Source organism: Microbacterium allomyrinae (assembly GCF_020682705.1).
In the GTDB taxonomy this organism is placed as follows: Bacteria; Actinomycetota; Actinomycetes; order Actinomycetales; family Microbacteriaceae; genus Microbacterium; species Microbacterium allomyrinae.
The window spans coordinates 112,934-228,276 of record NZ_JAGTTN010000003.1 but is presented as its reverse complement, the minus strand read 5'-3'; the positions used below and the strand labels follow the sequence as shown (position 1 = coordinate 228,276).

Annotated in this window: 98 protein-coding genes and 1 tRNA gene (1 of these 99 cut by a window edge); 43 read left to right on the top strand and 56 right to left on the bottom strand. The window is 69.5% G+C overall.

What is annotated here, in order from left to right:
- Positions 1-820 carry the 3' portion of a carbohydrate kinase family protein gene (locus KEC57_RS10785; protein WP_372457023.1) on the top strand. 62 nt of this gene lie to the left of the window's left edge, so 820 of the gene's 882 nt are visible here — the last part of the coding sequence; the start codon falls outside the window, past its left edge; the stop codon is at positions 818-820.
- Between the two features lie 342 nt (positions 821-1,162).
- Here the strand turns inward: KEC57_RS10785 and KEC57_RS10780 are convergent, their stop codons facing one another.
- Positions 1,163-1,918 (bottom strand): dienelactone hydrolase family protein, encoded by a 756-nt coding sequence (locus tag KEC57_RS10780; protein WP_229384627.1) that lies wholly within the window; start codon positions 1,916-1,918, stop codon positions 1,163-1,165.
- A gap of 522 nt (positions 1,919-2,440) precedes the next feature.
- Positions 2,441-3,937 carry an HNH endonuclease signature motif containing protein gene (locus KEC57_RS10775; RefSeq protein WP_229384626.1) on the bottom strand — a complete coding sequence of 499 codons (1,497 nt, stop codon included), beginning with the start codon at positions 3,935-3,937 and terminating at the stop codon, positions 2,441-2,443.
- A gap of 242 nt (positions 3,938-4,179) precedes the next feature.
- Here KEC57_RS10775 and KEC57_RS10770 point away from each other — a divergent pair, with 242 nt between their 5' ends.
- Positions 4,180-4,422 carry a PLDc N-terminal domain-containing protein gene (locus KEC57_RS10770; protein WP_229384625.1) on the top strand — a complete coding sequence of 81 codons (243 nt, stop codon included), beginning with the start codon at positions 4,180-4,182 and terminating at the stop codon, positions 4,420-4,422.
- A gap of 105 nt (positions 4,423-4,527) precedes the next feature.
- Here KEC57_RS10770 and KEC57_RS10765 read toward each other — a convergent pair whose 3' ends face one another.
- Positions 4,528-4,848, bottom strand: coding sequence for a nucleoside triphosphate pyrophosphohydrolase family protein (locus KEC57_RS10765; RefSeq protein ID WP_229384624.1), 321 nt, complete (start codon positions 4,846-4,848; stop codon positions 4,528-4,530).
- Between the two features lie 131 nt (positions 4,849-4,979).
- On the opposite strand from KEC57_RS10765, the gene KEC57_RS10760 reads away from it, so the two are divergent.
- The gene (locus KEC57_RS10760; RefSeq protein WP_229384623.1) at positions 4,980-5,447 is read left to right on the top strand and encodes a hypothetical protein; all 468 of its coding nucleotides are present in this window, start codon (positions 4,980-4,982) and stop codon (positions 5,445-5,447) included.
- Positions 5,448-5,493: 46 nt separating this feature from the next.
- Here KEC57_RS10760 and KEC57_RS10755 read toward each other — a convergent pair whose 3' ends face one another.
- The 6 genes from KEC57_RS10755 to dgoD form a co-directional block, all read right to left on the bottom strand.
- On the bottom strand, positions 5,494-5,844 hold the full coding sequence (locus KEC57_RS10755) for a hypothetical protein (protein WP_229384622.1): 351 nt from the start codon (positions 5,842-5,844) through the stop codon (positions 5,494-5,496).
- A gap of 88 nt (positions 5,845-5,932) precedes the next feature.
- The gene (locus KEC57_RS10750) at positions 5,933-7,612 is read right to left on the bottom strand and encodes an acyltransferase (protein ID WP_229384621.1); all 1,680 of its coding nucleotides are present in this window, start codon (positions 7,610-7,612) and stop codon (positions 5,933-5,935) included.
- A gap of 164 nt (positions 7,613-7,776) precedes the next feature.
- Positions 7,777-10,392, bottom strand: coding sequence for a penicillin-binding protein (locus tag KEC57_RS10745; protein WP_229384620.1), 2,616 nt, complete (start codon positions 10,390-10,392; stop codon positions 7,777-7,779).
- A gap of 87 nt (positions 10,393-10,479) precedes the next feature.
- A complete protein-coding gene (locus KEC57_RS10740) occupies positions 10,480-11,418 on the bottom strand; it encodes a sugar kinase (RefSeq protein ID WP_229384619.1) in 939 nt (312 codons plus the stop codon).
- Positions 11,419-11,421: 3 nt separating this feature from the next.
- Positions 11,422-12,051 carry a bifunctional 4-hydroxy-2-oxoglutarate aldolase/2-dehydro-3-deoxy-phosphogluconate aldolase gene (locus KEC57_RS10735; RefSeq protein WP_229384618.1) on the bottom strand — a complete coding sequence of 210 codons (630 nt, stop codon included), beginning with the start codon at positions 12,049-12,051 and terminating at the stop codon, positions 11,422-11,424.
- Positions 12,045-13,190, bottom strand: coding sequence for a galactonate dehydratase (gene dgoD / locus KEC57_RS10730; protein ID WP_229384617.1), 1,146 nt, complete (start codon positions 13,188-13,190; stop codon positions 12,045-12,047). The genes KEC57_RS10735 and dgoD overlap by 7 nt, the downstream gene beginning before the upstream one ends.
- Before the next feature lie 120 nt (positions 13,191-13,310).
- On the opposite strand from dgoD, the gene KEC57_RS10725 reads away from it, so the two are divergent.
- From KEC57_RS10725 to KEC57_RS10705, 5 genes are all read left to right on the top strand, one after another.
- On the top strand, positions 13,311-14,072 hold the full coding sequence (locus KEC57_RS10725) for a FadR/GntR family transcriptional regulator (protein ID WP_229384616.1): 762 nt from the start codon (positions 13,311-13,313) through the stop codon (positions 14,070-14,072).
- Positions 14,073-14,265: 193 nt separating this feature from the next.
- Positions 14,266-15,624, top strand: coding sequence for an ABC transporter substrate-binding protein (locus KEC57_RS10720; protein WP_229384615.1), 1,359 nt, complete (start codon positions 14,266-14,268; stop codon positions 15,622-15,624).
- Positions 15,625-15,690: 66 nt separating this feature from the next.
- Positions 15,691-16,608, top strand: a complete 918-nt coding sequence (locus tag KEC57_RS10715; RefSeq protein ID WP_229384614.1) for a carbohydrate ABC transporter permease — start codon at positions 15,691-15,693, stop codon at positions 16,606-16,608.
- Entirely contained in the window at positions 16,605-17,555 is a 951-nt protein-coding gene (locus tag KEC57_RS10710; protein WP_229384613.1) for a carbohydrate ABC transporter permease, read from the top strand. Before KEC57_RS10715 ends, KEC57_RS10710 begins: the two co-directional genes overlap by 4 nt.
- Positions 17,552-20,539, top strand: coding sequence for a glycoside hydrolase family 2 TIM barrel-domain containing protein (locus KEC57_RS10705; protein ID WP_229384612.1), 2,988 nt, complete (start codon positions 17,552-17,554; stop codon positions 20,537-20,539). Before KEC57_RS10710 ends, KEC57_RS10705 begins: the two co-directional genes overlap by 4 nt.
- 18 nt (positions 20,540-20,557) lie before the next feature.
- Here KEC57_RS10705 and KEC57_RS10700 read toward each other — a convergent pair whose 3' ends face one another.
- The 8 genes from KEC57_RS10700 to KEC57_RS10665 form a co-directional block, all read right to left on the bottom strand.
- Positions 20,558-21,238: an SDR family NAD(P)-dependent oxidoreductase gene (locus KEC57_RS10700; RefSeq protein ID WP_229384611.1), complete on the bottom strand. Its 681-nt coding sequence runs from the start codon at positions 21,236-21,238 to the stop codon at positions 20,558-20,560.
- 77 nt (positions 21,239-21,315) lie between these two features.
- The gene (locus KEC57_RS10695) at positions 21,316-22,152 is read right to left on the bottom strand and encodes a substrate-binding periplasmic protein (protein WP_229384610.1); all 837 of its coding nucleotides are present in this window, start codon (positions 22,150-22,152) and stop codon (positions 21,316-21,318) included.
- An 86-nt stretch (positions 22,153-22,238) separates the two neighbouring features.
- Positions 22,239-22,889 carry an amino acid ABC transporter permease gene (locus KEC57_RS10690; RefSeq protein ID WP_229384609.1) on the bottom strand — a complete coding sequence of 217 codons (651 nt, stop codon included), beginning with the start codon at positions 22,887-22,889 and terminating at the stop codon, positions 22,239-22,241.
- A complete protein-coding gene (locus KEC57_RS10685; RefSeq protein ID WP_229384608.1) occupies positions 22,886-23,524 on the bottom strand; it encodes an amino acid ABC transporter permease in 639 nt (212 codons plus the stop codon). The genes KEC57_RS10690 and KEC57_RS10685 overlap by 4 nt, the downstream gene beginning before the upstream one ends.
- A gap of 1 nt (position 23,525) precedes the next feature.
- The gene (locus tag KEC57_RS10680) at positions 23,526-24,287 is read right to left on the bottom strand and encodes an amino acid ABC transporter ATP-binding protein (RefSeq protein ID WP_276573322.1); all 762 of its coding nucleotides are present in this window, start codon (positions 24,285-24,287) and stop codon (positions 23,526-23,528) included.
- A 65-nt stretch (positions 24,288-24,352) separates the two neighbouring features.
- The gene (locus KEC57_RS10675) at positions 24,353-25,600 is read right to left on the bottom strand and encodes a pyridoxal phosphate-dependent aminotransferase (protein ID WP_229384607.1); all 1,248 of its coding nucleotides are present in this window, start codon (positions 25,598-25,600) and stop codon (positions 24,353-24,355) included.
- Positions 25,597-26,883, bottom strand: coding sequence for a flavin-containing monooxygenase (locus tag KEC57_RS10670; protein WP_229384606.1), 1,287 nt, complete (start codon positions 26,881-26,883; stop codon positions 25,597-25,599). The genes KEC57_RS10675 and KEC57_RS10670 overlap by 4 nt, the downstream gene beginning before the upstream one ends.
- A complete protein-coding gene (locus KEC57_RS10665) occupies positions 26,883-27,590 on the bottom strand; it encodes an SDR family NAD(P)-dependent oxidoreductase (RefSeq protein ID WP_229384605.1) in 708 nt (235 codons plus the stop codon). The genes KEC57_RS10670 and KEC57_RS10665 overlap by 1 nt, the downstream gene beginning before the upstream one ends.
- Positions 27,591-27,777: 187 nt before the next feature.
- Here KEC57_RS10665 and KEC57_RS10660 point away from each other — a divergent pair, with 187 nt between their 5' ends.
- Positions 27,778-28,683: a MurR/RpiR family transcriptional regulator gene (locus KEC57_RS10660; protein WP_229384604.1), complete on the top strand. Its 906-nt coding sequence runs from the start codon at positions 27,778-27,780 to the stop codon at positions 28,681-28,683.
- Positions 28,684-28,730: 47 nt separating this feature from the next.
- Here KEC57_RS10660 and KEC57_RS10655 read toward each other — a convergent pair whose 3' ends face one another.
- Positions 28,731-29,390, bottom strand: a complete 660-nt coding sequence (locus KEC57_RS10655) for a type 1 periplasmic-binding domain-containing protein (protein WP_229384603.1) — start codon at positions 29,388-29,390, stop codon at positions 28,731-28,733.
- Positions 29,391-29,691: 301 nt separating this feature from the next.
- Between KEC57_RS10655 and KEC57_RS10650 the strand changes: the two genes are divergently transcribed.
- A complete protein-coding gene (locus tag KEC57_RS10650; RefSeq protein WP_229384602.1) occupies positions 29,692-31,662 on the top strand; it encodes a purple acid phosphatase family protein in 1,971 nt (656 codons plus the stop codon).
- Positions 31,663-31,754: 92 nt separating this feature from the next.
- On the top strand, positions 31,755-32,843 hold the full coding sequence (locus tag KEC57_RS10645) for a COG1470 family protein (protein ID WP_229384601.1): 1,089 nt from the start codon (positions 31,755-31,757) through the stop codon (positions 32,841-32,843).
- Between the two features lie 80 nt (positions 32,844-32,923).
- Here KEC57_RS10645 and KEC57_RS10640 read toward each other — a convergent pair whose 3' ends face one another.
- The 7 genes from KEC57_RS10640 to KEC57_RS10610 all read right to left on the bottom strand — a co-directional run bounded on the left by KEC57_RS10640 (position 32,924) and on the right by KEC57_RS10610 (position 44,129).
- Positions 32,924-33,241 carry an LPXTG cell wall anchor domain-containing protein gene (locus KEC57_RS10640; RefSeq protein ID WP_229384600.1) on the bottom strand — a complete coding sequence of 106 codons (318 nt, stop codon included), beginning with the start codon at positions 33,239-33,241 and terminating at the stop codon, positions 32,924-32,926.
- A gap of 56 nt (positions 33,242-33,297) precedes the next feature.
- Complete coding sequence (locus tag KEC57_RS19105) at positions 33,298-34,611, bottom strand: HupE/UreJ family protein (RefSeq protein WP_229384599.1); 1,314 nt, start codon at positions 34,609-34,611, stop codon at positions 33,298-33,300.
- A gap of 105 nt (positions 34,612-34,716) precedes the next feature.
- A complete protein-coding gene (locus KEC57_RS10630; protein ID WP_229384598.1) occupies positions 34,717-35,808 on the bottom strand; it encodes an FHA domain-containing protein in 1,092 nt (363 codons plus the stop codon).
- An 84-nt stretch (positions 35,809-35,892) separates the two neighbouring features.
- Positions 35,893-39,903, bottom strand: a complete 4,011-nt coding sequence (locus KEC57_RS10625) for a serine/threonine-protein kinase (RefSeq protein ID WP_229384597.1) — start codon at positions 39,901-39,903, stop codon at positions 35,893-35,895.
- The gene (locus KEC57_RS10620) at positions 39,900-40,664 is read right to left on the bottom strand and encodes a PP2C family protein-serine/threonine phosphatase (RefSeq protein WP_229384596.1); all 765 of its coding nucleotides are present in this window, start codon (positions 40,662-40,664) and stop codon (positions 39,900-39,902) included. The genes KEC57_RS10625 and KEC57_RS10620 overlap by 4 nt, the downstream gene beginning before the upstream one ends.
- Entirely contained in the window at positions 40,661-41,617 is a 957-nt protein-coding gene (locus KEC57_RS10615) for a hypothetical protein (protein WP_229384595.1), read from the bottom strand. Before KEC57_RS10615 ends, KEC57_RS10620 begins: the two co-directional genes overlap by 4 nt.
- Position 41,618: 1 nt before the next feature.
- On the bottom strand, positions 41,619-44,129 hold the full coding sequence (locus KEC57_RS10610; RefSeq protein ID WP_229384594.1) for an FtsW/RodA/SpoVE family cell cycle protein: 2,511 nt from the start codon (positions 44,127-44,129) through the stop codon (positions 41,619-41,621).
- 192 nt (positions 44,130-44,321) lie between these two features.
- Between KEC57_RS10610 and KEC57_RS10605 the strand changes: the two genes are divergently transcribed.
- From KEC57_RS10605 to KEC57_RS10580, 6 genes are all read left to right on the top strand, one after another.
- Positions 44,322-44,933: a hypothetical protein gene (locus KEC57_RS10605; RefSeq protein WP_229384593.1), complete on the top strand. Its 612-nt coding sequence runs from the start codon at positions 44,322-44,324 to the stop codon at positions 44,931-44,933.
- 130 nt (positions 44,934-45,063) lie between these two features.
- On the top strand, positions 45,064-46,221 hold the full coding sequence (locus tag KEC57_RS10600) for an ABC transporter substrate-binding protein (RefSeq protein WP_229384592.1): 1,158 nt from the start codon (positions 45,064-45,066) through the stop codon (positions 46,219-46,221).
- A gap of 40 nt (positions 46,222-46,261) precedes the next feature.
- Entirely contained in the window at positions 46,262-47,974 is a 1,713-nt protein-coding gene (locus KEC57_RS10595; RefSeq protein WP_229384591.1) for an ABC transporter permease, read from the top strand.
- A complete protein-coding gene (locus tag KEC57_RS10590) occupies positions 47,971-49,107 on the top strand; it encodes an ABC transporter ATP-binding protein (RefSeq protein WP_229384590.1) in 1,137 nt (378 codons plus the stop codon). Before KEC57_RS10595 ends, KEC57_RS10590 begins: the two co-directional genes overlap by 4 nt.
- A 31-nt stretch (positions 49,108-49,138) precedes the next feature.
- Entirely contained in the window at positions 49,139-50,188 is a 1,050-nt protein-coding gene (locus tag KEC57_RS10585) for an LLM class flavin-dependent oxidoreductase (RefSeq protein WP_229384589.1), read from the top strand.
- 56 nt (positions 50,189-50,244) lie between these two features.
- Positions 50,245-50,826, top strand: coding sequence for a TetR family transcriptional regulator (locus KEC57_RS10580; RefSeq protein WP_229384588.1), 582 nt, complete (start codon positions 50,245-50,247; stop codon positions 50,824-50,826).
- A gap of 28 nt (positions 50,827-50,854) precedes the next feature.
- Here the strand turns inward: KEC57_RS10580 and KEC57_RS10575 are convergent, their stop codons facing one another.
- Positions 50,855-51,223 (bottom strand): winged helix-turn-helix transcriptional regulator, encoded by a 369-nt coding sequence (locus KEC57_RS10575; protein ID WP_229384587.1) that lies wholly within the window; start codon positions 51,221-51,223, stop codon positions 50,855-50,857.
- A 48-nt stretch (positions 51,224-51,271) separates the two neighbouring features.
- Between KEC57_RS10575 and KEC57_RS10570 the strand changes: the two genes are divergently transcribed.
- Together KEC57_RS10570 and KEC57_RS10565 are read left to right on the top strand one after the other, a co-directional pair.
- Positions 51,272-52,282, top strand: a complete 1,011-nt coding sequence (locus KEC57_RS10570) for an LLM class flavin-dependent oxidoreductase (protein ID WP_229384586.1) — start codon at positions 51,272-51,274, stop codon at positions 52,280-52,282.
- A 31-nt stretch (positions 52,283-52,313) separates the two neighbouring features.
- Entirely contained in the window at positions 52,314-52,664 is a 351-nt protein-coding gene (locus KEC57_RS10565) for a DoxX family protein (protein WP_229384585.1), read from the top strand.
- Between the two features lie 63 nt (positions 52,665-52,727).
- On the opposite strand, the gene KEC57_RS10560 is transcribed toward KEC57_RS10565, so the two are convergent.
- Positions 52,728-53,687 carry a zinc-binding dehydrogenase gene (locus KEC57_RS10560; RefSeq protein ID WP_229384584.1) on the bottom strand — a complete coding sequence of 320 codons (960 nt, stop codon included), beginning with the start codon at positions 53,685-53,687 and terminating at the stop codon, positions 52,728-52,730.
- Positions 53,688-53,779: 92 nt separating this feature from the next.
- On the opposite strand from KEC57_RS10560, the gene KEC57_RS10555 reads away from it, so the two are divergent.
- Positions 53,780-54,262 carry a MarR family winged helix-turn-helix transcriptional regulator gene (locus tag KEC57_RS10555; protein WP_229384583.1) on the top strand — a complete coding sequence of 161 codons (483 nt, stop codon included), beginning with the start codon at positions 53,780-53,782 and terminating at the stop codon, positions 54,260-54,262.
- A gap of 30 nt (positions 54,263-54,292) precedes the next feature.
- Here the strand turns inward: KEC57_RS10555 and KEC57_RS10550 are convergent, their stop codons facing one another.
- Positions 54,293-56,086, bottom strand: coding sequence for a 2-isopropylmalate synthase (locus KEC57_RS10550; protein ID WP_229384582.1), 1,794 nt, complete (start codon positions 56,084-56,086; stop codon positions 54,293-54,295).
- A gap of 188 nt (positions 56,087-56,274) precedes the next feature.
- Here KEC57_RS10550 and KEC57_RS10545 point away from each other — a divergent pair, with 188 nt between their 5' ends.
- Positions 56,275-56,943 (top strand): FadR/GntR family transcriptional regulator, encoded by a 669-nt coding sequence (locus KEC57_RS10545; RefSeq protein ID WP_229384581.1) that lies wholly within the window; start codon positions 56,275-56,277, stop codon positions 56,941-56,943.
- 293 nt (positions 56,944-57,236) lie between these two features.
- On the opposite strand, the gene KEC57_RS10540 is transcribed toward KEC57_RS10545, so the two are convergent.
- On the bottom strand, positions 57,237-57,899 hold the full coding sequence (locus tag KEC57_RS10540) for an SDR family NAD(P)-dependent oxidoreductase (protein WP_229384580.1): 663 nt from the start codon (positions 57,897-57,899) through the stop codon (positions 57,237-57,239).
- 33 nt (positions 57,900-57,932) lie between these two features.
- Between KEC57_RS10540 and KEC57_RS10535 the strand changes: the two genes are divergently transcribed.
- Positions 57,933-58,238, top strand: a complete 306-nt coding sequence (locus KEC57_RS10535; protein ID WP_229384579.1) for a hypothetical protein — start codon at positions 57,933-57,935, stop codon at positions 58,236-58,238.
- A gap of 197 nt (positions 58,239-58,435) precedes the next feature.
- Here the strand turns inward: KEC57_RS10535 and KEC57_RS10530 are convergent, their stop codons facing one another.
- The 6 genes from KEC57_RS10530 to KEC57_RS10505 all read right to left on the bottom strand — a co-directional run bounded on the left by KEC57_RS10530 (position 58,436) and on the right by KEC57_RS10505 (position 66,225).
- Positions 58,436-59,233 (bottom strand): DeoR/GlpR family DNA-binding transcription regulator, encoded by a 798-nt coding sequence (locus KEC57_RS10530; protein WP_229384578.1) that lies wholly within the window; start codon positions 59,231-59,233, stop codon positions 58,436-58,438.
- A 109-nt stretch (positions 59,234-59,342) separates the two neighbouring features.
- A complete protein-coding gene (locus KEC57_RS10525) occupies positions 59,343-60,374 on the bottom strand; it encodes a substrate-binding domain-containing protein (RefSeq protein ID WP_229384577.1) in 1,032 nt (343 codons plus the stop codon).
- A gap of 42 nt (positions 60,375-60,416) precedes the next feature.
- Complete coding sequence (locus tag KEC57_RS10520) at positions 60,417-61,421, bottom strand: ABC transporter permease (protein WP_229384576.1); 1,005 nt, start codon at positions 61,419-61,421, stop codon at positions 60,417-60,419.
- Positions 61,418-62,968, bottom strand: coding sequence for a sugar ABC transporter ATP-binding protein (locus tag KEC57_RS10515; RefSeq protein ID WP_229384575.1), 1,551 nt, complete (start codon positions 62,966-62,968; stop codon positions 61,418-61,420). Before KEC57_RS10515 ends, KEC57_RS10520 begins: the two co-directional genes overlap by 4 nt.
- Before the next feature lie 121 nt (positions 62,969-63,089).
- Positions 63,090-64,583 carry an FGGY-family carbohydrate kinase gene (locus tag KEC57_RS10510; protein WP_229384574.1) on the bottom strand — a complete coding sequence of 498 codons (1,494 nt, stop codon included), beginning with the start codon at positions 64,581-64,583 and terminating at the stop codon, positions 63,090-63,092.
- Complete coding sequence (locus KEC57_RS10505; RefSeq protein ID WP_229384573.1) at positions 64,558-66,225, bottom strand: glycerol-3-phosphate dehydrogenase/oxidase; 1,668 nt, start codon at positions 66,223-66,225, stop codon at positions 64,558-64,560. Before KEC57_RS10505 ends, KEC57_RS10510 begins: the two co-directional genes overlap by 26 nt.
- Before the next feature lie 78 nt (positions 66,226-66,303).
- On the opposite strand from KEC57_RS10505, the gene KEC57_RS10500 reads away from it, so the two are divergent.
- Positions 66,304-67,281 (top strand): hypothetical protein, encoded by a 978-nt coding sequence (locus tag KEC57_RS10500; protein ID WP_229384572.1) that lies wholly within the window; start codon positions 66,304-66,306, stop codon positions 67,279-67,281.
- Between the two features lie 473 nt (positions 67,282-67,754).
- Here KEC57_RS10500 and KEC57_RS10495 read toward each other — a convergent pair whose 3' ends face one another.
- From KEC57_RS10495 to KEC57_RS10485, 3 genes are all read right to left on the bottom strand, one after another.
- Positions 67,755-67,940: a hypothetical protein gene (locus KEC57_RS10495; protein ID WP_229384571.1), complete on the bottom strand. Its 186-nt coding sequence runs from the start codon at positions 67,938-67,940 to the stop codon at positions 67,755-67,757.
- A 249-nt stretch (positions 67,941-68,189) separates the two neighbouring features.
- Positions 68,190-69,425 (bottom strand): tyrosine-type recombinase/integrase, encoded by a 1,236-nt coding sequence (locus KEC57_RS10490; RefSeq protein ID WP_229384570.1) that lies wholly within the window; start codon positions 69,423-69,425, stop codon positions 68,190-68,192.
- 111 nt (positions 69,426-69,536) lie between these two features.
- Positions 69,537-69,610, bottom strand: a tRNA-Gly gene (locus KEC57_RS10485).
- A gap of 56 nt (positions 69,611-69,666) precedes the next feature.
- On the opposite strand from KEC57_RS10485, the gene dcd reads away from it, so the two are divergent.
- Positions 69,667-70,272 carry a dCTP deaminase gene (gene dcd / locus KEC57_RS10480; RefSeq protein ID WP_229384569.1) on the top strand — a complete coding sequence of 202 codons (606 nt, stop codon included), beginning with the start codon at positions 69,667-69,669 and terminating at the stop codon, positions 70,270-70,272.
- 5 nt (positions 70,273-70,277) lie between these two features.
- Here the strand turns inward: dcd and KEC57_RS10475 are convergent, their stop codons facing one another.
- The 3 genes from KEC57_RS10475 to KEC57_RS10465 all read right to left on the bottom strand — a co-directional run bounded on the left by KEC57_RS10475 (position 70,278) and on the right by KEC57_RS10465 (position 73,870).
- A complete protein-coding gene (locus KEC57_RS10475) occupies positions 70,278-71,105 on the bottom strand; it encodes a hypothetical protein (RefSeq protein ID WP_229384568.1) in 828 nt (275 codons plus the stop codon).
- A gap of 31 nt (positions 71,106-71,136) precedes the next feature.
- Positions 71,137-72,066 carry an FKBP-type peptidyl-prolyl cis-trans isomerase gene (locus KEC57_RS10470; RefSeq protein WP_229384567.1) on the bottom strand — a complete coding sequence of 310 codons (930 nt, stop codon included), beginning with the start codon at positions 72,064-72,066 and terminating at the stop codon, positions 71,137-71,139.
- A 130-nt stretch (positions 72,067-72,196) separates the two neighbouring features.
- On the bottom strand, positions 72,197-73,870 hold the full coding sequence (locus KEC57_RS10465; protein WP_229384566.1) for a M23 family metallopeptidase: 1,674 nt from the start codon (positions 73,868-73,870) through the stop codon (positions 72,197-72,199).
- Between the two features lie 253 nt (positions 73,871-74,123).
- On the opposite strand from KEC57_RS10465, the gene KEC57_RS10460 reads away from it, so the two are divergent.
- From KEC57_RS10460 to KEC57_RS10400, 13 genes are all read left to right on the top strand, one after another.
- The gene (locus KEC57_RS10460; RefSeq protein WP_229384565.1) at positions 74,124-74,666 is read left to right on the top strand and encodes a hypothetical protein; all 543 of its coding nucleotides are present in this window, start codon (positions 74,124-74,126) and stop codon (positions 74,664-74,666) included.
- A 78-nt stretch (positions 74,667-74,744) separates the two neighbouring features.
- On the top strand, positions 74,745-76,580 hold the full coding sequence (locus KEC57_RS10455) for a protein kinase domain-containing protein (RefSeq protein ID WP_229384564.1): 1,836 nt from the start codon (positions 74,745-74,747) through the stop codon (positions 76,578-76,580).
- Between the two features lie 180 nt (positions 76,581-76,760).
- Positions 76,761-77,909, top strand: a complete 1,149-nt coding sequence (gene pstC / locus KEC57_RS10450) for a phosphate ABC transporter permease subunit PstC (RefSeq protein WP_229384563.1) — start codon at positions 76,761-76,763, stop codon at positions 77,907-77,909.
- Positions 77,909-79,252: a phosphate ABC transporter permease PstA gene (gene pstA / locus KEC57_RS10445; protein ID WP_229384562.1), complete on the top strand. Its 1,344-nt coding sequence runs from the start codon at positions 77,909-77,911 to the stop codon at positions 79,250-79,252. Before pstC ends, pstA begins: the two co-directional genes overlap by 1 nt.
- A complete protein-coding gene (gene pstS, locus KEC57_RS10440) occupies positions 79,249-80,829 on the top strand; it encodes a phosphate ABC transporter substrate-binding protein PstS (protein WP_229384561.1) in 1,581 nt (526 codons plus the stop codon). Before pstA ends, pstS begins: the two co-directional genes overlap by 4 nt.
- A gap of 59 nt (positions 80,830-80,888) precedes the next feature.
- The gene (locus tag KEC57_RS10435; protein ID WP_229384560.1) at positions 80,889-83,519 is read left to right on the top strand and encodes a hypothetical protein; all 2,631 of its coding nucleotides are present in this window, start codon (positions 80,889-80,891) and stop codon (positions 83,517-83,519) included.
- 199 nt (positions 83,520-83,718) lie between these two features.
- The gene (locus tag KEC57_RS10430; RefSeq protein WP_229384559.1) at positions 83,719-84,843 is read left to right on the top strand and encodes a hypothetical protein; all 1,125 of its coding nucleotides are present in this window, start codon (positions 83,719-83,721) and stop codon (positions 84,841-84,843) included.
- A gap of 172 nt (positions 84,844-85,015) precedes the next feature.
- Complete coding sequence (locus tag KEC57_RS10425; RefSeq protein ID WP_229384558.1) at positions 85,016-86,371, top strand: hypothetical protein; 1,356 nt, start codon at positions 85,016-85,018, stop codon at positions 86,369-86,371.
- A 144-nt stretch (positions 86,372-86,515) separates the two neighbouring features.
- Positions 86,516-87,628 (top strand): DUF916 domain-containing protein, encoded by a 1,113-nt coding sequence (locus tag KEC57_RS10420; protein WP_229384557.1) that lies wholly within the window; start codon positions 86,516-86,518, stop codon positions 87,626-87,628.
- Positions 87,625-88,410, top strand: coding sequence for a hypothetical protein (locus KEC57_RS10415; RefSeq protein ID WP_229384556.1), 786 nt, complete (start codon positions 87,625-87,627; stop codon positions 88,408-88,410). The genes KEC57_RS10420 and KEC57_RS10415 overlap by 4 nt, the downstream gene beginning before the upstream one ends.
- A 194-nt stretch (positions 88,411-88,604) precedes the next feature.
- Entirely contained in the window at positions 88,605-89,636 is a 1,032-nt protein-coding gene (locus KEC57_RS10410) for a sortase (protein ID WP_229384555.1), read from the top strand.
- Positions 89,637-90,037: 401 nt separating this feature from the next.
- Complete coding sequence (locus tag KEC57_RS10405) at positions 90,038-90,811, top strand: phosphate ABC transporter ATP-binding protein (RefSeq protein WP_229384925.1); 774 nt, start codon at positions 90,038-90,040, stop codon at positions 90,809-90,811.
- A gap of 14 nt (positions 90,812-90,825) precedes the next feature.
- Positions 90,826-92,793 carry a phosphate ABC transporter substrate-binding protein PstS gene (locus KEC57_RS10400; protein WP_229384554.1) on the top strand — a complete coding sequence of 656 codons (1,968 nt, stop codon included), beginning with the start codon at positions 90,826-90,828 and terminating at the stop codon, positions 92,791-92,793.
- Between the two features lie 137 nt (positions 92,794-92,930).
- Here KEC57_RS10400 and KEC57_RS10395 read toward each other — a convergent pair whose 3' ends face one another.
- Positions 92,931-93,371 carry an ester cyclase gene (locus KEC57_RS10395; protein ID WP_229384553.1) on the bottom strand — a complete coding sequence of 147 codons (441 nt, stop codon included), beginning with the start codon at positions 93,369-93,371 and terminating at the stop codon, positions 92,931-92,933.
- 48 nt (positions 93,372-93,419) lie between these two features.
- Between KEC57_RS10395 and KEC57_RS10390 the strand changes: the two genes are divergently transcribed.
- Positions 93,420-94,085, top strand: a complete 666-nt coding sequence (locus KEC57_RS10390) for a TetR/AcrR family transcriptional regulator (RefSeq protein WP_229384552.1) — start codon at positions 93,420-93,422, stop codon at positions 94,083-94,085.
- Between the two features lie 174 nt (positions 94,086-94,259).
- On the opposite strand, the gene KEC57_RS10385 is transcribed toward KEC57_RS10390, so the two are convergent.
- From KEC57_RS10385 to KEC57_RS10325, 13 genes are all read right to left on the bottom strand, one after another.
- Entirely contained in the window at positions 94,260-95,240 is a 981-nt protein-coding gene (locus tag KEC57_RS10385; protein ID WP_229384551.1) for an NAD(P)/FAD-dependent oxidoreductase, read from the bottom strand.
- Positions 95,233-95,562, bottom strand: coding sequence for a ferredoxin (gene fdxA / locus KEC57_RS10380; RefSeq protein WP_229384550.1), 330 nt, complete (start codon positions 95,560-95,562; stop codon positions 95,233-95,235). The genes KEC57_RS10385 and fdxA overlap by 8 nt, the downstream gene beginning before the upstream one ends.
- Positions 95,559-96,953, bottom strand: a complete 1,395-nt coding sequence (locus KEC57_RS10375) for an FAD-dependent oxidoreductase (protein ID WP_229384549.1) — start codon at positions 96,951-96,953, stop codon at positions 95,559-95,561. The genes fdxA and KEC57_RS10375 overlap by 4 nt, the downstream gene beginning before the upstream one ends.
- Positions 96,954-97,002: 49 nt before the next feature.
- Positions 97,003-97,809 carry a uroporphyrinogen-III C-methyltransferase gene (gene cobA / locus KEC57_RS10370; RefSeq protein WP_229384548.1) on the bottom strand — a complete coding sequence of 269 codons (807 nt, stop codon included), beginning with the start codon at positions 97,807-97,809 and terminating at the stop codon, positions 97,003-97,005.
- Positions 97,806-98,741 carry an ABC transporter permease gene (locus KEC57_RS10365; RefSeq protein WP_229384547.1) on the bottom strand — a complete coding sequence of 312 codons (936 nt, stop codon included), beginning with the start codon at positions 98,739-98,741 and terminating at the stop codon, positions 97,806-97,808. Before KEC57_RS10365 ends, cobA begins: the two co-directional genes overlap by 4 nt.
- Positions 98,731-99,588, bottom strand: coding sequence for an ABC transporter ATP-binding protein (locus tag KEC57_RS10360; RefSeq protein ID WP_229384546.1), 858 nt, complete (start codon positions 99,586-99,588; stop codon positions 98,731-98,733). Before KEC57_RS10360 ends, KEC57_RS10365 begins: the two co-directional genes overlap by 11 nt.
- A 3-nt stretch (positions 99,589-99,591) precedes the next feature.
- Positions 99,592-100,671, bottom strand: a complete 1,080-nt coding sequence (locus KEC57_RS10355) for an ABC transporter substrate-binding protein (RefSeq protein ID WP_229384545.1) — start codon at positions 100,669-100,671, stop codon at positions 99,592-99,594.
- A 59-nt stretch (positions 100,672-100,730) separates the two neighbouring features.
- Positions 100,731-102,098, bottom strand: a complete 1,368-nt coding sequence (locus KEC57_RS10350; RefSeq protein WP_229384544.1) for a sulfate adenylyltransferase subunit 1 — start codon at positions 102,096-102,098, stop codon at positions 100,731-100,733.
- A complete protein-coding gene (gene cysD, locus KEC57_RS10345; RefSeq protein ID WP_229384543.1) occupies positions 102,098-103,066 on the bottom strand; it encodes a sulfate adenylyltransferase subunit CysD in 969 nt (322 codons plus the stop codon). The genes KEC57_RS10350 and cysD overlap by 1 nt, the downstream gene beginning before the upstream one ends.
- Positions 103,063-103,806: a phosphoadenylyl-sulfate reductase gene (locus tag KEC57_RS10340; RefSeq protein WP_229384542.1), complete on the bottom strand. Its 744-nt coding sequence runs from the start codon at positions 103,804-103,806 to the stop codon at positions 103,063-103,065. The genes cysD and KEC57_RS10340 overlap by 4 nt, the downstream gene beginning before the upstream one ends.
- Entirely contained in the window at positions 103,803-105,557 is a 1,755-nt protein-coding gene (locus KEC57_RS10335) for a nitrite/sulfite reductase (protein WP_308187592.1), read from the bottom strand. Before KEC57_RS10335 ends, KEC57_RS10340 begins: the two co-directional genes overlap by 4 nt.
- A gap of 167 nt (positions 105,558-105,724) precedes the next feature.
- A complete protein-coding gene (locus KEC57_RS10330) occupies positions 105,725-106,426 on the bottom strand; it encodes a sirohydrochlorin chelatase (RefSeq protein WP_372457021.1) in 702 nt (233 codons plus the stop codon).
- Between the two features lie 411 nt (positions 106,427-106,837).
- Positions 106,838-107,680, bottom strand: a complete 843-nt coding sequence (locus KEC57_RS10325; RefSeq protein WP_229384540.1) for a MarR family winged helix-turn-helix transcriptional regulator — start codon at positions 107,678-107,680, stop codon at positions 106,838-106,840.
- 120 nt (positions 107,681-107,800) lie between these two features.
- Between KEC57_RS10325 and KEC57_RS10320 the strand changes: the two genes are divergently transcribed.
- Positions 107,801-108,382, top strand: coding sequence for a MarR family winged helix-turn-helix transcriptional regulator (locus KEC57_RS10320; RefSeq protein ID WP_229384539.1), 582 nt, complete (start codon positions 107,801-107,803; stop codon positions 108,380-108,382).
- A gap of 303 nt (positions 108,383-108,685) precedes the next feature.
- Here the strand turns inward: KEC57_RS10320 and KEC57_RS10315 are convergent, their stop codons facing one another.
- Entirely contained in the window at positions 108,686-110,056 is a 1,371-nt protein-coding gene (locus KEC57_RS10315; RefSeq protein WP_372457019.1) for an MFS transporter, read from the bottom strand.
- A gap of 180 nt (positions 110,057-110,236) precedes the next feature.
- Here KEC57_RS10315 and KEC57_RS10310 point away from each other — a divergent pair, with 180 nt between their 5' ends.
- From KEC57_RS10310 to KEC57_RS10295, 4 genes are all read left to right on the top strand, one after another.
- Positions 110,237-111,817 (top strand): MFS transporter, encoded by a 1,581-nt coding sequence (locus tag KEC57_RS10310; protein WP_229384537.1) that lies wholly within the window; start codon positions 110,237-110,239, stop codon positions 111,815-111,817.
- Between the two features lie 138 nt (positions 111,818-111,955).
- Entirely contained in the window at positions 111,956-113,710 is a 1,755-nt protein-coding gene (locus KEC57_RS10305) for a sensor histidine kinase (RefSeq protein WP_229384536.1), read from the top strand.
- Complete coding sequence (locus KEC57_RS10300) at positions 113,695-114,345, top strand: response regulator transcription factor (RefSeq protein ID WP_229384535.1); 651 nt, start codon at positions 113,695-113,697, stop codon at positions 114,343-114,345. The genes KEC57_RS10305 and KEC57_RS10300 overlap by 16 nt, the downstream gene beginning before the upstream one ends.
- Before the next feature lie 243 nt (positions 114,346-114,588).
- The gene (locus KEC57_RS10295) at positions 114,589-115,200 is read left to right on the top strand and encodes a hypothetical protein (RefSeq protein ID WP_229384534.1); all 612 of its coding nucleotides are present in this window, start codon (positions 114,589-114,591) and stop codon (positions 115,198-115,200) included.
- Positions 115,201-115,343: the final 143 nt, after the last annotated feature.

Genomic DNA, 115,343 nt, shown 5'->3' with positions numbered 1-115,343 from the left:
CCTGATCTTTCTCGATCGCCTTCCCGAGCCGGTGCCGCATATGCAGTTCGCGCTCGGCGACCTGGCGACGCTGGGAGGCACGTCGGCGGGCAAGATCCTTCACCTGACCGATCTCGGCGTGGACGCCGCCCTGCACGCGCTCATCGGAGGCGATGACGAGGGCCGCCTGGTCACTTCGGCCCTCGCGGCCGCCGGCGCGCCGGTCCGGCCGCACGCTTCGGAGCGCACCGAGCGCCATGTGAACCTGATGACCGCTGCCGGTGAGCGGGTCAGTCTGTATCTCGCGACGCCGTCGACGGCATCCGTCGGTTCGGTCGACAGCATCGAGCAGGCGATCCACGGCGCGCATGTCGCGATCGTCGATCTGTGCGAGATGGGCCTGACTCTCGTCGAACGACGCCTGGCGGGGAATGCTGGCGCGCCGATCTGGACCGACCTGCACGACTATGACGGCAAGTCGGCGTTCCACGAGCCGTTCCTGCGTGCGGCAGACGTCGTGTTCATGAACGATGACGGGACGGATGACCCGTGGGCGCTGATGCAGTCCTGCCTCGATCGAGGACCCCGGCTTGCCGTGTGCACGCTGGGTGAGCGCGGGGCGATCGCTCTCGATGCGACTGGCGCCCGGGCATCCGTTCCCGCACAGCCGGTGTCGGTGGTCGACACGAACGGCGCGGGCGACGCGTTCTTCTCGGGATTCCTCGCGGCATCACTCGGAGACGAGGCGCTCGGGCACTGTCTCGAAGCCGGTGCTCGACAGGCGACGGTCGCCCTGTCGTCGATGCACCTGCACCCCGCGGTCGTGGGGCCGACAGGCTGATCTGCGGCGGACGCGCTCGCCGTCAGAGGTCGGTGAAGTCGTTCGCGGGGTCTGGATCCGCTCGACGGTGTCGTCCGACAGCGAAATCCCCAGGAACTCCCGGCCGGTCTCGCCAGGGTTGCTGAGCGATTGCGTCCCGTCGACTTCGCGGGCGCCCAACCCGAGGTATTCGGCGATGCCGTCGCCATCGATATCTCCCGCGTCCCAGGCGCCCGCCGCGAGCGCCTCGTCGCGGGATGAACCGACGTCGACGCCCTCCGGAGTGCTGATCGCGACCGCACCGATGGTGGGCGCGGAGCGTTCGCGTGCATGCTCGACATACGGCCCTGTAGAGCTGGCCTCTCAGCCAAGAGCACCCCCGAGATGGCGGGCGAAGAAGCGGGCGGCATCGTCACCCGCAAACGGCGGAACGCCGGTGTGGCCCCCCATGTTGGCGTAAAGGGTCTTCTCCGCCGATCCGAAGGCATCGAAGAGATCGAGGGCCATCTGTCGATCGTTGCCCGCATCATCCCACTGCAGCAGAACGTGCAGCGGAATCGTGACCTGACGAGCTTCCTCCATTGTTGTGCGCGGCACGTAGCTGCCAGCAAAGAGGCCCGCCGCTGCGATACGTGAGTCCATGGCGGCGAGACGTGTGCCGATCGCGATCACCCCGCCAGAGAACCCGACCCTCTCCGCGATCTCGGGAAGGCCGAGGACCTCGTCGAGAGTGATCTGCCACTCCGGCACAGCCTTGTCGACGAGCGGGAGTATCAGCCGGTCGATGACATCGTCGGTAGGCCGTTCACCAGCGGAGATCGCACGCGTGAGGTCCGAATGCGCCTGCTCTGCGCCCGGTAGCGGGGACCTGTCGCCCGCCCCAGGCAACTCGACGGCGACCGCCGCGAAACCTAGCGCGGCGACGCTGCGCGCGCGTGCTGCCAGACGGTGATACATCCGTCGCATCCCGAACCCGCCAGGTTGGCCCATCAGGATGAGGGGAACTGGTGCAGACGAGGAAGCAGCCGGTGGCGTCCATAGGATGCCGGGAATGTCGCCGAGGGTGAACTCACGTTCGGCGATGCCTTCGTCGAGAGTCTGTTCAGAAGTGAAGCGCATGGTCGTGCCTTTCGGGAGTGCTGCAAACAAGCGGCGCTCCCGGACGACCTATCGTCCGACCGTGACTCCCCAGAGGAGCACCATCGTCAATTCGTTCACGGGTGCCACCTCCTCAGTTCCTCGCACGGATCCGAAAGCATATCAGCGCCGGTCGAGGCTGCGGCGTGTTCGTGTGCCGCCCGCCCGCCCGCCCGCTTGCTCGCTTGCTCGCTTGCTCGCTCGCCCGCTCGCCCGCTCGCCCGCTCGCTCGCCCGCCCGCCCGCCCGCCCGCCCGCCCGCTCGCTCGCCCGCTCGTTCGTTCGCTCGCCCGCTCGCCCGTTCGCCCGTTCGCTCGTTCGCTTGCTCGCCCGCCCGCCCGCCCGCCCGCTGGTTCGTTCGCTTGCTCGCCCGCCCGCCCGCCCGCCCGCTGGTTCGTTCGCTCGCTTGCTCGCCCGCCCGCCCGCCCGCTGGTTCGTTCGCTCGCTTGCTCGCCCGCCCGCCCGCCCGCCCGCTCGGCGTCGCGAAACCCGGCCTCGCGGGTTCTCAGGCCGCGGTGAAGCGCAGCGGGGATTTCGACGGCAGCTCTGTCGGTTCGGCGAGTTCTCCGGTGGCGGGGTCGGGTGGGGGATGCAGCCAATAGCTGTCATCGCCCGAGGCAGGGTGGCGTCGGCGTGTGATGCGCCAGCCTTGGTTGTGCAGGCGCATGTGGCAGTTGCGGCAGAGGGGCACTCCGTCGGCGACGTCGGTTCGGCCGTGATCCTCCCACCAGTGGTCGATGTGGTGGTACTCGCATTCGGAGGGTGGACGGTCGCAGCCGGTCCAGACGCATCCGCCGTCGCGTGCGGCGATCGCGATGCGCTGTTTTCGCGTGAACAAGCGTGCTTCGCGGCCGAGATCCAACGGGCGGCCGTGCTCGTCTCGGATGGCCGGGACGGCCCCCGCATCACAGAGGTACTTCTCGATGATTCCGGGCGGCACGGCTTGTCCGCCGTCTTCCAGGTGCCCCGCAGCGGTCGCCCGTGTCTCGCCGAGGTCGCCGGCGCGCACGAGAGCGTCGGCCGTGACGATGATTCGCACGCCAGGCTGCCGATCGCCGAATGCCTGGGTGGGATCCGCGTTCGCCCCGGTGCGGAGAATGGCGACGATGGTGTCGTACTGCAGCTGTTCGTTGGTGCGCTCGTCGTCGACTGCCGCCCGCGTTTTGTCTGCAGCCTCGGCTCCGACGAATCGAGGCCCGCGGCGAGGCCTGAGCGCCGCTCGCAACACGGCGTCCACCCAGGCCGAAGCGTCGTCATCGAAGGCGATGTGCGCGTGGTGCTGCCCTGTTTCGGGGTCGGTCCACTTTCTGAACGACCGAGCCGCGAAGCGCTCCTCGAAGCGGAGCGTCACCCCGATGGGGTCCAGTCGATCGCGCGCGATCCGTGACTGGTCGCGGAGGTCCTCCACCGTCCGGGTGGACGCCTCGTCGAGCAGGATCACCACCGCGCGGTTCCATGCCGCGGGCAGGAAGTGGTCGTCGAGGTCGGGGTAGCGCTCGACCGGCGGTTCGCCGAGCCCAGTGCGAATGGCGTGGAACTGCGCCTGCGACACGCGGCCCGACACCAGGGCGTCGCGCAGCCGGCCCAGCCAGTCCGGTACGACGGGGACGAGTGGAGTGACGGCATCCGTCGTCGACTCTCGCCCGTCGCACACCGGCGGCATCGGCGCGAGTTCTTCACCGGCCCGGACGGCGCGAGTCACGTCGGCGCGGCCGAGCCCGGTGACCTGCTGGACGAGGGCGTTGCCGGTGCGGAGCCCTTTGCGCTGCGCCAGCCCGCTGTACCCGAGCTCTCTGCTCGAGCGGCGCGAGACCTCCGCCGACGCCGCGGCGACCATGAGTTCCAACGCCTTTCGCGCCTCGGTCGCATCGGAGAGGAACGCGAGCAGATCGTCATCGCCCAGCCGGGACACGGCGAGTTCGTCGGAGCTGAGTCGCTCGGCGACGCGGGCGACGGCATCCGTCAATCGCGCCACCGGCGAATTCGCACTCGAGGAGCTCATAGAACAAATATACGAATGTCCTCCGACATTCCACCCGGCGAACGCGACGCTTCGAGGCGAGGTGAAGTCACGAAGGCGTAACGGTTGCGCAGGCCGTTTCGCTGCGCGGTGAGCACACCCTGCCTTGCCCACTCCGCCTTGCCCACTCCGCCTCGCTCACCCGCCCCTTGCGCCTCCGCTACTTCTTCGTTGCCCAGAAGGACGTAGGGCAACGCTGAACGCGGCGTCGGTAGGCTTGAGGTATGGACGAGCAGAACCCTTTGATTCCCGCGGGGTTTGACATCGCGTGGTCAGTAGTCGCTGTTGCCGTCATTGCGCTCACCATCGTCGCTTTGATCTCGCTCGCCCGTTCCGCTCAGAGGCTCACGTCACTGCAGGCGTTGATTTGGGTTCTCGTCGTGCTGTTCGTGCCGGTGCTTGGTTCGATTTCTTGGATGGCAGTAGGACGTAGGACCGCTTCACTGGTGATCAGCGACCAGTCTTAGCCTCTCTGCGTTTCCGCCCCAGCGGCTTCGCTCTTCAGGCCGCTTCGAAGACGGCTGACAGGTCATCGGTATCCTCTACCAGCCGCCAGTCCGACTGATTGTGGCCTAGGAGCCAGCTTGCTCCGGCTTCCAGACGAGCCACTTGCGAGCGACTTCCGACTCCAGGTCGATGCTGAAGCGATGCGCGACCAACAACACCTGCGCCAGAACGTCTGACAACTCCGCGCGGAAGTCCTCCTCCAGCTGCGGCTCGCTACGGCCCTTGTCTCGAGCTTGCCCCGACCTCGCGAGATACGCCTGCGTCAGCTCACCGACCTCCTCACCGAGCTTGAGAATGAACCAGTCGTCGCTGCGAGTGATGTCGTGCCGCTCGGCATAGACCGTCGACACCGACTCAACCTCGGCCTGCAGCTCAGCGATATCCATGCGTCAGATCCTGCCAGCCACCTCAGACTCGGGCGCCTGGAGACGTGACGAAAGACATAGGGCCCCCACGCGCCGCGCGCGCGGTCTCCCATTACGGGGGGGGGGGGTAACGAGCGGTCCATACTCGTCACATGCGCGCACCCCGACGGATCACTGCGGTGGTCATGGCCGCGCTCGTCCTCTCGACGGTCTCGCTAACCGGATGCGTCCAGGGCGTCGCCTGTCCGAGTTGGGCAGGCTACGACACGCCTGAGGATGCCGCGGATGCTGCGACTGCCGTGATTTCGGGTCGTGTCGTCGAACGCGCACGCACGGTGCCGATGTTCGGGACCGACGCGAACGTGTGGGTGGTCGAGGTCGACGAGTGGATCAAGGGTGACGGACCTGGTCGGATCGACGTCACCTCGATTCCGAGTGGGTGTGGTGCGGGGCCTGCGTACTTCGGACGGGACCCGTTCGACGAGGCGACCGAGTTCGACGTCGCGATCGTGTTCCTCTCGGGCGATGCCGACGAGTGGCAGGGCCTCAGCCCCGTACAGGGCATAGCGCCGGCGGCTCCCGGTGGCGGTGTTCCGAGCGCGTGGCCCGACGCCCCGTGAATTCACGCCGACCGCGCGGATGCCGCGCCGCGCCGACCCCGTCCCGTCAGGGCAATGAGAACCCGGCGCTGAAGAGCACGACGATCACGAACACGATCCCGACGACGGCGATCAACATCGTGCCGCCGGCGACGATGCCCTCCGCGCGGCTGACGCCCTCTCGGCGGCCACGGCTTCGCAGGGCGAGGAGCACGGTCGCCGCCGCGAGTACGAGGACGACCAGCGCGCCGATCGTCGCCGGCAGGATCCGTGATTGCTGACTGCACGATCCCATCGGCGGGTCGACCGCCGCGCAGATCGCGGGCTTGCTCACTGCCCACAGCATCAGGAGCAGCGCCAGCGCGGTCACCGCGCCCAGCACCGCCCATCCCTGCGGTCGGACGGCGGCGCTGCTCACGCTCGGAGCCTAGCGACGGCGCCGCGGCCGCCGCGAGTTCAGTTCGACGCGAGCTCGCCACCGCGAGCCCCCCGACGGGCCAGCCGCCCTACCCGAGCGAGGCCGCCGGCTCGGGCCGGTGAACCCCTCGGGGCCGGTATCCGAGCGCGCTCGAGACTCCCGCGAGGTCGGTGAGGTACCAGAGGATCGCCAGCCACATCTCGGTGCCCTGCAGCCCGGGCTCGGTCTCGGCCAGTCCGTGCGTGGCGGGGCCCGGCTCGCGGAATGCGAACCCCGCGCCCGGCACCCAGGTGGTGAGGGCATCCGAGAGAAGCTGCGACGCCAGCGATCGCACCTCTTCGGTGCGATACCCCGACCCGCGCGTCAGCCACAGCGGATGCGCGACGTCGAGAACGTTGCAGGCGTTGCGCGCGCCCGGCGCGAACCACCGCGGGTCGCGGGCGTGGCGCAGCACCGTGTCGACGATCCGCTCGGGGTAGGCAAGTGGCATCCCGAACTGTGCGAAGGTGCCCCGCGAGGCACGGTAGAAGCCGTTGACGACGGGAAGCAGGCCGTCCTCGGCGGTGGCCGAGCCCCACATGCCGGTCTGCGGGTCGGCGTGCGTGAGCAGCCACCCGAACAGCGCCTCGGCGACACCCGCCGGCACCGGGATGCCCGCGCGCCGCGTCCAGAGCAGTGCCGTGCCGAAACCGTCGACGTGATGCCCGGCGCCCCACGCATCCGTCTGCCACGGCAGGCTCTCACAGAACGCGACGACGCTCTCGGCGCTCGCCTCGGTCACCCACGTGAGTGGTGCCGGAAAGGCGGAACCGAGCAGGTCGAGCGCGTAGCCGGTGCTCAGCACGTGGTACGCGACGTCGTCGTTCGAGAACCCCAGCCCGCTCAGCTGGCGCCCGTCGGGCCCGAGCGGTGCGACGGCGCCGGTCGCGGCATCCTGCCAGTTCTGCAGTCGTGCGATCTGAGTGGACACCGGCGCCTGCGCGGGCGGCGCCCCTCGCAGCAGGTCGGAGATCTCGACCGCGTCGGCCTGCGCGCGCACCGTCGGCACGGTGCCGGGGCGGTCGGCGAACAGCTGCAGATCGTCTCGCCACGAGCGGTCCAGAACAGCGGATGCCTCGGCTCGCGCCCGTTCGGCGAGTTCCGTCACGCGCGCGGCGAGCCCGGCGGCAGCGCCTGTCGCCGCCACGCCGGCGGCGCCCTCGGGCTCCACGCGCCAGCGGATGAACTTCGCAGGGTTTCCGCCGACGATCGCGCCGGCCGGAACATCCTTCGTCACCACGGCGCCGGCGGCGAGCACCGAGTGATCGCCGATGCGGATGCCGTCGAGGATCACCACGTGCGAGCCGATCCAGACATCGTCGCCGATGACGATCCCCTTCGACGTCAGCGGCTGGCGGAACACCGGCGTGCCGGGCTCCAAGGAGTGGTTGAAGCCGAGGATCGACGTGTGGGCGCCGATGCGCACCGCATCGCCCATCGTGACGCGTCCGCGGATCACCGTGTAGGGATTGATGCTGCAGTCGGCGCCGGTGGTCAGATCGCCGGTGAGATAGGCGCCGGCGGCGACGTAGGTGCGGTCGCCGAGGCGCAGCGCGTCGTTGTCGATCGAGGCGAGCTCGGAGACGAAGCAGCGCTCGCCGATCACATGGTCTGGCCGGCCTTCGGCCAGAGCGCGCTGCACGGCGATCTGCGTGTCGCGGGCGTCCGCCGAAGCATCCTGCCAGAAGTCCCAGGGTGAGAATTCGTGCGCGTCGATCGTGGGGGTCACGGCGTCAGCGCCGATGCTCTGCGATTCGAGAAGCCCATGAAGAGATCCTCTCAGGCGGAGCGGTGAACGAGCCCATCACGGGGGCCGCCGCCGACTCGCCGCTGGCTCGAAGAACGCGACTGAACGGATGCCGCGGGTCGCGGCATCCGCTCGTCCATGCGGTGTCAGCCGCCGCCGCTGCCCTCGCCGCCGGTGCCGCCCGGGGTACCTGTGTCGGTCTCGCCGCCGCTGCCATCGTCGCCGTCGTCGTCGTCGTCGCCGTCGCCGTCCTCGGGCGCGGTCGTGCGAGTCCCGGTGCTCGCCCGGATGGTGACCGTGGCCCCGGCGGACACGCGGCCCGCTCCGGGGTCCTGTGCGGCGACGAGTCCCGCTGCGACGTCGGAGTCGACCGGATCGCCCACTCGCACGGTGAAGCCCGCGACTTCGAGACGGTTCTGCGCATCCGCCACGCTCAGCCCGGTGACATCGGGGAGCGTCGCCTGCGACGTCCTGGTCAGGGTCGCGTCGGGGCTGGGGAACGCATCGCCGCCGTACGCGTCGTTCGCGGCGGTCTGCACCGCCCTGCCGATGCGATAGCGGATGTCGGACAGCCGCGTCGCGCCCTGCCAGGTGTTGAAGACGTCTCCGCCGCCTTGCACGTTGCCCGCCCACGTCGCGGTGGTCACCTTGGTGCTCGACTCGATGAGCCAGGTCTGCCAGGCCTCGTGGGTGCCTGTCTTGCCGAGCACGGCGGTGCCGTCGCTCGGGTTGCCGGCCGCCCCGCTGCCGCCCGCGGCCATCACGGACTGGAGGGCGTACGCCGCGGTCGACGCGATCTCGGGCGTCAGGGCCTGCGTGCAGGAGCGTTCGGGCGTCGCGATCTCGTTGCCCTCGGCATCCGTCACCCGATCGATCGCCTGCGGTTCGCAGTACGTGCCCCCGTTCGCGACGGTGGCATAGGCGGCGGCCATCGCGATCGGCGAGACGGCGGCGGTGCCGATGATCGAGTTGAGGTTGTCCATCGTGACGGGCTCGCCGTCGGCCTGCGTGACGCCGAGGCGTGCGGCGACGTTCTGGATGTCGCACAGGTCGAGCTTCTCGGCCATTGCGAAGTAGCCCGTGTTCAGCGACGATGCCGTGAACTGGAGCGGGGTGCCGACACGGCCGGCGGCCTTGCCGAAGTTGTTCACGAGCGTGTTGGACGTATTCTCCCAGTCGCCCTCGCACGAGTTCGTGAGCTGGTCGAACACTCGCAGCCGCCCGTCGAGGGACTCGTTCAGCGAATGGCCCTGCTCCAGCCAGTCGAGCAGGGTGAACAGCTTGAACGTCGAGCCCGCGTTGAAACCGCTCGATCCGCCGACGTCGAGGTCGCCGGCGAAGACGAGCGACGAGTAGTTCGCATCGTCGGAGTCGGCGGCGTCCTCGCTGAAGGTCGTGTTCTGCGCGATCGAGAGGATGCGGCCGGTCGACGCCTCGATGCTCACCGTGGTGGACCCGAACCGGCCGGTGGCGGCGCCGCTGGTGGTCGGCATCGTCGCGGAGGTCGGCGCGTACGTCGTCATCGCGGTCTCGGCGGCAGTCTGCAGACGCGCGTCGAGGGTGGTGTAGACGTTGAGGCCGCCGCGCTGCAGGGTGAGGAGTCGATCGGCGGCGGTCTCGCCGAACGCCGGGTCGTTCAGGATGGTGTCCTTGACGTACTGACAGAAGTACGCGGCACCGCCGGCGGCAGCGCAGCCGGTGACCGTGGGCGTGATGACCGGGGTGATCGGCTCGACCGCGGCCGCGACGTACTGGTCGTTCGTGATCGTGCCGTCGCTGAGCATGCGGCTGAGCACATACAGCTGACGCCCCTTGGTCGACGTGTATCCGTCCGCGGCGGCGAGGTACTGCTCCTGCGTGATCGTTGCGTCGGCCAGCAGCGAGTCGAGGGCCGCGAGCTGGCCGTCCACGGCATCGTCCACCGAGCCGTCGGGCGCCTTGTTCACCGCGCTGCCGTCCGCGTTCACGATCGAACCGCCGGTGCGATCGACCCGGTAGGTGTTGGGGTTCTGCACCATGCCGGCGAGCGTTGCGGATTGCCCCAGCGTCAGCTGTGCGGCCGTCGTGCCGAAGTAGTAGCGTGCGGCGGCCTCGATCCCGTACGTGGTGCCGCCGAAGTTGGCGATGTTGAGGTAGCCGATGAGGATCTCATCCTTCGAGTACGTCTGCTCCAGGGCGATCGCGTACCGCATCTCCTGCAGCTTGCGCTCGACGCCTTCGGTGCCGTCGGCCGTCGTGGCCTGCGACCAGCAGTCGTACTCCTCCTCCTGCGTCGGCGCGGTCGCCTCGCACTGCTGCACCAGCACGTTCTTGACGTACTGCTGGCTGATCGTCGACCCGCCCTGCGTCGCCCCTCCGCCGCTGAGGTTGGACAGCATGGCGCGGGTGGTGCCGATGATGTCCACTCCGCCGTGGTCGTAGTAGCGCGGGTCCTCGCTCGACAGGATCGCGTCGTACATCACCGAGGCGACCTGGTCGTACGCGACCGGGGTGCGATCCTGCTCGAGGAACTTCGCGAGCAGCACCTGCTCGCCGGTGTCGGGATCGGTGGCGTAGAAGTTGCTCGGCACCATCAGCGCGTCGATCTCGAGCGTGCTGGGGAGATTGTCGAACAGGGTGATCGCCTGCGAGGCCGCGGTGCTCGCCAGGGCGACTGCGGGCGTGACGGTCACGGCGACGAGAACGCCCGTGAGAGCGCTGAGGCCGACCAGGCCGGCGAGGCCACCGAGGATTCCCTTCGTCCGGCGTGAGGAATCGGGCATGGCCTCGAGCGTAGGAACCGAGTCTGGACGGTCCCGGTGCCTCGTCTATGCGTGAGGTGGACGCGTGCTCCGTCGGAGCCGTCCCGGTCAGCGGACGGCGTCACCCGAGGCCGCTTCGAGCAGCGCGAGATCGGCGCGCGTGGGCGCCTGCTCCCAGTCGCCCGCACCGCTGACGGCCAGGGCTCCGCAGAGTGCTCCGCGGTGCAGTCGCTGCGCGACCGGCAGGTCGTCGAGTACACCCGACAGGTAGCCGGCGGTGAAGGCGTCGCCGGCGCCGATGCTGTTCACCTGCGTGATCGCGTGCGCGGGGCACGAGACGGCGCCGCCGACGTCGAAGAGCGTCGCGCCGTGGATGCCGCGCTTGACGACGACCTCGCGCACTCCGGCATCCAGCAGCCGCGCGACCCGCTCCGCCTCGTTCACCCCGTCGGCGACGAGATCGAGCTCGTCCTCCGAGGCCACGACGATGTCGGCGCGGCGGGCGAGCGGGGCGAGAGCCGCCGCTGCTGCGGCGCGGTCCCACAGCTTCCCCCGGTAGTTGACGTCGAACGACACGAGCGCGGAGGTCTCACGGGCGACCTCGAACGCCGCCGCCGTCGCCGCGTGCGCGGACTCGGACAGCGCCGGGGTGATGCCGCTGAGATGCCAGATGCGCGCCGCGGTCGCGGCGAGCGGCACCACGTCGGCGGGGCTCAGCCGCGAGCCCGCGGAAGCGCGACGGTGATACGTCACGGTCGGCGCGAGCGCCGCGGGCATGTCGACGAGCATGAGGCCCGTGGGTGCGGACTCATCACGCCTCACCCCTCCGATGTCGACGCTCTCGGCGCGCAGCGTGCGCGCGACGAGGTCGCCGGCCGGGTCGGCGCCGAGCACGCCGACCCACGCGGCCCGGTGACCGAGGCGCGAGAGACCGATCGCCACGTTCATCTCGGCGCCGGCGGGCGATGCGTGGAGCGGGTCGGCGAGGGCGAGGCGGCCGTGGGCGCGGATGGCGACGAGCGCCTCGCCGAGGGTGACGACATCCATCGACTACTCCTGCGCCGACAGCGTGCGGAAGGCCGCGGCGCGCAGCGCGAGCGAAATGAGGTCGACGGGATCGGTGGCCTTGCCGGTGAGTGGCGACCCCACACCCAGAGCGAGGGCGCCTCGCTGCAGGTAGTCGCGCCCGGTGGTGAGATCGACGCCGCCCACCGGGATGAGCGGCACGTCGGGGAAGGGCGCCCGCAGTGCGGACAGGTAGGCCGGTCCGCCGAACTCGGCGGGAAAGAGCTTGACGGCCGTCGCGCCGCGCTCGAGAGCGGCCAGGATCTCGGTGGGGGTCAGGGCGCCGGCGAGTACGGGCACACCCGCGTCGGCGGATGCCTCGATCGAGGCCGTCACGGCCGGAGTCACCATGAACGTGGCCCCCGCGGCGAGGGCCGCGGCGACGTCCTTCGCGGTCAGCACCGTGCCCGCCCCGATCTCGGCGCGTGCGTCGGCGGCGAGTTCGCCGATCGCGTCGAGCGCGCCCGGAGTGGTCAGCGACACCTCGAGTGCTCGAAAGCCCGCGTCGATGAGAGTGCGCCCGATCGCGACGGCGTTCTCCCGCGACGTGCTGCGGATGATCGGCATGACCCGCTCGGTGACCAGCAGGTCGCGCAACTCGGTCGTGGTCACCATTCTGCGAAGCTCCCGTCGGTGTGACGCCAGATCGGGCCTCGCCAGGCATGGCCGCGCGCGTCGGCATCGCGCACGGCTGTTTCATCGACCTCGATGCCGAGCCCCGGTTTGGTGAGTCGCTCGATGTAGCCGCTCGAGAAGTCGAAGTCCGACCGGTCGACGACGTAATCGAGCACCTCGCCGTCCCCGTTGTAGTGGATGCCGATGCTGTGCTCCTGGATGAAGAAGTTCGGCACCGCGAATCCGATCTGCAGACACGACGCGAGCGCGATCGGCCCGAGCGGGCAATGCGGGGCGAGCTGCACGTCGTAGATCTCGGCCAGGCTCGCGATGCGGTGCACCTCGGAGATGCCGCCGGCATGCGACAGGTCGGGCTGGGCGATCGCGATGCCGGACTGGAACACCGGCAGGAACTCCTGCCGGCTGAACAGCCGCTCGCCCGTGGCGATCGGAATCGAGGTCATATCCGCGATCCGCCCGATCAGGTGGCTGTTCTCGGGGACCACGGGCTCTTCCACGAACATCGGGCGCAGCGGCTCGAGCGCGGGCATGAGCCGCCGCGCGTCGGCGAGGCCGATGCGACCGTGGAAGTCGACGCCGACGTCGCCGGTGTCGCCGAGCACCTCGCGCGCCGCGGCGACGCGGGACACGACGCCGTCGAGCTCGCGCAGGTTCGAGATCCGCTCCATCCGGCCGGAGGCGTTCATCTTGACGGCGGTGAGGCCCTGCTCCAGCCGCTCCGAGATCGCGTCCGCGACCTCGTTCGGCTCGTCGCCGCCGACCCACCCGTACACGCGGATGCGGTCGCGGACCGGTCCGCCGAGCAGCTGGTGCACGGGGAGCCCCGCGACCTTGCCGGCGATGTCCCACAGCGCCTGGTCGAGGCCGGATACGGCCGAGGAGAGGATCGGGCCGCCACGGTAGAACGAGCCCTTCGTCATGACCTGCCAGTGATCCTGGATGCGCAGCGGGTCCTGGCCGATGAGCAGCTCGGACAGCTGCTCGACGGCGGTGCGGACGGTCTCGGTGCGACCCTCGACGACCGGTTCGCCCCAGCCGACGACACCCGTGTCGGTCTCGACGCGGACGAACAGCCATCTCGGCGGGATGAGGAAAGTCTCGATGCGCGCAATCTGCACGGGTGACCCAATCGACGTGTGAGGAGGCGATCGGCAGCGCACCGATCGGCAAGTACTTCTTCGTTCAAACGAACTATAACGTATGACGTTTGGCGCGGTGAGGGCTGGTAAAGTGCCAACATGACGCTGAAGCACGGAGACGCGCCGTTCGTCTCGCTGGCAGGCCTGCACTCCCGTGCTCTCGATCAGCTGGGTCTCGCGATCTGCGAGGGGCAGCTGGCTCCGGGATCGAGCCTCACGCTCGAGGAGATCGAGGAGCGCTGCGGGATCTCGCGATCCGTGGCGCGGGAGACCGTCCGCGTGCTGGAGGCGATGCGCCTGGTCGTGTCCCGCCGGCGGATCGGCGTGGTCGTCCTGCCCGAGTCGGAGTGGAATCTCTACGATCCGCAGGTCATACGCTGGCGCCTGGACTCACCGGACCGCGCCGAGCAGCTCTCGTCGATGGTCGAGCTGCGCGCCGCGATCGAGCCTGAAGCCGCTCGTCTGGCGGCCATGCGGGCCACAGCAGACGAGGTGAGCGAGCTCATCGCGCTGTCCGGCCAGCTCTGGGCCGCGGGTGAGCAGGGCGACGACGAGCGGTTCCTCGAGCTCGACGTGCAGTTCCACGCCCGCATCCTCCGTCTCTCGGGCAACGCGATGTTCTCGCGGCTGGACGGACTCATCGGTCAGATGCTCGTGAGTCGCACCGAGCACGGCCTCGTTCCCGATCGCCCCGCGAGCGTGGCGCTGCAGCTGCACGTCGATGTCGCCGGAGCGATCCAGCGACGTGACCCGGAGGGTGCCTACGCGATCATGCGGTCGATCCTCGTCGCGGCGCTGGACGAGATCGACATCATCTCGGTCGCGGCCGAGCGCGTCGCCAGTCCCGAAGCTGCTCGGTAGGAAAAAGCATACGTTCTAGCTATTTGGTGTGATAACGTAACTCTCACGCCGCCGCCGTCGTGAGTGTCGACATCGACTGAGTCGTCTGTTCTGGACCGGAGCCTCAAGGCTGACGGACGCGGTTCACCCCAACGCCGGGGTCCATGACCGCCTTTGGCGTGCGTGGATGCCGGATCCCTAGAGGAGGACAGAAATGACCGCAGTGCAACGTCGCCGCAGGGTCGTCGCCGGCACCGCAATCGTGGCGGCCGCCGTCATGCTCAGCGCGTGCTCGACGCCGTCGGCGTCCGACAGCGCCGGATCGTCCGACACGATCTCCCAGGAGGAGATCGACAAGGCGATGAGTACGCCCACGACGATCGACTTCTGGTCGTGGGTGCCCGACATCCAGAACCAGATCGACCTGTTCGAGGCGAAGTACCCCGAGATCACGGTGAAGCTCTCCAACCAGGGCGGCGCCACCGCGCAGTACCAGAAGCTGCGCGCCGCGGTGAAGTCCGGTGACGTGCCCGATGCCGTGCAGATCGAGTACTCGTTCCTGCCGTCCTTCACGATCACCAACAGCCTCGAGGATCTGGCGCCGTACGGCGCCGACGACCTCTCGGACCAGTTCGTGGACAGCGCATGGGGCATGGTCGCCACCGACGATTCGGTCTGGGGCCTTCCGCAGGACCTGGGCCCGACCGGCCAGCTGTACCGCACCGACATCTTCGAAGCCGCCGGCGTCGAGGTCCCCACCACGTGGGACGAATACGCAGAGGCCGCGGCGGCCATCAAGGAGAAGACCGGGTCGTACATCTCGGATCTTCCGGGCAACAGCTTCTCGCCGATCCTCGCCCTGCTGTGGCAGGCCGGCGCGCGCCCGTTCGGCTACGACGGCGACAAGACGGTCACCATCGACCTCGACTCCGAAGAGGTCACCGAGGTGATCGGCTACTGGAACGATCTGATCCAGGCCGACCTCGTCGACACCGCGCCGCAGCTCGACGACAACTGGTACCAGAGCATCGCGAGCGGCAAGTACGCCAGCTGGCTCGCCGCTGCGTGGGGCCCCGTCTTCCTGCAGGGCACCGCCGCCGACACCAGCGGCCTGTGGCAGGCCACCGAGATGCCCCAGTGGGACGCATCCGAGCCGGCCTCGGGCAACCAGGGCGGATCGGCCGTGACGGTGACGGCCGACTCCGACGCGAAGATCGTCGCCGCCGAGTTCGTCAAGTTCCTCACGACCGACACCGAGGCCACCGAGACGCTCGCCACCGAGCAGTTCATCTTCCCGTCGCGGATCGAGACGCTGGAATCGCCCGCGGTGCGCGACCAGGAGATGGAGTTCTACGCCGGCCAGAAGGTCAACGCGGTGTTCGCCGACATCGCCCAGACCGTCGCCAGCGACTGGCAGTGGCTGCCGTACAACGACTACGCCAGCAGCAGCTTCAAGGAGACGCTCGGCGCCGCCATCACCGAGAAGACCGACCTGTTCGACGCTCTGCAGGAGTGGAAGGACGAGCTCGTCAGCTACGGCGAGTCCCAGGGATTCACGGTCGTCACGAAGTAAGCCCGTGTGGGGCGGGCCCGAACCCGCCCCACTCGGTCCTCGCCCCGAACCAGAAAGGCCCCGCCGATGAGCACCACGGCTCTCGGACGCAAGCGCTGGAGTGACCGGTACCGCAAGAACACTGCGGCGTACCTCTTCATCGCCCCGTTCATGATCCTCTTCGTGACGATGCTGCTGATGCCCCTGCTGTACGCGGGCTATCTGAGCCTCTTCAAGGCGCAGCTCGTCGGCGGCGACTCGTTCGTCTGGTTCGACAACTACGTGCGCGCACTCGGCGACGAGCGATTCCTCGTCAGCGTCGCGCGCATGTGCCTGTTCCTGGTCATCCAGGTGCCGATCATGCTCGGACTCGCACTGTTCTTCGCGCTCGCGCTGGACAGCATGCGAGTGGGCGGCGGCAAGTTCGCCCGGCTCGCCATCTTCGTGCCGTACGCCGTTCCCGGCGTCGTGGCCACCCTGATGTGGGGCTACTTGTACGGCGACAACTTCGGCCCGATCGCCCAGTTCATGCGCGCCATCGGGCTGGGCTCGCCCGAGCTGCTGTCGTCCGACAACATCCTCGGATCGATCATCAACATCGTCACGTGGCAGTTCGTCGGCTACAACATGGTGATCATGTACGCGGCGATGCGCGCCATCCCGACAGAGCAGTACGAGGCCGCCCGCATCGACGGCGCCGGTCAGTTCCGCATCGCCTGGAGCATCAAGATCCCCGCGATCCGCAACTCGATCGTGCTGTGCACGATCTTCTCCGTCATCGGGGCGTTCCAGCTGTTCAGCGAACCGAAGCTGCTGTATGAAATCGCGCCGAACGCGATCGGATCGTCGTTCTCGCCGAACCTCTACGCCTACAACCTCGCCTTCACGAACCAGGACATGAACTACGCCGCGGCGATCGCGTTCCTGCTCGGGTTCATCATCATGATCGTCTCGTACGTGTTCCAGCTCTCGGCTGCGCGTCGGGAGAAGGGAGCGCGCTCGTGACCGCCACCACCGAGGTCCGACCCGCCGAGACGCGTGCCACCCGCGCGATCGTCACGCGCAGCACGCCGCGCCGCCGCCGGAAGGACACCTCCTTCGTTCCCGGCGAGAAGCGCAGCAGCATCCTCACCGTCGTCCTCTGGCTCGCCGCCGGATACTTCCTGCTGCCGCTGTTCTGGCTGGTCGTCGCATCGACGAAGGACAACTCGGCGCTGTTCTCCAGCTTCGGCCTGTGGTTCGCCGATGAGAACCACTTCATCGACAACCTCGTCACCCTGTTCACGACCCGCGACGGCGTCTTCGTCCAGTGGATCGGCAACACGGTGCTGTACGCGCTCGTGGCGGGTCTCGGATCGGCACTGCTGTCGGCCGCGGCCGGATACGCGTTCGCGAAGTACGACTTCCCCGCCAAGAAGTTCCTGTTCGCCGTGGTGCTCGGCGCGATCATGATCCCCACGACCGCGCTCGCCATCCCCACGTACCTGCTGTTCGCGGGCGCTGGGCTGACGAACACGGTGTGGGCCATCATCCTGCCCTCGCTGGTGAGCCCGTTCGGCGTCTATCTGATGCGCGTCTACGCCGAGGAGTCGATCCCGGACACGCTTCTCGAAGCGGCGCGGCTGGACGGGGCGGGTGAGTTCCGCATCTTCTGGCAGATCGCGCTGCGGATCATGACGCCGGGCATCGTGACCGTGCTGCTCTTCGCGATCGTGCACACCTGGAACAACTACTTCCTCCCGCTGATCATGCTCACCGACCCCGACCTGTTCCCGCTGACGCTGGGATTGGCGCAGTTGCAGGCGGCCAGCGAAGCCGGCGGCGGGGCATCCGCGCAGTTCTCGACCGTGATCACCGGATCGCTCGTCTCGATCGTGCCGCTCGTGGTCGTGTTCCTCTATCTGCAGAAGTACTGGACGTCGGGACTCACCACCGGAGGGGTCAAGGAGTGAACAACCTCAGTGCCATGAACGACCGGGTCGCGTGCGACCTGGCCGCCGGCGACCGGGAGCGGGGGATCACCCACGCGCTCGTGCCGATGGACCGGCCGTTCGCGTACTGGGAGGAGCTCTTCCCGTCGCGGAACGTGCTGCCGCCGCGGGCGCAGTCGACGACGGATGCCCCGCACCTGAGCCTCGACGGCGAGTGGGCGTTCCGGTACTCGCCGGACGGCGATGCCCCGGTCGACTTCCTCGGCGACGCCCTCGACGGACACTCCGGCGTGGCGGATTGGACGACCCTCGCGGTGCCGGCGCACTGGCAGCTGAACGGGTTCGGGGCGCCGATCTACACGAACCGCGTGTACCCGTTCCCGGTCGACCCGCCGTACGTGCCGCAGGAGAACCCGACCGGCGACTACCGCCGGACGTTCACGGTGCCGACGGACTGGGATGTCGAGCGCGTGCTGCTGCGCTTCGACGGCATCGACTCGCTCGGCACCATCTGGCTCAACGGCACCGAGGTCGGCGTCGTCGCCGGCAGCCGCCTGCGCAGCGAGTTCGACGTCACGGCGCTCCTTCGCCGCGATCAGGAGAACGTGCTCGCCGTCCGCGTGCACCAGTGGTCGAGCGGCAGCTACCTCGAGGACCAGGACATGTGGTGGCTGTCGGGGATCTTCCGCAGCGTCACGTTGCTCGGTCGCCCGGTCGGGGCGATCGAGGACCACTTCGTCCACGCCGACTACGACGCGGCGATGGGGGAGGGCACGCTCTCGGTGGATGCCGTCGTCGCCGGCGGCGCATCGGCGCGCGTGCGGGTGCCGGAACTCGGCATCGACGTCGCGGCGGGCGAGGTCGCTCGCGTCGCGGTCGAGCCCTGGTCGGCGGAGCGGCCCCGGCTGTACTCCGGCGAGCTCGTCTCGTCCGGCGAGACGATCGCGCTGCGCATCGGGTTCCGTCGGGTGGAGGTCGTCGACAGCGAGCTGCGCGTCAACGGCGCGCCGATCCTCCTGCGAGGCACCAACCGGCACGACTTCGACCCCGACACCGGCCGTGTCATCTCCGAGGCGCGCATGCGCGCCGACATCGTGATGATGAAGCAGTTCAATCTGAACGCCGTCCGCACCAGCCACTACCCGCCGTCGGCGCGCTTCCTCGAGCTGTGCGACGAGCTGGGTCTGTGGGTCATGGACGAGTGCGACCTCGAGACGCACGGCTTCTTCCCCGTCGACTGGTTCCACAAGCTTCCGGGCAACCCCGCCGAAGACCCCCGCTGGGAGGGCGCGCTGGTGGATCGGATGCAGCGGCTCGTCGAGCGCGACAAGAACAGCCCCAGCGTCATCATGTGGTCGCTCGGCAACGAGTGCGGCACCGGCCAGAACCTCGGCGCGATGGCCCGATGGGCCAAGCTCCGCGACCCTTCACGGCTCCTGCACTACGAACGCGACTGGTCCTGTCAGTACGTCGACGTGTACAGCCGCATGTATTCGACCCACCGCGAGCTCGACCTGATCGGGCAGCGCCAGGAGGCGCCGTTCCCCGACGCCGACCTCGACGCGAAGCGCCGGAACATGCCGTTCCTGCTGTGCGAATACGTGCACTCGATGGGCAATGGCCCGGGCGGCCTCGCCGAGTACCAGGAGCTCTTCGAGCGATACCCGCGGCTGGCCGGCGGCTTCACCTGGGAGTGGTTCGACCACGGTCTTCGCTCCCACACGGCGGACGGCGAGGAGTACTTCGCCTACGGCGGCGACTTCGGCGAGGAGCGCCACGACGGCAATTTCATCGCCGACGGCATCGTGTTCCCCGATGGGACGCCCAGCCCCGCGCTGCACGAGCTGAAGAAGGTGCTCCAGCCGGTCTCCTTCTCGTTCGCCGGCGGACGGGTGAGCGTGCGGAACGGGTACGACCACCGTGACCTCTCGCACCTCCGGTTCACGTGGGAGCTTCATGCCGACGGCGACCACGTCGACGGCGGCGACCTCGCCGTCGACGATCTGGCCGCCGGTGCGACCGTCGTGCTCGACGTGCCCGCGCCTGCGCGCGGAGCCGGCGAGCAGGTGCTCACCGTGCGTGCCGTGCTGGCAGCGGACACGGACTGGGCGCCGGCGGGTCACGAGGTGGCCTGGGGGCAGTCCGTGACGATCCCCGCGGCATCCGCGCCCGTCGCCGCAGGCACGGCCCCGCACACCGAGGACGACCAGATCGTGCTCGGCGCCGCGCGGTTCGACCGGCGCACCGGCGGGCTGCGCTCGCTGGCGGGCATCGACGTCGACGCGCCCATGTTCGACACGTGGCGCGCCGTCATCGACAACGACCGGGACTTCTCGTGGGAGCCGCGCGAGGCGCGCTGGCGTCAGATCGGACTCGACCACCCGCGCCACACCGTGCGCGCGGTCGAGTCCGCGGACGACGCCCTCACGGTGCGCGGACGCCTCGGCTTCGTCGGCAGCGATCTCGGCTACGCCACGACGCTCCGCTGGACGGCGTCGGAAGATGCCGTCTCGCTCGCGATCGAGGCCGAACCGCTGGGCGACTGGGACGTCCCGCTGCCGAGGTTCGGCATCCGCATGGCTCTTCCCGAGCGCTTCGCCGATGTGCAGTGGTACGGCCCCGGTCCGGGCGAGGCGTACTCGGACAGCCGGCAGGCGGCACGTCTGGGGCGCTGGCAGCGCACGGTCGACGAACTGCAGACGCCCTATCTGATGCCGCAGGAGAACGGCAACCGCATCGACGCGCGCTGGCTGTCGCTCAGCGACGGCGAGCGCACCCTCCGCATCGATGCGCACCCGCACGTGGACTTCACGGTGAGGCGGTGGCGGTCCGAGGACCTGGATGCCGCGCAGCATCCGTTCGATCTTCGCCCCACCGACCGGGTGTGGCTGAACCTCGACGCGGGACAGAGCGGCCTGGGCTCGGGGTCGTGCGGTCCCGGCGTGCTGCCCGCCCAGCGACTGCTGCCGGCGACGTTCCGCTACGCGGTGACGTTCCGCTTCTGACGCACGCTCGCCTCGGGGTCAGAGGTGCGTGACTCCGAGCACGCGATGTCCGACGGCGATCGACTCGCCGGAGATGGCGCCCCCGATCGGCGACACGAGCAGTGCGATGAGGGCGGCGATGTCTTCCGGGCGAGACTGCCCGCTCTTGCCGACGGCGACGTCGCGGGAGGGGGCATCCGAGACGATGCTCGGGCTGACGGCATTGACCGTCACGCCCGAGCCTGCGAGCGAGTCTGCGAGATTCTTGGCGGCGATGATGAGGGCCGCATTGCGCACAGATCCGGTGATGTTGCCGGTGAGGAACGCGTTCTGGCCGCTGACGCCCACGATGCGGCCGTAGCCGGCCTCGCGCATGCCGGGAATCACGGCATTGGCCACGCGCAGGAACGTGAGCACCTTCCCATCGAACGCTGACAGGACCTGTGCGGGGTCCGAGTTCCGTGCGGGGTCGAGAGTGCGGGCGCTGGGGGCGGCAGCGACCACGAGGCCGTCCACGCGACCGTATTCGTCGAGCACCTGGCTCAGTCCGTCGGCGACCGAGGCGTCGTCCGCGGCATCCATGACCACCCCGCCGAGGTCTCGCCGCGAGGCGGGAACCGCCGTGGCACCCTCCAGCCGAAGCCGCTCCACGACGGCGCTTCCGATGAGGCCGTGCCCGCCGACGACGAGAATCACTCTGTCCTGAAGTTGCAGATCCACGCGCTCACGGTATCGGTTCGGGGTTGCACCCGAAGTGCAGCGGGTGAGGGCGATCGCGCCCCCACCCGCTCGGTCTCTCACAGCAGGCGCGGGTCGCCCGTCTCGGCGGCCGTCGGGTCGATGCCGTTCGCCTCGAGCATCTCGGCGAGAGTGCCGTCTTCGCGCAGCGCCGCCACGTCGGCGTTCACGGCCGCGAGCAGGTCGGTCGCGTCCTGAGCGATCGGGAAGCCGGCCTGGGCGGGCGACGTGGTGGACCCGACGCGATCGTCGGCGCCGAGCACCTCGACGTCGAAGTCGCTGCCGCCCATGAGCAGCGAGCTCACGGCGAAGCCTTCGACACCGGCCTGGATGCGGCCGGCTTCGAGGTCCGCCTTCATCTCGGTGATGCTCGGGTAGAGGGTGAGGTCGGAGCCGTAGATCGTCTGGAAGTCCGACACCCAGATGTATCCGTCGACCGTGCCGACCTTCTGACCCTCGAGGTCGCTGATCGTTGCCGATCCGTCCTCTGAGATGACCGCCATCTGGTCGAGGTAGAGCGGATCGGACAATGCCACGATCTCGGCGCGGGACTGCGACCGGTAGAAGCCGCCGATGGCGAGGTCGGCGCGGCCGTTCTGGACCGCCGGAACGGCGGAGGCATACGACATCGGCGTGTAGGCCACGTCGAGGCACTCGGCCTCGGCGATCGCCTCGATGATGTCGGCGTCGATTCCGGATGCCTTCTGGTTGGCGTACGACGAGAACGGTGCGGCCTCGGTGATCGCGACGGTGAGCTTGCCCTCCTCGACGGTGGTGAACTCGTGCGCGGGTTCGCAGTCGGCCGCGACCGACGAGGTCGTGCTGCCGGCGCATCCGGACAGGACCACGGTCGCGACGGCCAGTGCGGCCGCGGCGGTGAGAATACGGTGCTGCATTGTTCTCCTTCGGTGTGTGCGGGGTGGTGCAGGGGGTCGGGTGGGCGCGGTCGAGCGCTGCGCCCGTGGGGGGATGGTGCGGGGGATCAGCCGCGCGCGATGCGCTTCTCCAGGCCGACGGTGATCCAGGTGGCCGGCACCGAGACCGCGGCGTACATGACGCCGGCGAGCGCCAGAACCGTGAGGTAGTCGAAGTTCGATGACCCGATCGAGTAGGCCTGGCTGAGCAGCTCGCGCACTCCGATCGAGTAGGCCAGCGCCGTCGACTGGAACATCAGGATCGCGATGCCGATCAGCGCGGGCACGGCGATCCGCAGGCCCTGCGGCAGGATGATGAACCGCATCCGGTCGCGCCGGCTCATACCGAGGGCGTCGGATGCTTCGAGCTCACCGCCCGGCACGGCGTTGAGGCCCGAACGCATCACTTCGCTGCTGTACGCGCCGGTGCTCCACACGAGTGCGAGGCTCGCGGCGAGGAACGCCGGCAGGACGATCCCCGCCGAGGGGAGTCCGAAGTACGCGAACTGCAGGATGACCAGGGCAGGGGCCCCCCGGCCGACCTCGACGATCACCAGGGCGATGGCGCGCACCACGCGGCGAGGCGACTGGACGCTGATCGCCAGCAGCAGCCCGAGCGGCAGACCGAACAGCAGCGCGACCGCGGTGAGGAGCAGGCTGACCTGCAGCCCGTCGAACAGCTGAGGGAAGTACTGGACCCAGGAGTCGAACCAGCTCATCGCGCGACCACCGCCCGCATGCGAGCGTCGACGCGTCTGGCGAGGTACGCCAGCGGAAGGCTGAGCACGATGTAGATCGCAGCGGCCGCGCCGAGCACGACCAGGCCGTTGGCTCCACCGCGCGTGAGCGAGGTGGCGGTGAACATGACCTCGGTCACACCGATCACCGAGGCGATCGAGGAGTCCTTGAACAGACTGATCGCGTAGGTCGCGACCGACGGGAGGGCGACCCGCAGCGCCTGCGGACCGATGATCGAGGCATACATGGTCGAGCCGTTCAGCCCGAGCGCGTGCCCCGCCTCCCACTGGCCGTCGCCCACTCCTTTGAGCGCGCCGCGATAGATCTCGGCCAGGTAGGCCGACGAGATCACACCCAGGCCGATCACCGCGGCCTGGAACGAGGAGAACTGCCAGCTGCCGATCGATACGCCGAAATAGAGGATGAACAGCCACACGATCGGCGGAATGCCGCGGATGATGTCGACCACGAACCGCGTGGCCAGTCGCACCGGCAGCAGATGAGAGCGCAGCAGGATCATGATCGGGATCGCCAGCACCGCTCCGATCGCGAACGCGCAGACGGTCACCGCGATCGTGAGCGGCAGACCGAGCAGGAGGGCTCCGAGGACGTCCATCTCAGCGCTCCAGCACCGCCCGCAGAAACCTGCGGGTGCGCGGGTGCGACGGGTCGCGCATGATCTGCACGGGGTCGCCCTGCTCGACGATGCCGCCGTCGGCCATCACGACCAGATGGTCCGACACGTCACGGGCGAACTGCATCTCGTGGGTGACGACGATCATCGTCATCCCGTCCTGCGCCAGCTCGCGCATGACCGCGAGCACCTCGAGGCCCAGCTCGGGATCGAGTGCGGAGGTGGGCTCGTCGAAGAGCATCACGCGCGGGTCGAGTGCCAGCGCCCGGGCGATCGCGATGCGCTGCTGCTGACCACCCGAGCAGCGACCGGGGTACTGGGCAGCCTTGTCGGCGAGACCGACGCGGGTCAGCAGCTCCATCGAGCGGGCGTCGGCCTCCTGTCGCGAGCGGCCGAGCACCCGCTGCTGCGGAAGGCTGATGTTTCGCAGCACCGTGAGATGCGGGAACAGATTGAACGACTGGAACACCATGCCCACCTGCCGGCGCAGCGCCGCGAGGTCTTTCGCCGGCACCCGATCGCCCAGGTCGAGCGTCCTGCCATCGACGGCGATCGTGCCGCGGTCGGGCCGTTCGAGCAGGTTGATGCAGCGCAGCAGCGTACTCTTCCCGGCGCCGCTCGGCCCGATCAGCGCGGTGACGCTGCCGCGAGAGACCGTCAATGAGACGTCGGTGAGCACGTCATGGGCGCCGTAGGACTTGTGGATGCCGTCCAGGCGCACCATGTCGGTGTCGGTGGCGTTCATGATCGGGCTCCTTTCGGTGGGGCGGGGAGCGGCGTCTCGTCGGGTGGCGGGGGCCACGGGATCGATCACGTCGTCACCTCTTCGAGCGCGGCCGACACCTGTTCGAGCGCCGCGGCGATCCACGGCAGCGAGGTCGGGTCATCCGAGGCGAGGGCGGCCAGCCGCTGCCGCTCATCCGCGCCGTGCAGAAGGCTCACCGCCACCCGCACGCGCAGTGCGTCGGGTTCGTCCCCGAAGGCGACGCCCGCCAGTACCGCGACCCCGCGATCGAGCAGCTGTGTGGCGAGGTCGAGTCCGGATCGGATGCCGTGGGCCTCGAGACGTGCCCGCACCGGCTCGAAATCGGGGTAGAGGTAGAACGCCGCGGTGGGCTCGCGCACCTCGGCGCCTGCGGCGCGGAACCGCTCGGCGACGGCGAGGGCGACGGCGCGGTGCAGCGCGCGGGAATCCGCGATGCGCTCGACCACCTCGGTCGGCTCGCTCATGGCATGCTCGACGACGGCCTGCATGGGCGCCGCCAGACTCGACCAGATCTCGCTCGCGACCCCGATGAGGTCATCGCGCAGGTGCGGGTGCACCGCCTCTTCGGGCAGGCGTGCGAAGCCGATCCGCCATCCGCCCAGAGCGAGCGATTTGCTCAAGCCACCGGTCACGATCGTGTCGGCGTGCAGGGCCGCCGGGCTGGTGAAGGTGCGGTCGTCGTAGGCGAGGTCGCGGTAGATCTCGTCCGAGAGGACGGTGACTCCGAACTCGGTGGCGATCTCGCACACCTCGCGTATGCGATCGGGTCCGGCGAGGGTGCCGGTGGGGTTGTCGGGAAGGGTGAGCACGAGCACGCCGACGCGAGTGCCCTCGGCGCGCGCGCGCTCGAGCGCCACGCGCAGCTGCGCCGGGTCGGGAACGCCCCCGGCTTCGGCCGGGATCGGCACGTGGATGACCTCGCGCCCGAGCAGCGCAGCCTGCGCGGCGTAGCTCACCCACGAGGGCTGGGGCAGGACGACGGCCCCGTCGACGATGCTGAGCACCGCGTAGAGGAGCGCTTTGCTGCCGGGTGCGAGCACCACCTGATCGGGGTGCGTCGGCAGCCCTCGGCGGGCGTACCAGCCGGCGACGGCCGCGCGGGCGGCGGCGGAGCCGACGACCTTGCCATAGGTGGTGTCGCGCGAGGCCCGTCCGAGCGTCTCGCGCAGATCGTCGAGCGGCGGGAGCCCGGCCTCGCCGAAGCCGAGGTGCACGACGGACTCGCCGGCGGCGAGCTTGTCCTGGACGAGCTCGTTGATCATGAGGGTGGCGGAGTGCGCGGGGGTGCTCACGAGAGTTCCTTTGTCAGTGCGGGGGAGGAGGTCTGGGCGAGGAAGCGACGCAGGTGCTTGCGGGTGCGCGTGAGCCTGCGGTTCCACTGGTAGCGCGGCATGTCGAGCTCGGTCATCGGCTCCTCGACGGCCGCGAAGCGGTGGACGATCGGTTCGCCGCTCATGCGCTGGAGTCGCGAGAGCGCATCGATCAGCTGCATCTGCACTTCGTAGACGGGCCACTGGGCGCCGGCCGGGGCGACGAGTCCGAGGAAGTACAGGTTGGCCAGACCCGACGAGAGCGTCCCGTTGGCGTAGCGCAGCGGCATGTTGCCCTGCCATTGGAGTGTCGCGTCGAGGAACGGGAACGACGTGATGAACCCCGTCGCCAGCAGCAGGGTGTCGAACTCGCGCACGCTGCCGTCGGTGAACGTCACCTCTTTGCCCTGGATGCCGACGATGCCCGGAGCGACATCGACGCGACCGTGGTGCATCCAGTGCAGGAGCTGCGAGTTGATGATCGGCCGGATCTTGTAGAGGTTGGTCGTCTCGGGCTTGGGGAGTCCGGGATAGTTCGCCGAGTTGCCGACCGAGATCTCGACGAGCGCGCGGTACGCCCGCTCCTGCAGCACGGCGGGCCACTTCGCGAAGGGGAGGTCGGTGCGCGCCCTGCCGAAGTAGGTCTTGGGCTGGAACACGGTGCCGCTGCGGATCGAGATCGTCGTCTCGAAACGTGAGGCGGCGGCATCCACCGCCAGGTCGCATCCCGAGTTCCCGGAACCGACCACCAGCACACGATCGCCGTCGATGTCTGCGACGGTGCGGTAGTCGTGCGAGTGCACGACCTTGCCCGCGAACGGCTTCGCCCATGCCGGAGTGAACGGGTTCCAGAGGTGACCGTTCGCGATGATCACGGAGTCGAACCGGTTGGTCTCGCCGTCGCTCGTGGTGACGTCCCAGCCGTCGATGCCGTTCTCGCCGCGAGGGCGCACCGCGTCGACGGACGTGTTCATGCGGATGTGCTCGTGCAGGTCGAACGCGTCGGCGAAGGCGACCATGTAGCGGGCGACCTGCTCGCGGCTCGGGAAGAGCGGGTAGTCGGCCGGCATCGGGAAGTCGCGGAAGCCGCTCACGTCGCGCGCGGTGATGAGGTGCAGCGCCTCGTAGTCGTGGTGCCAGTGGCCGCCCACTTTGTCGGACTTCTCGTACACGACGAAGTCGGCGCCGCGCTCGGCCAGGTCGCGTGCGGCGGCGAGGCCGGCGGCGCCCGCCCCGATGACGCAGATGCGGGGGGTGGCGGGCATCAGCACGCCACCTCGCCGAGCGCGGGGATGCGCACGATCTGGCCGTTGAGGCCCGCCATCTCACCGCGGACGGCGAGTGCGTGCACGGCCGAGGTGATGACCGAGAGGGGCACGGCATCCGCGGGCATCTCGCCGTAGATCGCGCGCAGCGCCTCGGTGGCCACACGCGGCGGCGAGACCGAGTTGACCCGGATGCCGCGGGGCAGCAGGCTCGTTGCCATCGCGGCGGTGAGATGGGCCACGGCAGCTTTCGAGGCGCCGTAGAGGAATTGGTTCTCCTGCGGGATGTAGGCGTCGCGAGACGAGATCGTGACGATGCTGGCGCCGGGCGCGCAGATGCGGGCGAAGTGCTGACACGCGGTGACCGTGCCCCAGACGTTGAGGTCGAACAGTCGCCGGAACGCGGCGAGGTCGGACGAGCCGAAGAACGTCGTCGGGTACATCCCTGCCGCGGTGACGAGGGCATCGGGTGCGGCGCCGTCGGCCGAGATCCGGTCGAATACCTCACCGACGGCGGCATCGTCGGTCACGTCGACCTCGAAGCCCTGGAACGCCGGCGATGAGGCGGTCGACTCGGGGGACGCGTTCAGGTCGAGACCGAAGACCGTCCATCCGTGTCCGAGGAACATCTCGGCCAGCGCGAGACCGATGCCGCTCGATGATCCGGTCAGGATCACGCGACCGGGGGCGGAAGGAACAATGGTCATGGGGTGGTGCCCTTCATGGTGTGGATCGAAAGCTAACAATCGAGTTGCGCTACGACTGCTGTCTGCAAATTAGATTGCATTAGTCTCATGTTGGGCAGTTCACGACGACGTAAACATCATGTTTCGAGGGGACCTGCCCGGCGTCGGAGGTCGATCGGGCCGCCGAAGATGCTGACAGGATGCGCACATGACAACCCGCAGACAGGCCGCCGATCAGCTCGTGGACGGCCCGCAGACCTTCGCGGATCTGGTGGAGCTGATGCGGCACCGCCGGCTCACTCCCTCGCAGCAGCGGATCGCCGCGTACGTGCTCGCCGACCCCGAGGGCGTCGCATTCATGACCATCTCGGAACTGGCCTCGGTGACGAACGTCAACGAGGCCACCGTCGTGCGCTTCGCCACGGCGATGGGGGTATCGGGGTATCCGGGGCTCGTGCGACTGTGCCGGCAGCAGCTGCGAGACGAGGCCCAGCTGCTCCGCCGATTCGACAGCGGAGCGGCCCTGCGCCAGCCGAAGGACGCCAACCTCCCCGCGGTGCTGCAACTCGAGCAGGCGAACCTCGCGCGCACGTTTGCCCGCATCGACGGCGACACCTTCGAAGGTGCACGGGATGCGCTGGCGACCGCGCCGCGCGTTCATGTCCTGGGACTGCGCAAGTGCCACTCGGTGGCCTATCTCGCCGCCTATCTGCTCGGTCTCGTGCGCGCCGACGTGATGCTCATCAGCCCCGGAACGGGCATGCTCGTCGAACAGCTCGGGCGCATCAGGCCCGGCGACGCGATGCTGGCCGTCTCGGTGCACCGCTACTCCCGCGACACCGTGCTGGGCGTGCGGCACGCGCGCGAGGTGGGAGCCACGTGCATCTCGCTCACCGACAATGCGTCGTCGCCCCTGGCGCTATCGAGCGAGCACACGTTCCTCGTCGACGGCTCCAGCCAGTCGATGCTGCGATCGATGACGGCCTTCACGGCTCTGGTGCAGGCGCTCGCCCTCGAGGTGGGTCGTTCGCTGGGGACGGAGGCCCGCCAGCACCTCGAGCAGGAGGAGCAGCTCCTCCAGCAGCTCGGCGTCTACTACCAGGACCGCGAATAGCCCGACCGGGCGCGCACGTGGTTTCGTGCGCGCCCGGTCGGGACGCGTCAGTCGATCCAGAGCACGACGCCGGTCATTCCGGTCAGCACCGCGGTGGTTCCGGCACGGATCGCGTCGGCGCAGCGCTCGGGTGTGAACGACGTCTCATCGAAGTGCGTGGCCGTGCCGAGGCCTTCGCCACGGAACCCGGCGCCCGTCCAGTCGACCGAGGTGACGTTGTAGGTGGGCTCGGCCAGCTCCGCTCCCAGGATGAGGAACGGGATGTCGAGATGGTTCGGCGTCACCATGGCGAGGGCATCGATCAGCCCCTCTCCGACGCTGACGATCAGCTCGGGCTTCATGTCCATCGCGTGCACGATCCCGGTGATCGCGTCGTCGTCGGCCGACACCGTGCGCAGATCGACATCCGTCTCGGACGCCCATTGCTCGACCGCGGTCGTCAGCGCCGTCGTCGCGTCATCGTCGCCGCTCGTCAGCAGCACCACCCGGTAGCCGGGCGATGGGCGCACATCGTCCCAGGACCCGCTCGCGGGCATCACCGTCGCCTCGGGCGAGGGCGCTGTCGCCGGGACGAATCCCGGTGCGGGTGTTCCGACCGCGGTGGGCGCGGCGCGCGGCGCGCTCCAATCGGCGCTCGCGCATCCGGAGAGAGCCAGCAGGAGCACGGCAGCGAGAGAGGTCATCGCGTACGCGGCGCGGTGGGGCACGGGAGTCCTTGCGGGGGAGGGATCAGGAACCTCCATGATGCAGGGTCGCGCCGCCGCCACCGGTCGCCCGGCCTGCCTGTTCCCTCGTCGTTCCCCGGATCTCCGCCGAACGTTCATCGCGCGCGCGGAGGCCGTTCCCGCATAGGCGGCCGTATGCATTTGTTCGCCTCTGCGACGGGTCAGATGCCATCCATCGTTCACTCGCGGGAAACGTTCAGCCCCGATGGTCGGATGTCGGGCCCACGAATCCGTGGGCTCAGGCAATGGACATCCATCCACTTCCATATAGAACGGAAGATTCATGCTTCTGGTAGCACCCCCACGGCCCGCCGGCCGCGCGGCCCTGTGGCTGTCGGCCGCTGCGGTCAGCGCGGCCCTGGTGTTCGGCGGCGCGCTCGTCGCGCCGAACACGGCAACCGCCGCCGACCCCGCCTCCTACACCGGCATCGTCCTCGGCGTCGGCACGGACGAGACACAGCGCGCAGTCAGCTGGTACTCCACCGCCGACAGCGCACAGGTCGTTCAGCTCGCCCCCACCTCATCGCTGGTCAACGGTGAGTTCGTCGCCTCGGTGACGACCTTCTCCGCCTCCGGTGCCGCGAACACGACCACGACCGGCTTCAACCGCCACGCGATCCTGTCGGGGCTTCAGGAAGACACGCAGTACTCCTACCGCGTGGGCTCCGAGGGCAACTGGTCGGCGACCTCGTCGTTCAAGACGCAGTCCTTCGAGGGCGACTTCGACTTCCTGTTCTTCGGCGACCCGCAGATCGGTGCGTCGGGCAACGTCCCCAAGGACGGTGCCGGCTGGGCCGAGACGATGAACGTCGCGCTGACCGCGAACCCGAACGCCGAGATCCTCGTCTCCGGCGGCGACCAGGTCGAGACCGCGAACACCGAGTCGCAGTGGGATGCCTTCCTCGCGCCCGACCAGCTGCGCCAGTACCCGTGGGCCGCGACCATCGGAAACCACGACGTGGGCGGCAAGGCCTACCAGCAGCACTTCTACACTCCCAACACCGACTACTCGGCGGCGTACTACCGCAACGGCAACACGGCCACCGAGTCCGGCGGCGACTACTGGTACATGTACAAGGACGTGCTGTTCATCGACCTGAACAGCAACAGCTACAACTCGACCACCGGTGGCGGAGACGCGGCGCACGTGCAGTACGTGACCGATGTCGTAGGCGCCCACGGTGGCGACGCGAAGTACACGGTCCTCGTGTACCACCACTCGATCTACTCGGCCGCGGACCACGCGAAGGACTCCGACAACAAGGTGCGCCGCGTCGACTTCCCGACGACGTTCTCGGACCTGGGCGTCGACCTCGTCCTGCAGGGGCACGACCACGTCTACACCCGCAGCTACGAGATCACCGACGGCGAGAAGGCCAACCCCGACGAGCAGCCGGGCGCGAACGACGTCTTCGTCGGTGAGGGCGGGGTCATCTACATGACCGCGAACTCGGCCTCGGGCTCGAAGTACTACGACATCACGCAGCCCGACAACAGCGGCACCAGTGGTGCCGGCAACGGTGCGGACCCCCTGAACCCGAGCAGCTACTGGTACAACTCGGTGCAGAACCAGGAGCACGTGCGCAGTTACGTGAAGGTTCAGGTCAAGGCCGACGCGCTGGTCGTCGAGGGCATCCGCTCGGGCACGTGCGACGCGCCCAACGCGGCCGTCGAGCTCGGCAAGGTCGGCTGGTGCGGCACCTCCGGCAGCAGCACCGCCGTGGACGGCGTCGGCTCGGTCATCGACTCCGTCACGATCCACTCGTACCACGGCGAGGGCGAGGACATCCAGGTCGACGTCCCCACCGCGGCCCCGGGTGAGTTCGGCTGGACGATCGACGGCCGCAACGGCCTGGTCGACCTCGGCACCGCCGAGGAGAAGGACGGCTACTTCGAGGCCGCCGGCGAGATCAACCCGATCAACGTCTCCGACACCCGCTCGTCGCTGGCTCCGTGGGCGCTGACCTCGCAGCTGGGTGACTTCACCGACGGCGACAAGACGTTCTCCGGCAGCTACCTCGGCTGGAGCCCGAAGGTCGTCACCCCGGGTGCCGGGGCGGTCGCGGGTGGTTCGATCGCGTCGGGCTTCGACGGCGGGACCGGCCTCTCGGTCAGCCGCGTGCTCGGCTCGGCCGCACAGGGCCACGACAAGGGTGCGGCGCTCCTCGGCGCCGACCTCGACCTGAAGCTGCCGACCGAGACCGCCAAGGGCAGCTACCGCGCCACCCTGACGGTCACCGCGCTGGCCGGCTGACGCTCGATCGCGACACCACGTCCGTGGGTGAGGGGGAGCATCCCCCTCACCCACGGACCGTCCCGTTTCTCCCTCTCTTCGAAAGCCCCATCGTGAACGCACTCCCCGCCTCCCCCCGACCGCACCACCGCCTCCGCGCGCTGTGTGCGGCGTTGATCGCGGTCCTCGTCGTCCTGGTCCCAGCTCTGCCGGCGACGGCGGCGGAAGGCGACGACGTCACCTGGACCGTGCGCACGGCATCCAACAACCTCGGTTCCGAGCGAACGAACTTCACCTACACCGTCGACCCGGGCGGCGCCGTCTCGGACGCCCTCGTCGTCGCCAATCACGGCGCCGAACCCGTCGACTTGAAGATCTACGCCTCGGATGGCTTCACCTCCGAGGACGGTCAGCTCTCGCTGCTGGTCGCGGGCGAGGAATCACACAGCGTCGGCGCGTGGATCGCGCCCCAGAACGACACCGTCACCATCGCGGGCGGTCAGACCGCGACCATCCCGTTCACCGTCACCATCCCGGAGAACGCGACTCCCGGCGACTATGCCGGCGGTGTGGTGACATCCCTCGCCGTTCCGGATGCGTCCACCGGTGTGAATGTCGATCGCCGACTCGGCATCCGCGTCAATCTGCGCGTCGGTGGCGAACTCGCGCCCGCGGTGGTCGTCGAAGACATGTCGGTCTCGTGGAACGGCGGCCTGAACCCGTTCGCAGGCGGCGACGCGACGATGACGTACACGCTCCACAACACCGGCAACGCCTCGATCTCGGCGCAGCCCGAAGGCCGCGTGACGGGGCCGTTCGGAATGCTCGGCATCGACGTGGCGGCCTCGGACACGATCCCCGAACTGCTGCCCGGCGAATCGTGGACGCAGACCGTCACCGTGCCCGGAGTGCCGCCGGTGCTCGCCCTGTTCGCGACCGCCAACGTCACGCCGCTCGTGGTGGACGCATCCGGATCGACCTCGCCGATCGCGGAGGTGACCGCGACCGCCGTCGGCGCCGCGATCCCGTGGACCGTCCTCATCGTCCTGGCGCTGCTCGCCGCGGCCGCCTACCTGCTCTTCCGCCGTCGCGGCCGCAGGCGCGCAGACGACCAGAAGCGCGAGGATGCCCGGATCGAGGAGGCGGTCGCCCAGGCCCTCGAGCAGGAGCGCACGAAGATCGCGCCCGCCCGCGTCGAGTAGATCCGATCACCCGGAAGGCCCCCGTCGATCGACGGGGGCCTTCTGCGCGAGATCGGGAACGAGCTCGCGACGACGAACCTTCAGCGCTGCCCGGTCCGCCGTCGTGCCGTGATGATCCCGGCACCGGCGACCAGAGCCGCCAGACCGCCCAGCAGCGAGAGCCACAGGCCGGCAGCATCGAAGCCCGTGCGCGGAAGCTCCCCGCCCGGCGACGCATCGCTCGGCGCAGACGCAGACGGAGAGGGGGCGGGCGAGGCCTCGTGATCGGGGACGACGACCGCGATCACCATCGACCCGGCGGGCGCCGCCGCGTCATCGTCGGAGGCCGCCCACGCCGTGCCGCCGGGAGTGAGAAGGGCCGCGGCCAGGGCGACGGCACCGATGCGGCGGCGCAGCATCCGATCTCCTCGCCCCGATTGCGCCGGGCGTCGCGCGGATGTCTCCGACATGCCCGTCAGGCCTCGATCGGCGTGCGGCGGATGCGGGTGAAGTACCAGAGGCCCGCCACCAGGGCGACGAGCGCGAGATAGGACGCGATCGGGAAGTGCGCGATCTGGTCGAAGGCGGGCTGCAGGATCGAGTCGTTGTCGGTGCCGATGCCGACGATCCACGCCGTCGCGGCCACGATGGCGACGACCGCGACGCCGTTGCGGAACCCCGCATAGGCGCGCGAGTGCGACAGCCAGATCAGCAGCGGCAGCACGAGCACGGCGGCGGTGAGCTGCGCGAGTTCGACACCGATGTTGAATCCCAGGATCGCCACCAGCTTCTCGCCGAAGCCCAGATTCAGATCGAGGATGGTGGTGGCGAACGCCGTGCCGTGCACGAGCCCGAAGACACCCGCGATGAGCAGTTCGCCGCGCGGCACGATGGGCCGGAAAGCGTGGATCGCCGCGACGACGATCGAGACCGCGACGAGGATCTCCACCGGCTTGGTGGGGAAGGAGATCACTCCCAGCGACACCAGCGCCAGCGTGACCAGATGCCCCGCCGTGAAGGACGTGATGATGAGCAGGGCTCGCATGAGCGACGACTTCAGCGGGATGGGCTGCTCCCAGCGGTAGCCGCGGCGTGCGCGCACCGCGATCGAGGGGGCGACCACGAGCAGCGTCGCCAGGAACAGCAGGTGGTCGGTTCCTTCGGCGATGTGCAGCATGCCCAGCCACACCACCGCGAAGAAGCCGTGCAGGGGCGTCAGCGCCGAGCGGTCGAGCGTGATCTCTGTCACGCCGCCGCCCAGCACCCCCACCACCTCGGGGTCGCCCTCGACCAGCTGACCGTTGTTCCAGTCGCTGACCAGCGCGACGTACACCTGGTGTGCGGGGACGACGTCGAGGATGAAGTCGTAATCGAGGACGACCTCGCCGTCGATCGCGCGCCCGCCATCGGCGAAGCGCACCGTCGTGACGATCGCGTCCTCGCCGTTGACCGTGGTGAACTCGGGCGCCTCGGTGACCGTGGGCTCGAGGGCCGACGTGTCGTCCGAGACGGTCACCCGATTGAGGATGAACGTCATCAGGTTGTCGGCGATCGCATCCAGTTCCGTCTGGTCGGTCTCGATGTCGTAGCCGGTCGCGGCGACGAATCCCGCCTTGTGGATCTGCATCTCCACGTCGACGGCATCCGCCTGCACGGTCACGAACACGCCCGTCGTTCCCGCCGGATGAGCAGAGGCGCCCTGCACCGGTACGAGCACCAGGATCGAGGCGAAGACGACGACGAGGGCGATCAGGAGTGGCCGGGTGAGGCGGGGGAGGACGGAGAGCACGAAGGGACGATAGTGCCGTTTGGCAAACGGAAGGGGAACCGGCGGCCAAGAGACGGGGAAGGCCGTCCGGCTCCATGAGCCGAACGGCCTCGCCGCGACGCGCGATCACATCGCGCTGATCTGGACGGTGGACGCGCGCGCATCGCCCAGCGTGACGATCGCGGGAAGCTTCACCACCGTCGAAGCCCCGCGGCCCAGGTGCTTCGACGCGCCGTTGCCGTCGACCGTCCAGGTGCCCGTCCGGCCATGGGCGACGAGTTCCGCGCAGTCGCCGCCGGGCAGCAGCACCACGCTCGCGTGCTGCGCCGAGACGCTGAGATCGCCGACGATGACGAGGTCGCAGTCCCGGCTGCGCCCGATCGTCACCTGGTCCACCGTCGTCACCTCGACCGTGTCGACGCCCGTTTCGCTCATGAACGTCACCTTGGCGAGCGGCCCGGCACTGCGTGTCTCCGCCGGCTGCGAGCCTGCCGACCGCGCGGAACGCGTCGACGCCGCGGAGGTCGACACGGCCGACATCTCCGCGGCGACGGGCGCAGCGGCGGAGCGCGGGGCGCTCGATGCGCTCGGCAGCAGCTGGGCCGGCCCCTCGTGGCCCACCAGCCTCAGCGCGTTCGCCGCCGCCGCCTTCGCCGACTGTCCGATCGCGATCACGACGGCATCCACGTCGCCGACGTAGAGGGCGACGCCGTCCACGTGGAGGATCGATCCGCGCTTGCGGGCCTGAGCGCGCACATCGTCGGCGTGGTGAGAGCCCGTCCGCGTGAAGCGCGCCGCATTGACCGCCACGACGGCCTCGACCGCCGCGGCATCCGCAGCGGCACGCACGATGCCCTCGGCAAGCTGCGTGTTGGAGGCCACCCATCCGCTCAGATCGTGCGGCACCAGCACCGCCAGGCTTCCCGACGGAGTGATCTCGTGATCGAGGCTCAGCATGACATTGGTCTTCACCTCGCCCTCGGTCGAGTCGCGCACCTCGGCCGCGAATCGCGCTCCTTCGCCGGGGGCCGATACCCCGAGCATCCCGCCCAGGCGCGACGCCGCCCACCGCAGCCGCATCCGATCCACGATCGCCCGCCCGGCCCGCGATCGCGCGAACATCACCGCCCCGATCCCCAGCACCAGCACGAACACGACGGCGAGCACCGCGCTCGCCGCCCCCAGCCCCTGATCGAGGCTCTCCGCCGTCGCCATCATGGCGTTCCTCTCCTTCTCTGGGACGACGATCCCTCGTCGCCTGCGACGAGACCGCCGCTGAGAATGAGTGTGACGACCGCGGTCCTAGGGCGCGCGCACGGTGTGCGCCGGAGAGATCGGCACCCACGCGAAGAGGTTGACGATGGGCGGCGCGACCTGGGCGAGGGCATCGGTGACATCCAGCAGCACGACGTCGCCGCGCGCTCCGTCGGTGATGACGAGCTCGTCCTCCGCCCAGCCGACGCCGGTGACCTCGCGGTCGCCGGCATCCAGCGTGATGGTCCGGTTGTTCACGATGAGCAGCAGCGGACCGGTGCCACGAGCCGTCGCCGTCGAGAGCGCGACCGTGCCGTCGTCACGCAGGGCGACGTCGGTGGCGACGAGCCCTCGTCGCAGCAGGTCGCCGGCGAGGAGGTCGCCCGTCGCCTCGTTCACCTCGTCGCGATGGCGCGGATCCTCGGGGTCGTAGCCGACGGTGGCGATGGCGTTGGCGACCGTGTCGGCCAGCCGCACGCGGCTCACCCGCTCGTCGCCGAAGACCGATGCCTCGGCGAACAGGAAGCGGTAGCCGTCGTCCCCCGTGCCCTCCACCTCGAAGGCGATCGGCGCGATGTCGACGTCGGCGCCCACGACGCGGTCCTCCGCCGCGATCGGGCCGCGCTCGGGAGTGGCGCACGGCGGGGCGGCTTCGGGATCGCCCACCGACACCTCGGTGAAGAGGGTCAGCCCGGTTGCGGTGTTCGCATCGGTGGTGAGCGTCACCGTCGGTCGCTCGCCACCGGGGACTCCCTGGGCGCGAAGCAGGAGCGACAGTGCACGCGCCTCGAAGCTCGCGATCTGCCCGCAGCGCGCGTAGAACAGCTTCTGATCGGCGAACTCGATGTCGGTGAGGCCTTCGATCGGAATCCTCACCGACACGTAGTCGCCGCCGCGGTAGCCGCTGACAGCGAGCAGGCTGACCCCGTCCGAGTCCGTGCCCATCTCGTAGCGGATCGACGTGACGGCCGGCTGCTCGCCCTCGGCAGCCAGATCGCCATCGATGATGACCTCGTAGGGGCGGTTCTCCAGCGTGTTGAACTCCCACAGGCCGGATGTCTCGGTGCCGGTGGGACCCGACTTGATCCGACCGAGAGAGGGCGCGTACCAGACCACGCTGCCGTTGAGGAAGTCGGGGCGGGTGGCGCTCATGATCGCCGTGTCGCCGAGGGAGTAGTCGTGGACCTGGGGCGACTGCACATCGACATCGCCGATGGCGACCCACTGGTCGCTGTCGGGGGCGAGCTTGAGGATCGACGCCGTGCAGGATGCCGCGACCGGCGCCGCCGTGTAGATCGCGCCGTCCGGCCCGCCCTGGGCGAGCGGCTGCCAGTACCCCACACCCGTGATCAACGGCGAGCGCCCGGCCTTGTCGACGCAGACGTCCTCTTCGGGGGCGTCGGCCAGCGCCGTGTCTGCGCACGGCCACTCCGCGTCTTGCACCGTGCGCACCTGGACGGCCGGCTCAGCGGGGCGGGTTCCGTCGGCGGCCAGCGGATAGACGCAGAAGCTCTCGTTGACCAGCAGGCGGGTGCCGTCGGACACCGCGTCGCGCATGTACGCGCCGGGGGCCACCGGGTCGATGACGCGCGCGTCCGCGTCGGGTCCCTCCTCGTTGACGCTGATGTAGACGGTCCCCTCCGCGGTGGGGCGCGTGGCGACCTGACGCAGCTCTCCGTCCTCGCGGTAGATCGTTGCGACGTCGTCCGCGCAGGTCGTCCCGTCATCTCGCACGCGAAGCATCGGATCCACCGTCGAGGGGGCCGTCAGTGAGATCTCCCACACCTCCGGTTCGATCTCGCCGGTGTACTCGCAGGCCTGTTCGGTGGGCTGTTCCCCGCCGTCGGGCGCGATCTGCGTCGTCACACCCGTGACGTAGGCGACGTCGTCGATCACCAGGATCTGACCGTCGCGTCCCGGCCCCTCGCCGGTGCGGACCTCGTCGGTGAGCAGCGTCGTCGTCGACGCGACGGAACCGTCCGGCTGACGGGCGAAGTCGAGCAGCGTCACGCCGTCGATGCCGATCAGGACGAGCGTGTCGTCGTCGACGAAGTCGAGTGCGTCGACGCTGCGGACAGCGGGATCCGATCCGTGCGCCCACTGCACCAGGGTGCTCTGCGTCGAGTCCAGTGCGGGTTCGGGAACGTCCGAGAGCGCGTTGGTGCGCGCCCCGCCTGCCCAGCTCAGAGTCCGCAGCACCGCGTAGGGCACGGCCGCCCGTGACTCGGGGACGATCCACACCACGTCGCGGTTGATGCCGACCCGATCGACGATGGCGACATCGCCTCGCGCGTTCACCGCGATCGCGTGCGGGTTGATGAAGACGGGCTTGTCGGACGGGATGCCGGGGACCAGCGCGGTCGCCGTCGTCTCTGCCACGTGCGACGACACGGCCGCGGCGACCGGGGTGGCGATGGGGAGAAGCAGCGAGGCCGCCGCGATCGCGGCGATGACCGCCGCGGCGACGGCGGCGAAGAGTGCAGGCCGCGCGCTCTGACGACGGCGTGTGGCGAGGAAGCGGGCGAGGCGGGAGTGGATCCCCGCTGCCGCGAGCCCCGCGCCGGCCCAGACCGCTGCCCCGCTGAGTGTCACGGGGAATCCCATCCCCCAGGTCGTGAGCGCGGCCAGGCACGCGCCGGTGAGCAGACCGGTGATCATCGGCCAGACCCACGGAGCGGGGGTTCGGTCATCTGCCGGGGTGGCGGCGCGCGCGATGATGCTCACGACCAGGAGCACCACTCCGATGCCGCCGAGCAGGCCCGCCGCGATCCATTGCTGCAGCGTGTCGACCGCCGCATCCGGGATCGGCATGAGCTGCAGCCAGCCGAGCACCAGCGCGGCGCCTGACACGGTGGCGACGACGGCGAGCGCGAGGGGGAGCCCCCGCAGCAGCGCGAGCCCTCGGCGGGCGCCGCGCGCCGCAGCGCCGACCGCTCTCTTCACACCGCCGGCGAGTGCGCGAGGCCGTCGACGAGGCGGTGTCGTCGGCGTCGCGGGCGCACGAGCGGCGTCTGCCGCGGGGGCGAGCCCGATCAGCGTCCGCAAGGACGGAGGCAACGGCGCCGCGGGTGCAGGATCCGTTCGGCGCAGATACTCCTCGAGTTCGCTCGCATCCAGCGGACCGATCTCGTCTGCCAGCGCCTGGAGCCGGGGGAGCAGTTCGCGCGCCCGCACCAGCCGATCGTCGCCGTCCGTCGCGGTCAGCAGCGCCACGCTGTGGGCGAGCGCCTGTCGTGCCTGCTCGCCTGCGGGCACCCGCTTCTGATCGGCGGGCGACGGCGGGCTCAGTTCGAGTCTCACGCTCTCGCCGTGCGGATCGATCCCCTCCGTCTCCCATCTGCCGGCATCGCCGTCGACGTACGGTGTGCTTCCCCCGTGCAGCAGGATCCACGCCGCCAGGCCCGCACCCCACAGATCCGTTCGCACCGTCGGCAATGTCGGACGGCGGCCGCGCACCTTGCGCTGCTCGGGCGCGAGGACGCCCTCCGCGACGTAGTCCCCGTCGCTGCCGGGGAGCCGGGCGAAACCGAAGTCCCCGAGGACGACCCGCAGCTCGCCGTCGCGTTCGACGAGGAACCAATTGGCCGGCTTGATGTCGCGGTGCGCATACGGCAGTCCTTCGCCACCGCCTCGAGTGCGCAGGGCGCTCAGCTCGATGAGGAACTCGACGCTCTCGCGCAGCGCCGTCACCGCGAGCGCCACTCTGATGCGATCGGGCGCGGGATAGAACTGGTGCAGGGCGCCGCGCGCGCGCTCGAGCGCGACGATGTCCATGCTCGTCCCCCCGCCCCAGTCGGCCTTGCCCTCGCCGTAGTAGGTCAGCGTCCGTTCCGCCAGCACGCTCGTCGGGAGACCCTTGTAGGCCGCGCGCTCCACCCAGATGCGGTTTCCGCGCTGCGGGCCTTCGTCGGCCTTGACCGCGATCAGGCGCTGGGTCCCGTCCAGAGCCGTGAGCGTCGCGGCGTAGACGGCGGTGGCGTCCGCGAGCCTCGTGCTCCGATCAATGTCGACGATGGCCGTGCCGCATCGTCCGCCGGTGACCTCCACGGGCGTGATCACGGGATGACGCTCTCGACGCGGAGCACGACGGCGGTGCAGTTGTCGGCGACGGGTGCGGAGGTGCGCCGCGCGTACGACACCAGTTCGCGCGCGGCAGCCTCTTCGCCGGCGGTGCGGAGATCATCCAGCATGCGGGCGACGAGCGCCGGGCCGGCGACTTCGCCGACTCCGTCCGAGACGACGGCGATCTGATCGTTCGTCTCCAGCGGCACGGCGATCACGGTCGTGCGAGACGCGAGTCGAGCAGCGGGAGTGATCCAGCGCGTGACGGCGCTGCCGAGGTCACGGCGGTCCCGTTGATCCGGGACGATCTCACCGTCGCGCAGAGCCGTGGCGAGACGATTGTGCGGCACCGTGGCTTCCACGACGTCGCCGTTGCGCACGACGATGCACCGGCAGTCTCCGACCGTGATCAGCCACGCGATGTCGCCGACGACGAGCGCGGCCGCGAAGGTGGCGGCGGATTCGGGATGCAGCGATCCGTCGGCGCGCGCCTGGGCGAGGTGTCGCTGTACGTACGACGGCAGCCGCATGGCGTAGTCCGCGGCGGCGATGCGGTTGCGCTTGTGGCCGGCCAGCGCGAGATACGACGCGGCGGCCTCGACGGCCGAGGCGGCGCAGCGCGCACCATCGGGCCTGCCGCCCATACCGTCGGCGACGATGGCGAACTGCGCGCGACGGTTCTTCGTGACAGCGGCATCCCACCGATCCTGATTGTCGGCACGATCGCCGCCGTCGCTCGCTCCCCAGGGCGCGGTCATCGCGTCATCTCGGAGGTCTCGACGGGGAACTCGACTCCCGGCCGGAGGACCCCGCACGCGATGAGCTGCCGCAGGACCGGCAGCAGTTCCAGCGGCTGCGCGTTGGTCTGGTGGATGACGCGCCCCGGCGCGCTCTCCTCGGGTGCCACCAGATACGGCTCGAGGCCCAGCACGCGCAGCGCGCGCATCCAGGGCTCGTCGCTGCGGAAGTACAGCTTGTTGCACGCATTGCGAAGGGGGTCGAACGGGCGCTTGTGCGTGGTGGCGAGGGCTCTGCGAACGTCCGTGACCGCGTCGTCGTCGATGCTCGTGTGCGGATGCGCCTGGAGCCACGCGGCGATCGCGGGGAGTACTTTGAGCTGCTCCTTCGTGCGCCCCACGCCATCCCGCCACCAGTGCTCGCGCACCAGACTGCGTGCCTCATCGAGAACCGTCGCCGGCACGGGGTTCGTGAGGGCGGGGGGAAGAGGATCGATGCCGGAGATCCGCACGAGAAGACGCAGGGATCGCGCACTCGTCACGTGCTCCACGTCGATGTACTCGGCGCCGCTCGTGACGAAATCCAGCCGGCACGTCCACCTCGACGGATCCGTGCGAGTCGGGCGCAGCCGGAATGCCCCGTTGTGCATGAAGCGGAATGCGCCGTCGGGCCTCACCCGCGCCGTCACGTCGACGTGATCGTCGAGGACATCCAGGCGGAGCAGCGAATGGCTGACCTGCTCGATCGGCACGCCGGGGAAGTCCCGCTCGTCCCACGCGAGGCGCTGGCCGAGGGCCTCGTCATCCTGTTCGGGGGGCGGGGGCGCTCCCCACCAGGCCGACGATCGCTGGTAGATCTGCGCGAGGCGGCGCGATTCGAGCGGCTGAGAGTCCGCGAACCGGACGGCGGTCACCTCGACGCGGGCGATCGTCCACCCCACCGGCAGCCCCTGCGTCGTGTCGATGTCTGTCATGTCACTCCCCCAGGCAGACGGACTCAGTTGTGATGCTACCGCCGGTCTGCACGGCGATCTCACCTGCCTCGGCCGCGATGACGGCGGCGGGCGCGAGCGCGGGCGACGCCGCACGGTCGGCGGTCCCCGCGATCCGGACGACGATGACGATGTCGTCGATGACGACGACGGCGAGCGAGTCGAGCACGCGGATGCCGTCGACGACGCGATCCGGGGTGCCCGTCTTGGCGAGGACGTCGTGACCGGCAAGGCCCGGGGCGTCTCGGATGCTCCGGGCCGATCCGAAGGCGACCGCGTTCGCCATGCCCTCACGCACCACCGCGGACGCGGCCGGTGACAGGGGCGAGCCGACCGGTGCCGGCTGCCGTGGGATCGCGTCCTCGCGGCCATCCGCCTGGCAGACCGACGCGAGCATCCCCGGCCCCACGGCCTCGGCATCGAGTCCGAGAGCGTGCGCGAAGACGGCCGCGAGATCGGGGAGCGTCATCCGGACGCTCTCCAGCCCGATCGCCGTCCGCGCCAGCTGTTCGGTCGTGAGGTCCGCCCCGACGAGGCCGGTCGTCCCGTACGAGGGCGCGGGGGCCACGGCATCCATCCCGAACAGTTCCGTCAGGGCGGAGGAGATCCGGCGAGGACCGACCTGCAGCATGATCGCCGCGGTGACGGTGTTGCACGAGGCGGCGATCGCCGCCTGCGCGGTGGTGTCGGCACACGCGCCGCCCCACGCGTTGGTGACGCCGGCGAACGACTTCTCGTCGGCCTCTGGCGCTGTCGTCACGCCGAGGTGCGCGGCGGCGGCGAGGACCGGCACCTTGAACAACGACCCCGGAACGACGACGTCCTCCCGCACCGCTGCGCGCAGGGGACTCCCGGCCACCGTGGGCGCGAACTCGTCCGCGGCGAGCACGCCTGTCGCCAGCAGCTCGGGATCGGGTCGCTCGGTGACGCTCATGCCGGCCAGCAGGTCGAGGGATGCCCCGTCCACGACGACGGCGGACGCACCGGGGTAGGGCGCGAGGGCTTGCGCGACGACGTGCTGCAGGCCGGCATCGATCGTCGTCACGACGTCCGCCGGGCGGCAGCGGGGTCCGAGGATTCCGCGCAGCAGCGTCTGCGGGGACCTGTCTCCGCAGACCAGCCACGCCGAAGCGGCCTGCTCGATGCCGTACTGGTTCATCCCGGGGAAGAGCGCGCCGACGATCTCGACTCCTTCGCCGCCGAGCGGCCATCGACGATGACCGTCGGCATCCGTTTCCGCCATCACTGCGCCGTCGGCCGAGAGAACGCGTCCGCGTTCGAGGAGTGTCGCGTATCCGGTGCGGGTTCCCCGCGGGTCGGGTGCGAACAGGTGGGTCGAGCCCACCACGAGCATCGCGGTGACCGTCACGATCGCGAGCGCGGTGATCCCCGACGCGACGGCACGGCCGACGCGATCTGCGGATGCATATTCTGCGGCGCCGGTGGGGCGCGACCGCCGAGGCGTTGCGATGACGACGCCCAGCGCCAGCCCCCACGCCAGCCATGAGCTGCCGGCGACGGCAAGCACCGGGGGCGCGAGGCCCGTGAGAGGCGCGGCGCCGAAGGACCCGCCCCCGGCCCACGCGAGCTGGATGGCGAGCGCCGAGATCGCGCCCAGCCCTGCGATGGCGCCCGGATCGTCGGCACCCACGAGGCGGCGCGCCAGACGGCGGAGGGCGAAGAAGGTCAGCGACAGGATGGCGAGGGCCGGGAGCAGCCCGATGGCACCCGCCGTGTAGGCCAGGAGATAGTCGGAGGCGGCGACGGGGATGGACTCGGCGAAGCCGTTCGATCCGATTCCGCCGGCCCAGACGAATCCGCCATGCCCGAGCGCCAGCCGGGCGATGTCGAGCTGGTAGCCGCCGTCGATCGTGTCGAGCAGACGGTTGCGCGCGACCGGCACGGCCGCGAGTGCGACCACGAGCGCCCAGGCCAGCCCGACCATGCAGACGACCACGACGAACCGCGACCGCAGGGCGCGAGCGGCCATGACGATCACGGCGATCAGCATGACCACGAGAGGCCCGAGGTCGCGCACGCTCGCCAGCGCGAACGGGACGAGGGGCACCAGCGAGATGAGCACCGCGACCACCCGCACGCCGGCGCGCTTCACCGGCGCGAGCCCCGCCGTGGCCGCATCGGTGCCGCCGAGCGCGGACATCATCACGCCGATGCCGAGGATCGCGAGCACCATCGCGATCTCGCCCACGACGAGCGTCCATCCTCCGATCGAGACGGTGTTCACGCTGCCGGCGAGCCACGGCGCGGCGCGCAGGAGGATCGACGCTGCGCCGAGCGCGGCGCCGACCGAGAAGAGCATGCCCCGGCTCGCGCGGCGGAGCCGTGCACGCAGCGAGACGCCGGCGATCACTCCCAGAGCCCCGGCGAACCCGGCGGTGACGGTCGCGGAGGCCGCCTCGAAGTGCATGGCGATGCCGGCGCCGATCGTCGCGACGACGACGAGCGCGGCCACCGCGGGCCAGAGCGCAGGCACGGCACCGTGTCGCAGCGGATGGGGGGAGCGCCGCTGACCCGCGACTCGCCGCGAGCCGGCCCGGGGACGAACCGAGCGGCGAGGTGAGGTGATCATGGTCATGCGGTCATCGCACCACGGCCCTCCCCGGCGCGCGCGCACGCCGTGCGCCGGCACCGGGGCGAGCACGGCATAGTGAGATCGGGAGGCGAGATGCGCGCGACGACGATCGGACGGATGATCGCGGCACTGACCGGGGCGGTCGGGGCGGCGGCACTGCTCCCCTCCTGCACCGCGGCGCCGCAGGAGGTGCCCGTGCCGTCGTCGGCCGCCGCGTGGGGCGAGGCCATCGTGCCGTACGCCGAAGAGATCGCCTTCATCGTCGAGCAGCCCGACGACGCGAGCGGATCCGTCGACCGCGCCGCCACCACGACGGCCGATCCCGGCGCTTCGGTGCGGTTCACGGCATCCGTCACGACGTCCGAGCCTCTCGAGGACACCCACCTGGTGCTCTCCGACTCGAGTGACATCGGGCGCGTGAGCGAGGTCCGGCTCGTCGAGTCCGGCGTCGAGCACCCGGTGGATGCCCAGGAGCGCGCCGCGCTCGACAGCGACGGCGGGCTGCCCGTCGGCGACCTCGCGGTCGGATCGAGCCTGGAGTTCACGTTCGAGGTGACCCTCGCCGAAGACGTCGTCTGCGGCTCGCCCACCTACCGGGTGTGGTTCGTGCTCCGCGCCGACAGCGGTGCCCGCAACTACGGCGCGGGAAGCGTTCAGGCCCTCACGCCGGAATGCTCCGCCGCGACGCCGGTCCCCGCCCCGTAGGCGATCCGCGCCCCGCTCACCCCGCGAGCGAGACCGTGTTGCGAAAAGAGTCGGGGCTCGACCCGAGTTCCTTGAACGGGCGTATTACTATTTCGCTGTCTCTCGCGAACACCCCGAACCAGGAGCCTCCATGCCTCTCCGCGCGCCCTCTCGTCTGCTCTGCCTCACCGCCGCCGGCGGTCTCGCTCTGTCGCTCCTGGCGGGGTGTTCGAGCACCCCTGAGCCGGAGGCAGCCGTCTCCGTTGCAGGCCTGGACGCCGAGCGCGCCGCGGTGCGCGATCAGCTCGACGAGCTCTACGCCGCGGCGGTCGGCGACGGTGAGACCACCGTGGGTGTCACCACCCTCAACGCCGCAGCGTTCGACCAGCCCGATGCCAAGGGATTCGGCACGGTGGTGGCCCTGTTCGAAGAGACGTTCCCCGAGATCGACGTGGTGGCCATCGACGTCTCCTCCACCCCGCTGGCGGAGAAGATCGCCGCAGAGGAGCGCAGCGGCAGCCGAGCCAGCGACGTCGCGCTCAGCAGCATCCCCGAGCTCTACCAGCTGCAGCAGGACGACCGCCTCGCCGACTTCATACCGGCCGGTGCCGACGATCTGTCGGACCAGGAGAACTTCCGCGATCCCGAGGGTCAGGCCTACGAGGTCTCGCAGGGATACACGGGCCTGACCTTCAACACGTCGGAGCTCAGCGCCGAATCCGTGCCGACGACCCTCGAAGAGCTCGCCGAGCCGGAGTGGAAGGGCCGGTTCCGGGTACTCGGGCCAGGCCAGAGCCAGGTGCAGGGAGCGATCGCGCTCGCGCTCTATCTCGAAGACGAGGGCGTCGAGGAGTTCGATCGAGACGCGTTCGCCGCCGTCGCCGCCAACGGTGCGGTGACCAACAACCAGTCGACCTACGCCGGCGGAGTCGCTTCTGGCGAGTACGACCTGAGTCTGTTCGGCCCGGCGGTGCTCTCGTTCACGCTCAAGGCCCAGGGTCAGCCGCTCGACTTCATCGACAGCGACGTCACCCGGGCGAACTCGGTGTGGACGTCGGTCCTCGAGAACGCGCCGCATCCGAGCGCCGCACGCCTGTTCGCCGCGTTCCTCCTCACCCAGGTCGCGCAGGAGGCGATCTCGTCGGGCACCTACTTCAACCCCACCGTGAACGGCGTGCCGGAGAACCCGCTGCTGTCGGGAATCACCAAGCCCCAGCAGATCCCGTTCGACAAGGTCGTGGAGTACACCGATCGCGCCGCCGAGCTCGCCCCCTCGCTCTACCCCGATGGTGCACAGAACGCGGGTTGAGAGCGCGGCGCGGCGCGTCCCGACCGGACGCATCGTCGCGGTGAGCGCCCTGATCGCCATTCTGGCGGTTCTGCTCGTGCTGCCGGTCGGCGCCGTCGTGTACGGCAGCTTCCGCTCGGGTTCTCCCAGCGCGGCCGACGGCACGTGGACGCTGGAGAACTACCGCGAATTCTGGCCGTCGGTGTGGGCGTCGGGTGCGCTGGTGAACTCCGTCGTGCTCGCGGTGTGCTGCACCCCGATCTCGCTGATCGTGGGGGGCGCGCTCGCCTTCGTCCGAGACCGCACCGACCTGCCCGTTCGCACGCTCATCACCCCGCTCGTCGCGCTCGGGCTCGTGATCATCCCGACCATCCGGGCGATGGGATGGTCGATCGCCGCCGACCCGCACAGCGGCCTGATCAACACCATCGCCCGGACGATGACCGGAAACAGCGAGCTCGTGCTCGTCGACATCACGAGCTGGGGCGGGGTGATCCTGCTCGTCTCCCTGGCAGGGGCGCAGCTGTGCTACTTCCGTTTCACCGGCAGCTTCTCGCGCGTGGGGGCCGAGCTCGCCGAGGCGTCGCGGGTGTCCGGCGCCGGACGGGCGCGCACCCTGTTGCGTGTGACGATGCCGCTGGTGTGGCCGATCGTCGGATTCATCGCGGTGGTGTCGTTCGTCATCGACCTGCAGGTGTTCACCGAGCCCTACATCATCGGGGCCGAACCGGTGTTTCTCATGACTGCGGTCGTCGACGCGATCGTCAACTCCTCGCCACCCGACTACGGAGCTGCCGGCGTGCTCGGGGTCGTCACCATCGGACTGGCTCTGGCGCTCGGCGCCATCCATGCTCGCGGGGTCGGCGAACGCGACGTCACGACGCTCCGCGGACGCGGCGCACCCGGCGGCGTGATCGAGGTCCGCCGGTGGCGGATCCCCCTCACCCTTGCGATCGCGCTCTTCTTCTGTCTGACCGTGGTCATCCCGATCGTCTCGACGGTGCTCGCCTCGGTCACCATCGTGCCCGGCGATCTCACCCAGTTCGGCGTCGCCGCGTACCAGCGGGCGTTCGGATTCACCACGCTGACCGGTGCCGCCCAGAACTCCGCATTCATCGCGGTCGTCGGAGGACTGGCCGCAGTGCTCATCGCGCTCGCCGTCGCCGTCGCACGCCTGCGCGCCGGTGCCCGGGGGCTCGGTGCGGTCATCGGAGTCATCTTCCTCATCGCGCTCGGGATGCCGGGGGTCGTCCAGGCGCTCGGGATGACCTGGGCCTACACGACGCTGCCCGGCCTGAGCTCCCTCTACGGCACCAACGCCCTGGCATTCATCGCGCTGGTCGCGGTGGCCATTCCGGTGCTCAGTCAGATCCTTCACGGCTCGCTGCGGCAGATATCCATCGAGTTCGAACACGCGGCCGTCGTCGCCGGTGCAAACCGGGTGACCGCGTTCCTGCGCTTCACCGTGCCGCTCCTGCTCCCGAGCCTGCTCAGCGGATGGTTCATCGCCGCGCTGCTGATGTTCGGAAACCTCGAGATCCCGCTTCTTCTCGGAGCCCCGGGGAATCCTCTCTTCATGCAACTGGTCTCGACGATGTTCTCCAGCGGTGACCGCGCTGCCGCCGCAGCTCTCACGGTGCTGTTCCTGGCCGTGCTCGCCACCTGCGCCGTCGCATGGCTCCTGTCGCGAAGCGCCTTCCGGCGTTTCGGCGCCATCCGTCGCAGCGCGCGGGCCCTTCCTCTCACGTCGCGAATGGAGAATTCCCTCTCATGACAGCCATCTCGGTGAGCCGGGTCTCGAAAGACTACGGCCGCCATCGCGTGCTCCACGAGGTCGATCTCGAGATCGACGACGGCGAATTCATCGTGCTGCTGGGGTCCAGCGGCTCGGGGAAGTCGACGCTCCTGCGGCTGATCGCGGGCCTCGAACGCGTCGACTCCGGAACGATCGCCTTCGACGGGAAGGTCGTCTCTGCGGCCGCCTCGACCGTGCCCGCGAACAAGCGGTCGCTGGGCTTCGTGTTCCAGAGCTACGCGCTGTGGCCCCACCTGAGCGTCGCGCAGAACGTCGAGTATCCGCTGCGTGCCCGTCGCCACCGCCCTCGCGCCGACATCCGCACCCGCGCACGGCACGCCCTCGACCTGGTGCACATGGAGCGTTACGCCGACCGGCAGATCGGTCAGCTCTCCGGCGGGCAGCAGCAACGCGTCGCACTCGCGCGCGCGATCGTCGCCCAGCCCGGGCTCCTCCTGTTCGACGAGCCCCTCTCCAACCTCGACTCCGCGCTGCGCATCGAGCTGCGCGCCGAGATCCGCCGGCTCCACCGCGAGCTGGGCTTCACCGCGGTCTACGTCACGCACGACAACGCAGAGGCAGCGGTGCTCGCCGATCGCATCGCGGTCGTCGACGAGGGTCGCGTCAGCCCCGCCGCCAGCGTCCCCGACTTCTTCGCCCACCCCGGCAGCGACTCGTTCGCGGTGCTGCGCGGATTCGACAACCGCGTGGACGCCACCGTGATGGGCGATGACGGTCCCGGCGCCCAGTCGGTGCGCATCGCCGATGAGGTGCGAGCCTCGGTGCGTGTGACGGATCGCTTCGACGAAGGCGCCCGCGTCGTACTCGTCGGCCGGGCGCGGAGCATCCTCGTCCACCCCGCCGAGCACGGCTCATCCTTCTCGGCCGGGCCGCCGACTGCCGCGCGCTTCCGCGACGTCGCGGTGACCGAGCTGACCGAGAGCAGCACCGGGTACACCGCGCGGTTCACCCTCGCCGGAACGGCATTGTCGGGCGTGCTCTCGCCCACCGAATGGGACCGCGATCCCCGCGCGAAGCTGCAGGCGGCCGGATGGCGCGCCGACGTGAGCATCGACTGGTCGCAGATGCACGCCGTGTCCCCGCGATCCTGATCCCTCCCACCCAGCGAAAGAGACCCCGCCCGTGACCACCCACGCCCTCCGCCTGGCATTCCTCATCCCCGGCACCTACGATCAGCCCGGCCAGAGCGCCGCGGCGGCGCTGGAGGATTCGATCCGGCTCTTCCGCATCGGCGAAGACCTCGGCTACGACCTCGCCACGCACCGCGTGCGTCATTTCGAGCGCGCACTCACGGGCGTCTTCCCGTTCCTCGGCGCCGTCGCGCGCGAGACCAGCCGCATCCGCATCGGCACCGCCACCGTGCCGATCGCCAACGAGCATCCGATCCGTCTCGCAGAGGACGCTGCGACCGTCGATCTGCTCAGCGGCAGACGGCTCGAGCTCGGCATCGGCGCCGGACACGGCGGTCGGCTGCTGCCGGCGTCGTTCGCGGCCGCGTACGAGCAGGACGGCCCGATCGGGACACCGCGCACCGACCTGGTTCTGCGCAGATTCCTCGACGCCATCGAGGGTGCGCAGCTCGGTCCTGTGGTCTCGGGTGAGTTCGCACTGCAGTTCGCCCGCGTCGACGAGGGGCTCCGCGTGCATCCACGGGTAGAGGGCTTCCGACGGCGTCTGTGGTACGGCACGGGCTCGCGCACCAGCACCGTGCGCGCGGGCGAGCTGGGCCTCGGCATCCAGCTGGCGAACTTCGGCCGTGAGCTGGACGGCCGAGTCGTCGTCGGCGACGCCGGCCCTTCGCAGGCACTCGAGATCGAGGCGTACATCGATGCGTGGGAGCAGCACGCGGATGCCCACGGGCGTGCGGCCCGAGGACGTGTCGCCGTCAGCCGCGTGGTCGTGCCGGTGCCCGAGGGCCGCCGGCCGCACTGGATCGATCGGGCCGTGCCCGATGCGCAGGCGTTCGCCCGCGGCGGCGGCATCTTCGGATCGGTGGCGGAGGTCGTCGACCGCCTCGGCAGCGATGCCGCACTCGCACGTGCGCGAGAGTACAACGAGGCGACGCTGCTGTTCATCGTGCCGTTCTACCTCGGCGCCGACGAGACCGAGGAGCTGCTCGCGACTCTTGCGACAGAGGTGGCCCCGCAACTCGGATGGAGCGCTGAGGGCTGAGAGGAGCGTGCCGCTAACATGGTGCGGCACGCGGGCGGACTCGTCGGGAGGGTGCTGTGGCACGGCCAGTGAATGAGCAACGGCGCGAGGATCTGCTCGACGCGACCGTGGCCTATGTGATCAAGCAGGGCATCGGGCAGTTGTCGTGGCGCCAGGCCGCAGCCGACCTCGATGTCTCGCCCACGACCCTCGTACACCGCTTCGGCAGCAAGGAGCAGATGATCCAGGCCGTGCTGGCACGTCTTCGAGAGCGCACCTTCGTCGACGTCGGGGCGCGCACCGGCACCGAGCGCTCCCTCGCCACGGCGGCCCGGGCCTCGTGGGAGCGGGCCGCCGATCCGGAGCGATGGGCCGAGACCCGACTGTTCTTCGAGGTGTACGGCCACGCGTTGCAGGATCCGCAGACTTTCGCCGACTTCCTCGAGCACGTCGTCGCCGACTGGAAGGCCGACCTCATCGATGCACAGGGTCGCCGCGCCGATCCCGCGACTGCCGAGCGGGAGGCCACTCTCGTGGTGGCCACGATCCGTGGGCTCCTGCTGGACCTGCTGACGACCGGCGACCGGCAGCGGCTGGATGCCGCCGCCGAGGCATTCCTGACGAATCTCGTCGCGACGGCATCGGGCGGCCCGCGATGACCCGCAGCCGCTAGGCCACGCGTCGCGCTCAGGCGCGCTCGGACTCGCGCGCTTCCTGGTGGTCGAGGATGGCTTCTCCGTATGCCCGCGCCCAGGTGGTGAGCATCCGGATCGGCTCGTCGAGGGTCTGGCCCAGCTCGGTCAGCGTGTACTCGACGCGCGGCGGGGCCTCTGCGTAGGCGTGGCGTTCGATGAGGCCGTTGTGCTGCAGGCGTCGCAGGGTCTGGGTGAGCACCTTTCGTGAGATTCCCCCGATGAGCACGACCAGATCCTTGTGGCGCTTCGGACCGTCGGTGAGGGCGAACAAGGTGACGACCGACCACTTGTCGGCGATGATCTCGATCGCCATCCGCGCCGGACAGTCGGCGAGGAAGACGGTGCCTGGGGCGTTCTCCATGCCCGAAAGTTACCAGAAGGTACCTATCGGATTCGTAGCGTTGTGGGTATGGAACTCGGCGTGTACTCCCTGGCGGAACGAACAGGAGCGGCGACTGCTCGCGACCGCATCGGAGACATCATCGACTACGGTGTCCACGCCGCCGGAGCGGGACTGGATGTGTTCGGGATCGGTGAGCATCACACCTCACGTTTCGCCGTCGCTTCGCCCGCGGTCGTGCTCGCGGCGGTCGCAGCACGAACATCGTCGATCGTTCTCACGAGCACGGTCTCGGTGCTCAGCGTCCTTGATCCCGTGCGGCTCTACCAGGACTTCGCCCAGCTCGACCTGGTTTCGGGAGGGCGTGCGGAGGTCACGGCGGGCCGAAGCGCGTATGCCGAGCCCTTCGACATCTTCGGAGTGCCGATAGGGGAGTACGACGCCGTCTTCGAAGAGAAGGTGGGGCTGTTCCTTGCGCTTCGCGGAGAGGAGGAGGTGTCGTGGTCGGGCCGCTACCGGGCCCCGCTCGAGCGCGCGGTGATCCCGCCGCGGCTGGAGCGCCGGCTCCCGCTGCGCCTCGGCGTCGGTGGTACTCCTCGGAGTGCTGAGCGGGCTGGGCGGCTCGGGCTTCCGATGACACTGGCGGTCCTCGGGGGTGATCCTGCGGGGCTCGCCCCTGTCGTGCAGGCCTATTTCGGCAGCGCTGAGCTTCACGGTCACGATCGGAGTTCCCTAGGCGTGGGATCGGCGAGTCACTTCTTCGTCGGCCGGACGTCGCAGGAGGCACGCGACACCTTCTATCCCTATTACCGGGCCTACAACGCTGAAGGACGTGGCATCCACCTCGATCGCTCGACGTTCGAAGCGATGGCGTCACCTCGAGGTCCCCTCGTCGTCGGGAGCCCACAGGAGGTCGTCGACAAGATCCTCCGCCAACACGAATTGCTCCGGTTGGACCGATTCATGGGCCAGGTCGACATCGGCGGGATCCCCCCGAAGAACGTGCGGGATTCCATCGACCATTTCGCGGCCGATGTCGCACCCGTCGTGCGCCGCGAGACCGCACGCAAGACCTTCTGACAGCTCGACGATCGATCCTTCAAGGAACTCCATGCACGCGTTCGCCATCGTCTCGTCCATCCTCCTCAGCCTCGGCATGCTGATGTCTGCATCATTCAAGCTCGGGCAATCGCCTCGCATCGTGCGGCTGATGGCCGACGTCGGAGTGACGAACCCCCGACATCTCGTTGCGCTCGGCGCACTTCAGCTGGCGGCAGCCGTCGGGCTCGTCGTCGGCATCTGGCTCCCTCCGATCGGGATCGCCGCGGCAATCGGGCTGATCCTCTACTTCGCCGGCGCGATCGTCGCGCACATCCGAGCACGAGACACCGGATTTCTCGCCGCGGCCATCCTCCTCGTGTGCGCCGGCGCAACACTGGCGCTGCTGATAGCCGCGGCGTGACCCCACGACAGCACGGCGGAACGAAGCCCGACGAGGACCACGCCCGGTGCGGTCCGGGATCCGTCAGGGGACGATGACCGTGCGCTCTCCCGGCCGGTCCACGTACGCCCAGGCCTGTTCGATGTCGGCGAGGGCGAACACGCGAGGTTGAACGACCAGCGCGCCCGAGGCGATCGCCGCGGCTGCCTCGGGCAGCTCCCGCCCGTATACGGCGAGAGGGACCGATCCGAATCCGCTGCCGCTGATGCGGAGTGCATGGGAGCGAAGGGATGCCCCGTCCAGCTCGATCGTGGATCCGCCGGTGCTGCCGATCTCCACCCAATCGAGGACCCGGGCGGGGTCGGTGCGCGCGGGAAGGATGGCGCGCATCGCGTGTTCGCTCGCCGCTCCCCACACATAGTCGAGCACCACATCGACGTCGGCCGCCGCCTCGGCGAGCGCTTCAGCCGTTGCGCCGGCATCGGATGTGAGGGCGACCACATCGTCCGCGCCCTCGGCGAGAAGGGCGTCGAGCCGGGTCTGGTTGCGACCGGCGGCGATGATCCGTCCGGCTCCGAGGTGCCGGGCGACTTTGACCGCCATCGATCCGGCGTTTCCGGTCGCGCCGAGGACGAGCACGGACTGCCCCGCCACGAAGGGTACCCGGGCGCGCAGGACGACCCAGGACGACATGAGCGGATTCATCGTCGCCGCCACGACCGCCGGGTCGGCACCCGCGGGCACCGGGATCGCGCGGGCCGGATCGATCACGATCCGCTCGGCCATCGTGCCGGTGGTGCGAGCGGCGACGAAGGCGAGCGAGCCATCCGCGCGGCGGACGACGCCGTCGACACCCGGGACCATCGGCAACCGGTCGGTGCTGGTGTAGTGCCGTCCGGAGGCGGCAGCGCGAGTGACCGGATGCACCCCGACGGCGAGCACGTCGACGAGCTCGGTACGGGCATCGGCGTGGGGCTCGGCAAGGGAACGGTAGCGCGGCGGCTCGCCGAGCTTCTCGACGAGGGCGGCATGGATGCTGGGCATCGGATCTCCTAATTAGTACGTGGTACCAACAATAATGGTTGGTGCCACCATACATGTAGTACGTCCCGCCAACTAGTGCCTAAGCTGGGAGTATGACCGATGAATCCGAGCCGTCCAGCGTCGACGCTCTGGCTCAACTCTCCTTCGTTGTCGGCGTCCTTCTCGACGCGCGCGCCGCGGAGGAGGGGCTGTCGATCCAGCAGGTGAGGCTGCTGGGAATCCTGCGTGACCGTGAGCCGACCATCAACGAACTCGCGTCGCACGTGGGCCTCGACAAATCCAGCATGAGCGGGGCGGTCGCCCGTGCCGAACGGCGCGGTCTGGTCAGCAGGGTGCCGGATGAACAGGATGGGCGGTCCGTTCGCGTTCGGCTCGAGCCCGCGGGCCGGGCACTCCTCGAGACGGCCAGGGAGCGGTTCGACCGCGATGCGCACGGCATCCTCTCCGCGCTCACCGAGCGGCAGCGCGTGCAGTGGACGTCGCTCACGATCCGCATGCTCGAGGCCGCCGCAGATCAAGCCGGGGCAGAGCAGCTCTCGGCCGTGCCGCCCGAGAGTGGCATGAACCGTCGGTAGGTGAACGAGCGTGAGTTGGCGCACCGCCAGTCAGGTGGAGGACGCGAGGGTCCTGTTGACGCGTGACGGCGTCGCGGATGCCATCGCAGCGCTCAGGATGGCAATGAGGGACGCGGTGAGCACGGACTTGTCCTTGCCTGCGACCCACCCAGTGCGCTGACCGTTGCGGTATTCGACAACGGTGATCGCTTCCCTATCGTTGCCGGCCCCGATGCTGGTCTGGTGAGTGCTTAGGACCTCGACCGTGAGTCCGATCCGCGCGAGCGCTGCGGTCAGCGCTTCGACCGGTCCGATACCGTCGTGCCGGCTGGTCTTTTCGATCCCATTCGCGCGGAGGGTGATCGTCGCGACCAGACCGGTCGTGTCGAAGCCGACGAGTTCGACGAGGGGTGCCGTCGCGGCGGTGAGGTAGGCGCTCTGGAAAATTTCCCAGACCTGGGCGGCGGTGACTTCGCGGCCGGTTTCGTCGGCGTACTGCTGGACGTGGCGAGCGAGATCGATCTGAACGCGGCGGGGCAGCTCGATGCCGTACTCGGTCTCCAGCAGGTAGGCGATGCCGCCTTTGCCGGACTGTGAGTTCACGCGAATCACGGCGTCGTAGCTGCGTCCGATGTCGGCCGGGTCGATGGGCAGGTATGGCACCCGCCACTCGATGTCCCGCGCGGGCAGGTCTTCCGCGCCGGCGCGTGCATGGTGTTCGGCGAAGCCCTTCTTGATCGCGTCCTGGTGAGTGCCCGAGAAGGCGGTGTGCACGAGGTCCCCGACGTAGGGGTGGCGGGGGTGGAGCTCGATGCGGTTGCAGTGTTCGACAGTGCGGCGAATCTCGTCGATGTCGGAGAAGTCGATCATCGGGTCGATGCCCTGAGCATGCAGGTTGAGTGCGAGTGTCGCGAGGTCGACGTTGCCCGTGCGCTCCCCGTTGCCGAAGATGCATCCTTCGACCCGCTGCGCGCCCGCGAGTACGGCGAGCTCCGCGCAGGCAACGCCCGTGCCGCGATCGTTGTGCGGGTGCACGGAGAGAATCACGGAGTCACGGCGGGTCAGGTTCTTGTGCATGTATTCGATCTGGTCGGCATACACGTTCGGCGTCGCGATCTCTACCGTCGCCGGCAGGTTCACGATGACCGGTCGGTCCGGAGTGGCGTCCCACCGCTCGGTCATCGCGTCGCAGATTTCGAGCGCGTAGTCGGGTTCGGTGAGGTTGAAGACCTCGGGGGAGAACTCGAACCTCACGTTCTCGAGGTTCCCGGCGAACTCGAGTACGTCGCGGCCGCCGGCGAGAATCAACCTCTTGAGGCCGGCGCGATCCTGGCCGAGTACGTCGCGCCAGGTGGGTGCGGTGGCAGTGTACATGTGGATCACGACAGGGTTGCGGATGCCCCGAATGGACTCCACCGTGCGCGCGATCAGTTCGCGACGCGCCGGCGTGAACACCACGATCGTCACATCTGCGGGGGCGATGTCGGTCTCGGCGATCAGTCGGACGAAGTCGTAGTCGGTCTGAGATGCCGAGGGGTAGCCGACCTCGATCTCTTTGTATCCCATCGCGACCATGAGCTCGAAGAATCGGCACTTCCGCGCCGGGTCCATCGGCTCGGCCAGTGCCTGGTTGCCGTCACGAAGATCCACAGGCACCCACAGGGGTGCATGCGTCAGCCGGTTACTCGGCCATTCGCGTGCGCTGAGCGGCACCGCAACGCGAGAGTACACGTCCTGGTAACGGTGCGAGGGCATTTGCGACTGCCGCTGCCGGTTCCACGCCGGCGCATCGCCGGAGATTGCGCCCGCGGGCGTGGAAAGGGTCGGGAAGGTGCTGCTGGTCATGGTCCAATTCCTGTCGGATCGTTGGAAGATCGACCGGCGCGCGTTGCGGCTCCACGTCGGGGAGCCGGTCTGGCTAGGCCCCGCCGTGGCTGCGAAGGAGCAGGAACCAGGAAGTGAACACGAGGTTGAACCTATCACAACTCCTCAGACAAGTAGAGGAGTGATGGCCACATGGAAGAATGATGGGTATGACGATCGTGCGCCGCGAATCCCTCGCTGAGCAGGCCGCCGAGCTTCTGCTCGTCCGCATCCGCGCGGGAGAGTGGGGCATCGGCGGCAAGCTGCCCGGCGAGACCACGCTTGCCCCACAGCTCGGAGTCGGACGCTCGAGTGCACGGGAAGCGATCCGCATCCTCGCCGGGCGCGGCGTGCTCTCCACGCGTCAGGGCGCTGGCGTGTTCGTCATCGCCACCGACATCTCGGAAAGCTGGAAGGTGATCGTTCAGCGTGCTGACATCGTCGCCGTCATCGAGGCTCGGACCGCGATCGAGGTCGAGGCGGCAGTACTTGCTGCCGAACGCCGCACGTCAACTGAGCTGAAAGACGTGCGTCGAGCGCTGGAGGAGCGTGATCGTCACCGTGCCGACATCCCAGAGCACGTCGGGACCGACATGGCCTTTCACCGAGCCATCGTCCTCGCCGCGCACAGCCCGGTCCTGCTTGAGTTGTTCGATGGCTTTGCGTCCCGCTCCCGTCAGGCCATGATCGACATGCTTCAGGTCCGCGGCCGCCACGGTGACGAAGTCGACCAGGACATCCATGGGCGCATCTACGAAGCGATCGCATCGCACGACGCCGAGACATCTGCCGCCCTCACCCGCGGACACCTCAACACGCTCAAAGAACTGCTCGGCTGAGGCTGTCGACGTCGCCGCCGGCGGCTACCGAACTGCGGCCGCCGCGTCGGCGCGGGCATCCCAGGGGCCGCGTAACCCGCCGCTGAGCGGCCGTTCACCAGGGCAGTGAAACCTAGGAGCGAAGGCGCGAGCGGCCCAGAGTCCTGCGGAGAACGAGTCTGACAGGACCCCCACTGCAGCCGGGCAATCACGTTTGCGTGATCTGCTGTCGCGTTGCGTCCTGTCGCTCCGTGACGAAGCGGGGGCTGCGGAGCAGAGACTGCTGCGGGACTCCGCTCCGCGACCGGGCATTGCTAGTCGAGCGGGCGGGTGAAGTGGCGGTAGACGTTGCGGTCGGTGTGGAGAGTCCAGAGGGTCTTGGCGATAGTGGTGGGGTCGTTGGTGGGGTCGCCGGGTTCGATGGCGCCCGGGATGATGAGCTGAGAGACATGGATGTTCTCCTCGGCGAGGGCTCCGTGCAGGAGCTGGCCGTAGGCGCTCTCGGCGGCGAACGCAATCGATGTTCCGGCGTACCTGATCGCGGGACGGACGGCGGAGCCTCCGTTGACGAAGATGATCGTACCGCGACGCAGAGCGCGCATCCCTGGTAGTACCTCCTGGACGGCGGTGATGGGCCCATACACGGATTGTTCGATGGGGCCCCTGAGCTCGGCAGCGGTGGTGTCGAGAACGGGTTTCATGAAGTCGCTGTGCGGGACGGGACTGTACTGAAGCACCTCGATGGGCCCGAGCGTCCTGGCGGCGCGTCCGAGTGCGCTGGCGAGCTGCTGCCCGTCGCGAACGTCGGCCGCGAAACCGTATGCGGTGGCACCGCTCTCGCGGAGTTCCGTGGCGATGGCGTCAACGTGGGCTTGGGTGCGGGAGATGAGGGCGATGCTGAAGCCGTGCTGGGCGAATTCTCGGGCGACGGCGGCGCCGAGTCCGGTGCCGGCACCCACGATGGCGATGGTGGACATAACAGAGGCCTTTCCTGAGCATTCAGTTTGTGGGTGGTGCTGCTGGTGATCCGCAGGTTGGTGGAGGGGGTGACGCTACGGCGAGACGACCGCACGGCGGCGGCGGATGACGGCGAGGAGCACGTCGTTGACGACCGGGTGGTCGAGGCGCTGTGGCGCGCGGCGATCTCGATGACGAACAAGACGCGCCGCCCCCGCGCCCTACCGCTTTTCGCCGAGCGGGCGACGGTGAAGGCTGGGCGCCGGGTGTACCTGTCGAGCGTCTACCTCGACGCCGATGCGATTGAGGTCACCCAGGCGACATCGCGTTGGCGTGCGTCGAGTTCGTTCTTCCGGTAGGGGTGCGCCCGCGTCGCGCCGAGATTCTCCAGCTGCGCTATCGGCGTCCAGACCGATTTGTCCGGTTCGCGCAGTTCGCGACTACCGAGCCAGTCGACGCGGTCTAGATAGTAGCGGTCGCGGCGATCACCCCAGGACGTTCGCCGCAGTCGCGGCTCAGGCGAGTCGGGCGCGGGGTTGCCCTGCGTGTCGGGGCGTCAGCTCTCCGAGAGCGATGGGGCGACGGTCAACGAGATGCCGCGGTTGCGCAAGCGGTCGACCGTTTCGGGCGGCGTGTGGTCGTCGACGATAACTTCGTCGAAGTCGGTGATCGCCAGGAGCGCGTGCAGCGCGCGCCGCTCGAACTTCGTGTGATCCAGCAGCAGGATGCGGCGGGCCGCCGACTCGAACATGGCGCGCTTGACCTCGACGGTCTGCTGCGAGTGGTGGTAGCAGACGTCGTCGATGACGGCCGAGCTTGACATGATGAATAGGTCGGCGGCGATCGAGCGGATAGAGTTCGTCGTCACGCTCCCGAGGAACGAACTCGACCACGTCATGTACGTGCCGCCGAGGCCGATGAGCGCGATCTCCCGCGCCTGCCTCACCTCGTTCATCAGCGTCAAGTAGTTGGTGATGATGGTCAGCGGGGCACGCGCGGCCACGAGCGGGGCGAGCTGCGCGGTGGTGGTGGAATCGTCGAGGAACACCGACTGGCCGGCCGCGATGAATTCCAATGCCGCAGCGGCGAGCGCCGCCTTCTCGTGCTCCTGCTGGCCTTGCCGGAAGACGTCGCTGGCCTCGGCCACGCTCGAGGACATCGCGGTCACCCAGCCTCGCGATTTGCGGATCAGTCCGCGAGCCTCGAGCTCGTCGAGGTCTCGGTGGATCGTCATGAACGAGATCTCGAATTGCTCGTGCAGTCCGTCGATCTTCACCGTGCCCTCGCGCAGGATGTGCTCGGCGATCAGCCGTTGCCGCTCCTGCTGCTTGGAGCCGCTCGCTGGTCGCGCCATAGTATTGCCCCTCTGTGAGAGATCCCACCGCTGGTGTGATCTCGGCCGTGATGACGAATCTACTCGGCGGGGCCCCGACGCGAACTCCCGGGGCCCCGCCGAGGTCGGATCACTCCTCGTTCGCGATATCGCCCGATGCGAGGTTTTTGTCGATCAGCTCGGGAAGGCGCGCGAGGAGTGCGTCCTTGTCGGTGACCACGTTCGTGATGACCGCGGCCACGTTGTCCTGCGTGACCGGCGGCATGATGTAGTGGTACAGCGGCTCGACCTCTTCGCCGAGCGCCACGCGCTGGGCGACGGCGAGACCGGCCGCGAGCTCGATGCGGCCGTGCTGCAGTTGCGTGCCGACCATCTCGCCGTCACGGACGGCATTGAGAGCGTCCTCGATGCCGTCGATCCCGACGACGGGGATTGACACCCCGGCCTCCCGGGCGGCCTGGAGCGCGCCGAGAGCCATGTCGTCGTTCTGCGCGATGATGCCGTCGATCTGGTCGCCGAAGTTGTTGATCCACGTGCGCACGAGGTTGATCGATGCGTCGCGCGACCACTCTCCGCTGTCCTGGGCGAGCACGGAGATCCCGGGTGCGGCGTCGATGGCCTCCGACATACCCTCGGTGCGGTTGATCTCGAACGACGAACCGAGCGCGCCCTGCAGGATGAGGACGTTGCCTTCGCCATTGAGCTCGTCGATCATCATCTGCGCCGCCTGTGCGCCGGCGGCTACATCGTCGGGCTGCACGCTCGAGGCGAGGCTGGCGTCGTCGTCGAGTTCGGCATTGACGGCGATGACGGGAATGCCCTTCTCAGCGGCGAGCGCCAGTTGGGGGGCGAGCGAGTCGGCCTGCACGGGGGCAAGCAGGATGGCGTCGACGCCCTGGTTGATAAGCTGCTCGACTTGCGTGGCCTGCGTGTTGACGTCGAAGTCGGCCGCCTGCCACAGCACGTCGATGTCGTTGGCGGCAGCGTAGGCGTCGACGCCCTCATGGCCCTGAGTGATGAAGGAGCTGTTGGCGTATACGGCGACGCCGATGCGCAGTGGGGCGTCGTCGTCCCCACCTGCTGTTGCGGCGGCGCAGCCTGTGAGCGCCAGGGCGCTCACACCGACGGCGGCGGCGATGGCACCGATTCGGGTGATCTTCATGTGTGTTCCTTGCTGTTGCGGTGGTGGATTGTAGAGGGATAGTCAGCGGATGCGGCGGGTGGCGGCGACGTCGACGGCGACGGCAGCCGCGATCAGAGCGCCCTTGATGACCGCTTGCCAGTAGGAGGGGACGAGCATGAGGTCGAGGCCGTTGTTGAGCGTCTGGATGAGCAGCAGACCGATCGCCGTGCCCCACAGTGATCCGCGGCCGCCCATGAGGCTCGCTCCGCCGATGACGACCGCAGCGATCGCATCGAGCTCGTAGCCGGAGCCGAGCGAGGGAGTGCCGGCGATGACGCGCGATGACAGTAGTACGCCCGATGTCGCGGCCAGGAGCCCCGAGACCACGTAGACGCTCAGGAGCACGGCCGGAACGCGCACCCCCGCGATCGACGCCGCCTGCGGGTTGCCGCCGACGGCGTAGATGCGGGTGCCGTAGGTGGTGCGCGTGGTGAGCACGAGCAGAACGATGAACCCGACGATCATCACGATCACCGCCAGGGGCAGCTCGAACAACTTGAACTTCGCGAGGTCGCCGAACGCCGGCGGAAGGCCGTTGATGGGCGCACCATTGCCGATGACGTAGGCGAGGCCGGATGCGGTGGTGAGCAGAGCCAGTGTCGCAATGAAAGGGGGTACGTGAAGGAACGCCACCAGTGCGCCGTTGGCGAGCCCAACCACGACTCCCGTGGCGATCGCCGCGGCGAAGGCGAGCCCGAGCTGATCGGGGTTGGCCTGGGCCATCCACGCTGCGACCATGGCCGACAGCGCGATCGTGCTGCCGACAGACAGATCGATGCCTCCGGTGAGGATCACCAGTGTCTGCCCGAACGCGATGAGTGCGAAGGGTGCTGCGGCGAGCAGGATGCTCTGGAGGTTGTCGAGGGTGCCGAACCGCGCGTTCGTGGCGCTGAAATACACCACCACCAGGATCATGATGAGCAGCATCGAGCGCTTGATGAGGAACGACTGCGCGGTCTTGACCGAGAACCGGCGCGACGACTGCTCGGTGAGGGTGGTGGTGTCGGGCGGGAGGGTGGCGGTCATCTGGCGACCTCCTTATCGTTTCCGTGGGTCAGTCCCGCGGCGTGGCGGAAGATCGCGTCCTGGGCGGTGTGGTCGAGTTCGTCCGCGGTGAGTTCTCCGGCGATGCCGCCCTCTCGCACTACGAGTACGCGGTGCGAGAGGCCGATCACCTCGGCCATGTCGGACGAGGCCATCAGGATGGCGACGCCGGAGGCGGCGAGGTCGGCGATGATGCGGTACATCTCGCTGCGGGCGCCGATGTCGACGCCGCGGGTGGGTTCGTCGAGGAGCAGAAGGCGGATGTCGCCGGTCAGCCACCTTCCGAGCACGACCTTCTGCTGGTTGCCGCCTGACAGCAGTGACACCGACTGCGACAGCGACGCGCGCTTCAGGCGCATCGATTGCATGACTTCGTCGATCCGTCTCGTCGCGGCACGCTGCCTTACCCACGACCCCACCGAGAACTGGCTGAGATGCGGGAGGATTCCGTTGTCGCGGATGCTCATCGACAACACAAGGCCGGCGCGTTTGCGATCCTCGGGCACGAAGGCCATCCGTGCGGCGATCGCGGTCCGTGGCGATTGAATGCGCAGCACACGACCGCCCACGCGCACCTCGCCGCCCCTGCGGCCCCGGATGCCGAAGAGGGCCTCAAGAAGTTCGGTGCGCCCGGCTCCGACGAGTCCGGCGAGCCCGACGATCTCGCCGGCTCGCACCGTCAAGTCGACGCTCGAGGCGAAACCGTCGACCGTGACCCCTGAGACCTCGAGCACCGGCTCGCCGTCGGCGCGGCTCACTCGGACGGGGAAGAGGTCTTCGAGTTCGCGACCGATCATCGCGGTGACGATGCCGTCGTCGGTGATGCCGGCAGCGGCGGTGTCGACGATCAGCCGGCCGTCGCGCAGCACGATGACACGGTCCGCGGTCGCCCGGATCTCCTCCATCTTGTGCGTCGTGAGCACGATCGCGACGCCCTCGCCGCGCAGGCGGTCGATGATCTGGTACAGGCGGTCGACCTCGCGCACCGAGATGGCCGACGAGGGCTCGTCGAGCAGGATGACCCGGGCGCCGACGGTTGTGATCTTGATGATCTCGATGATCTGCTGCATCGCGACGGTGAGATCGCGCATCGGAGTGCGCGGATCGATGTCGAGGCCGAAGTCGCGCAGCAGTCGGCGCGACTCCGACCGCATGGCGGCGGAGCGCAGGAACACCGCAGCGCTGGTGGTCTCTCGCCCGAGAAAGATGTTCTCGGCGACGGTCATGTCGGGCACCGGGGCGAGTTCCTGCGGAACGATCGCGATTCCGGCGCGTGCGGCGGCGACCGAGTTGAACCGGTGCTGCGCCACTCCGGCGATGGACAGGTCTCCCATGTCAGCGATCACCTGGCCCGCGATGATCTTCATGAGCGTCGACTTGCCGGCACCGTTCTCGCCGGCGAGGGCGACCACCTCACCGGGGTGGAGGTCGAGGTCGATCCCCTTCAATACCGGGATGCCGCCGAAGGCCTTGTGGATCCCGCGGCCCGAGAACGGCGGCTCGCCGGCGTACGCGTCGTCTCTGTGCATCCGAACTTCCTTGTCACACATGCTGGGTGCTAGATATCACGCTTCCTGCGCGATAATGCAGACTATACCACGTAGAAAGCGATATATCCCAAACAGACTGTTAGAATTCGCAGGGGTTGGCTCAAGCCGAGGCCCAGAACGGTGTCAGCGCATCGATCGCATGCTGATAGCGCTGGTATCCCGTGTCGTAGCGATCGACCCCCGCATCGGTGGGGTGAATGGTGCGCAGGTCGCCCGTCATCGCGGCCACTGCCGATCCGAGGTCATCGTGCACACCGACCGCGACGGCGGTTAGCATGCACGCCCCGAGCGCGCCCGACTCGCTGACAGCGGCGATCTCGATGTCGGAGCGCAGAGCGTCGGCGAACATCTGCGCCCAGCGGGCGCTCTGGGTCGCGCCGCCGGCGAGATGTATGCGGTTCACCGGAAGCGCTGCGCGAAGCGCATCGATGTGGTGACGGTGATTGAACACGACCCCTTGCATCACCGCTCGTAGCAGGTGCCCGCGCGTGTGCCAACCGCGCACTCCGAGGAAGCTCGCCGATGCATCTACCTCGTACGGCGAGCCGTAGAGGAACGGCGCGTACACCACGTCGTCGGGGTCGGCGTCGATGGCGGCGATCTCGGCCTCGACCCGGGTGAAGACGTCGTCGCCCGAGACGCCCGCGGGGCCGATCATGATGCGCTGCACGAACCACTCCATGTTCGTGGCGCTCGAGGGGGATACCGCCTGGTTCATCCACTGTCCGGGCGTGACGAAGTTGCGTGTGCACCATGCCGGATCGGGCGCGGCGGAATCCGAGATCACCTGATTGATCGAGTACGTGCCCGCGATGACCGAGAGCGCGCCGGTCTGCCACGCCCCCGTCCCTAGTGCCGAGCAGTCCACGTCGTGGGCACTGGCGCCCACGGGGGTTCCCTGCACGAGTCCGAGCTGGATGGCCGCCGCCGCAGTGAGGGTGCCGGCCACCTCGGTCGAATCCAGCGCCGGCGCGAACAGTCGTTGATAGGCGCCGAGGCCATAGGTGCCGAACGCGTCGGCCGAATATTCCTGGGTGCGGTAGTCCACGAACGACAAGCTCGCCTCGGTGCGGTCGGTCGAGACCGTTCCGGTGAGGCGCGCCTTGAGCGCGTCCTTGCAGGGCAGCGCGTACGCCGACCGCGCGAGCCGATCAGGGTCATTCTGCGCGAACCACGCCACGAGGCTCGCCGGGGTCGAGGCGAAGGGCATCTGCCCCGTCGTCGCCATCGCCCTCTGGGCGGTGCCATCTTCATGCCAGCGGCGCAGGATGCCACCCGCACGGGTGTCGAGCGAGGCGATCCCCCTCCCGACGGGCCGTAGATCCTCGTCGAGGAAGTACAGCCCGTCGCCGTGCGCGGTCACCCCGATCCCGACGATGTCGCCGGGGGCGATCCGGGTCTGCGCGATCACCGCGCGAACGGCACCAACCACCGCATCCCACAGCTCGTCCTGATCACGCTCGACGTGACGAGGCGCATCCGAGACGGTGCGCACCCGTCGTGCCTCGACTCCGATCTGCCGGCCGTCGAGGTCGAACACGACGGCCTTGGTGACGGTGAGCCCGGCGTCAATGCCGAGGAGATGTTGCGCCAACGCTGCGTCCTTCCTCCGTGCGCGTGAAGCGCTCGATGTAGATCCGGTACTCCGACGCTTCACGGCGACGGCGTTCGACGCTCCAGTCGAGTTCGTCGCCCATCAGCTCGACGACCTCGTCGAGTACCCCGAGGCCGAGATCACCGTCGAGCCCGAGCATCGTGCGCCGCGCCAGTACGTCCTGCAAGCGGACGGCGTGTTCGAAGCGTATTCCGAAGACCACCTCGGCGCGCAGTGCCAAGGTTGCGCCGAGTTGCGCCGTGTCGCCGCCGGACACGGCCGATCTCGCAACGTCGACGCACCGCGACCCGTAGAGCGATACAAGGCGTTCACGGGCGGGCGCGGTGAGGTCCGGCAGGATCCGGGCGAGCTCAAGATGCGCCGCCGCGAGGTCGCCCCCGCCGGGCAGTTCGGCCGAACGGGTGGTCGAGCGCCCGCGCTTGCCCAGCGCGCGCATGGCGCGGTCTGCGGCGTGCTCGCCGAGGGTGCGGAACGTCGTCAGCTTGCCGCCGATCACCGTGAGCAGGCCTGGGTGGGACGGCGCATGCGAGTGGATGATGTGTTTGCGCGTGATCTTGCCGACATCCCCCGTGGGCACGTAAGGGAGGGGACGCACACCCGTGTAGGCGTACTCGACATCATCCTGGCTGAGGTGCGCGCCGGGGAAGGCGAGATTCGTCTCGGCGAGGATGTAGTCCACTTCCTGCTGATCGGGCTGAGCCCGATCGAGGTCGCCGCTGAAGCGCTTGTCGGTGCTCCCGATGAGATAGCGGCCGTCCCAGGGGATGACGAGCACCTGGCGGCCGTCGCTTCGCGCCTCGTAATACACGCAGTCGGTGACAGGTCCGCCGGGGAAGCGACGAACCACCAGGTGCGTGCCCTTCGTGCCGCCATTGAGCCGTTCACGTCCCATCGGCGAATCCGCGAGCACGTCGTCGATCCAGGGTCCTGCGGCGTTCACGACGACACGGGCGCGCACCGTCTGCTCACGGCCGGACTCCGCATCTACGAGCACGGCACCCACGACACGATCACCCTCGCGTACGAGGCTCGTCGCTGCGGTGTGGTTGCGCGCGGTCGCACCCGCCCGCTCGGCCGCGAGGAGCAATTCCACGCATAGCCGCTCGGCGAACTCCACCTGTGCGTCGTAGTACCTTCCGGCCCCCTGCAATCCATCGGCGCGCAGCCCGGGCGCGAGCGCGATCGTCTCCGCCCGCGAAAGCGCACGGTGATTCGGAACCGACTTGCCCACCGAGAGCACGTCGTAGATCAGCATGCCGAGCCGCAGAATCCATCGATTGTGCTGATTGGTCCGGTAGAAGGGCATGAGGAAGGGCAGGGGCTTCACGAGATGAGGTGCGCGTCGCAGCAGCCATTCGCGATCGCGGAGCGACTCGTAAACGAGGCCGAACTCGAGGTGCTCGAGGTACTTCAGCCCTCCGTGGACCAGCCTCGAAGACCACGACGAGGTCCCGCTGCCCCAGTCGCCCTTGTCGACGATCAGCACCTTCACACCTCGGGATGCCGCGTCCCATGCCGTCGCCAGTCCGTTCACGCCCCCGCCGATCACCAGAAGGTCGTAGGGTTCGTCGCTCGTGTTCACCGGTGCGCCGACGTCGGCTCCGGAATCTGCGTCCACCACAGTGTCTCCGCTCTCTCGGTGATATTTATACCATGCCAAATGGTAGAGTTATCACCTTGATTCGAGGAGGCATCCGCCATGTCCACACTTCCCGTTCGCCCCGGCGCCGTCCGATCGCTGCGCCGCGTGCTCAGCCACGACGGATTCTTCCTGGTGTGCGCGATCGACCACCTCGAAGACTTCGATGCGCTGCTCGGTGCCCCGTCCGTCGATCGCGATGTGCGGGTGATGCGCGAGAAGGCGCGGCTGGCCGGTGCGGCGTCGGCCGTCGCCTCCGCCGTGCTGCTCGACCCCGTCGCCGGAATCCCCAGCGCCGTGCTCGCGGACGCGCTCGCCGAGGGCGTCGGAGTGATCGCTTCGATCGAGGACGAGGACTACGGCCACCCCGCGCATCCTCGCGAGAGCGTGCTGCGCGAAGGGTGGGATGCGTCGAAGGCGAAGGCAGCCGGTGCCGACATGGTCAAGTTGCTGTGGTTCTACCGGCCCGATCTCGTGCCCGAGGTTGCCGCCGCCCAGCGCGACCTCCTGGCGGCGGTGTGCCGCGACGCCGTGACAGCGGGTCTCACCTCGGTGATCGAGCCGATCTGGCATGCGGTCGAGGGCGAGGACGTCCACGACCTCGAGTGGCGTGCCCGGCGCGACGACGGCATCGTTGCGTCCGCCCTCGAGGCGGCGCGTCTGGGCGCCGACGTGCTCAAGGTGGAGTTTCCCGGATCGGTGAGCACTCCGGCCGAGCGGACCGCGGCATCCGATCGCTGCGCACGCCTATCCGCCGAACTCGAAGTGCCGTGGGTGCTGCTGTCGGCGGGGGTGTCGCTCGCCGACTTCGAGACGCAGCTGCAGATCGCGTGCGCGGGCGGCGCCTCGGGCTACATGGCCGGCCGAAGTGTCTGGCGCGACGCGGTCGGCGACCCGTCCCGTGATGCCGAGGTGGTTGCGCGGCTGCGGTCGCTCAACGCGATCGTGCGCTCCTACGCGCGCCCGGCCATGCCCGAGGTCTCGCTCGACGACGCCGTCGCACTGCCCCGCGACTGGTACGTGGACAGCATCGGCTGACCAGCCCGGCCCCTTCGCCTGATTGTGGCGCAACGCTGTCAACGGCGAAGCGAACCTGTGGCCAAGTCGACCGGAACCTGTCGCCGACGAGGCTCAGGCGAGGCAGCCACCACGCCCGAACCGTAGCGCCAGCCGCGCGGTGATGCCATGGACATTGTGGATGCGACTGTCGAGGCCGCGTTCGAGTAGACGCGGGCACTGTCGGACGGCGTACGCCGGTTGAGTGGCGGCGACGCCGCCAGATGCAGGAGTGCAACCCTGATGGCGAACGTGCACCGCGGGTCGCTGCCGCTACTGCCGAACATGCCGTGGCTCATCCGAGTCCCTCCCCGAATGCGGCACTAGGTGTCGGCGGGAGAGCGCTTCAGCGTGATTGCAGGTCAGTGCAGGGTTTGAGATCGAGTGCAGGCCCATGTCCTGTCTCAGGACATGGGCGACGGTTGTGCATCAGGACATCGGTGACAGTTGGTGTGTCAGGCTATCGGTGACACTTCTCGTCGTCTGGGGCCGTGGGGTTTGCCGTTGCCGATGTACCTGATGCCGGGTGGGGGCCAGTTGTGCTCGGCGAGGAGGGTGCCGCCGTCATCGAGGATCTTGATGCCGGCGGCTTCGTAGATCAGGTAGACGTCTTGCCCGCGCGGATCGCACACCGACGGCATGTCGCGTCACCCCAGCGACGATCGTCGTCGGACTGTTCTTCGACCGCCGGCTCCGGGGCTCGAGAGCCGCAGCCTGCCCCTCCAGAAGCCACTGCGCGATCGCGAGACGGACACGAGGGTCGACAAGCTCAACACGACTCATCCCTCACAGATAGAGGAGAAGTGTCACCACGAGGAGACCAGGAGTGTCACCGATGTCCCGAGACATGACAGTAGTGACGTCCACACATTAGGGGTCAAATCGCACGGTCAGTCGCTATCGCCGGTTGCTTCCTGGTCCCTCGAATCAACCCATGCGGCGAGCCTCTCAACGGCCCTCCGGCCTTCAGCCGTCAGCACGTGCCGGTAGGGGTCGGAGGCCTCCGGGCTGCCGTGTCCGCTCACGCCGGCGGACGCTGCCCACGGGATCCCTGCGTGCTCGGAGAGGGTCACGTAGGAGTGTCGTAGCCAGTGCGTCGTGGCGTCGCCCTGAGCGACCCCTGCTCGCAGGAGGGCCGCGCGTAGGTCGTCGTTGTCGTCTGTGTTCGTCTTCGGTGAACCGTCGGCCCGGTGCCAGACCAGTCCGTGAGGGTTCGGTGCGTCGTCTCCCTCAAACACCTTCTGCAACTGGAGGCGCGTCGCTTCGGTGAGGGGGATTTCGCGGGGTATGTCGTTCTTCGGCCGGACGAGCACATGCCGGCCCTCAAGGAGCTGCCATTCGAGGTCATCGGAGATCTCGATCACACGTCGGGGGCAGTTTCCGGCTCGCTTCTTGCCGCAGGTGCCGCCACAGCCGTGGATGAACGATGCGTCGGTCAGCGACCACGACAACTCCGCGATCCCGCGTGCGAGATCGACATCCTCGCGTCGAAGCGCTCGAGCCTCACCGCTGCGCAGTCCGGTGAGCAGCCCCAGCGTCCATCGCGCATCCTCGATGGCGAGCAGTGCCTTCGCTTCGTCACGCGTCAGCGAGTCGCGGGCCTTTCCCGGGCGGGCGCGGCGCGGAGGTGTGAGCATCGCGACGTTCTCTGTGCTGATCCGCTCTGCCCGCGCGTGCTCGAGCATCGTCACGAGGGTCCGGTGGGCTCCGGCGACGGTCGAGTCCCCAACACCTGTCTTACGGATGGCGGCATGCATCCGGCGGACATCAGCGGGAGTGAGTTCCACCACCAGCCGCCGTCCCAGGGTGGGCAGGATCTTGGTTCTGACGATGGACCGGTAGTTGGCCAGCGTGTGCGGTTTGGCCCGACGACTGATATCGTCCAGCCACTCCTTGGCGAGGTCGTCCACGCGGGTGGAGCGGTCGAGAACCATGCCAAGGGAGTCGCGCTCACGCAGCATCAGGTTCAGCTTCTTGACCGCGCCGTCCTTCGTCTTGGACATCCGTGCCTTCTGCAGCCGCGCACCGGTCTCTGGATCGAAGCCGACATCGACCACGGCGCGCCACATTTTCCGGGTTTCCACCCAGTACAGGGCTCCCTGACCGTGCTCGCGTGCCTTCGGCATGGCCCCAGGCTACCCGATTTGGTGTACACATAGGTGTACACATAGCCGTGGCGCCACGTGGCGTGACGTGGCGCCGCCAACGAAAAAACCCCCGGAATTCCGGGGGTTTTATGGAGGGGATGACGGGAATCGAACCCGCGCTATCAGCTTGGGAAGCTGAAGTTCTGCCATTGAACTACATCCCCATGCGACCTTTCGGCGCTCCGTCAGCATAACAGGACGCCCCCGATAGGCTGGCTCCGTGCTGCTCAGTGACCGCGACATCCGACTCGAGATCGACGCGGGGCGCATCGGCCTCGACCCCTGGGATCCGGGCATGGTGCAGCCGTCGAGCGTCGACGTGCGGCTCGACCGGTACTTCCGGCTCTTCGACAACCACAAGTACCCGTTCATCGATCCCGCCGAGGATCAGCCCGACCTCACCCGCATGATCGAGGTCGACCCCGAAGAGCCGTTCATCCTGCACCCCGGCGAGTTCGCCCTGGGCTCGACGTTCGAGCAGATCACGCTGCCCGATGACGTCGCCGCGCGTCTCGAGGGCAAGTCGTCGCTCGGCCGCCTCGGTCTGCTCACGCACTCGACGGCCGGGTTCATCGATCCCGGCTTCTCTGGTCACGTCACCCTCGAGCTGTCGAATGTGGCGACTCTTCCGATCAAGCTCTGGCCCGGCATGAAGATCGGGCAGGTCTGCTACTTCCGCCTCTCGTCGCCCGCCGAGAACCCCTACGGCTCCGGCCCCTACGGCAATCGGTATCAGGGGCAGCGCGGGCCCACGGCCTCCCGTTCCTTCCAGAACTTCCATCGGACCGACGTGGGATCCACGGATGCCGGGCGCCAGGGCGCCTGACGAGTTCAGGGCGTCGGGTCTCCGAGGACGGGCGCCCGTGCGTACACGTGCACCTGCGAGCCTTCGAGCACGAACTGCAGCGCCGTCCCGTCGGGGAACCGCTCGCGCAGTTCGGCTGGCGACTGGATGCCGACGGTGAAGGTCGCCGTGGCCGGAAACGGGCCGGCGCCGCAGGCGCCGGCGGCATACATGAGGTTGTCGCCTTCCCCGCTGAACACGGTCAGGCAGGGGACCCGTTCGTCCAACCCCGCGCCGAACTGCTGCGGCTGCGAGATGACCGACATTCCGAAGAATGTCTCGAACGCGAGAGACCCCTCCGTGCGGTCGCCCCAGAACTGACTCGGCCATTCGACGTCCTCGTCGGCCGAGAGCACCGCGATCTTGCCGGCTTGGAGCGCCTGCGCCGACAGCGTGAGCACCACGCCGAGCACGATGGCCGCGACCAGCGATGCCGCCCAGACCCGCGGCATCCGGCGCTGCCACCACGGCTTCGACGCAGGCGTCTCGACGGGACCGGCCTCCCTGATGCCGGCATCCGCGGTCGTGCCGGTCTCTGCGCCGGAATACGCGTCATCGACCGTCTCGGGCTGCGCGTGATCGCTTCCGATCATCGCCGCGGGCAGCGATGCGTCGACCGAGGGCGCGTCTGTCTCGGGGTCTACCTCACCCGCACTCGGCGACTCGAGGGGCGCCGCCGTTGCGCGCCCGCGGCCCTCGAGTTCCTGCAGGCGCTGCAGGGCCGCGGGGTCTTCGTGGATGTCGGCAGCCCGGCCGTAGGCGCGCTCACGGAGTAGGCGGAGCTCTTCGGCGGGATCATCTGCGATCGAGGACATCGATGCCATCCTGCCTCACCGGCGCACTCCGCTACGGCACCGCCGGCAGCGTCGCGAGGATGTCGACGACGAAGACGAGCGTTTCGCCGCTCAGATCGTCTTCGTTGATCGTGCCCTCGCCGTAGGCGGACGCGGGCGGGATGACGACGAGCACCTGGGATCCGACCGTCTGCCCTTCGAGCGCCTCTTTGTACCCGGCGATGACCTCGGTCGTCACGAGCACCGTCGGCGCCCCCTTGCTCCAGCTCGAGTCGAACACCGTGCCGTCGGACCAGCGCACGCCCGCGTAGTGCACCATGACGCTGTCGCCCGGCGCGACGACCGCGCCGTCGCCGCTCTTCAGCACCGCCACCTCGGTCTCGGCCGGCGGTTCCCCACCCGGAACGGTGACGATGGGTGCGCCGCTGTCCGTGAGCGCGACGGTGGGCATCCCCTCGGCCCGTTCCTGGTCGGCGCCGGTGGCGACGCCGGGCCGCACGCCGAGCACATCGATGACCCGGACCGTCGGACCCTCCTGATCCGTCCCGGCGACCGCGACGACGACCCGCGACCCGACGGGTGCGCAGCCGATGAGCTGGCCGATGTTGGCCGCAGGCGTCGGCAGTATGGGTGCCCCGTCGTAGCCCTGCGACTGCACCTGCGCCCCGGTGAGGGCATCGAACACCGTGACCGCATAGTCGACGAGGCTCGCGCTGTCGACGGGATCGCCCGCGCCCTCCACGACCACGGTGCGCTCGGTGCTCGTGATCGCGAGCGGCGGGGCGAGCGAAACGGAGGCCGGCGACCCGACCGCCCCGTCGACGACGACCGCGTCCGACACGGTGCCGGCGGGAGCTGCGCTCGCGCACAGATCCACCGGTGGCGGGACGTCCGGCTCGGCGGTCTTGTCGCCGCTGCATCCGGCGAGGAGCACGGCCAGCAGAGTGGCTGCAGTGAGGGCGACGAGGGGTCGAGCGCGCACGCGGAACCTCCGGGGGTCGAGGGCGGGCTGAGGGTGCGGGGCGAAAGACATGAGCATGATTTCCTGAGCCGCGTGACGGGCGGCGAACGTGGGTCGACCGGGGCGGCCGGACGTGCCGAAAGGGATCGGCTCAGCCGATCGAGTACAGCAGTGGACCCTGGCTGCCAAGGGCGACGGCGTCGATCGGACCGGTGACCGCGACGCCGTAGGTGTGGCGCTGCCACACCCGTTGGACCACGCGGGTCACACCGATCACGCCCGACTCGGCGCTCACCGCCACGGGCCATCCGCCGCCCTGGTAGACGGCAGCGATCGAGCCGGATGCCGGCAACCCCGTGGGAGCCTTCACCCACGCGATGCCGTCCCACGTGATCCTCTGCACCTCGCCGTCGATGACGGCCATGGCTTCGGGCGCCGGACCGTCCACGTACGCGGCGTCGACCTGCTCGCCGACCTCGAGCCGCGTATCGGCGATGTTCCACGATCCGCCCGCGGCGGGGGAGAGGTGGTACAGGTAGCCGGCCTGCTGGAGCATCGCGTGCAGTTCTCCTCCCGGCAGGCGCACGGCGCTCACCGTGCCCGTGAAGTAGTGTCCGGTCCAGGTCTTGGTCCATCCCGCGGGACCGTGCTCGATGTGCAGCAGCCTGCCGTCCTCGACCGCGAGCAGTTCAGGGAAGCCCGTGCCGGCATCCACGCCCGAGATGCTGGTCGCATTCAGGGCGAGACCGGTGTCGACCTTCGTCCACGAGCCGTCGACGACCGAGATGCGCCGCAGCATGCCCTCTTCGCTCACCATGATCTCCGCCGAGTCGCCCCCCATCGCGACGGCGGTGAAGACGCTCGAGTCCACGGCGATCCCGGTCGAGATCGACACGTACGAGTCATTGCGACCGGGCCGGATCTCGTAGAGCAGGGTCTCGGGGGCTGTGGTCGTGGGGGCCGGGATCGCAGGCGTTGCAGAGAGCGCCGCTGCGGCATCCGCCCCGTCGAGGAACGCGACCGGGTCGATGTTGCGGCCATCCCGAGTGACCTCGAAGTGCAGGTGACGTGCCAGCGCGTGGAGGTCGCCGCGCTGGCTGCCGCCCATGTATCCGATGAGCTGCCCTGCCTCGACGTACTCGCCCTGCCGGACGAGCGGCGCCTCCGACAGGTGGGCGTACCTGCTCGCGTAGCCGTCGGCGTGAGTGATCCGCACCTGGTTGCCGAACCCGTGGCCATCGCTGCGGGTGGTGCCCCACGTGCCGCCGGTCACCGTGCCCGCAGCGACCGCGAAGATCGGCTGACGCACGCCTCCTTGCGCATCGATGCCCAGGTGGAGTCGGCGCCCGAGCTGACCGTCGAGGCCGCGGGCATCCAGATACCGGGTCCCTGGCGCCGCGTTGTAGATCCAGGGGTTCGTCGGATAGACCCGCCCGAACGCGGCCGGGGCGGTGGCGAGAGCCGGAGACTCGGGTGAGGGAGCCGCGATCGTGGGTTCGCCGCTCGGGGTGGGAGCCGGTCGCAGCGGCGCGGGCACCCACGGCACGGGTGAGGGGGACGGCTCGGACGGCACGGGCACGGACGGCGACGGTGGTGCCGTCGAGGTCGGCGTCGGCGCGGGCGTCGGTGTCTCCGAGTCGGATGGTGCCGGAGTGGGGTCGATCGTCGCCGGCTCGGTCGGTGCCGGCGTCGATGGGTCACCCGCTCCCGCCTGCGCGATCGCGCCCGTCGGGATGCCCGCGCTCACGATGCCGGCAGACAGGACGATCGCGCCCGTGACGAGAAGGGCGCGCCAGCGGGACGTTTCGCGGCGGCGGAGAATCACCCCGTCACCCTGGGAGGCGAAGATGTCGCGCGGGTGTCGAGTCGACGTTGTACGAATGTCTCGCCCGCGCAGACGCGGTGCCGGGTGTCTCTCTCCACCCGGCCTTAACCTTCCGGACACACCCTGCTCGTCACGGTCTCGTCCGCAGTTCATCGCGTCACCGGAAACTGCTCGGTGCACGCCGATGCGCACGCCCGGACGATCCCGGCGCGAGGGCCGGTTGCGACTTGTCGGCGTCGCTGGGGATCGGAAAATGGGGAATCCACTGGTGCGCGACGATGCTGTGATCACGCGAGCGCGCGTGACGTTCACCGAGTTCCGTTCGCCCGACGATCCGATGCTCCTCGCGTGGGCGCGCTTTCGCGGCGTCCTCGCGGCGGGTCTCACCGCGGCACTGCCGGTCCCGCGCGCGGCGCCTGCCGGAAAGCGGGACTCGGGACTGTGGCGTCTGCTGGCCACCAACAACCGCGAACTGGCGCGCAGCTTCCTGCTCTATACCCGGTTCGAGGCGGCGCACGCGCACGTCGAAGAGCTGCAGGCGAACCACGGCACGCTTCGCATCGTGCACCTGTCGGGGGCGAGCAGCGGGTCGCGGGGGTGGCTGATCACGGCGGCGGATGTGCCGGTCATGACGTGCAGCCGCTGGTACGGCTCGCTCTCGACCGCTGCCGCGGCCGCCGAGGGCGCGCTGGAGGCATTCCGTGGTGCCGTGCCGGCCGACGCGCCCGACCGGAGCGACGCATCGGGTCGCTTTCGCCGCCGCACACCCGTGGGTGCGGATGTCCGCCCGACGTGACCGGATGCAGGCGGACGCGGCATCGAACGTGGTCGCGGTGACGCGGGTCGCGGACCACGACGCCGGGCGTTGCGTCCGATGAGCGATGCGTCAGGCCTCGTCTCGGGGCGATTCCGTCTCGGCGAACTCCTCGGCACCGGCGGCTCGGCATCCGTCTTCGCCGCTTTCGATACGCACACCGGATCCACGGTCGCGCTCAAGATCCTGCATCCGCATCTCTCGGAACGCCCCGTCGCGCGCGACGCATTCGTCGCCGAGGCCCGGCGGGTCGAGCCGTTGCGCCATCCGAACATCGTCGCGGTGTGCGGCGCAGGTGTCGACGAAACCGCCGACCCGCTCCTGGTGTGGATCGCTCTCGAGCGCGCGGAGGGCATGACGCTCTCGGAGCACGTCGCACAGCACGGCCCGCTGCCGGTGGCCGACGCGGTCGCGGTGGCCGACGGCGTTCTGCGCGCGCTCGAAGCCGCCCATGAGATCGGCCTCGTCCATCGCGACGTCTCGCCGTCGAACGTCATGGTGAGCCGGCGCTCGGCAGGAGGGTCCGGAGCTCCCGCGGGAATCGACGGCGACGGTGTGCGATTGCTCGACTTCGGGATGGCGGATGCCGCGGGCCACGCTGCGTGGGGCACCGACGACCTGCTCAGCACCGAACCGACCGGTCGCCGGGGAGTGATCGGCAACGTCAACTATCTGTCTCCGGAGCAGGCGCGCGGAGAGCCGGTCGACGCGCGGGGCGACGTGTACCAGAGCGGAGCCGTCCTCTGTTTCGCGCTGACGGGGCGCGCGCCGTTCCCCCGCGAGACGACCGGGCAGACGATGCGTGCGCACCTCGAATCGCCGCCGCCCGTGCCGTCGGTCGTCGACCCGCGCATCCCCCGCGGCCTCGATCGCATCGTCGTGCGCGCGATGCTCAAGGACCCGGCCGATCGGTTCGCGTCTGCCACCGAGATGCGCGCGGCCCTGACGCATCTCCAGGTCGCGCCGGACGCGCAGGTCACCGCACGCCACACCATCGCCATCGCCGTCGCGGCCGTGGCGCCGCCGATCGCCACCGTCTCGTCGCCCGTCGCCGCCGCGACGCAGGCCGTCGCGGCATCCGTCTCTCGCATTCCCGCGCCCCGCCCGGTCGAGGTGCCGACCGTCACTCGGGTGCTCGGCCGCACCGTGGTGCCGCCGCGCGAGCACGGGGCGCCGAGCCCGCTTCACCACGCGCATACCGCGAGCGGTCGCCCGCGTCGCGTTCGCCCGCGCGTCGGCACCTGGATCGCTGCCACGACCGCCGCACTCGTCGCCACGACGATCGTGGTGTTGGCCGCCGCGAGCTCGCCCACCGCCTCGATCGAGCGGACGCCGACGACGGCGGCGACGCCCGTCGAGACGCCGGTGCCGACCGAGTCCGCACCCGTGCCGCAACCCGAAGCCGACGTCGTACCCGTCGCGCAGCCGGCTGTGCCCGATCTCGCCCATCACTCGATCGGCGAGGCCGAGCGCGCGCTCGCCGATGCCGGACTGGTCGCGGGCGAGGTCCGCCGCGTCGATTCCCCGCTGGCGGCCGACACCGTGCTGGAGTCGAGCCCTGCCGCCGGCAGCCGGCTGGCTGCGGGAACGGTGGTCGCGCTCATCGTCGCGTCGGGATGGAACACGATCCCGGATGTCACGGGTCAGGGCCGCGACGCCGCCGCGGCGATCGTGCAGTCCTCGGGTTTCGCGCCCTCCTTCGCATATCGCACCGCACCGGCGGGCACCCCGGCCGGCGCGATCCTCGGCACCGACCCGCAGGCGGGAACGATCTTCGCGGTGGGCACGCCCATCACGATCCTCGAAGCGCTGACGACGACATCGACACCCACGCCGACACCCACCACGCCGGCGCCTACCCCGTCGCCGACGCCCAGCCTGGGCGCAGGAGGGTGACGTGACCCGCGCGCATCCGTTCTCAACACACGGGACAGGCGTCCTTCGCAGTGCGGACGCCGCGCGTTCATCTTCCGCGCCGATGGTGGCGTGGGCTGTGGGAGCCGACCCTGTTCCCCGTCGCCCTGTCCCCACCCGGAGGAGACCGATGCCTGCTTCGCCGCGCCGCGAGAGGTCTGCATGAGCAACGACGCAGCGACCGGCTCGGAGACCGCGTACGACGCCTCGATGCCCGAAGGGGCGACGACCCGCGACGCGGCCGATCGGTTCAATGACGCCGCGACCGCGGTGCTGATCGATCAGACCACGTTTCTCCCGCCCCTGCAGCGCGACCCCTCACAGGTCGCGTCGTCAGCCCGCGACCTGTCCGCCACCCCGACCTTCGCCGACACCGCCTTCCGGCGGGTCGCCGTCGCCGCCGGCGGGATCACGGTCGCCATCATGCTCGCGGTCGGCCTGTTCCTGGCCTTGCGCGCGGGCCAGGCGATCCTCCCGCCCGACGGCGCGGGCCTCAGCTTCCTGACGACACAGGCATGGTCGCCCGAGACCGGGGAATTCGGCATCGCGGCGGTGCTGTTCGGCACCATCACGATCGCCCTCATCGCGCTGTGCATCTCGGTGCCGCTGGCGCTGGGCACCTCGCTGCTCATCTCCGAGGTGCTGCGCGGCCGGGCGAAGCAGTGGGCGGTCACTCTCGTCGACCTGATGGCGGCTGTGCCCAGTGTCGTGTTCGGCCTGTGGGGTGTCTTCTTCCTGCAGGAGGCGATCATCCCCGTCGCGCGCTGGATCTCCACCTACTTCGCGTGGATCCCGGTGCTCGCCGTGACGGATGCCGAGGGCAACGCCCTCAGCGATGCGTCCGCGTTCACGTCGTCCGCCTTCATCGCCGGTGTCGTCGTGGCGCTGATGGTGGTGCCGACCCAGACCTCGATCATGCGCGAGGCCTTCATGCAGGCACCGCCCGGTGAGCGCGAGGCCGCGTACGCCCTGGGATCGACCAGGTGGGGGATGATCGGCGCCGTCGTGCTGCCGTTCGGTCGCGGCGGCATCATCGGCGGCACGATGCTCGGCCTCGGCCGGGCCCTGGGCGAGACGATCGCGGTCTACATGATCATCTCGCCGATCTTCGCGATCAACTGGCAGGTGCTGAAGACCGGCGGCAACTCGGTGTCGGCTCTCATCGCCCTGCGTTATGGCGAGGCGAGCGAGTTCGGCCTGTCTGCACTCATGGCCGCGGGGCTCGTGCTCTTCCTCATCACTCTGCTGATCAACTTCTCGGCCTCCTCGATCGTCGCGCGGTCACGCTCGGGCGCGGAAAGCGAGGCGTGATGACCATCACCGTCGAGCCCACGGTCACGTCTCCCGCCGAGATCGACGATGTCGCGGGCGATGTCGTCGAGACGTCCGTTCGCACGAGCATCCCCGACCGCGACGGCATCCCGACGGGTCCGCGCCGGACGGTGCGCTCGGCGCGTCTCGACGACCGCTACGCGCTGCTGGGCAGTGCCGCAGCGGCGCTCGCGCTGGCGGGTCTGCTGTTCGGCTGGATCGCGCCCCTCACCGGGGTCATCGGCTTCGTCGTCGTCGCGTTCCTTTCGTTCCTCGCGTTCTATGCCCTGCTGGTGAGCATCACCTCCGACGGACGCGAAGTGACCGACCGGGTGATGACGGTGGTGCTCTTGAGCGCGGGCGTCATCTTGTTCGGCGCCCTGCTGTTCGTCGTCGTCTTCACGATGATCCGCGGCTGGGACGCGCTGACGCATGTCAACCTCTTCTTCCAGGACATGAGATTCGCAGGGCCGCTCGACGGCCTCGATGTCGGCGGCGTCGCGCACGCGATCGTCGGCACTCTGATTCAGATCGGCATCGCGCTGGTCATCTCGATTCCGCTCGGAATCGTGACGGCGCTCTTCCTGAACGAGGTGGGCGGGAAGTTCGCGCGGTTCGTGCGCACGATCGTGGATGCGATGACCGCGCTGCCCTCGATCGTCGCGGGACTCTTCATCTACTCGGCCCTCATCATCGGGCTCGGTCTCGAGCGTTCCGGATTCGCCGCGGCACTCGCCATCACCGTGATGATGCTCCCCATCATCATCCGCGCGTCCGACGTCGTGCTCCGGCTCGTCGCCGGCAACCTGCGTGAGGCCTCGTACGCCCTCGGGGCGTCCAAGTGGCGCACGATCTGGCACGTCGTACTGCCCACGGCCCGCTCAGGCCTGGTCACCGCGGTGATCCTCGGCACCGCCCGCGGGATCGGAGAGACCTCGCCGGTGCTTCTCACCTCGGGCATCACCAACGTGATGAACACGAACCCGTTCGACGGGCCGATGATCTCGCTCCCGCTGCAGGTCTTCGACTTCGTGCGCTCGCCCGAGCCGAACGTCATCGCACGCGGGTTCGGCACGGCCGCCGTGCTGATGCTGCTCGTGCTGACGCTCTTCGCGATCGCCCGCGTCCTCGGAGGGCGCGGCCCCGGCGACCTGTCGCCGCGACAGCGCCGGGCGGCGCTCGCGCGGTCGCAGCGCGACCTCGTCCGCTCCGAGCAGCGTGCCGCGGCGCGCCGCATCGAGACGACCGGCTATGGCGGGCTCGGCTTCGAGCGCGCAGACACGTACACGGATGCCGCAGCCGCCGCCCCGGCATCCACCCCGTCCCAGGAGGAACCGCAATGACCCCGATCAGGCGTCGCCCCACGCGCTGGATCGCCGCTCTCGGCGTGCTGCTGATCGTCTTGGGCGTCGCGATGCCCGCCCACGCCGTCACCTACGAGGTGATCACCGGAAGCGGATCGACCTGGTCGCAGAACGCGCTCGACCAGTGGCGTCGAAATGTGGCCTCGAACTACGGCATGACGGTGAACTACTCGGGGGTGGGCTCATCCGCGGGCCGCTCCGACTACATCAACGGCAAGATCGATTTCGCCGTGAGCGAGATCCCCTTCCAGTCGCAGCCCGAGGACGGATCGGCGCCCGAGGTCCCGCCGCGCGGGTTCGCCTATATGCCGATCGTCGCCGGCGGCACGGCGTTCATGTACCACCTCAACATCGGTGGCAAGCGGGTCACCAACCTGCGGCTGTCGGGCGCGGTGATCACGAAGATCTTCACCGGTGCGATCACGAAGTGGAACGATCCCGAGGTGCAGGCCGACAATCCCGGGCTGGCGATGCCCGACAAGGCCATCGTGCCGGTGGTGCGCTCCGACGGCTCGGGTTCGTCGGCGCAGTTCACGCTCTGGATGTCGAAGCAGCACGGCGACCTGTGGGGCAACGGCATGCGATCGCAGTTCCCGACACCCGCCAACGGCAAGGCGCAGAGCGGATCGTCGGGCGTTGCGGGCTACGTGAGCCAGGGGTATGGCGAGGGAGCGATCACCTACGTCGAGTACTCGTACGCGCTCGAGGCGGGCTTTCCGGTGGCGAAGGTGCTGAACTCGCAGGACTACTACGTCGAGCCGACGGCCGACTCGGTCGCCGTCGCCCTGCAGTACGCCAGGATCAACGGCGACCTGACGCAGATCCTCGACGAGGTGTACGCGAACGGCGACAGGCGGACGTATCCGCTGTCGAGCTATTCGTACATGATCGTCCCGACCGAGGTGGGCGGCGTCTTCACCGAGGCGAAGGGCCAGACGCTCGGCACGTTCGCCAGCTACATGCTGTGCGAAGGCCAGCAGCAGGCCGAGGACCTCGGCTATTCCCCGCTCCCGATGAACCTCGTGCGCGCGGGATTCGACCAGATCGCGCGCATCCCCGGTGCCGGCGCCGCCAATCGCGATCTGAACAAGTGCAACAACCCCACGTTCAAGCCGGGTGACGACGAGAGCAGCAACCAACTCGCCCTCACGGCGAAGCAGCCCGCGGACTGCGACAAACGCGGCCCGAACCAGTGCACGACCGGCACGGCGGGCGCGCCGGGCGAGACGCCGGTCACCGGGTCGGGCACGGGAGGCGCGGCTGCCGGCGCGGCCGGCGGAACGGGTGGGGCCGGGGGCGCCGCGGCGGGCGGAGACGCCGCTGCAGCAGCCGCAGCCGGGGACAGCGCGGCCGCGGTGTACGACTCGGAGGGAAACCTCATCTCGGGCGGTGACGGCGCCGTGGCGGGTGTCGCCGCGTCGTCGCCGTTCACGCTGGACGACGAGGGCTGGGGCTGGCAGCAGACGGTGATGCTCGCCGCGGTGGTGCTGCTGATCGCGGTCGTGGCGGTTCCTCCGGTGCTGTCTCCGCGCATTCGCCGCAAGGCCACCCGATGACCCGGCGGTCGCTGAGCGCTCGGTCATCGAGCCGGGGGAGTGCGTCGAGACGTGCGGTGATGCCTCGCTCGGAATGGGGTCGCGCGACGATCGCCGGACTGGCGGTCGGCTTTCTCGTGGCGTCGCTCGTCGGCGCCGGCAGCGCCGTGCTCGCTGCCGATCCCGCCGCGGCTGCCACCGGCGACGAACTCACCTCGAGCGCGGTGACCCTCACCAACCGCGACGACGCTCTCGAGCCCGACGATGCGCCCTTCCCCGACCTCGAGGTCACGATCTCGCAGACCAAGGACCTGGTGTCGCAGGGCATCCAGGTGAGCTGGACCGGGGGCACGCAGTCGGAGCGCCCGTCCAGCACCGTGGGCGGCACCAACTTCCTCCAGATCGCGCAGTGCTGGGGCGAGGACCCCGACAACCCGGGTCATCCCGATCGACGTACCTGCCAGTACGGCGGAACCCTCGGCGCCGGCACCTACCGCGACGGCACCACCGAGGCCGACGACGTCGCCGACGAAGACCTGCCCTACACCCACGTGAGCTCGAGCTTCTTCGCGCCGACCTATACCGGCATCCCTTTCGTCGCGGTGAACTCCGCGGGCGCCGTCGACGAGAAGACGGCGCCGGCCGACCGCGTGCTGAACAACCTCACGACGGATGCCGCGGGCAAGACGGTGCAGAAGACCGGTGCGGATTTCGTCGACCTCAACACCAACCAGTTCTTCACCGCCTATACGACGAACGAGGTCAAGTGGGCCGGAGCCGGCGCCGACGGATCGGGATCGGTGCCCTTCGAGGTGCAGACCAACATGCAGTCCACGGCGCTCGGATGCGGGTCCCCCGTGACCCAGACGGGCGGCAGCGTGGTCGGCCAGTCGTGCTGGCTCGTGATCATCCCCCGCGGCCAGGGGGACTCGGGGTCGAGCGAGATCACCCGTTCGGGGCTGTGGTGGGATGCGTGGGAGCACCACGTGGCGGTCAAACTGGAGTTCAAACCGCTCGGTGTGCGCTGCCAGCTCGGCGCGGCGGAGCGTCAGCTCGCAGGCAGCGAACTCGTCGCCAGCGCCATCGCCTCGTGGCAGCCGGAGCTCTGCCAGGGCGAGAACGGCTCGCCGTTCGTGCTCAGCGAGGGCAATGAGGCCGACGCCGTGACCCGGGCAGCCGGGACGGACCCGAGCCCCCTGGCGTTCACGTCGCGCCCGCTCGATGTGGAGCGCATCGGCGACGCCCCCGATCCGGTGACGTACGCGCCCGTGGCACTGTCGGGGCTGGCGATTTCGTTCTCGATCGACCGGCAGCCGCATCCGCAAGAGGCCTCTGCCGAGGAGAAGGCGCGATCGGGTCTTCCGATGACGGAGCTGAAGCTCACACCGAGGCTGGTGGCGAAGCTGCTGACCGCCTCGTACGTCGATTCGCTGCCCAACGGCGCCGACAAGTCCCACATCGGCTACAAGAGCTTCGCCGACCCCGGCAAGAATCCCCGCACGATCGTGCAGGACGAGGAGTTCCGCGCGATCAACGACCCGGAGTGGTCGAAGCAGATCATCATCGGGGCGTCGGTCGCCGATGCGCTGACACCGACGGGCCGCTCCGACATCGCGTACCGGCTCTGGGAGTACGTGCTGTCCGACGCTGCGGCCCGAGCCTGGCTCGATGGTGAACCCGACGAGCAGGGCATGATCGTCAACCCCTGGTATTCCACGAATCCCGAGAAGAACAGCAACGGCGTCGGGATGGTTCTTCCCGTCGACACGTTCCCCAAGGCCGACCCCATCCTGAAGCTCGATACGACCGTGACGGATCCCTCGGGCGGATCCGGCCCGATCTACCTCGTCACGTGGCGGCCGTTCACGCACAGCTTCGCGGATGGCGCCTATCAGGTGCTCCGGGGCGACGGCCTCATCCTGGGCGCCTGGGACAAGTTCTCCACGCCGCCCAAGTTCGGCAAATCGGTGCGCGAACTCTTCGGCAGCCAGAAGGTGATCGGTGTCACAACCGCTCCCGCCGCCGAGCTCTACCAGACCGTGACCGCTGCACTGCGAAATCCGGCGGGACAGTTCGTCGCGCCGACGCGCGAGGGCATGGCCGCCGCCGCGGCGGCGATGACGGCCACCGCGGCGCAGCCGAAGGTCGTGGAATACTCCTTCTCCAGCGATGCCGCGAAGGCGGCCACCACCGCGTACCCCCTCACCATGCCGGTGTACGCGGCGCTGAATCCGAAGCAGAGCGACGAAGAGCTGCGCGCGGTGTACGCCGACCTGATCCGCTACGCCGCGTCGGAGGGGCAGGACGCGGGCACGGATATCGGGCAGCTGCCACCGGGCTACGCGCCGCTGCCGCAGCCATGGGTGGCGCAGGCGCTCGTGGCCGCCGACACGATCGAACGCGGGGGAGAGCTGCCCGTGACGCCTCCTGCCGCCGGCGGCTCCGGAGGTTCGTCGACGGGTGGCGCGGCGACGGGCACCGGCAACCGCGCGGCTCCGGCGCCGCCCGTCACCCCGCAGTCCGGCTCGGCGGCACCGGCCGCGACCGAGCCCGTCGCCACGGGCGTGGCTGCGGGGGCGCTGACCGGCGCCGCGACGGCCGACGATCCCGAGGTCGGCCCGATCGCCGCGGCGGTGCCGATCGGAATCGCCGCGGGTCTGACTGCGGCGCTCTGCGTACCGGTGCTCACTCGCATCCGGAGGAGAGCGTGATTCTGCCGCAAAGCTGCGGTACAGCGGTCCTTTGCCCGACTGGTCCGCTCCGTTCACCTGCGGCGGTGAACCTGAGCAAAGGGTAAGAGACCACCCGGAACTCGCCCAGAGACTTGGCGGCCCCCTGCCAGGAAGCCGCCAAGCCGCCGCTCAGCCGAGCGGCGGTTGTCACGCCCGTCCTCATGAGAAAAGGAAAGCTGTGAACAAGAAGAAGGTTATCGCAGCGAGTGCCGCGCTCGGCCTCGCTGCCACGCTCTTCGTGACCGCCCCCGCGGCCTACGCCGAGCCCGTTGCCAACGGCCCCGTCGTCGTCGGCTCGGACACGCTGCAGGACGTGATGAACGCGCTGACGAACGGCACGAGCATCTCTGGCGGCAATGTGCGCTCGCTCGCGAACGGTCAGTTCGCTTCGTCGTTCGACGCGACCGGATCCGTCACCATCCAGACCAAGTCCGGCGGCGCCCGCTTCGGTCGTCCGAACGGGTCGGGCGACGGCGTGAAGGCGCTCAGCCGTTCGATCGATGGCGCCCCCTTCACCTCGGCGACGATCGGTTCTCCGACGAACGTGACGATCACCAACCAGGTCGACGTCGCCCGTTCCTCGTCGGGTGCGAGCACGGTCGCCAACGGTCCGCTGCTCTACATCCCGTTCGGCCGCGACGCACTCTCGTACGCGCACTCGGGCGGCGCCAACGCCGCCTTCGACAACATCGACCAGGCCACTCTCAAGGGGCTCTTCGAGTGCACGATCACCCAGGTCGGCGGCGTCACCGTCACCCCAGTGATCCCGCAGGCCGGATCCGGCACGCGCAAGGACTTCATCGCGAAGATCGGCGTCACCGAGGCGACCCTTCTGGAGGTCTCCGAAGGCGGTTGCGTGCAGGTCGGCCAGGAGCACGACACGAACAGCCTCGCCAACCCCGCCACGCCGTTCCCGGCGAACGCGGTCACCCCGATGTCGGCGGCGCAGTGGGTCGCGCAGAACACCGGCGCGGGTGTCGACCGCCGGGGTACGGGCGTCAAGATCGGCTCGCCGATCGCCGGAGTATCGCCCGTCACGGGCACGGGTACCGCGATGGTCCCCAACGCCGCGTTCTACTCCAACAGCACCTGGGGCCGCGACACGTACATCATCGTCGAGAACGCGCGTGTCACCGCCGGCGACGCGAAGTTCGACCCGAACCTCGCCAACCTCGTCAGCAACGCGACCGCCAAGCTCGGCAACACGCAGAGCACGCTGCCCGGTCAGGCCGGTTCGGTGAAGAAGAAGTTCGGCTTCCTCGCACCGCAGAGCACGACCCCGTTCCGCGCCGCCCTCGGTTGAGACGTGTGGGTGCTCGGCGGAAGGCCGCCGAGCACCCACAGCCGACCGAGCGGCCCCTCCCGCGGCGAAGCCGCGGACGTGCAGCCGTGACAGGCAGCACCTCGGAACATCCGTACACCTCTTTGCGCGACATCTCTTCAGCAGTACATCGATCAGACTGAAAAGGAATGCAATGAACATCAGCAAGAAGTGGCAGGCGACGCTCGCCGGCGCCATCGCTCTCGCGCTCGTCGGCGGCGGCGCCGCCGCCGCGAACGCCGCCCCCGGAGACCCGATCGCGAACCCGCAGCCGAACGGCTCGCCGGGCACGTTCTACATCTTCGATGAGAATGCCGAGCTCGCCGAGGCGCCGGGCAAGGTCTTCGACCGCACCCAGTACGTCTTCGGCGCGACCGACAACGTGGACTACCTGTCGGAGATCGACCCCGATGACTACGCTGCGCCCGGCTCGTGGGACCAGGTCTGGAAGTTCATCGCCAAGCCGAGCGAACTGAATGGCGGCACCGGCAGCTGGCGCGCCTACCTGCCGGACTCGGCAGCAGGCCCCAACGGCGGCACCCTCACTCCGAACCTGACCCTCGGCGACCTCGCATCGGGCAACAACGGTGGCATCGACACGGTGTTCACCGAAGGCGGCGACTGGCTGGTCGGCATCGCGTACACCACGAACGCCGGCGTGACGCCGGTGGGCACGGTGTACCGCACCGTCCACGTCAACGCGGCGGACGACACCTACACCTATGAGCCGATCACGTACGACGTGCCCTCGGGCCCGACCGCTCCGGTCGAGGCGGACCTCACCGCAGGTCTGCAGAACACCGCCCTCGTGACCGAGACGGTCGACAGCAAGGTGCTCGCGGTGAACGCGGGCGCGGCGGCTGCCAACCAGACGCTGACCTACGGGTCGTTCCCCGCCGGCCTCGCCGGCACCGTGTCACTCGACGCGAACGGCGCGGGCACGATCGACGCGACGGCAGTCGCGTACAACCAGGCTACGAAGCTCTGGTTCTCGCAGAGCGACTACACCGGCCTGTCGTGGGACTCGTTCACACTCACGCAGACGGTCAGCACGTCGTCGACGAGCACCCTGACGGCCGAGGTCACCGCCTCGAACCGTTTCGAGCTCGTGGCGCCGGCCAGCCTCAACGTCGACCTCGGAGACGTCCGTCGCAACAAGACCACCACGCCGGTCGCGCTGGGCCAGTTCTCGGTGATCGATGACCGCGACGAACTGCTCGGCTGGAGCGTCAACACCACGGTCGCGAACTTCACCGGTGCCGGCAGCATCCCCGCCACGGCCCTCGGCTACGCTCCGGCGGCAGCCGGTGGCATCCAGACCGGCGTCACGCTCGGTGCGGCCAAGCTCGCCGGTGAGGGAAGCTTCGGCGTCCTGGTCGAGGGGGCCGCCGGCTCCTCCACCGCGGAGGAGGGCGCTCACTTCAACGCCGACCTGACGTTCAAGGCTCCGATCGACGCAGTGCGCGGCACGTACAACTCCACTCTCACGCTCGACCTCGTCTCGAAGTAAGTCCCCGAGACCAGTCGGCATCCACGTGACACCCGTATGGGAAAGACGCTCCGTGCGTCTTTCCCATACGGCGTGTCCGGTTCGTCCTTCCCCACCCCGCGTCGCCAGACGCTCGAGCGAAACCCGCAGCCAGTGAACGCAGCCATGCTCCTCGTGTCCCCCGCCGGTCGCGCCTCTCGCGGCATCCGGCGGGCTTTCGTCGCCACTCTCGTCGCCGCTCTCGCGCTCGCCGTCACCGTCATGACGGTCCCGGAGGTCGCGCGGGCCGATGACACGATCGGCATCTCCGGTGTTCCGGCCGGCACCGACGGCAACGCCGACGGACGTTCGCGCTTCAGCTACAGCGCCGATCCCGGTCAGCAGATCACCGATCAGTATCTCGCCCGCAACACCGGCAGCACCGTGCAGTCCTTCACGGTGCTCGCCACCGATGCCTTCAACGACGAAGCCGGCGCTTTCGGCCTGCTCGAGACCAGTGTCGAGCCGACCGACGTCGGAGCCTGGATCCAGTTCGAGAACGGCACGAATCGGGTGCAGTTCGATCTGGCACCGGGCGAGTCGCGCCTGGTGGCCTTCACGATGACGATCCCCGCCGATGCGACGCCCGGCGACCACGTCGGCGGTATCCTGGCATCGGTGGTGACTCCCGGAGAGCAGGTCAATCTCGATCGCCGCCTCGGCACGCGGATGTACCTCCGTATCTCGGGCGACATCCAGGCCGGCCTGTCGATCGCGGGGCTCAGCGCGTCGTACGTGGGCGACTGGTGGAATCCGCTCACGGGCGCGGTGCGCATGCACTACACGGTGGAGAACACCGGCAACGTCGCCCTCGCCTCCAACATCACCGTCGGCGCGCGCACCTGGTTCGGCATCCCGGTGGGCGGCGAGCAGGGCGATGGGATTCCCGAGCTCCTTCCCGGCTCGACCCGTACCTTCGAGACCGATCTGCCCGGCATCGCGAGCCTGGGCTACCTCAACCCCTGGGTGACGCTCAACCCGTTCGTGGAGGGCGACGACGAGACCAAGCGGATGGCTGTGCCCGCCACCGCGCGCGACACCATCCTCCTCGCCCCGCCGTGGATCGTCCTGATCGCGCTGGCGCTCATCGCCCTGTTCGTCGTCTTCCGCAGGTGGCGACGCAAGGCCGACGCGAAGCGTGCGGCGGAGTGGGTGGCGTACACCGAAGAAGAGGCCCGGCGAAAAGCCGAAGCCGAGCGCGAGCTCGTCGGCGCGGTGCCCACCGGGACCGAGAGGTGACTCGGGCACGCAGCGGCATCGCAAGGAGCACCGGCAGTCGCCGGTTCGGCGTCGGTCTCACCAGGCTGCTCGCCGCCGTGTTCGTGGTGGGAGCCGCGCTGAGCGGTGCCGGCCCCGCGGTCGCCGACCCGGCGGATCCCGACCTCGAAGCCAATCTCACGGTCGACGTCACCGACGGGATCGTCCCGACTTCCGCGCCGACTCCCGCGTCGCCTCCTCCGCGGTCCTCGGGCACCGGCACCGTGACGGGCAGCGGCGTGGCCACGCAGGCGACGATCCCGAATCAGACCGCGGCGGACGACGCGCTCGACGACGCGGTCGTCGTCAGCGGAACTCTCGCGATGAGCGGGCTGACGGCATCCGCATCGCCATCGATCCTGGTGGGCAACGGTACCCTCACCGTCGACTTCGTCGTCCGCAACCTGTCGTCGTCGACGTTCGACTCCACGGCGAGCTTCTGGGTCGACAACGCGGTCGGCGGGCGGATCGCCGAGCTCGACGACATCGAGATCGACGGCCTCGAACCCGACGAGACGCGGCGCGTGCAGGTGCGCTTCGAAGGGCTCGGTCAGCACATCGTGCTGCACGCCAACGCCACTCTGAATCCGCCCGACATGGTCGAGGGCGTGGCGCTCGAGCCGATCAGCCGCAACACGACCGTCATGGTGCCGCCGTGGTTCAGCGTCTCGCTCGTGAGCGTCATCGGCCTGCTGGGCGGGCTGAGCTGGTGGCTGGTGCGCAGGGGCGCGCGGGGCGCACGGTTCATGCGAATCGGCGGGTAGACGTTCGGTGACCGACGCCCCGGCCGCTCGGCGGCGGCATCCATCCCTCGTGCGCGGTGCGTTCACGTGCAGTTCAGTCGTACGCACCCCGGCGGTCGCGCATGCCTGCGGTAATGTGCCGTGGCCTCACTCACCTCGCTTCTGTGCGCCTTCGGGTGGGCGTCAGCCGACCCGCGGTTCGTGAGGTCCGGCGCATGACCCTCACCCGCAACGACGTCCGGTCGCCCGACGACTCGGGCGATGCCGGCGCCGCGCCCCCCGTGCCGCCTACGGCGCCGCGCCCGCCGAGGCCCCCGAAGCCGCCGCGCGTGCCGAAAGGGGAGCGGCCGCCGCAGCCCCCGCGGCGGATGCCGCGGCCCGAGCGACCACTCGTCCCGCTGTCGCCGCGCGATCAAGCCATTCGCGGGGCGCTGATCGTGCTCGCGTCGCTGCTGCTCGCCCTCGCGCTCAACGTCATGGTCGTGGGCGAGGTGCGCCACCTCGTCGCGCAGCAGCAGCTCAGCGACACCTTCCGCGCACAGCTCCGAGAGGGCACGGCGCCCGTGAGCGAAGGCGACTTCAACGACGTGCTGCTGGCCGACGGCGTACCCGTCGCGATCATCGAGATCCCGCGGCTGGGCATCCGCGAGGTCATCGTCGAAGGCACCGACTCGGAGTCCCTTCAGCTCGGTCCGGGGCACCGCCGCGACACAAGCCTGCCGGGCCAGGCCGGCGAGAGCGTCATCATGGGCCGGGCGGCCGCATACGGCGGGCCCTTCGGGCGCATCCAGGAGCTGGCGCCCGGCGACGAGTTCACCATCCGCACCGGCCAGGGCGAGCACCTTTACGAGGTCATCGGTCTGCGCTATGCGGGCGACCCGTCGCCGCCGCGCCTGCGCGCGGGCGAGAGCCGGGTCATCCTCACCACCGCCCGTGGCGTGCCGTACGCCCCCTCGGGAATCGCGCGCGTCGATGCCGAGCTGGTCAGCGAGACGCAGCCCAGCGGGCCGCGCCAGACGAGGTTCGCGACGCTCTCGCCGGCTGACCGCGAGCTGCAGGGCGACACCTCGATGGTGTGGGCGCTGGTGTTCGCGCTGCAGTTCCTCATCGTGGTAGAGATCGCCGCGGTGTGGGCGTACCGCAACGTCGGGTCGCGCCGCACCTGGATCGTCTTCGTCCCGCTCACCGTGTTCGCCGGCCTGTGGATCACCGGCGAGATCGTCCGACTTCTCCCGAATCTTCTGTAAGGGGCTCAGCCATGTCCGAGAACTCACCGCGCGACGAGGGCGCTGTCGACACCGCCGCGGCGGACGGCAGGACCGAGGTGCTGACCGTCCCGATCGAGGAGGCGCACGCCGAGTCGACGGATGCCGCACCCGACGTCCAGGGCGCGCCCGACGGGCTTTCCGGCACCGCCGATGACCCGACGGACGTCGAGGCCGCGCAACGCCGTGCCCGCGCCGAGGCGCTGTTCGCGGAGGGGACGGGGGCGCCGCTCCCGGCCGAGTCCGCCCCGGCGCCACCGTCGCCGACTCCGGGACCTCTCGGCTGGTTCTCGCGAGATCGGTCCGCCGCTTCACCCGGAGCCGCATCCGCCACCGCGGTGAAGCAGAAGGCCCCGGCGACGCCGCCCGCACCGCCCGCGCCTCTGGCGACCCTCGAGGGACGCAACATCTCGGCCTGGTTCGGCGATCACCAGGTGCTCGACCGGGTGTCGCTGACGATGCCGGCCGGTGTGGTCACCTCCCTCATCGGACCGTCGGGATGCGGCAAGTCGACGTACCTGCGCATTCTCAACCGGATGCACGAGCTGGTGCCGTCGGCGTCGCTCGCGGGCGAGGTGCTGCTGGACGGCGAAGACATCTACGACCCGGCGCGCAAGCTCGTCGATGCCCGCAAGGACATCGGGATGGTGTTCCAGAAGCCCAACCCGTTCCCCGCGCAGTCGATCTACGACAACGTCGTCGCCGGCCTCAAGCTCACCGGCACCCGTGCCTCTCGCGACGAGAAGGACGAGCTCGTCGAGTCGTGCCTGATGAAGGCGGGGCTGTGGAAGGAGGTCAAGGATCGGCTCCGGGCGCCCGGCGCCGGATTGTCGGGCGGGCAGCAGCAGCGACTGTGCATCGCACGGTCCCTGGCCGTGCGGCCACGCGTGCTGCTGATGGACGAGCCGTGCTCGGCGCTGGACCCGACCTCGACGCGCGTGATCGAGGAGACGATGCTCGAACTCGCCCACGAGGTGACGATCGTGATCGTCACGCACAACATGCAGCAGGCCCAGCGCGTCTCGCAGCAGTGCGCGTTCTTCCTGGCCGCCCAGGGCACGCCCGGCGCCATCGTGGAGCACGGCGACACCGATGCGATGTTCGCCGACCCCATCGACCCGCGCACGTTCGACTACGTCAACGGCCGGTTCGGGTGAGGCGGCGGACGGCGATGCGCCGGGTCGCGGCGCTGCTCGCCGGTCTGCTGGCGGTCGCGGCACTGACAGCGGGCGGCGGGATGCCGGCCTCGGCGACCGAGGAGCGGGAACCCCTCACGGGCACGGGGTCGACGTGGGCGCAGAACGCGATCGACCGATGGCGGGGATCGGCGATGGCCGAGCACGCCATGACCGTGAACTACTCGGGCATCGGTTCGACGGCGGGCCGCGCCGACTTCATCGGAGGACGGGTCGACTTCGCGATCAGCGATGTTCCCTTCCAGACGTTGCCCGAGGCGGGTCAGGCGGCCGAGTCGCCGCCCACCGACTTCGCCTACGTCCCGATCCTCGCCGGCGGACTGTCGTTCATGTACCACCTGCGGATCGATGGAGTGCGCGTCACGGATCTGCGGCTGTCGGGTGAGACCATCGCCGGGATCTTCGCCGGCACCATCACGAACTGGAGTGACGCGGCCATCCAGGCCGACAACCCTCACCTCGCGATGCCCGACCTCGCCATCACGCCGGTCGTGCGCAGGGACGACAGTGCAACCAGCGTGCAGCTGACCCGATGGCTCGCCACCGAGCATCCGTCGGCATGGCCCACGGGGGTGACGTCGCTTCTTCCCCCTCCTGCGGGCGGGATCAGTCAGACCGGATCCTCCGGTGTCGCCGGCTACGTCTCGCAGGGCTACGGGTACGGCGCGATCACCTACGTCGAGCAGTCCTACGCCTTCGAGGCCGGGTTCCCGGCCGCGAAGGTGCGCAACCGGGCCGGGTACTACGTGGCCCCCACGGCCGACGCGGTCTCGATCGCCCTGCTGGGCGCCCAGACGGATGCCTCGGGCGCTGCCGTCCTCGACGCGGTCTACGCGTCGCCCGATCCTCGTGCGTACCCGGTATCGAGCTATACGTCCATGATCGTGCCGACGGCGGCGAGTCCCGCCTTCGCCACCGGCAAGGGCGCGGCGCTGGCCGCGTTCGCGACGCATGCGGTGTGCGAGTGGCAGTCGGATGCCGACGGGCTCGGCAACGCGCCGCTCCCGATCAGCGTGGTGCAGCAGTCGGGCAGCGCCATCCAGCGCATCCCCGGCGCCGGCGCGTTCGACATGGCGGCGTGCGCGAATCCGACGTTCGCGCCCGGCGACACGATCGACGCCAACACCCTGCTGCGCGACGCCCCGATGCCGCCCGAATCCGATCGGTACATGCCGACGGCCTCGACCGTCACCGAGCAATCGCTCACGCCCGAGACGAGGACGCTCGAGATCTCGACGGCCGCCGGCAGCTCCGTGCTGACGCTGCACGCGGGTGGCCCCGGCGCCGGGAAGACCCTCAGTGCCGGCGCGTTCTCGGAGCCCGTCGCGCTGGGCCTCGTCGCGCTCGATCAGGCGGGTGCGGGCACCGTCGACATCATCGGTGCGGGATTCGCCGAAGGCGAGGAGCACCGCCTGTACCTGGCCGAGAGCGACGGCACGGTCATCGCCTGGAACACGTTCACCGTTCCCGCGGCCGCCGGCCCCGATGAGCCGGAAGAACCTGCGGAGAGCGCGACCGAGGTCTTCGAACTGCGGGCGCCCACCACCGACGTCGTGGAGCTCGGTCGCGTGCAGCGGAACGCGGCGGCGTCGGCATCCCTCGGATCGTTCACCGTGGTCGACGACCGTTCCGAGCGACGGGGCTGGGCCCTGCAGGTGAGCGTCGAGGACTTCGCCCTGCGGGGCGGCGATGCCACGCAGCGCATCCCGGCCAGCGCCCTGGGATTCGAACCGGTCGCGACGGGCCTTCCCGCAGGCATCGCCCTCTCGGGCCAGGCGACGGGATCGGCGAGCTATCCGGCCATCGTCGCGCAGGGCGAGCTCGGCTCGACGACGGGCATGGACGGCCTCTCGCTCGATGCCACGATCAGCTTCGTGCCCCCGGCCGCGGCCAGCCCCGGCGACTACCGCTCCACCCTGACGCTGACCCTCGTCTCGCGGTAGGGCTGCGGTGGGCGTGCGCCCGCCTTGCCGTCCGCATCATGTGCTCTCACCGAGAACCCACGTCGCTCGCGCGCGCATCGTGTGCGCTCGGTCAGAGCACATGATCCGGACGAGAGGGCGAGCGGATGCCGGCGCCCTCAGTGCGCGAGACGCTCGAGCTGCCCGGTCTGAGCGAGGATGGCGAACCGGTCGGGAACGCCCCAGTGCTCGACGATCCGGCCTTCGCGGACGGTCGCGACGTCGATGACGGTGAACGTCACCGTCTTGCCGGTCGGCGGCCCCAGAAACGGGCCCGTGTGCGTTCCGGTGGCCTCGGCGCGGATCCAGACGGTGTCGCCGCGCTCGACGATGTCGGCGACCGTGAAGCGGAGGTCGGGGAACGCGCCATGCACGGTCGCGATGCCGCGCTTGACCTTCTCGATCGCCGCGCCGCCGACGCCTGCCAGGCCGAACTGGTGCTCGATCAGGTCGGGTGCGCACAGCTCGTCGACGATGTCGGGATTCCCCGCCGCGAAGCCCTCATGGAGCATCCGTTCGACGACCATCGCTGCCGTCGACGTCGAGTCGGTTTCGAACATGAACACCTCCTGGTGCATTAGTGATGCATTGAATGCAGTATCTATGCAGTGACTGCAGTCACTAGTGTGGACGTTGTGATCGACAGCGTCAAGACCCCGCGTTCGACATATCGGCAAGAGCAGGCAGATGCCACTCGCGTCCGCATCGCCGATGCCGCGCAGCGGTTGTTCGCCCGTGACGGATACAGCGCCACCGCCATGGAAGGCATCGCGCGCGAGGCCGGTGTCGGCACCCGCACCGTCTATGCCGTGTTCGGCGCGAAGCGCGAGATCCTCTCCGTGATCTGCGAACGCTGGCTCGAGCGCGCCGGAGCCCGCGAACTGGCACGGGAAGTGCTCGACACGGTCGACCCCGTCGAACGGCTCCGCCGATCGGCGGGGTGGCTCACCACCCTCTACTCGACGGACTTCGACGTCGCCCGTGTTCTGGATGCCGCCGTCGACGAGGATGCCGAGACCCGGGAGCTGCTCGCGGCGAAGCTGCGCGGCCGCAACCGCGTGATGGACCAGATGATCTCGTCCGTCGAGCCGGAGCTGTCGGTGCCGCTCGCCGAGGCGCAGTCCATGTTCCGCGCGTTCGCCGCTGTGGGAGTGTACGGGGCGCTCGTCGTCGATGCCGGCTGGACACCGGCGCGGTTCGAATCCTGGCTCGCTGACGCCCTCGTGCACCAGCTCATGAGCGCTTCCGCTGTCCCCGACCCGGCTCATCCATAGAACCGCCCAGGCCCATCGTCGTCCGCATCATGTGGTCTCACCGAGAACCCACGTCGCTCGCGCGCGCATCATGTGCGCTCGGTCAGAGCACATGATCCGGACGAGAGGGCGAGCGGATCTCGGCCCGCCGGTCAGTGCCCGCGACCCTCGACGAGCGGATGCCGGCCGCGAAGATCAGTGCGCGGTGCGCACGCCGATGAGGTCGTGCACGAGCACCGCTGCGGCACGTGCACCCTGGCCCGCGGCCACGATGAGCTGCTGCGGACCGGGAGATGCGGCATCCCCCGCGGCGTACAGCCCGGGAACGGACGTCCGCCCGGAGCGGTCGGCGACGAGGTTGCCGAACTCGTCGCGCTCGACTTCGAGGCCGTTCACGAAATCGAGCGCGGGGTGCCACTGGGGCCGCACGAAGCCGCCCTCGATCTCGACGCGGGTGCCATCGGCCAGGCGCACGGCGGACACCGTGCCGCGTTCGCCTTCGAGGTCGTCGATGCACTGGCGTTCGACGACGATCCCGGATGCCGCGAGTTCGGCCTCTTCGACCGTGTCGATGACATCGGCGCCATTCGTGAAGACCGTGAGGCGGTCCGTCCACCGTGCGATGAGGCGGGCGCGCGAGCCCAGGTCGGGAGTCTCGCCGATCAGGGCGAGCGGACGATCCTGCAGTTCCCACGCGTCGCACGCAGCGCAGCTGAACACGGTCATGCCGTAGTACGCACGCAGGCTCGGGATGTCGGGGAGCGTCTCGCGCAGTCCCGTCGCGATGAGGACGGAGCGGGCGGAGACGGCGGAAGGGATGCCGGCGCCGCGGCCCTGCAGCGCCGCGATGAAGCGCAAGCCGTCGCCCGACCCGGTCGGCAGCAGCGCGGTCGCCACGGTGCGATCGAACACGCGGACGTTCGGGTAGGCGGCGACTTCGGCGCGGGCGAGCTTGCGCAGCTCCAGCGGCGGGATGCCGTCGCGGGTCAGGAAACCGTGCGAGCGCAGCGTGGCGGCGTTGCGAGGACGCCCCGCGTCGACCAGCACGACCGAGGCGCGGGCGCGCCCCAGGTTGAGCGCTGCCGACAGGCCCGCAGGCCCGCCGCCGATGATGACGACATCGACCTCGGTCGACGAGGTCGCCACTGCGACAGGGGTGGCTGCAGTGTCAGTCATGACCGTCTCCCTGAGGAGGCAGCGCGGCGATCACCGGGTGATCCTTCGCGAAGACTCCGGACTTGGCGGCGCCGCCGGGCGAGCCGATGTCGTCGAAGAACTCGACGTTGGCCTTGTAGTAGTCCTGCCATTCGTCGGGCAGGTCGTCCTCGTAGTAGATCGCCTCGACCGGGCACACCGGTTCGCAGGCTCCGCAGTCGACGCACTCGTCCGGGTGGATGTAGAGCGATCGCTCACCCTCGTAGATGCAGTCGACCGGGCACTCGTCGATGCAGGCGCGGTCCTTCACATCGACGCACGGGAGCGCGATCACATAGGTCACGGAACGAGCGTCCCGGCACGCGAGATCGAGACCTGCTCGTCACGGGGCACGACCTTGACGCGCTCGCGCGTGTGCAGGTGCGTCTCGCCCAGTTCGCGCTCGTGCGCGTCGAGGGCGAGCCATCCGTCCCACGTCGTGTACGCGACGTCGCGCTCGTCCAGCACATCCAGCACGTCGCCGTCCACCGTCGGCGACGAGAGCGCGCCCGCCTCGATGTCGGACACGAGGTGGGCGATGGTCTCCATCGCATCGGACTTGGTGTGGCCGATCAGTCCCACCGGGCCGCGCTTGATCCAGCCGGTCGCGTAGAGGCCCGCGATCGTCGCAGCATCCTCGTCGCCCGCGGCCGCCGTCACGCGTCCCTCGACGTTCGGAACCACGCCGGCCTTCTCGTCGAACGGGGCGTCGACGACGGGCGTGCCGTAGTAGCCGACCGCGCGGTAGATCTGCTGCACCGGGATCTCGCGGAACTCGCCGGTGCCGCGTACGGCGCTGCCCTCGCCGGTGGGCTCGGTGCGCTCGAAGCGGAGACCCTCGACGCGGTCCGACCCGAGCACCTCGACGGGCGAGTGGTAGAAGTGCAGGTGGAGGCGGCGGGATGCCCCGCTCGACTCACGCGTGCGCCAGCTCTCGAGGATGCGGAGCATGACCTTGAGCTGGTTGTTCGCGGGCGTCACGCCCTCGAGGTGGGCGAAGTCCTCATCGTGGACGACGATGTCGACGTTCGGCACCTCGCCGAGTTCGCGCAGCTCGATCGGCGTGAACTTGATGTCGGCGGGACCACGACGGCCGAAGACGTGCACGTCGGTGACCGCGGATGCCTCGAGCCCTGCCAGCACATTGTCGGCGATCTCGGTGGGGCGGAGATCGACGGCGTGCTTGGCGAGCATGCGGGCGACGTCGAGTGCGACGTTGCCGTTGCCGATGACGGCGACCTCGCGCTGGTCGAGCGGCCACTCGGTGGGCACGTCGGGGTGCCCGTCGAACCAGGCCACGAAGTCCGCGGCGCCGTACGAGCCGGCCAGGTCGATGCCGGGGATGTCGAGTGCGACGTCGCGGATGGCGCCGGTCGCGAGGATCACCGCGTCGTAGCGCTCCTGCAGCTCATCGATCGCGATGTCGCGGCCGACCTCGACATTGCCGATGAAACGGGTGGTGCCGGCATCCAGCATCTCGTGGAGCGAGTTCACGATGCCCTTGATGCGCGGGTGGTCGGGCGCGACGCCGTACCGGATGAGGCCGTAGGGCGAGGGCAGCGACTCGAAGAGGTCGATCGCGACCGTGCCGCCGGCCGCCTGCACCGTGTTGGTGAGGATGTTGCCGGCGTAGATGCCGGCGGGGCCGGCGCCCACGATCGCGACGCGGAGGTTCTGGAGGTTCGAGGAGGTCACAGCGGAAGGCTCTTTCGGTGAGGGGGAGACAGGGCGGCGCGGCCGCGGATCAGACGTTGTGCGGGCGTTCGACGACGAGCGGGTCGTATCCGGTCAGGTCGAGCGCGGCGAGGTCGGCCGGAGCGTACGGGCTCAGGCGCACGACATCGCCGACGACGACGACGGCGGGAGAGCGGACCTGCCGCGCTGCTGCCTGAGAGGCGATCGTCGCGAGTGTGCCGACCGTGACGCGCTGGCGGGTTCCGTATCCATCCTCCACGATCGCCACCGGGCAGTCCAGGCCGCGTGCGCCGCGGGCGAGGGTGATCGCCGAGTTCGCGAGCGTGCCGACGCCCATCAGCAGCACGACGGTGTGGTCGCGGCCGCCGGCGAGAGCACGGATCTGGTCGTGTCCCGTGGCGACGGTGAACGCCGTCGCGACACCCCGGTGGGTGAGCGGGATGCCGGCGATCGCGGGCACCGAGATGGCGCTGGTGATGCCCGGCACGACCTCGACATCGACCCCGGCCTCGTGGCACGCGGCGAGCTCTTCGCCGCCGCGCCCGAAGATGTACGGGTCGCCGCCCTTCAGCCGGACGACGGTCCTCCCGTCGCGCGCGAGCTGCACGAGAAGTGCGTTGATCGCATCCTGCGGCACGGCGTGGTGGCCCGGGAGCTTGCCGACGTCGACGATCTCGGCGCGCAGCGTCACGCCGTCCGCGGCGAGGCCGTCCAGCACCGCGCGAGCTCCGAGGCGATCGGCGACGATGACGTCGGCGCGCTCGAGTGCGCGCAGCCCCTTGACGGTGAGCAGGTCCGGGTCGCCGGGGCCGGCCCCGACGAGCCACACCTTGCCGGCGGCAGCGGGCGCGGTCATCGGGCACCTGCCGTGACGAGCAGCCCGCGGCGCTTCAGCATGCGCCGCTCCAGCGGGCCGAAGAAGACGAGTTCGATCAGGATGCCGATCACGAGGATGAGAATGATCGTGGCGAGCACTCCGGCGAGGTCGGCGAGTTCGCGCGACTGCTGCAGCATCGATCCGAGCCCGAAGCCGATCGTGCCACCGGTCGCGATGATCTCGGCCGCCATGAGCGAGCGCCACGAGAACGCCCAGCCCTGCTTGAGGCCGGCGAGGTAGCCCGGCAGCGCGGCGGGCAGGATGACCGCGGTGGCGAGCTGCCAGCGCGTGGCCCCGAGCACCGTGCCCACGCGCCGCAGCTGCGGCGGCACCTGGTCGATGCCGGCGATGAGGCCGTTCACGATCGAGGGGATCGCGCCCATGAGGATCACGAAGTAGACGGTGGCGTCCGACAGGCCGAACCAGATGATGGCAGCGGGCACCCAGGCGACGGACGGCAGCACCTGCAGGCCCGAGATGATCGGGCCCACGGCGCGGCGGATCGGGCGCACCTCGGCCAGCAGCAGTCCGATCGGGGTGCCGACGACGATCGCGATGAGGAAGCCGACCACGCCGCGCTCGAGGCTCGTCGCGACGGCTTCCTGAAGTCGTCCGCTCTCCCACGCCAGGCCGAGAGCGGACCACACGTCGAGGGGGCTGGGCACCTTGTCGGGGCGCGGCTGGGCGATCACGATGTAGAGCTGCCACGCGACGATCAGCAGCAGCACGAACACGATCGGAGGCACCACGCTGTCCGCGATCCGGCGCCAGCGGCTGGGCTCGGCGGTCGCGTCGGTCTGCAGACGATCGAGCCCCGCTTCGAGGCTGCGCAGATCGTCGGAGTGAGCGGATGCCGCGCCCTTCGCGGTCTGGAGGTTCGGGGTGTCGTCGATCACGGTTTCATGCGGCATTGCGGCGGATCTCCTTCCGCAGCTGGTCGGTGATCTCCACCGAGAGGGCCGCGACCTCGGGCGACTCGATGCGCCGCCCGGTCGTCTTGGCGATGGTCCACTCCTGGACGATGCGCCCGGGACGGCTGCCCATCAGCACCACGCGCTGGCCGAGCCGCGCGGCTTCGCGCACGTTGTGCGTGACGAAGACGATGGTGCGCCCGGTTGAGCGCCATACGCGCTCGAGCTCTTCGTGCAGGAGGTCGCGCGTGATCGCGTCGAGTGCTGCGAACGGCTCGTCCATGAGGAGCACCGGGCGGTCCTGGGCGAGGGCGCGCGCGAGTGCGACGCGCTGGCGCATTCCCCCCGACAGCTCGTGGGGGCGCTTCTCTGCGGCATCCGTCAGATTCACGGCCTCGAGCAGGGTCAGCGCCTTCTCGCGTCGCTCGCCGCGGGGCACCCCGCGCAGGCGCAGCGCGAGCTCGACGTTGCGGCGCGCGGTGAGCCATGGCATGAGCGCCGACTCCTGGAACATGACGGCCGAACCCTCGGCGGGGGTGTCGATCCGCCCCGCGGTCGGGCGGTCCAGGCCCGCGATGAGGTTCAGGAGCGTGGACTTTCCGCAGCCCGATGCGCCGAGCAGGCACACGAACTCACCGGGTGCGATGTCGAGCGAGACGTCGTCGAGCACCACGGGTCCTGCGCCGAACCGCTTGGAGACGCGGTCGATGCGAACCGCGGGCGCCGGAGCGGGAGCGGGCTGCCGCACCGGCGTGACGCTGTCGAAGCTCGGCCCGAGCAGGTGGGGCGCACCCGCCACCGGTGCCGCCTGAGCGGCACCGGAAGCGGGTGCGGGAGCGGACGTCATGGTTCAGTCCTCACCCAGTCCTGCAGCCGAGACCGGCTCGTCGCCGTCGGCCTCGAGGATCTCGTTGAGCAGGCGCAGGTCGAACAGACCCTCGATCGAGCCCTCCTTCTGCGTGCCCGCCTCGATGCCGTTCGCCACGAGAGTCTCGAACGTGTCGGCGTGCGGGTCGACCGAGAACGTCACGTGCTCGAGCGCGCGCTCGATGACGGCGTCGTCGAGCGGCTTGCCGGTCTCGGCCTCGATCGCGCCGTTGATGACGGCCGGCGCCTCGTCGGGGTTGTCGGCGATCCACTGCACGGCGGCCTGGTGGCCTTCGAGCAGATCGGCGACGACATCCGGATGCTCGTCGAGGAACTCCTTGCGCACCAGCAGCACCGTCGTCGGGAACTCGCCGTCCTCCCACAGGTCCGCCTCGTCGACGAGCACGTGCGCGCCCGCGTCGAGGATGAGACGCGACACCCAGGGCTCGGGGAGCCAGGCGCCGTCGATCGCGCCGTCCTGGAACAGCGTCAGCGTCTGCGCGTTCTCGGTCGGAGTGATCTGCACGTCGCCGCCGCCCGACGTGTCGGTCTCGTAGCCCTCGCCCGCGAGCCAGACGCGCAGCGACACGTCCTGCGTGTTGCCCAGCTGCGGTGAGGCGAGCGTCGTGCCCTCGAGGTCGGCGGGGTCGTCGATCCCGTCTCGCACCACGAGTGCCGCACCGCCGGTCGCCGCGCCCGCCACGATCCGCGCGGACTCGCCCGCGGACTGGATGAACGTGTTGATCGACGGATTCGGCCCGATGTACGTGGCGTCGATCGCGCCGGCCGAGAGAGCCTCGATCGCGGCGGGTCCGGCGTTGAACACCTGGGTGGTGACCTCGACGTCGCCGAGCGCGTCTTGGAAGAGGCCCTCTTCGAGCCCGACGAGCGCCGGGGCGTGGGTGACGTTCGCGAAGTACCCCAGACGCACCTCGGTGACCGAGGGGGCTTCGGACGCGCTCGAGGACGCCCCGGGATCAGCCGTGGCGGAGGCGCAGCCGGCCATCATGACTGCCACGAGTCCCAGGGTGGTGATCGTCGTCGCGGTGCGGATGTTGTTCACTGTGTCGCCTCCTTCAGTAGGCATTTCTCGGGTGATGGTGGTGGTGTGCGCGCGACGGATCAGTCGCGCGCGATGCCGGCGGCGAGAGTCGCGCCGTCGGACGGATGGATGACGAGGAACGAGCCCCCGTGGCGGCTCGAGCGGTACGGCTCGAGCGGAAGGTCGGCCGCCAGTCGAACGCGCACGCGGCCGATGTCGTTGGTCTCGAGCGTCTGCGCCGGCTCGTGGGTCAGCGTGTCGAGGTCGTAGCGCGACTCGATCTGCGCCACGATCGCCTGCACGGTGGCCGTGCCGTGCTTCACGAGCACCCGGATGCCGGGGGTCAGCGCCCGCGCGTCGAGCTGGAACAGCTCGGCATCGAACTCGCGGCGCCCGGTCGGAAGCGAACCCGCCGAGACGACGAGCGCGCCGCGCGCGGTGTCGAGGTCATGGGCGAACTCCAGCGACACCGACTGCGGGGCGATGGCGCTGTCGACCTCGACGCCGGCCGAGCGGATGCCGGTGACCGTGGTCGCGATGCCCGACGGGAAGATCTCCACCGGGTCGCCGACCCGGACGACGCCGCTCGAGATGCGTCCGGCGACAGCGCGATAGTCGCGCAGGCGCTCGGTGGCCTCGGGGTCCGCCGCGAGGTCGGGAGCGAGACCGCCCTGGGGTCGCAGCACCAGCTGCACCGGCAGTCGCAGCGGTTCGAGCTCCTGCTCGATCTGGTCCGCCCCCGGCAGGGTCTCGAGCAGCTCGAGCAGTGCCGGGCCCTCGTACCAGGGGGTGCGCGGCGATCGCTCGACGATGTTGTCGCCTTCGAGCGCAGACACCGGGATGACGTGCAGATCCTCGATGCCGAGCTCAGCGGCCACCGCCTCGGCCTGCGCCGAGACGTCGGCGAAGGCATCCTGCGAGAAGCCGATCAGGTCGATCTTGTTCACCGCGACGATCACGTGCGGCACGCGCAGCAGCGCGACCACGGCGAGGTGCCGTTTGGTCTGCTCGAGCACACCCTTGCGACCGTCGACGAGCACGACCACCGCGTCGGCGGTCGTGGCGCCGGTGACCATGTTGCGCGTGTACTGCACGTGGCCCGGGCAGTCGGCGAGGATGAACGATCGCGCACCCGTCGTGAAGTACCGGTAGGCGACGTCGATCGTGATGCCCTGCTCGCGTTCGGCGCGCAGGCCGTCGGTGAGCAGCGCGAAGTCGAATTCGCCGTGCGCGAATCCGCGGTCTGCCGAGGTGCGCGCGACCTGCTCGAGCTGGTCGGCGAGGATCGCCTTGGAGTCGTGCAGCAGCCGGCCGACGAGCGTCGACTTTCCGTCGTCGACCGAACCGGCCGTCGCGAAGCGGAACAGCGTGCCCGAGCCGACGGCATCCGTCGTTCCCCCGCGGCGTGAGGCGGGCGAGGGGAGAGCAGAATCGAGATCCAGAGTCATCAGAAGTACCCGTCCTTCTTGCGGTCTTCCATGGCCGCTTCGCTCAGGCGGTCATCGGCGCGGGTCGCACCGCGCTCGGTGATGGTGGAGACGGCGACCTCGGCGACGATCGACGCGAGGTCCGCGGCATCCGACTCGACCGCTCCGGTGCAGCTCATGTCGCCCACCGTCCGGTATCGGACGGTGCGCACCTCGACGGTCTCGTTCTCGCGCGGCGGCGAGAACTCGCCGACCGGGCGCCACATGCCGTCGCGCGAGTAGACCTCGCGCTCGTGCGCGAAGTACAGCGAGGGGAGCGGGATGCCCTCGCGCTGGATGTAGCTCCAGACGTCGAGCTCGGTCCAGTTCGAGATCGGGAACGCGCGCACATGCTGCCCGGGAGTGTGGCGGCCGTTGTAGAGGCTCCACAGCTCCGGGCGCTGGTTGCGGGGGTCCCACTGGCCGAACTCGTCGCGGAGCGAGATGATGCGCTCCTTGGCGCGGGCCTTGTCTTCGTCGCGGCGCGCACCCCCGAACACGGCGTCGTGGCGACCGGCGGCGATCGCGTCGAGAAGGGGCAGCGTCTGCAGCGGGTTGCGGGTGCCGTCGGCGCGCTCGGCGAGACGGCCGTCGTCGATGTAGTCCTGCACCTTCGCGACCTCGAGACGGATGCCGAGGCGCTCGACGGTCGCGTCGCGGAAGGCGAGGACCTCGGGGAAGTTGTGGCCGGTGTCGACGTGCAGCACGGGGAACGGCACCTTGCCGGGGGCGAACGCCTTGGTCGCCAGATGCAGCACGACGACCGAGTCCTTGCCGCCGGAGAACAGCAGCACGGGGCGCTCGAACTCCGCGACCACCTCGCGGATCACGTGGATCGCCTCGGCCTCGAGGAGGTCGAGGGTCGAGAGGGCGGTGCTCCCCTCGGCAAGAGCCGTCGGCTCCGCCGATCGAGTAGGCGAGGAACGAGCCGTATCGAGATCGAGAGTCATGTGTGGAGCCCGCATTCCGTCTTCGAGAGCCCGGCCCAGCGGCCGGATCGGGGGTCTTCGCCGGGGGCGACCGGCTTGGTGCACGGTTCGCATCCGATCGAGGGGTAGCCGTTGGAGACCAGGAGGTTCACCGGCACCTGGTGGGCGCCGGCGTAGTCGAGCAGGTCGTCGAAGGTCCACGAGGCGAGCGGGTTGACCTTCACCAGGCCGTTGCGCTCGTCCCACGCCACCAGCGGCGTGTTCGTCCGGGTGGGCGCCTCGTCGCGGCGCACTCCGGTGAACCACAGCTCGTAGCCGCCCAGCGCGTCCTTGAGGGGGCCGACCTTGCGACGTTCGCAGCACAGCGCGGGGTCGCGGTCGTGCAGCTTCGCACCGAACTCGGCGTCCTGCTCGGCGACCGTCTGCTCGGGCAGCACGTCGACGATCCGGACGTCCAGCACGCGTCCGACCTCGTCGCGAGTGAATCTGGTCTCGGCGAAGTGATAGCCGGTGTCGAGGAACAGCACGTCGACGCCGGGCAGATGCTCGGCGACGAGGTGGGGCAGAGCAGCGTCGGCCATCGAGCAGGCGACGGCCGCGGCATCCGCCCCGAAGTTGCGGGCGACCCACGCGACGACCTCGGCGGGGGACGCTTCGTGATCGGTGAGGCTGCCCAGCTCGATATTGCCCTGCTCGGCGAGGGCGCGCAGTTCGTCGTGCGTGCGCTTGGCGGTGACACGAGGGGCGAGCGACACGGTCATTGCAGTGCCTCCTCGTCGGCGCGGTGAGCCCACTGCGCGAACGTCTCGTCGGCGGCGACGTCGCGGTCGGCGAGGAACCGCTTGACCACCCGCTCGGTGTAGTCGGCGATGCCGTCGGCGGCGACCTTGAGCCCGCGGACGGTGCGACCCAGGCCCGCCTCGTCGCGGTCCGCGTTGGTGAGCCCTCCGCCGAGGTGCACCTGATAGCCGGGCACCTGCTCGCCGTCGATCATCACGAGCTGACCCTTGAGGCCGATGTCGGCGGTCTGGATGCGGGCGCACGAGTTGGGGCACCCGTTCACGTGCAGCGAGATCGGGTGCGGGAGCTCGAACTGCGCGAGGCGCTCTTCGAGGTCGAGCACGGCCGCCGTCGCGTTGACCTTGGTCTCGACGATCGCGAGCTTGCAGAACTCGATGCCGGTGCACGCGATCGTGCCGCGGCGCAGCAGGCTGGGACGCGCCTGGAGCCCGAGTCCGTCGAGCACCGCGATGAGCGGCTCGACGTTCTCTTCGGGCACGTCGAGGACGACGAGCTTCTGGTGGGGGGTCGTGCGCAGGCGCGTCGAGCCGTGCGCCTCGAGCGCGTCGGCGAGCTTGGCCAGAGTCGGGCCCGAGACCCTGCCCACGATCGGCGTGACGCCGATGAAGAAGCGGCCGTCCTTCTGCCGGTGCACGCCCACGTGGTCGCCCTGCGACTTCGGCTTGGGGGCGGCGGGGCCGTCGGGCAGCGCGAAGCCGAGGTACTCGTCCTGCAGCACCTGCCGGAACTTCTCGGTGCCCCACTCGGCGAGCAGGAACTTCAGCCGCGCCTTGTTGCGCAGCCGCCGGTAGCCGTAGTCGCGGAAGATCTGCGTGACGCCGTGCCAGACATCCGCCACCTGATCCGGGCGGACGAACGTGCCCAGGCGCTCGCCGAGGCGCGGAGTGGTCGACAGCGCGCCGCCCACCCACAGGTCGTACCCGACACCGAGTTCGGGATGCTCGACGGCGACGAACGCGATGTCGTTGATCTCGTGGACGACGTCCTGGCTGGGGTGGCCGGTGATCGCCGACTTGAACTTGCGCGGGAGGTTCGCGAGCGTCTCATCGCCGAGGAAGCGTGCGGTGATCTCGTCGATCTGCGGCGTCGGGTCGATGAGCTCGTCGGCGGCGATTCCCGCGACGGGGGAGCCGAGGATCACGCGCGGCACATCGCCGCACGCCTCGGTGGTGCCCAGGCCCACGGCTTCGAGGCGGCGCCAGATCTCGGGCACGTCCTCGACGCGGATCCAGTGCAGCTGGATGTTCTGCCGGTCGGTGATGTCGGCCGTGTCGCGGGCGAAGTCGGTCGAGATGCCGGCGATGACGCGCAGCTGCTCGGTCGTGAGCTGGCCGCCGTCGATGCGGACCCGCAGCATGAAGTACTCGTCCTCGAGTTCTTCGGGCGTCAGCGTCGCGGTGCGGCCGCCGTCGATGCCCGGCTTGCGCTGGGTGTACAGACCCCACACGCGGAACCGGCCGTGCAGGTCGGTCGGGTCGATCGACGCGAACCCGCCCTTCGAGTAGATGTTCTCGATGCGCCCGCGCACGCTCAGGCCGTTGTCGACCTGCTTCCACTCCTCGTTGCCGTTGAGCGGTGTCGTGCCGTCGATCTTCCACTGCCCGTTGGGCTTGGACGATGGGCGCGGCGGTCGCGCGGTCGCGCCGTGCGCTCGGGGCGCGCCGCCTTCGGGGCGCGGCGCGGGGCGCGGTTCGGTGTCGCTGATGGTCACGGTGGCCTCCGGATGACCCCGGGCGTCCCCAGGGCGGACTCTATCGAGTCCATTCCGTGAATCTATGAGCGACCGGGCCTATGACCTATCCGAACGTCAAGTGACGTTAACCGACGTAACGGGGCGTCACACAGTTGCGGGATGCGCGATTTATGGACGCGGTCCGGCTATGCCCGCGCGTCGAGGTATCGCTCCACCACGAGCTCGACCAGGGATGCCGCCGGCTCGTCGTCATCGAGCAGCGGACGGGCGACCGGCGCCGGATCGGCGAGCCGCACCGCGAGGTTGTGGAAGTACCCCGGAGCGAGCAGGTAGTCCGCGACCACGACAGGGGCGCCGCCCCGGGACGCCTCGATGACCGCGGCGTCGAGGCGAGGTTCGGCCGCCGCGAGGAAGCCGACCGTGACCTCTCGACCGAGGCGCTCGCCGAGCATGGTGCCGATGGCGCGGCAGTCGTCGTTTGCGCGGTCATCGCTCGAGCCGGCGACCGCGAGGACGACGGCATCCGCGTCCGCCGGCCGCAACGGCGCGAGGCGCTCGAGCAGCGCATCCACGAGGCGGGGGTCGGGGCCCAGTGCCGGGGCGATCGTGACGCCCTCTCGCCCGGCCGTCTGTTCGGCCAGGTCGATGCGCACGTGATAACCCGCCGACAGCAGCAGCGGCACGATCACGATCGGCTGCTCGTCGGGAAGTGCATCGAGGGATGCCGCGACATCCGGCTGCTGAACATCCACGTGCCCGAGACGCACGGTCACGTCGGGCAGCCGCGCGGCGACCGCCGCGACCAGCGCCGCGACGGCATTCTGGCCCTCCGCCGAGGCGGTGCCGTGGGAGATCGCAAGGAGTGCAGGCTTCGTCACCCCGCCCATTCTGCTCGCCTTATATGGCGCGGGTGTTACGTGGGGCGCGGAGACGCCGCGCCTGGACGCCCGCCTCTGGTCACCTCTGGTGCGATCCCGCCCCGGGGCGGATCAGTCACCCTGGGACGGGAATATCCCGCCCCGAGGTGCGCGAAGCGCCCCGGGGCGGGTGCGGTAGGTCGTCTGGCGGAAGGTCTGCCGCCCGGCGCGCGATGCGCCCCGGGGTGGTGAGATCCCGGGCGGATGCCTCGCGCCGGCGTGCACGATGCGCCCCGGGGTGGTGAAATCACGGGCGGATGCCGCGCGCCGGCGCGCGATCCGCCCCGGGGCGGAACAGTCACCCTGGGACGGGAATGCCCCGCCCCGAGGTGCGCGAAGCGCCCCGGGGCGGGTGCGGTAGCGGTGGCGGTGGCGGAGGCGTCAGGCGGCACCGGACTCGCGGCCGCGAGTGAACCCGGCGTCGAATCCACGCTCGAAGGCGTGCTGCGCGTGCCGACCGCCGCGGCCGCGACCGCCGCGATCGTGGCCGTAACCGCCGTGGCCGTATCCGCCGTGCCCGCGACCGCCGTGACCGTAGTCACCCTGGGGGCGGGGGCCGCGGCATCCGTCGTCGAAGGCGTTGTCGCGATCGCGCGGCGCGTCATCCGTCGTCCCGGGTCGTCCCGGACGGCCGGGGCCGAAGCCGTGGTGGCGGTTGGGGCCGAAGCCGTCGTGGATCTCGGGCCGGAACGGCCACGGTCCGCGGAAGCCGCCGAACCCTCGTCCACGGCCGCCGGGACCTCCCGGGAAGCCGCCGAAGCCGAAGCCGAAGCCGGATCGCGGGTCGCTCTCGTCCCAGCCGAGTTCGCGGGCGATGGTCTCGAGCGAGGCCACGGTGCTCGCGAACGCGTCGTCGCCGACCGCGGCGATCATCCGGGTGCGGATCGCGTCGACGATCTCGGCGATGCGCTCCTTCTCGGCGCGACCGGTGTCGGTCAGTGCCCAGGTGCCGTCGCCCTTCTGCTCGGCCCAGCCACGGTCCTCGAGTCCGCGCAGGCGCTTGCCCTTGCGGGCGAGACGCTCGCTGACGCCGGGCGCGTCGACGTCGGAGGAGAGCAGGTTGAGCAGCATCCAGTCGCGCGGGGTGATGCCCTCGCGCTCGAGCGCCGACGCGAACTCGCGGGTGAGGAGGCCGTCGACGGTGCGCAGCCAGTAGCTGAGCGGCCGCTGATCGGCGGGTCGAGGGTCGGTGTTGTCTGTGTTGTCGATGTTCTCGTTGTTCATCGGGAAGTCCTTTCGAGGGGCGACCGGTTCGGTCGCCGCGGGTGTTGCATGTCTAAGAGCATGTATATGCAGTGTGACATGCAATCCGAGTCCATGTCAAGTCGCATGTAAATTGAATGCATGCCCTCCGCGCCCGAAGACCCCGCCGACGCCATCGCCGCAGCCCTCGCGCGACTGAGAGGACGACGGATGCCGCGACCCCCGTGGTCCGACGGCTCGGGCCCGCACGGAGGCAGGTCCAACGGCGGCGCGCACGCCGGTCCTCCCGACTGGGGACACGGCGGCCCGCACGCCGGCTCGCACGGCGCCGGCGGGTGGGGCCGCGGCCACGGCGCCCCGCCGTGGCTCGGTGCCGGGCGCATCGGCGGTCCCGCGCGCATGCGATTGCTCGAGGCGCTCGCCGCGGCATCCCACCCGCTCTCGGTCGGCGAGATCGCCGAGGCCGTGGGGGTCGATCAGCCCCGCGCGTCGCGCCTCGTGCAGCAGTCCGTCGAGCTCGACCTCGTGCGCCGCGAAGCGGACCCCGATGACGCGCGCCGCACGCGCGTCGCGCTCACCGACACCGGTGCGCGACTCGTGCGCGGATTCCGTGGCGAGCGACGCGACGCGATCGATTCAGCCCTTGCACCGTTCAGCGACACCGAGCGTGCCGAACTCGCCCGGTTGCTGACCAAGCTCGCCGACTCCTGGCCGCAGGCCTGACCGCGTCGCCGCCCTCAGGGTCCGGTTGCCGCATAGTGTCGGGATCCGCGCGTGAAGCGACCGGATGCGGCAAACTCAGCGGCTGGCAACCGCGGCCGTTGGGTCGTTGTCGCCGGGTCCGGTTGCCGCATAGTGTCGCGAACCGCGCGTGAAGCGACCGGATGCGGCAAATTCAGCGGCGGCAGCCGCGGCCGTTGGGTCGTTGTCGCCGGGTCCGGTTGCCGCATAGTGTCGGGATCCGCGCGTGGAGCGACCGGGTGCGGGTGGCTCTGCGGCCGTCACTGCCGCCGCGGGGCGTCGGCGTCAGCGCGTCAGCTTGTCGGGTGCCGAGCGCACCGGGAGAAGCAGGAGGAGCCCTGCCAGCAGCACGAGCACGATGCCGAGGATGCCGTAGTACGCCTCGCCCGAGATCGCCACGAAGAGCGCGAACATCGTCGGCGCGAGGAATGACACCGCGCGACCGGTCGTCGCGTACAGGCCGAAGACCTCGCCTTCCCGTCCGGGCGGGATGATCCGCGCGAGGAACGTGCGCGACGCGGACTGCGCCGGTCCGACGAAGAGGCACAGCGCCAGGCCCGCCGTCCAGAACACGATCTGACCGCCGTCGTGGAAGAAGAAGACGAGCAGGCCCGAGATCACGAGGCCGATCAGCGCCGCGACGATGACGGGCTTCGCGCCGAGCTTGTCGTCGAGCGCGCCGACCGCGATGGTCGAGACGCCCGCGACCACGTTCGCCGCGATCGCGAAGATGATCACCTCGCCGGCCGAGAAGCCGAAGACGGATGCCGCCAGCACGCCGCCGAAGGTGAAGACGCCCGCCAGCCCGTCGCGGAACACCGCGCTGGCGAGCAGGAACCATACGGTGTGGCGGCTCTCCCGCCACAGGCGTGCGATGTCCTTGCCGAGCCGCCGGTACGAGGCGAAGAAGCCGACCCGCTCGCGCCGGGCGCCGCTGCCGCGGTACTCGGGGACGATGAACAGCACGGGCAGGGCGAACAGCCCGAACCAGATCGCGGAGACCACCATCGCCAGCCGCACCGGCCAGCCGTCCTCGTCGGGAACGCCGAACAGGCCCTGGATGAAGCCGAAGTAGACGATGAGCAGCAGCACGATGCCGCCGACGTATCCCATGCCCCAGCCGAAACCGCTCACCCGCCCGATCGAGCGCGGCGTCGAGACCTGCGAGAGCATCGCGTTGTAGTTGACGCCGGCGAACTCGAAGAAGATGTTGCCGGCAGCCACGAGGAACAGGCCGAGCCACAGGTAAGACGGCTCGGGGACGACGAACACCATCGCGGCCGTCATCGCGACCACGATGTAGGTGTTTACCGCGAGCCAGAGCTTGCGCCGCCCCGAGGTGTCGGAGCGCTGGCCGGTGACCGGGGCGAGCAGCGCGATGAGCAGGCCGGCGCCGGCGAGCGCCCAGCCGAGTTGCGCCTCGACCGTGCCGGACTCGCCGAAGCTCGAGCTCGTCAGGTACACGGTGAAGACGAAGGTGGTGACCACCGCGTTGAAGGCGGCCGAGCCCCAGTCCCACAGGCCCCACGCCACGACGGCGCGCGTGCTCGTGCGCGCCGGGCCCTCCGCGCCGATGGCGGCGGCCATCGCGTCTGTCGGCGTCACTCCGGCGAAATCCGGGACGGCGGGAGGCGTGCGAGGCTCGGGCGAACTCATGTCGGTCACGCTATGGCCCTTCGGTGAACGGCGGGTTCCGCCGCCGCGCGCGCCGCTTCGTCGCGGCGCCCCGCCAGGCTACCCGGATCCACCGCTGCGCACCCCGCCGGTGTGACGGCCGGCAACGCGGTCCGTGCGCGCCTGTAGCGCCGGAACGCTCCGCTCTGCTTTCATTCGATCATGACAGCCGACCCGGGCACTCCCGTGGTTTTCAACAGGCGCCTCGCGATTCTCCTCGCCATGGCGATGTTCGTCCTCGTCGTCGACACGTCCCTGATGAACGTCTCGATCTCGGCGGTGGTGCAGGATCTGGGCACGACGGCGAGCGGCGTGCAGGGTGCGATCGCGCTCGAGGCGCTCGTGTCGGCCGCGTTCATCCTCATCGGCGGCAAGACCGGCGATCTCATCGGCCGCAAGCGCGCGTACACCCTCGGGCTGCTCGGCTATGCGGTCGGCGCGATCGCGATGACGCTCGCGAACGACCTCACCGCGGTGATCGTCTTCTGGGCGGTGATCGGCGGGATCGGGGCATCCCTGCTGCTGCCCGCCATGCAGTCGCTCATCCACGGGAACTTCGCGGGCGACTACCAGAAGCGGGTGTACGCACTGGTCGGTGCGTCGGCGGCCATCGCGGCGGCGGTCGGGCCGCTCCTGGGCGGCTTCATCACCACCTTCCTGTCGTGGCGTGTGGGATTCCTCCTCGAAGCGGTGATCATCGCCGTCGTGCTGATCGGTCTTCCCCTGGTCAAGGACGTCGCCTTCACGGGGGACCGATCCATCGATCTCGTCGGCGCCGCGCTGTCGGTGGTCGGCATGGGCGGGGTCGTGCTGGGCATCCTCGTGTGGCAGGAGGGCGGCGGCTACGTCGCCCTGCTCATCGGGCTCGGCGTCGCGGCGCTGGGCGGGCTGGCGTTCTGGCTGCGCGCACGCAAGCGCGCATCGAAGCCGACGCTGCTGGATCCTGCACTCTTCGCCTCGAAGCCGTTCCGCACGGGTGTGAGCGGACAGCTGCTCCAGCAGATCGCGCTGGGCGGAACGATGATCGTGCTGCCGCTGTACCTGCAGATGGTGCTCGAGTACAACGCGCTGATGGCGGGCCTGTCGATCGCGCCGCTGTCGCTGAGCATGTTCGCCGTCGCGCTGCTGGCGGGACGGCGTGCCAAGGGGCGCCCCGCCGATCTCATCCTCTGGGGCTTCGTCCTCACGGTCGTCGGGCTCGTGATCATCGTGCCGATCGTGCCGATCGCCGATTCGGGCTGGTACCTCACGGTGCCGCTGATCATCAGCGGGTCGGGCCTGGGCCTGCTCGTCTCGCAGCTCAACAACTTCACGCTGTCGCCCATCACCGATGAACGCGTGAGCGAGGCGGCCGGGGTCAACTCCGCGGCGGGCTCGTTCGGGCTGTCGTTCGGGCTGGCGTTCGCCGGCGCGATCATGCTCGCCACCCTCGCCGCGACGTTCACCTCGCTCGCTGCGTCCTCGTCCGTGCTGACAGCCGACCAGCAGCAGCAGGTCTCCACGGTGCTCGAAGAGGACGCCCAGCTGATGTCGAACACGGGACTGGAGGAACTCCTCCTCGACGAATCACCCGAGGCTTCGGCCGAGGTCATCCGCATCAACACCGAGGCGCGTCCGTTCGCGCTGCAGATCGCGCTGCTCGTGCCCATCATCGCCGGACTCCTCGGCGTCCTGAACGGGTTCCGGATGCGCCGGCTGCCGGACCCGAAAGCATCCTCGGGTGCCGACATGACGCTGGGCTGACCCGCCCCCGCGCCGCCGCATCCGACGTGGCCGGGGCGCGGCATGTCCGCGCGTCGTTCGACCCACTGGCGACCTGGGTCGTCGTGCGGTGCCGTCGCGCGCGGGCACAATGAGAGGACCCCGTCCCGGAGAGGCCCGATGCCCGCCGTCCTGCGTGTGCGCTCCGCGCTCTCACGATCGCTCGACCGTGCGCTCGGGATGGTGGTGCTGCTGGCCGCCCTGCTCACGATCACAGAGATCGGGCTGCTGCCTCTCGACGAGCCCGGGGCGATGGTGCTGCTGGCCCTTCCGCTCATCTTCGTCGTCTACGTCGTCTCGGGACTCCTCGCGTGGAAGCGGCGTCCGAGCAACGGGATGGGCTCGCTCATCCTCGTGGCCGGCGTCGCCGTGTACGTCGGGGGGATCGCGAACACCGGAGTGCCGGTCTTCGTCGCGATCGGGGCGATCTGCGCGACGCTCGCCCTGCCGGCCGTGGTGCACCTGCTGCTCGCGTTCCCGACGGGGCAGCTGCCCGATCGGACGTCGCGGATGCTCGTGATCTGGCTCTATGCGCTCTCGCTCGTGCTGCAGGCGCCGGGCTACCTCTTCGACCCGGAGGGTCCCTATCCGCCGTTCGCCATCGCGGATCTGCCCGTGGTCGTCGAGGTCTTCGAACTGCTGCAGACGGTGATCGCGACGATTCTGATGGTCGTGACCGCCGGGGTGCTGTGGGGGCGCCTGCGCCGGGCGGATGCCGCGCATCGCCGCGTGCTCATCCCGCTGTTCTCGTACGGCATCTTCACTGTGCTGTTCATGCCGCTCATCGCGATCGCACTCGACCGCGTCTTCCAGGTCGACCCGTCGGTGCGGGGGCTGCTCCAGTTCGCCGCGCTCGCGGGGGTGCCGATCGCGTTCGCCTTCGGCATCCTGCGCGGCGGCTTCGCCCGCACGGGAGAGCTGGAGGAGCTCGGCACATGGCTCGGCTCGGCCGACACGTCGGAGCAGCCGCTCGCCGAGGCGCTCGCACGCACGCTCGGCGACCCGTCGCTGCGGCTGCGCTTCTGGGCCACCGACCACCTCGAGCTGCTCGACGCCCAGGGGCACCCGACGCCCCGCGACGTGCTGGCCGACCCCGGCCGCGGGTGGGAGGAGATCGTGCTCGACGGGCACGGGATCGGGGCGATCGAGTACGACGGGGCGTTCCTGGATCCCGAGCTCGTGCGGACGGCCGGGCGCATCGTGGCCATCGCGGTCGAGCGGGAGCGGCTGACGGCCGAGCTGCGCGCGAGCGAGCGCGCGCTGGTGCGCTCCCGCGGACGCATCGTGGAGGCGGCCGATCGGGAGCGGCGACGCATCGCACGCGACCTCCACGACGGCCTTCAGGTGCAGCTCGTGCTCCTCGCCCTCGAGGCGCAGCAGATCGCGACCGCCGCGCCGCGCACGGTCGCGGAGCGTGCGACGAGGCTGCGACTGGACATCGATGCCGCGGCAGCGGACGTGCGTACGCTCGTTCGCGACCTCGTGCCTGCGGCACTGATCGAGCGGGGTCTCGCCGCGGCCGCGGAGGACCTCGCCGACCGGATGCCGATCCCGACCGAGTTCGCCTCGGACGTGGCGGACGGCACGCTCGGCGACCTGGTCGAGGCCACGACGTACTTCGTGCTGACCGAGACGCTCGCCAACGTCGTCAAGCACGCAGAGGCGTCGCTGGTGACGGTGCGTCTGGCGCTGCGCGGCGACTTCGTGCGTCTCGATGTCGCCGACGACGGCGTGGGGGGAGCATCCATGGAAGCGGGTTCAGGACTGCGAGGTCTCGCCGACCGGGTGGAGGCGATCGGGGGCAGGATCTCGATCGACAGTCCACCCGGCCGCGGCACCCGGGTGTGGGCGGAGGTGCCATGCGTGTCGTCATAGCCGAGGACGAGGTCCTCATCCGACGCGGTCTCGAGCTGGTGCTGCAGGAGGGCGGACACGATGTGGTCGCCGCCGTCGGCGACGCCGAGCAGATGACGGATGCCGTCGCCCGCGAGCGCCCGGACCTCGTGGTGACCGACATCCGGATGCCGCCCACGCACACCGACGAAGGACTCGCGGCGGCGCTGCGGATCCGCCGCGATCATCCGGGCACCGCCGTCGTCGTCCTCTCGCAGCATGTGCAGCGCCGGTATGCGAAGGATCTGCTGGCCGAAGGGACGGGCTGGGTGGGGTACCTGCTCAAGCAGCGCATCGCCGATGTGGGAACGTTCCTCGACGATCTCGAGAGGGTCGCCCACGGCGGCACGGCCTTGGATCCCGACGTCGTCGCCGTCATGGTCGGGCGTGCCCGCCACTCGGAGGCGGCCGTGAGCGCGCTGACGGCGCGACAGCAGGAGGTGCTCGCACTCGTCGCCGAGGGACGCAGCAACGCCAGCATCGCGGCGAAGCTCTTCCTCACCGAGAAGGCCGTCGTCCAGCACGTCTCGCGCATCTACGACGCGCTGGGACTTCCGCCCGATGCCGACGCGCACCGACGCGTGCTGGCGGTCATCCGGTATCTCAACCGCAGTTGACCTCGCGCGTGGGGACCTAGGTCCTCAAGTGACACGGAACGCGTGACAGCGGGGGCGCGGATCGCTACGGTTCGATACCGGGCCGGTCGTTGGGAGATCGCCCACTGATCCGTCTCACGACGAGGTCGGTTCGTGAAGACTGGGGCTCCACGGCATTCGGCGGCGGCGACCTCGCAAGGGGTCGCCGCCGTCGTCGTTGCGACCACTGGCGTAGGCTCGCGACAGCCACGCGAGAGGACCGGCATGATCGACGAACCGGGAGAGACAGCATCCGATCGTCTTCCCGCCGTAGCGGGGTCCGCGGGTCGCGCGCGACGCGGCCGCCGTCGATCCGATCGCGCGAGGGAGCAGCTCGAGCAGCTCGAGGGCGGCGAGAACGCGATCGTCCAGTACTTCAAAGAGCGCGTGTACGCGACGTTCACCGGGCTCGCGATCGTGCTCGTCGTCGCCTCGTCCGCGCACGCCGAGGCCGATCACGCCTTCTTCGCCCTGGTGCTGGGCGTGCTGGGCATCACGGCTGCGGGACTGGTCTCGGACGTCATCTCCCACCTGGCGGTTCACCGCACCTTCCCCGGGGGGAGGGACCTCGCGATCTCGCTCCGGATCGCCGGCGGCGCGCTCGGCACGCTGCTGACCCCCGGCATCCTGCTCCTGCTCGCATGGCTGGAGGTCATGCCGCTCGACGCGTCGCTGCAGGCCGCGTCGATCGTCTACATCGCGACGCTCGCGGTGATCGGCTGGTTCGCGGTGCGGCGCTCCGATCTCGCCTGGTACAAGCAGCTTCTCGCGCTGGCTCTCCTCGTCGCGCTGGGCCTGCTCGTCATCGGACTGCAGACGCTGGCGCACTCGATCTGACCCACGCGCGTCCGCCGGGCGACAAGTTGAGCCATGCCGTATCAAGTTTGATTTGACGGATTCGAGGGCTCGGCGTAGAGTTGAGCCATCGCGACTCACATTCGGGTCGCAGAGCGATTTTTTCCCAGAAACCCAGGGCTGAG

Excerpts from the sequence above, each read along its gene's own strand:
- KEC57_RS10765 (WP_229384624.1), bottom strand. The coding sequence starts at position 4,848 with ATGGATATCGCTGAGCTGCAGGCCGAGGTTGAGTCGGTGTCGACGGTC.
- KEC57_RS10605 (WP_229384593.1), top strand. The coding sequence starts at position 44,322 with ATGCGCGCGACGACGATCGGACGGATGATCGCGGCACTGACCGGGGCG.
- KEC57_RS10695 (WP_229384610.1), bottom strand. The coding sequence starts at position 22,152 with ATGCAGCACCGTATTCTCACCGCCGCGGCCGCACTGGCCGTCGCGACC.
- KEC57_RS10330 (WP_372457021.1), bottom strand. The coding sequence starts at position 106,426 with ATGGGCGGGGTGACGAAGCCTGCACTCCTTGCGATCTCCCACGGCACC.
- KEC57_RS10725 (WP_229384616.1), top strand. The coding sequence starts at position 13,311 with ATGACGCTGAAGCACGGAGACGCGCCGTTCGTCTCGCTGGCAGGCCTG.
- KEC57_RS10620 (WP_229384596.1), bottom strand. The coding sequence starts at position 40,664 with ATGACCGCGCCCTGGGGAGCGAGCGACGGCGGCGATCGTGCCGACAAT.
- KEC57_RS10680 (WP_276573322.1), bottom strand. The coding sequence starts at position 24,287 with ATGAACGCCACCGACACCGACATGGTGCGCCTGGACGGCATCCACAAG.
- KEC57_RS10555 (WP_229384583.1), top strand. The coding sequence starts at position 53,780 with ATGACCGATGAATCCGAGCCGTCCAGCGTCGACGCTCTGGCTCAACTC.
- KEC57_RS10760 (WP_229384623.1), top strand. The coding sequence starts at position 4,980 with ATGCGCGCACCCCGACGGATCACTGCGGTGGTCATGGCCGCGCTCGTC.
- KEC57_RS10745 (WP_229384620.1), bottom strand. The coding sequence starts at position 10,392 with ATGCCCGATTCCTCACGCCGGACGAAGGGAATCCTCGGTGGCCTCGCC.
- cobA (WP_229384548.1), bottom strand. The coding sequence starts at position 97,809 with ATGACCGCGCCCGCTGCCGCCGGCAAGGTGTGGCTCGTCGGGGCCGGC.
- KEC57_RS10350 (WP_229384544.1), bottom strand. The coding sequence starts at position 102,098 with ATGACTCTGGATCTCGATTCTGCTCTCCCCTCGCCCGCCTCACGCCGC.
- KEC57_RS10320 (WP_229384539.1), top strand. The coding sequence starts at position 107,801 with ATGCCCTCCGCGCCCGAAGACCCCGCCGACGCCATCGCCGCAGCCCTC.
- KEC57_RS10325 (WP_229384540.1), bottom strand. The coding sequence starts at position 107,680 with ATGAACAACGAGAACATCGACAACACAGACAACACCGACCCTCGACCC.
- KEC57_RS10540 (WP_229384580.1), bottom strand. The coding sequence starts at position 57,899 with ATGTCCACCATCGCCATCGTGGGTGCCGGCACCGGACTCGGCGCCGCC.
- KEC57_RS10515 (WP_229384575.1), bottom strand. The coding sequence starts at position 62,968 with ATGCACAGAGACGACGCGTACGCCGGCGAGCCGCCGTTCTCGGGCCGC.
- KEC57_RS10340 (WP_229384542.1), bottom strand. The coding sequence starts at position 103,806 with ATGACCGTGTCGCTCGCCCCTCGTGTCACCGCCAAGCGCACGCACGAC.
- KEC57_RS10590 (WP_229384590.1), top strand. The coding sequence starts at position 47,971 with ATGACAGCCATCTCGGTGAGCCGGGTCTCGAAAGACTACGGCCGCCAT.
- KEC57_RS10300 (WP_229384535.1), top strand. The coding sequence starts at position 113,695 with ATGCGTGTCGTCATAGCCGAGGACGAGGTCCTCATCCGACGCGGTCTC.
- KEC57_RS10310 (WP_229384537.1), top strand. The coding sequence starts at position 110,237 with ATGACAGCCGACCCGGGCACTCCCGTGGTTTTCAACAGGCGCCTCGCG.
- KEC57_RS10775 (WP_229384626.1), bottom strand. The coding sequence starts at position 3,937 with ATGAGCTCCTCGAGTGCGAATTCGCCGGTGGCGCGATTGACGGATGCC.
- KEC57_RS10525 (WP_229384577.1), bottom strand. The coding sequence starts at position 60,374 with ATGAAGATCACCCGAATCGGTGCCATCGCCGCCGCCGTCGGTGTGAGC.
- KEC57_RS10400 (WP_229384554.1), top strand. The coding sequence starts at position 90,826 with ATGCGCCGGGTCGCGGCGCTGCTCGCCGGTCTGCTGGCGGTCGCGGCA.
- KEC57_RS10780 (WP_229384627.1), bottom strand. The coding sequence starts at position 1,918 with ATGCGCTTCACTTCTGAACAGACTCTCGACGAAGGCATCGCCGAACGT.
- KEC57_RS10685 (WP_229384608.1), bottom strand. The coding sequence starts at position 23,524 with ATGGACGTCCTCGGAGCCCTCCTGCTCGGTCTGCCGCTCACGATCGCG.
- KEC57_RS10295 (WP_229384534.1), top strand. The coding sequence starts at position 114,589 with ATGATCGACGAACCGGGAGAGACAGCATCCGATCGTCTTCCCGCCGTA.
- KEC57_RS10570 (WP_229384586.1), top strand. The coding sequence starts at position 51,272 with ATGGAACTCGGCGTGTACTCCCTGGCGGAACGAACAGGAGCGGCGACT.
- KEC57_RS10305 (WP_229384536.1), top strand. The coding sequence starts at position 111,956 with ATGCCCGCCGTCCTGCGTGTGCGCTCCGCGCTCTCACGATCGCTCGAC.
- KEC57_RS10640 (WP_229384600.1), bottom strand. The coding sequence starts at position 33,241 with ATGCTGCGCCGCCGCATCGGTGCCGTCGCCCTGGCCGCGGCCCTTCTC.
- KEC57_RS10550 (WP_229384582.1), bottom strand. The coding sequence starts at position 56,086 with ATGACCAGCAGCACCTTCCCGACCCTTTCCACGCCCGCGGGCGCAATC.
- KEC57_RS10490 (WP_229384570.1), bottom strand. The coding sequence starts at position 69,425 with ATGCCGAAGGCACGCGAGCACGGTCAGGGAGCCCTGTACTGGGTGGAA.
- KEC57_RS10740 (WP_229384619.1), bottom strand. The coding sequence starts at position 11,418 with ATGGATGTCGTCACCCTCGGCGAGGCGCTCGTCGCCATCCGCGCCCAC.
- KEC57_RS10690 (WP_229384609.1), bottom strand. The coding sequence starts at position 22,889 with ATGAGCTGGTTCGACTCCTGGGTCCAGTACTTCCCTCAGCTGTTCGAC.
- pstS (WP_229384561.1), top strand. The coding sequence starts at position 79,249 with ATGACCCCGATCAGGCGTCGCCCCACGCGCTGGATCGCCGCTCTCGGC.
- KEC57_RS10435 (WP_229384560.1), top strand. The coding sequence starts at position 80,889 with ATGCCTCGCTCGGAATGGGGTCGCGCGACGATCGCCGGACTGGCGGTC.
- KEC57_RS10455 (WP_229384564.1), top strand. The coding sequence starts at position 74,745 with ATGAGCGATGCGTCAGGCCTCGTCTCGGGGCGATTCCGTCTCGGCGAA.
- pstC (WP_229384563.1), top strand. The coding sequence starts at position 76,761 with ATGAGCAACGACGCAGCGACCGGCTCGGAGACCGCGTACGACGCCTCG.
- KEC57_RS10365 (WP_229384547.1), bottom strand. The coding sequence starts at position 98,741 with ATGCCGCATGAAACCGTGATCGACGACACCCCGAACCTCCAGACCGCG.
- KEC57_RS10670 (WP_229384606.1), bottom strand. The coding sequence starts at position 26,883 with ATGCCCGCCACCCCCCGCATCTGCGTCATCGGGGCGGGCGCCGCCGGC.
- KEC57_RS10600 (WP_229384592.1), top strand. The coding sequence starts at position 45,064 with ATGCCTCTCCGCGCGCCCTCTCGTCTGCTCTGCCTCACCGCCGCCGGC.
- KEC57_RS10500 (WP_229384572.1), top strand. The coding sequence starts at position 66,304 with ATGTCCACACTTCCCGTTCGCCCCGGCGCCGTCCGATCGCTGCGCCGC.
- KEC57_RS10715 (WP_229384614.1), top strand. The coding sequence starts at position 15,691 with ATGAGCACCACGGCTCTCGGACGCAAGCGCTGGAGTGACCGGTACCGC.
- KEC57_RS10560 (WP_229384584.1), bottom strand. The coding sequence starts at position 53,687 with ATGCCCAGCATCCATGCCGCCCTCGTCGAGAAGCTCGGCGAGCCGCCG.
- KEC57_RS10735 (WP_229384618.1), bottom strand. The coding sequence starts at position 12,051 with ATGGTGACCACGACCGAGTTGCGCGACCTGCTGGTCACCGAGCGGGTC.
- pstA (WP_229384562.1), top strand. The coding sequence starts at position 77,909 with ATGACCATCACCGTCGAGCCCACGGTCACGTCTCCCGCCGAGATCGAC.
- KEC57_RS10575 (WP_229384587.1), bottom strand. The coding sequence starts at position 51,223 with ATGGAGAACGCCCCAGGCACCGTCTTCCTCGCCGACTGTCCGGCGCGG.
- KEC57_RS10720 (WP_229384615.1), top strand. The coding sequence starts at position 14,266 with ATGACCGCAGTGCAACGTCGCCGCAGGGTCGTCGCCGGCACCGCAATC.
- KEC57_RS10665 (WP_229384605.1), bottom strand. The coding sequence starts at position 27,590 with ATGACCATTGTTCCTTCCGCCCCCGGTCGCGTGATCCTGACCGGATCA.
- KEC57_RS10495 (WP_229384571.1), bottom strand. The coding sequence starts at position 67,940 with ATGCCGTCGGTGTGCGATCCGCGCGGGCAAGACGTCTACCTGATCTAC.
- KEC57_RS10315 (WP_372457019.1), bottom strand. The coding sequence starts at position 110,056 with ATGAGTTCGCCCGAGCCTCGCACGCCTCCCGCCGTCCCGGATTTCGCC.
- cysD (WP_229384543.1), bottom strand. The coding sequence starts at position 103,066 with ATGACTCTCGATCTCGATACGGCTCGTTCCTCGCCTACTCGATCGGCG.
- KEC57_RS10425 (WP_229384558.1), top strand. The coding sequence starts at position 85,016 with ATGAACATCAGCAAGAAGTGGCAGGCGACGCTCGCCGGCGCCATCGCT.
- KEC57_RS10420 (WP_229384557.1), top strand. The coding sequence starts at position 86,516 with ATGCTCCTCGTGTCCCCCGCCGGTCGCGCCTCTCGCGGCATCCGGCGG.
- KEC57_RS10565 (WP_229384585.1), top strand. The coding sequence starts at position 52,314 with ATGCACGCGTTCGCCATCGTCTCGTCCATCCTCCTCAGCCTCGGCATG.
- KEC57_RS10650 (WP_229384602.1), top strand. The coding sequence starts at position 29,692 with ATGCTTCTGGTAGCACCCCCACGGCCCGCCGGCCGCGCGGCCCTGTGG.
- KEC57_RS10545 (WP_229384581.1), top strand. The coding sequence starts at position 56,275 with ATGACGATCGTGCGCCGCGAATCCCTCGCTGAGCAGGCCGCCGAGCTT.
- KEC57_RS10615 (WP_229384595.1), bottom strand. The coding sequence starts at position 41,617 with ATGACAGACATCGACACGACGCAGGGGCTGCCGGTGGGGTGGACGATC.
- KEC57_RS10530 (WP_229384578.1), bottom strand. The coding sequence starts at position 59,233 with ATGGCGCGACCAGCGAGCGGCTCCAAGCAGCAGGAGCGGCAACGGCTG.
- KEC57_RS10360 (WP_229384546.1), bottom strand. The coding sequence starts at position 99,588 with ATGACGTCCGCTCCCGCACCCGCTTCCGGTGCCGCTCAGGCGGCACCG.
- KEC57_RS10410 (WP_229384555.1), top strand. The coding sequence starts at position 88,605 with ATGACCCTCACCCGCAACGACGTCCGGTCGCCCGACGACTCGGGCGAT.
- KEC57_RS10395 (WP_229384553.1), bottom strand. The coding sequence starts at position 93,371 with ATGTTCGAAACCGACTCGACGTCGACGGCAGCGATGGTCGTCGAACGG.
- KEC57_RS10630 (WP_229384598.1), bottom strand. The coding sequence starts at position 35,808 with ATGATGGCGACGGCGGAGAGCCTCGATCAGGGGCTGGGGGCGGCGAGC.
- KEC57_RS10770 (WP_229384625.1), top strand. The coding sequence starts at position 4,180 with ATGGACGAGCAGAACCCTTTGATTCCCGCGGGGTTTGACATCGCGTGG.
- KEC57_RS10385 (WP_229384551.1), bottom strand. The coding sequence starts at position 95,240 with ATGACTGACACTGCAGCCACCCCTGTCGCAGTGGCGACCTCGTCGACC.
- KEC57_RS10520 (WP_229384576.1), bottom strand. The coding sequence starts at position 61,421 with ATGACCGCCACCCTCCCGCCCGACACCACCACCCTCACCGAGCAGTCG.
- KEC57_RS10460 (WP_229384565.1), top strand. The coding sequence starts at position 74,124 with ATGGGGAATCCACTGGTGCGCGACGATGCTGTGATCACGCGAGCGCGC.
- KEC57_RS10660 (WP_229384604.1), top strand. The coding sequence starts at position 27,778 with ATGACAACCCGCAGACAGGCCGCCGATCAGCTCGTGGACGGCCCGCAG.
- KEC57_RS10475 (WP_229384568.1), bottom strand. The coding sequence starts at position 71,105 with ATGTCCTCGATCGCAGATGATCCCGCCGAAGAGCTCCGCCTACTCCGT.